We start from the raw sequence: 115,343 nt of genomic DNA, 5'->3' as shown, positions 1-115,343 counted from the left end.
GTCGGTTTCGGCATATCTTGGCACAATGTCGATGATCGAATTTTTCATATATTTTATGATGTAAAATTAGGTGGATTAAAATGGTTCCTGCATGCAATTATATTTGGTAAAAACCAACCCTACTTTTTATTTTTTTTAAGGTTTTTTATACACATATTTGTACCACTCTTGAGGTAGCCACTTTGTGCTTCGTTTTCCTCGTTCATATTAGAGTCGAACCTAACCAGATAAAACAATATTTATGACATCGACGGCAGAATCGGTATGGGAAAATTGTCTTGAATTCATAAAGGATAATATCAACCCACAAGCCTACAAAACTTGGTTTTTACCCATCAAGGCAGTAAAGCTAACTGATACAGCGTTGAGTATACAAGTTCCCAGCCGTTTTTTCTATGAATGGCTCGAAGAACACTACATCAAATTGCTTAAAACAGCCCTTACAAAAGAGCTAGGTGAAGGAGCTAAATTGATATACGCCATTAGAATGGAGAATACCTTAAAAGGTATGGAACCATTCACCGAAAAAATACCCAGCAGCAACCGTACATTTCAAAATTCACAAACGGTTGACGCTCCTGTACGCAGTAAAAGTCCAGAACTTAAGAATCCGTTTATTATTCCTGGAATACGTAATGTAAAGATTGAGTCTCAACTCAATCCTTCTTATAATTTTGATACGTTTCTAGAAGGTGATTCGAACAGACTTGCACGTAGTGCTGGTATGGCAGTTTCCAACAAACCAGGTGGAACGTCATTTAATCCATTATTGATTTTTGGTGGTGTCGGTCTAGGAAAAACTCACCTTGCTCATGCCATAGGTGTTGGTATCAAGGAAAATTACCCAGATAAAACGGTTCTATATATAAGTGCTGAAAAGTTTACCCAGCAGTTTATCGAGTCCGTACGTAAGAACAATAGAAATGACTTTATTCACTTCTATCAAATTGTAGATGTACTGATCGTGGATGACATCCAATTCTTTGCTGGTAAGGCAGGAACCCAAGATGTTTTCTTCCATATTTTCAATCACCTACATCAAAATGGTAAGCAAGTCATTCTAACGAGTGATAAGAAGCCCGTAGATATGCAGGACATCGAGCAGCGCTTACTTTCCAGATTCAAATGGGGTTTGAGTGCAGAGCTCAACCATCCAGATTATGAAACAAGAGTCTCCATCATCAAGAACAAATTGTATCGCGATGGTGTGGAAATGGAAGAAGACATCATCAATTATCTAGCAGATAACATCAAGACCAACATACGTGAGCTGGAAGGTGCCATTATCTCGTTGATTGCCCATTCTTCCTTTAACCATAAGGATATCACTATCGAATTGGCCAAAAAGATTGTTGAGAACTACGTAAAGAATACCAAACGTGAGGTAAGCATCGATCAGATCCAAAAAGTTGTGAGCGATTACTTCCAGATGGACGTTGAAACTCTACAATCCAAGACCCGCAAGCGTCATATTGTACAAGCACGTCAACTGGCGATGTACTTCTCAAAGAAAATGACCAAGGCATCACTTGCCAGCATTGGATCAAAAATAGGGAAACGCGACCACGCAACGGTTTTACATGCCTGTAAGACGGTTGACAACCTTGCTTCCACAGACAAACAATTTAATAAGTACGTAGAAGATCTGCGTAAAAAGCTGGCGAATTAAATGAAAGAGCAAACCTCCATTTTAATGGTGTGTTTGGGTAACATTTGCCGCTCGCCACTGGCGGAAGGTTTGATGCGATCTAAATTGAACTTTACCAAATTCACGGTGGACAGCGCTGGAACTAGCGGTGGCCATAAAGGCGAGGCGCCAGATAAGCGATCTATTGAAGTTGCCAAGCGCTACGATCTTGACATCTCGCAGCAACGCAGCCGCAAGCTGACACCACAGGATCTTGAAAACTTTGACTATATATATGTCATGGATAGGTCCAACTATAATGACGTGATGGACCTAGCTCAAAACGACGAGCAGCGCGCCAAGATCAAAAAGATTCTTGAAGTCCCTTTTCCAGGGGACGATCTCGATGTTCCAGATCCCTATTACGGCGGTGATCAAGGCTTTGAGAATGTCTACAAGATGCTGGATCAAGCCACTGATGCGATTGCACAGCAGCTTAACAACCACTAATTTTTAAAGGACTTACTTGTTTCCGTACTTTGCTATAATGGCTTTACGGTCCACTTTTGCCGTATGAGTTTCGGCAAATTGCTTTACAAAAATGACTTTGCGTGGTTTTTCAAATCGGTCTAGTTTCGCTTTCGCGAAAGCGGACTCCAAATCGATTTCTTCACCTTCTACATAAATAACCACTTGCTGACCTAGAGCCTTTTCTGGCTCTGAAGAGATAAAAAAGCGGTTATCGATAAACTTGGACAACTTGTTTTGAACTGATTCTGGATGGATCTTGATACCACCAGTGATGATGACGTTATCAGTCCTTCCTAAAATCTTGAACATTTTTTCATTCTTAATGATCGCCAGGTCATTAGTTACCACAGGTTCTTCTGCAAGATCTGGAGCATCGACCACAAGGCAATCTGCACCATTCAAGCGCACCTTGATTCTGGGCAAGGCAGTAAAGAATTCTTCATGATTGGGATAGAGTTCGCGTATGCCAACGTGCGTGCTGGTTTCAGTCATTCCATAAGTGTGGTAAGCTCTAGTGTGGCGACCTTTTAGGCTTTCTACTAGGGCTTCATCAACCGGTCCACCACCTATGATGATCTTTCGGCTTTTGTATAAATAATCCAGGGAATGTTTTACTTGATAAGCGGTCATCGCGGTAAAATCATAACGCTTGGTCGCTTTATCCAGCGGATTTTTTGACGGCGCCACCAGGTCGATGTGCCAGCCTAATTCAATCGCCCGCACCATCATTAGTTTACCGGCAACATAGCTTAACGGCAAACAGCACAACACATCCATTCCTGCACTTATTCTAAAACGCTCGCCAGTCATGCGTGCACTGTTGATCATGTGCTTTTTCTCCAGTCTATATTCTTTAGGCACGCCAGTAGAGCCACTGGAGAATACTGTATGATAGGAAAAATCATCCAGCCAGTTCAATAGAAAATCACCTACTTGACGTTCCCACAGTTCACCTTCTTTGGCATAACTATAGGCAACGGTCATGAGACCTTTATGGTCAAGTGACCTACCGTTTAATTGGAATTCTGGGTGTACTTCTGGAATCATAATTCATTATTGATGTTGGTATCTAGCTCAGGATTTTGTTGTGTAAAGTACGCTCGATTCTGCACGCGACCAAATAATTTTTCTTTCCAATTTTTCCATTTATAGATGCGGCCTAGAATAAGCAACAGGATAGGATAACCCACAAATATGGGAATCATATCTACCAGCGTAAATGCTGTGGGCTCTGACACATCAATATAAATAGAGTCTGTTTGAATAGCCGTCCATGATGCGGTCATCATCAAGGCTGCGGTAATGTTGTTTGCTGCATGAAAACCTAGGGCAAGTTCAAGACCTTCATCCAGCAGCGTCATGGCTCCAAGGACAAGACCTGTACCTATGTAAAATATCATAACAGAAAATCCCAGCTTTTCTACCTCTGGATTTGCAGCATGCATCAAACCAAAAAGGACTGAAGTTACTATCCAGGCCACTGCCCTACTTTTTGTAGCTATGCCCAATCCTTGTAAAAGTTGACCTCTAAAAAGGTATTCCTCAAAACTGGTCTGGAAAGGAAATAATACCAAAGAGATGATTAATAAAGGAAGAAATCTATTCCAGTCAAATTGCAGTTCATAATTTTCTGGAGCTAGATAAACCGAAAGTAAAATAGAACCTGCCGAAAAAGCCGCCCAAAAACCAAACATGAAAAATATACGCTTCCAATCTATGCGCTTTCTTGAGGTAGTAAGGCTAGTAAGCGATTGCTGATTGATAAATTTGACCCAGATAAAGATGCCTAACAAACCCACAACAAAAATCATTAAGTTGACGGCGAGAAAAACATTTCTTCCCATGACATCAATCATTTGCGCCATCATTTGTTCCATGGATTGATCGCTTTCTTCAAGCAACATCACAGTAGAGACATAATTAAAGCCCATGAGCAACATGAACAATACGGGTATGACAAAAAAGTTCCAGGTTCCCAGACTTCCCTTGTAGCCTTGCTCTATATACATTCTAAAAATTTATTGGATTAGTGTTCCATAAAGCAATCTCGTTACAATGCAAGGCACCGTTTTTGATCTGTAATGGAGCTTCAATATTATTGGTATACAAGCCGCCAGTTCCCAAACCCTGCGGCATGGAAACACCTAGCGTGTACGTAAATTGTGCGATTGCGTTCAGCCCTATGTTAGACTCTAGGGCGCTGGTCATCCACCAGCCTATGTTGCGTTCACCTGCCAGATTGATCCATTCTCGTGAGCTGGCAAAACCACCTACAAGAGCTGGCTTCAAAATAATATATTGTGGTTGGATCTGATCCAGACAGCGAGCGCGATCTTCAGAAGCGTACAAGCCAATCAGCTCTTCATCCAGCGCGATGGGCACTGGAGTTTTCTCGCACAAGGCAGCCATTTCCTTCCATTGGCCTTGCTGGATGGGTTGCTCGATGCTGTGGACCTTATAGGTTGCAATTTCGTCGAGTTTAGCCAGAGCTTCTTTAGGTTCAAAAGCTCCGTTAGCATCAACTCTTATGGTGACTTCGCTTTCGCGAAAGCGAGATCGTATCGACTTCAACAACTGCATTTCGGCATCAAAATCTATGGCGCCTATCTTCAATTTGATACAGTCAAATCCAGCCGCCAGCTTCTCTTCCAGCTGCCGCATCATGAATTCCTTATCGCCCATCCATACCAAGCCGTTGATGGGAATATGATCCTGTTGTTGCGTGAATGGAGATGGAAAAAGCGTAAACGGATCGCTGGACTGCAGCGATTTCATCGCCATCTCATAACCGAATAAGATCGAAGGCCACTCTTGCAGGGCAGCGCTAATTTCTGCAGGTTTCATTCCTATATGATCACAAACCCATTGCAGTTGCTCTTCATAATCAGGCCTATCGTCGCTGGACAATCCTTTAAAAAGGTTGCACTCACCTATTCCTTTTTCGCTGTCGTTTTCTAAGGTAAGAAAGTAGGTGTCTTTGGTTTTGAGTACTCCACGAGAAGTTCCCGCAGGCTGTTTAAATTCTAAAGTGTATTTCTGGAAACTGGCTTTCATGACGGCAAGATACGCAATGAGTTAAGCGGCATTTGTTAGAACTTTTAAAAAAGAAAGCGCGTTAGTCTTTGCGTTTTACGGTCCATTCAAATTTAAACTTACTTACCTGTATACCGTCTGCATTGATTCCAGTGGCCTCCATCCAGACCGTCTGGCCTTCACCTGTGGCTACCGTTTTTTCAATGGCCTCCTTAATTGCGAGTCCATCGTTAGAAGTAAATGTGATCTGCCCTGTTGCTTTTTTTGTAAAAGTGGCTTCATTGTTAGCTACCAGCATGCTCACCTTAGCATTGGATTCTTTGATATAGGACATCACTAAAGCTCCTGTGGTAAGCTCTGCTGCCATGGCCTGCACGGCAAAATACATGCTCTTGAATGGGTTTTGATTGAACCATCTGTGCTTGACACGTGTCGTGCACGTCTCTGGCGTGATGGTTTTAACACGTACGCCGCACCACCAGCAGCTGGGTAATTTGAAAAATGTAAAAGTGTTGATTTTTGCCGGTGTGATCATGGTTGGAAGCTTGACGTATACAGCAAAACTAACCGATTTACAGCAGAGTAAGCAAAAAACTTTTGATGATCAGAACGCTTTCTAGATTTAGGTTGTGACACCTTTTCCGTTGAAGTTTATGAAGAATAAACTCATCTTAAATTGAAATTTTGATGATTATCCGATCACATTAAAAAACAAAACCAGATTTTTTCTTAGCTAACCATTCCTCTTCAAAGGGCTGTTTTTATTACGCTTTCGCGAAAGCGAACTCATCAAATCACTATACCTAAATAAAAATATATGGTACTTTGTATTGCATAATACTATCTTTTAGATATATATTTGCATTAGAAATTAATAGGTGATGGAAAAACAACAACAAAACAACCACAATAATATCGCCATGGGAATCCATCTAGCGACGTTTGGAAAATGGATTTTCCCATTGGGAAATTTCATCCTGCCCATTCTACTATGGATGGTCAATTCCAAAAAATCTGACTTTATCGATCGGCATGGCAAACAGGCCATCAACTTCCAGTTGAGCATCACGCTCTGGACCGTTATACTTGCGTTTATAGGCGGTGGCGTGATTATAGGGAGCATGATCTCTGGCGGTCCAGATTTATGGCAAGCGATGGATGGCCCTAGCTTTCCCTTTGCCAATGACTTGGGGATTTTCTCCACCATCGTCGCCAGTGGTGTGATTTGCGGTACGCTTATTCTGGCTTTGGGCATTGTGGATCTGGTCTGCACGATCAAGGCGGCGATCAGGGCTCATGATGGACAGGAATACCGCTACCCGTTAACGATTAATTTTATTCCTGATACGCCAGTTCAGGAAACATCTAATACGAACTAACATGAAGATAGAAAACACAAAAGCGCAAATGCGCAAGGGCGTACTGGAGTACTGCATTCTATCGATCCTCAAGGAAGAAGATGCCTATGTGGCAGAGATTCTTGATACTTTGAAAGATGCTAAACTCCTGGTGGTGGAAGGCACCATCTACCCATTACTGACACGTTTAAAAAACGCAGGACTACTCAACTACCGTTGGGAAGAAAGTACCGGTGGACCACCACGTAAGTACTATGGTCTTACTGAAACAGGTAAGATCTTCCTGACTGAACTCTCCAGCACTTGGGACGATCTCAAGAATGCCGTCAACATTGTTACCAAACCTAAAACCAAGAAATCATGAACAAGACCATCAATATAAATTTAGCTGGGCTGTTCTTCCACATAGATGAAGATGCCTATCAACGCCTGCAGCGATATCTTGCAGCGGTACGCAGCTCCTTTTCTGGAACTACCGGCGCAGACGAGATCATGTCTGACATCGAGTCCAGAATCGCAGAACTTTTCCTTGAAAAGCGAGCCAATGAACAACAGGTCATCTCTATAGGTCATGTAGAAGCTGTGATTGACATCATGGGACAACCAGAAGACTATGAGGTTGACGAGGACATCTTTACAGAATCTGGCAGCAAGGCCAAGCGTCCCAATTATGCTACTAAAGGGAAACAGCTCTTTAGAGACACTCAAAACGGTTACGTTGGTGGAGTAAGTTCTGGATTGGGACATTATTTAGGCATCGACATCGTCTGGGTACGTGTGTTATGGATCCTTATTACATTCCTTACCGCTGGTTGGGCCATACCTATCTATATATTGCTATGGATTTTTGTTCCCGATGCAGTGACTACTAACCAGCGCCTGACTATGATGGGCAAGGAAGTCAACATCTCCAATATTGAAGATAATTTCAAAGCGGGTTTTGAGCCCGTGGCCGATGGGCAGACCGACGCCGGCCACCGCATCGTAGGTCAAAAGGGAAAACGTGGAACCGTTAAATTTTTTGGATTCTTAGGCAGTCTGATCTTAGGAGTTCTTAAAGCAATCGTCAAGATATTTGGGTTGCTGTTATTCCTCACGACGACCATCGCGCTGGTGGCCTTGATCGTATCGACCATCACGGCGAGTGCGATAGATATTGAAGGGTATAGTTTGTTAACCATTTTTGACTGGGTTGTCCCAGCAGATTTTGCTTCCTTCTGGTTGGTTCTTGCCATTATATTAGTTGCAGGAATACCGTTATTTCTGCTTGCTGTTTTAGGCTTGAAGTTGTTGGTGAGCAATTTGCGCACCTTAGGCTCTAAAGTGTATCTCGCACTTTCTGCCATATGGATTATTGCCGTGATAGCCTTAAGTATCATGATTGGGAGAATCATAGCTAGTCAAGCAATTGATGCGAGCGTACAAAAAACAGAGAAGTTTGCCGTTGACGCGTCGCAACCTTTCTCACTGGACCTTACCAGGACAGATCGTATCAACTCATTCAATCGCAATGGTGTCCAGTTTGAGTTTGATGAGATCGACGGGCAACAATACGTTAAGTATTATAATGTCAAGGTAGCGACTGGATCCACAACAGATTCTGTAGCACGTGTCGAGCTCTTGTTCAAATCCAAAGGAGCCAGTTTTGAAGAAGCCAAGGAACGAGCAAAACTGATCCAGTTTGAGTACAAACTCACAGACTCTTCTTTTGTTGGATCAGACTATTTTATGTTGCCTCAAAATGGTGGATTTGGCGATCACGATGTAGAACTCATGGTGTATTTGCCAGAAGGTACTACGGCTCGATTCAATGAGCGATTTGGTGAGCGATACAGATCGTATATCAACAATGACGCATTCCGTTTAGGGAATAACATTGAGTACACGTACCAGATCAAGGATGGCAAGGCGGTATGTCTGGATTGCCCCATTATCGAAGAGCCAAAGGAAGCTGACGAAGAAGCCATGGACACGGTCAATGATAGTGTCCCAGCGAACAGCATTCCAGAAAATGATGGTGACTGGCAATATGACGGTAACGATGGTGTGAGTCAAAATGATCGATCATGATAGCGCTCATCTGTTACCTCACCGAACTCATCCTATTTTAAAATAGGAATATATTAAGAACCGCTCCCTTTATATGGAGCGGTTTTTGGTTATATTGAATTTAAAACCAAAAGAAATGAAGAATTTACTAGTAGCATCGATGTTGTTGTTGAGTTTCGCTTTCGCGAAAGCGCAAAAAATAAAAGGCAATAGAGATGTAACCACCCAAATCATTACCGTAGAACCTTTTCAAGAAATAAGAATTGGTGAAGAACTGGAAGTCACTTTATCTGAAGGTGTTACTCCTAAAGTTGATGTCAAGGCAGATTCCAACCTGCACCAATACATTGATGTTTCTGTAATAGGTGGCGTATTGACCATTAAAACCACTGCAGACATAAGACGCAATAAAGAGTTGAAGATCAACATTGTCTACACACCAGAACTTAGAACGATCACCGTCTTTGAAGATGCGCAATTGAGCACCACCACAAATTTTAGGTTAGAAATGCTCCAAATAAACGTGAAGGACAAAGCCAGAGTATATTTTACAGGGCGCGTGAATGAGCTCATCTTTAACGGTATGGCAGACAGCAAGTCAGAATGTAATCTAGGCGGCGGCAGTGCCCAGTTGAACCTTAACGGAAACTCTGATACTGAAGCACTCCTTAAATACGACGAGATTAACTTCTTGATGACAGACAAAGCGACCGCACGTATTGAAGGTGACGCAAAAACAGCATCCATGGTTCTTGAAGGTAGAGCTGATCTTGTTGCAGAAAAGCTAGACCTCAAAGACTTGAAATTAAGCATCACTCGCAATGCAGAGGCAAGTGTGAATGTCAACAAGGATTTTGAATTGAAAGCCAGCGGCAATGCACAGATAGAACTGTACAACAATCCAAAAATCAATATGGCCGAGTTTACAGACAGAGCAGTCTTGATGAAGAAATAAAAGATAGTTTGTAAAACCAAAAATCCCCTGATGGCACAGCCATCAAGGGATTTTTTTTTCGTAAAACTTTCAGCCTACTCGATGCTGTAATCTCCAGCCTTCACTTCTTCTACCACACCTATGTCGGCTAGGTAGCGTTCTGCATCTAGAGCAGCCATACAACCAGTTCCAGCTGCGGTGATGGCCTGTCTATACACTTTATCCTGAACGTCTCCACTAGCAAATACTCCAGGTAAATTGGTTTTGGTCGTATCTGGAACGGTGACTAGGTAACCATCGTCGCCCATGTCTAATTGTCCCTTGAAAATGTCTGTGTTAGGCTTGTGACCTATAGCGATGAACAATCCAGTGATTTCAATCTCGTGTTTCTCGCCAGTTTGATTGTTTTTGATGCGCAAACCATCCACGACTTGGTCACCTAGGACTTCGTCTACCTCGCTATTGTATAGGACTTCAATATTTTTAAGGCTATTCACTCTATGCTGCATGGCTTTAGAAGCTCTCATATAGTCCTTACGCACGAGCATGGTTACTTTTTTACATATGTTGGCTAGATAACTAGCCTCTTCTGCTGCCGTATCTCCAGCACCTACAATCGCTACTTCTTGATTGCGATAGAAAAATCCGTCACAAACGGCGCACGCACTAACGCCACCGCCGCGCAAACGCTGTTCGCTAGGCAAACCTAGATACTTAGCAGATGCTCCTGTAGAAATGATCACAGTATTGGCTTCCAGATGAATTTTTCCGTCTACCACTACTTTGTGGATACCGCCTTTCTCGGTCGCAAAATTTACTTCAGTCACCATACCAAAACGAACATCGGTTCCAAAACGTTCTGCCTGTTTTTGTAGGTCCACCATCATGGCTGGTCCATCGATACCGTCAGGATATCCAGGAAAATTATCCACTTCAGTCGTGGTGGTCAACTGGCCACCAGGTTCCATACCGGTATACATTACAGGTTTCATATCTGCTCGCGCAGCATAGATCGCAGCCGTATATCCAGCTGGTCCTGATCCTATGATTAAACACTTTATTCGTTCTATTTGCTCTGACATGTTCTCAAATTTGGAATACAAAAATAAGATTAATACACGGCTATTTAAGGCGATAGCCATTAGGATTTATTATCACTTTATCAAACAAATGGATGTTGTAAAGCCTAATTTTGAGCATGCCTGTCACCTACAAGAATCCCATTACCCGTGAAAAAGCGACCCTACTGGAAACCAGTGCCAGTACTAACGGCGCGTATACCTACATTGAGGTAGAACTGCAGCCCGATGGTGGCAATCCCATTCATTACCATAACCGATTCACAGAAGAGTTTGAACCCATTCAAGGAACGTTAGGTGTAAACTATCTGGGTAAAGAATTACGTCTATCACCTGGTGACACCTTTAAAGTTCCTGTCACCGACAATCACAGATTCTACAATCCCAATCCCGAACCCATCATATTTAGAGCACGTTTAGAGCCAGGACAACCCGGTTTTGAGAACTTCATGGCGGTACTTTTTGGATTGGTAAGCGATGGGAAAACCTTTGGCAGTAATCAAATTCCCTACAATCCATTTTATGCTGTCCTATTATTAAAATGGGGCGACACTCAAGTGGATAACTTGTTATTCAGACTGTTGCGACCACTGCTGGATGTGATGTTCTCGCTTTCGCGAAAGCTAGGATACGACAAAAAGCTCATAGCAACTTACGTACGTCATCACTAGGTTTGCAACTCAAATCACAAAGTTGTAACATTACGTTTACTTAAAAATTCATGGAAAGCCAAAACATCAATCACGAGGACGAAAAAATTATTGAAAATAGAGAACTGAATATCTGGGAAGCACTAATTCCTGTTGTGGCTCTTATAATAATGCTGGCCTTTAACGTTCTGGTGGTTTATGGTGATGATGCGCTGTCTGGATCCAATCAATTTATCCTTTTACTAGGTGCGGCCGTTGCTGGACTGGTAGGTTATTTCAATAAGGTTTCCTATGAGACCATGATTGAAGAAGTCGCACAAAATCTCAAATCCACCGCTGGTGCCATTTTAATTCTGCTTATGGTAGGCGCGCTAGCAGGAACATGGCTGATAAGCGGTATCATTCCTACCATGATCTATTATGGTCTGGATATCTTGAACCCTACCATATTTTTGGCTGCATGTGTGGTGATTTGTGCCGTTATTTCTGTCGCCACCGGTAGCAGCTGGACCACCAGTGCTACTGTAGGTATCGCTTTGATAGGTATTGCCGGAGCGCTAGATATCAATGCTGGTATGACGGCTGGTGCCGTTTTGAGTGGTGCTTACTTTGGTGATAAACTCTCACCGCTTAGTGACACGACCAACCTTGCTCCTGCCATGGCAGGAACGGACCTTTTCACGCACATTAAGTATATGACCTTGACCACGGTGCCAACCATTGTCGTCACGCTTATCGTTTTTGTCATTATTGGTTTTTCAATAGACACTTCAGGAAATGCAGATGTCACCGTTTACCAAAACGCGATCGAGAATACGTTTAACACATCAGCCTGGTTGTTTTTAGTTCCTGTGCTGGTCATCGCGATGATTGTTAAAAAGGTTTCGCCGCTCGTGGCTTTATTAGTAGGAACATTATTGGCTGCTGTTGCGGCATTGATTTTCCAGCCAGAGTTGGTTTTAGCCAACAGCGGACTGGATACGTGGAATTTTACTTCAGGTTACAAAGGCTTGATGAATGCCATTACCGTGGACACGAGCATCGCTCCTATTACAGAAAATACCGAGATTGGTGAAAAGCTTGCCGGTTTGTTTGAATCTGGTGGTATGGCAGGAATGCTGGGAACGATCTGGCTGATTATTTGCGCTATGGTTTTTGGTGGAATTATGGATGCCATAGGTGCGCTGGCAACTATCAGTAAAGCCCTATTGAATTTATTCGATTCGGTTTTTGGATTGTTTGCGAGTACGGTCGTGAGTTGTCTTGCAATCAACTTTACCGCAAGTGATCAATACCTTGCCATTGTCGTACCCGGAAAAATGTACGCCAAAGCCTATCAAGATAAAGGACTGGCACCAGAAAACCTCTCTAGAACTCTGGAAGATTCTGGTACGGTAACTTCTGTGTTAATACCGTGGAATACTTGTGGCGCCTATCAAAGTACAACGTTAGGCGTTGATGTCATCGCCTACTTACCTTATGCGATCTTTAACTGGCTTTCGCCATTTATGACCTTGCTTTTTGCTGCCTTTAGCATCAAGATCAAGGAGCTTTCTGGGAAAGTGGCTAGTGATGGGCAGGTGGATTTGTAGACGCATATTCTTCAAAAGACAGATGATGAGATAAGAAAAGAGCGTTGAACACAAAAATTTACTCTAAGAACAATTTTAATGACGTGACAAATGACGAACATTTTCCCAATTATATTTCTATTGTCCTTCTTTCCAAAAAATGAAGATGTCTGTACATGCCCACCGACGGGAAATTGGCAAAAAGCTACGCCCAAAGAATATAATTATGTAAATGATGTAATCATCGGTGATGTGATAAATGTTTCAAAAGATCAATTCGAAATAATAGTCTGTACAGTTTTCAAGGGAAATTTAAAACCTGGACAGAAAATTAACGGTGAAAATTATGGGACTTGTGGTCCTTACATAAATAAAACTGGTGAATGGTTGGTATTTGGACAGCAATTCGATGGATTTAGGGTAAATGAATGTGGAATATCCTCTAAAATTGATGATACTTTTCCATTACTACCACCACCACCAAAAGAATCGGAAACCATCAAAAATCTTTTTTCGGAATCGCGCCAAAAGGAAGCAATGGAAATCAGAATAAAACAAATCAGTCTCCTTAGGGAAATGTCACAATCCAGATAGACTTTTCAATTATATATTGCGCATTCCAACCACTTCCCTAAAATCCCGTTAACCACAACGGCTTTACATCGCTTACCTCCTATTTTTACAGCTTTAAAAAATAAAGCTATGTACAAATATTTATACGCATTACTGTTTTCTTTACTGCTGATTTCCTGCAAATCCAAAGACCCTAAAGACAGCACACCCAAAGAGGTGAAAGAGGAAATGAGCGACAATCCCAACCAGACCGTTACCACTGCCATAGGTGATATCACTTTGCCAGCTCCATATGCAACAGAATCTGAGGTTCTTGTGAGCAACGTGGTAGGATGGAAAGATGGAATGACTCCTATTGCACCAGAAGGTTTCGAGGTAAACGCTTTCGCGAAAGCGTTAAAACATCCACGCTGGACCTACGTTCATGAGAATGGTGATGTTTTTGTTGTAGAGTCCAATACGCGCAACAGTGCCAACCAAGTCACTTTATTGCGTGACACCAACAACGACGGCGTTGCAGATTATCAAAACGTATTTGTAAGCGGTTTGAATCAGCCGTTTGGGATGTTGATCATAGACAACACGTTTTATGTGGCCAATACTGATGGACTATACGCTTATGATTACACAGATGGTATCAACCAATTGACTGGTAGTGGTAAGAAAATTTTGGACTTACCTGCTGGCGGTTACAACAACCACTGGACACGTAATTTGATCACCAATGCCGATCAGTCAAAAATCTATATTTCGGTAGGTTCTGGTTCCAACGTAGGTGAAAACGGAATGGAATATGAAAAGCGTCGCGCAACCATTCTAGAAATCAATCCTGATGGATCTGGTGAGATCGAGTATGCCACTGGTTTGAGAAACCCAGTAGGAATGGACTGGAATCCAGTCACTGGCGAGCTATGGACCGCAGTAAATGAAAGAGATAAATTAGGGAACAATCTGGTTCCAGATTATGCGACTAGCGTAAAAAAAGGTGGCTGGTACGGCTGGCCTTATTCTTATTACGGACAGATCAACGATCCACGATGGAGCGATGATCCACATCAAGACTTGGTGGATAAAGCCATTGTTCCAGATGTGCCTCTTGGCTCGCACACGGCATCTCTTGGATTTGAATTCTATACTAAAGATGCATTTCCTGCAGCTTATAAAAACGGAGCTTTTATAGGCCAACACGGTTCTTGGAACCGTCAACCATTGAGTGGTTACAAAGTGGTATTTATCCCATTTGATGCCGCAGGAAAACCACAACCACCACGCGATTTCTTGACTGGGTTTACGGCCAAAGGATCTGACAAAGATGTGTACGGTCGACCAGTAGGCGTAACTGTTCACAACGATGGAAGTTTGTTAGTGAACGATGATGATAGCGGTATTGTCTGGAGAGTGAGCGCTATCTAGTAAGTACTCTTTTTCAAAATATTCAGATACCCGAGTCTTTTATTAGATTCGGGTATCTTTGGTTTTAAGAATTATACTTCAATCAGTTGAAAAATAGTATGGAAACTAACTTTGAAATTATAGAAAATTATGCGGTTCGCTTAAATGGAGTTCATATTGATCTGCATAATAATTTTGATTTCAAGGAAATATTGGAATTTGATGATACTGTGCATATTGTATTTGTAAAATCGGATGGAGAATGGGTATCTAAAAATGAGTTTAAAAAATTAATATTTTCACATCTTCATATAAGTTTTAAAAAAATATTGAAGGGAAGCAGTTCTGAATTTCTTGAAGATCAAAATACGCTTAGTGAGATTACATTTTTCCCAAAAGCATTACGCGAAACAAATGATGCATTCATGGATCATGCTAAACCAAACGAAAATGATGACATCATTTATTTTTTTGAAAACGGAACAATATTTCGACTTAACTGCGAGCAAATTGAGTTACTTGTTGAGGATTGCTAACAGAAAATAATTACCGATTTGAAGAAAGACAATTACCTGAATTCGTGAGAGTTTCAGGTATCTTTGCTTAGCAACCTATTAAAAATCTCATGAAAATCCTCAACACAATACTGGTCACTGTAATACTCTCAAGCACGCTTGCAACAGCTCAAATAGATCCTGCAACAGTGACCATCAAAACCACTGAAGTCGTTGACAACGTCTATATGCTGGAAGGTCGTGGCGGTAATATTATGATTGTCGTATCAGACGACGAGACACTCATGGTGGATAGCCAGTTTGCGCCGTTGAGTGAGAAAATCAAAGCTACTATTGACTCGATTAGTTCTAACGATATTACCTATCTGGTCAACACACATCACCACGGTGACCATACTGGCGGCAATGAAAATTTCAATACAGCAGAAACTACCATCGTCGCACAAGCCAACGTACTAAAAAGGTTACAGGAAGCCGATAAGGCTACAGGCTACTTACCTGAACTTACCCTTGATGAAGAAATCAAACTCAAAATGCCAGAGGATGACAACATCATGGTGGTTCACGTGCACAATGCGCACACAGACGGCGATAGCTTTATCTATTTTGTAGATAAAAACGTAGTACACATGGGCGATGTGTTTTTTAAGGATAAGTATCCTTATATTGATTTGAACTCTGGCGGATCCATCGACGGCTACATTGCCGCCCAACAAATGATACTGCAAACCATTAATGAAGATACGCACATCATACCTGGTCATGGAGAACTTTCAAAGATTCAAGATCTCAAAAACAGCATCAACATGTTGAAGGATTTGCGTAAAGCCATCCAGCTTGCCGAGAGCCGCAACCAGACTAGAGAACAGATCATGACCAATACTGAAATCACTAAGCGTTATGATGATCTAGGATACGGCGATGGCTTTATCAATAGCGAGCGTATCAAGGCCACCATTTATGATAGCCTCAAAAATCCCAATACCGATAATTAAGATTTTATGAGAGCACTCGTGATTTCTGGTGGTGGTAGTAAAGGCGCTTTTGCGGGTGGCGTTGCACAGTATCTTATCCAAGAACTCAAATACGACTATGATCTCTACATAGGGACCAGTACGGGCAGCTTGCTTATCTCGCATCTCGCATTAAAAAAGATCGACAAGATCAAGCAAGTATATACGAGTGTGAACCAGAAATCCATCTTCAGCGATTCACCGTTTTTGATCAAAAGGGACAAATTCAACCACCAGGAAATAAGCATCAATCACTGGAATGTATTACGCCGTTTTCTTAAGGGAAAGAAAACCTTTGGCGAGAGCAAAAACCTGCTCAAATTGATCAAAGAAGTTTTTACGGAAGAAGAATTTAGCGAACTCAAAACATCGCATAAAGACATCGTGATCACGGTATCTAATCTTAGCTCGCATGAGACGCAATACAAGTCCATCAAGGATTTTTCCTATGAAGATTTTTGCGATTGGATCTGGATTTCCTGCAATTACGTTCCTTTTATGAGCATCGTTTACAAGGAAGGTTGTGAGTGGGCAGACGGCGGTTTTGGCAGCATGGTGCCCATCAAGGAAGCTATTGATCGAGGTGCCACGACTGTAGATGTGATCGTTTTGGAAACTGAGGTCAATTATTTGAACAATTTACCGTCCACAAATGCCTTTTCCCTGTTGACTAACCTACACGGTTTCATGATGGATCGCATCGAGAAGCAGAATATCGCCATCGGTAAATTTGCTGCAAACAACAAAAACGCGATCATCAATATGTACTACACGCCTACGGTTTTGACGACCAACTCGCTGGTCTTTAATAAACAAAAAATGACCAAATGGTGGGAAAGCGGTTACAATTATGCCGCTCAGAAAAACATGGATCTCAACGAGATCAAACCACACGAGGATTAAGATCAATCAAATTTATTTAATTACATCAAGGCTATTGTTTTATTCTATGGATGAATGGAGCAACTAGATCGTAATGAGTTCGCTTTCGCGAAAGCGAGGACTACTTTTGCACCCTCAAATAAAAAACAAAATTGTAATGGCTATAGTAGGCAGAAAATTTCCAGACTTGACAGTAAACGCGATGAATGAAATGGGTGACACCTTTCAAATCAACGTGCTGGAAGAGGCAAGAAACAACAACAAAAAAGTATTATTATTCTGGTATCCAAAGGATTTCACCTTTGTATGTCCAACAGAACTTCACGCTTTCCAAGAAGCATTACCTGAATTTGAAAAAAGAAACACCTTAATTATAGGTGCATCTTGTGATACTGCAGAGGTTCACTTTGCATGGTTGAATACGCCAAAAGATGACGGTGGTATTGAAGGAATCACATATCCACTTATCGCAGACTCCAATCGTAATCTATCTACAATGCTAGACATCCTAGATGCAGATGAGGAGTACAACGATGACCTTGAAGGATATTTGTTGAAGGGTGATAACGTATCATTCCGCGCGACATATTTGATCGATGAAGAAGGAACGGTATTTCATGAAGGTGTGAACCACATGCCTGTAGGACGTAACGTAAATGAATTCCTAAGAATGATAGATGCGTACACACACGTACAGAAAAACGGTGAGGTATGTCCAGCAAACTGGGAAGAAGGTAAAGATGCCATGAAGGCAGATCGTCTAGCGACTGCAGCGTACTTGTCCCAAAACTAATTCTGAGTAGTTAGTATGTAGTACTTAGTATTTAGACACGCGCTAGGCGCTTTGTTGTAAAACATGATCACTGCATATTACCTGGCTAAATTTCAAGAATTTATTCACCGAATGAATAAGTATAAGGTAGTTACTAGGGAAATGTTCTCGCATTTCTCTAGTCTAGCTACTAAATACTAACCTCTAAATACTAAAAAATGCAAACACTAGAACAAGATAACCTACAAGAGATTGTAGCAGGAAATAAAAAAGTAGTGGTCCAATACATGGCGAGCTGGTGCGGTAACTGTCGCGTGATGAAGCCTAAGTTCAAGAAACTGGCTAGCGAGAACGAAGACACGATCTTTATCCTTGCAGATGCAGAAAAGTATCCAGAATCCAGAAAACTGGCGACGGTAGATAACCTACCTACGTTTGCCACTTTCAAGGATGGTGCGTTTGTGAACCAAGTACAGACCAACAAATTTGAAAATCTTAAAGACCTCGTACATGAAGTTACCAGTAATTAGACACTTTCAAAAAGGAGCTAGCAAGGAGCAGTTGGAAACAACGCTTGAAGTACTAGAGCACTTTACAGAACATAGATCTGTGACCGATGAGGAAATGGATGTGGTAGGAGAATTGATCACTAACATTTGTGGAGCCATTGAAGTACACAACAATGTTGAGAATGGTATGAGTGGTATAGAAGCTGCTAATGCATTTGCACAAAAAGTGATGGGATCGATTGATGCCTAGTTCTTTTAAAGCTAATTTTAAAAATTAAAAAATCCCGAAGAGCGATGCTTTTCGGGACTTTTTGTGTGTGGACGTTTCTCGGTGGATTGCTCGATCAATCTAGCTTCTCGTATCGAGCAGATATGGTATCACGATCACCACCTATAAGCGATAATAACACTACATACTCCAACATTTTACCCTGAACCAGCACCAGATTCCCTTCATCATCATTGCCTATGATCGTCTTGTTCTCTTTATGATAGTAGAAAAAAGGTAATGGGATAAGCGTTAATTTTCGGTTGATGGCAAAGTATCCGTTTTTGATTTTCCCTTTAAAAATCAGCTCATCTTCCTTTCTACCATAACGATACAATGTCACCACTAATTTGTTATTGTCAACAAGATTCAACTCTACTTGTGTATTGTCTGCATTGAACACAAGATCCTTATGAGATTTATTTTTATACAAGTCCTGCCAAAGACTATTCGCTGGATCCTCTGGAATGGCGTTTTGATAGACGCCGTTCAATTGTTTTGCAGAAAAAAGATCGGCTTTGAAATCAGAATTTCGTTCCAGTCCTCTTTGAGATATACAGGACGAAGTCAAAACAGCGAGTACTGCTAAAAAGATAAAATTGCGCATGAGGTTGGTTTGGGTTTAGAAAGGCACATCAAGCATTATTCCGTTATTGAAAAATTAAAGAAATTCCCTGCAAACAATTAAAAGTTATATTTGATAAAACCCTAATCCATGAAGAAAATCATCCTACTATTCGTTGCTTGCATGATCCTTTCCAGCTGTGCAGAACTTCAATCCATCGCCAGCCAGTTACCACAAAGCGGAGCGCTTTCACAAGCAGATATAGGAAACGGTTTAAGGCAGGCACTTGATAAAGGCGTCAATCAACAAGTGACCAAATTATCGACCAGAGATGGCTTTTTTAAGAATGAAGCCGTAAAGATATTGTTGCCGCAAGAATTACAGGATGTGGATAGCGGTCTGCGTAAAATCGGTTTAGGAAGCGTGGCAGATGAAGGTCTCAAACTATTGAATCGAGCTGCAGAAGAAGCGACTAAAGAAGCACTTCCCATTTTTGTGGATGCTGTAAAAGACATCACTTTTGCAGATGCCAAAAACATTTTGCTAGGCAATCAACGCGCCGCCACTAGTTATCTGGAATCAAAAACGCAGCAAAGCCTTTATGATAAACTCTCACCCGTAATTGATAAAAACCTAAGTGAAGTAGGCGCGACCAAATTATGGAGCGACGCCATTACACGATACAACTCGATCCCGTTGCTTAATGATGTCAATCCTGATTTGAGAGATTATGTGACTCAAAAGGCATTGGAAGGTGTTTTCACCATGATCGCACAAGAAGAAATTCAGATTCGTGAATCTGTCAACGCAAGAACTACAGATCTTCTTAGGCGTGTATTTGCGCTTCAAGACTAGACCATTAGCGCAAGGCTTTTAGACTTTCTTAACTTAGATTAATACAGTATTAAAAACATTGTTAGTTAAAACTTTTAATTTTGACCATTAAAAGTTTTTAGAGTACCATGACCGATATTGAAATAGAGCAAGCAGAAAAGACACTTAATCTTAAAGAGAAAAGATATTGCAACCTAATGCGCAAGTCGTTTGAAATTTCTCTTAAGGACCGTGAACGCGCTGCTAGAATTCATGATAAAGCAAAAGCTTTGTACGAAGAGATAACTTCTACTCGCAAGGCCTTAAATATGGAATTGTCATAGGTATCCTTACTACAACAATCCTCTTGCCTTAATTTCTAGATATTTATTGATGGTATTGACGGTAAGTTCTTGTGGCTTTGTCAATATCGTTTGAATCCCAAATTTATTAAGCTCATTAACGATGAGCTTTTTTTCGTAAGCAAACTTCTCTGCGATCGTTTTAGTAAAAATCTCTTGGGTCGTTTCCGCTTTTTCCTTCAACATGATGGACAGTTCTGTGTTTTCAAAAAAGATCACCACAAGCAAGTGGTTCTTTGCAATCGCCTGCAAATAGGGTAATTGACGGTGTAAAGCATCTAGCGTTTCAAAATTGGTGTAGAGCAACAATAAACTGCGCTGTGTAATTTTTCGCTTGATGTCAATGTAGAGACGTGAGAAATCGCTTTCGCGAAAGTCGGTATCCAAGTTGTACAAGGTCTCTAAAATCAAATTCATTTGTGACGATCTCTTTTGCGCCATCACTTGATTATAAACCCTACTAGAAAAACTAAACATTCCAGCCTTATCGCCTTTTTTAAGGGCAATGTTAGAAATCACCAAAGTTGCATTAATCGCATAGTCGACCAACTTCAACTCTTCAAAAGGCATCTTCATCACCCTACCTTTATCAATCACACTATACACAGGTTGCGACTTCTCATCTTGGAATTGATTGATCATTAATTGGTTGCGCTTAGCCGTCGCCTTCCAGTTGATATTACGCACATCATCACCCAGTATATAGTCCTTGATTTGTTCAAACTCCATCGTGTGGCCTATGCGGCGTATCTTCTTCATTCCATAATCCTTGAGCTTGTTGGTGAACGCCATCAACTCGTATTTGCGCATTTGCAAAAAGGATGGATAATTGGGTACCATGGCATCATGGTCAAAAATGTACTTGCGCCAGATCAAACCTATTCCAGACTTAACGAAAACATTTAGGGATCCAAAGTAAAACTCACCACGCTCAGTAGGTCTAGCCGTGTACATCATAGTTTGTATGGCTCCAGACTGGAGTTCTGTTTCAATTTTGAAATCTCGCTTTTGAAATTGAATAGGCAATTCATCAATAATGCGCAGATACGTCTTAAAACCATATTGGTTTTGGGCCTTTACCTCAACTGGGTTCTCATCACCATTAGAGAACTTGTCTGGTAAAATCCTGCTGGCTTTAATGCCTTTACTCTTGCCGTAAATCAGTATGAGGTCTACTACGAGAAGACCAATTAATATAAAAAAGCCTATAACTAGATAGTCAATGAGTCGTTCAAAGAAGAACGACACAATGAATAGCACAATTAAGGCAAGTAATACCTGGAAAAATCGTTTGCTTAAGAATAGGGCTTTATAGATGTTCTTCACTATCGCGGTATCTCGATGGTTTCTAAAATTTGAGCAACGGATCGATCTGCCGTGAATCCTTCCATTTCACGTTCTGGAGTAAGAATAATGCGGTGTCTCATTACCGCCTTGGCGATGTATTTCACATCGTCCGGAGTAACAAAATCACGTCCCATGATAGCTGCATACGCTTTAGAGCCATTCATAATGGCTATAGAAGCTCTAGGTGAAGCTCCTAGGTAAAGGTTGGCGTTGTTACGCGTGTTTAATACGATCTCTGCAATGTACTTGATCAAATTGTCCTCAACCACAATACCTTTCACCGTTTCTTGATGCTTTACAATCTGTGCAGCGCTCATGATGCCTTCAATCATGGATTCTGGATCTGAGTTTTTGCGGTTATGGTTGCCTTCCAATATTTTGATTTCTTCTTCCAGATTAGGGTATGAAACATTGATCTTGAATAGGAATCGATCCAGCTGCGCTTCTGGCAATCTATAGGTTCCTTCTTGTTCCACTGGGTTTTGAGTGGCAAAAACCAAAAACGGTTTCTCCATCACATACTCCTTACCATCAATAGTGACCTGTCGCTCTGCCATCGCTTCAAAAAGTGCGGCTTGTGTTTTAGCTGGAGCACGGTTGATCTCGTCTATCAAAATGATATTAGAGAATATAGGACCTTGCTTGAACTCAAATTCATTGTTTTTCATGGAAAAAACTGAAGTTCCCAGAATATCACTAGGCATCAAATCTGGAGTGAATTGAATTCTTGAGAATCCTACCTGCATGGTTTTGGCCAGTAACTTTGCAGTCACGGTCTTGGCAACACCAGGAACTCCTTCAATAAGCGAGTGACCGTTTGCAAGTATGGAGACGATCAACAAATCGATCATTTCTTCTTGACCTATAATCACCTTGCGCAGCTCTTCTTTAATCGTTGCTACAGCGCTGGACAATTCTGTGAGGTCAACACGACTGCTAAACTTTAGATCGTCGCTATTGGTATCGTCTGTAGCAGGTGTTTCCACAGCAGGTGTTTCTTGTGAGACTTCACCTTCTGGCTGGTGCACATGCTGCTTTTGCGCTGGCTCTGGAAGATTCTGGTTGTGATCTTCTGGTGTTGGGTTGTTATTCTCTTCCATTATTTATTGTCTTTAAAAAACGCGTCAATAAGTTTATTAAGTTGTTTCAGTTCGTATTGATTGTGCAAAGGCTTTGCCCTAAGTGTATTGATGTATTGAATGAGCTCTTGCGTCTGGTTTAACGGTCTAGCCGCTTTTGCCGATAACCTTTTAATAAAAGCCTCATCCAGCTTTTCAGTATTCATGTAATAATTACTGCGCACGCGTTCTAAGAAGAATGTAATCTTCTTGTCCACAATGCTGGTGTAGTCACCACTTTGATAGTAAAGATTACCTATGGTCTTTGTAAATTCAACTGTGGCATTTTCAAGCGGCTTGATCACGGGAACGATGCGCTGCTCGCGTTTACTTACAAAAATCATATAAAGCAAAATTCCAGCAATGGCCAGGTAATAGGCCCATCTCAGTGAGGCTTGAGATAAAATGAATCGCAACGGCGACGTGACCACTCGCCTTCCCGATTTCCCATAATCATCAAAGTAAATCTTGTCGTTTTTGAGATAGGACAAAGACTCTGCAACATATTGCTGCTTGCCATTAAGCATATAATAATTACTATAGGCAACAGGACTCAAGTTATAATAAATGGCGCCATCGCCTACCGTGACTTCGACAAAATTGACTTGAGGTGTTTTTCTTGTTTTGATCTCCATCGCCTTCATGGCCTTGAAACTATCCGGATCTTTATCGATGATGTTGTCCAGATCTTCTTCGTCATTCTCGTTTTCAAACATCGATTCCAGATAATTACCTTCTGGGTTAAAAGCAAGAACCTCGCCCAGCACCTTAGTGCGCAAGGTATCGTAACGTTCAAAATAGCGATAGCTGCCTTCTCGATGATACACATAACTGCGATCCTTAAAAGCCTTATTTGTCAATCGAGTTCTAATGGTGTCATTACTGGTATCCATATAATAACTACTGGAACTGGTCTCTAATCCTAAGGTGTCTGCCAAGGAACCATAAGCGCTGGAACTGGAAATAAACACTTTATTGCCGCGCGCCACAAAGTCCAGAAGATAATCAGTTTCAGTGGCGTCAAACTCCAGGTAGTTGTTCAAAAAGATGTAGGTCGCACCGGTCTCATCTTCATGCTCTCGCAAGAAATCAAGAGGCACTTGATCAACACTTTGTACCTGTGCACCTTCAAATATCTCATCAAGATTGTCGTACAAAACAAACGCACCCAACGGGATCTTATCACCGCTGGTGTAGCTGGGTCGCCAGTTGACCGGTTTGGGACGTCTGCTCTCAACCACAAAAAGGCCCACGAGAATGGCGCCCAGAACGAATAATATGATTTTTGATCGCTTATCCATCAGGCGGCTTTTTTGTTGAGAAGTTCAAATTGTTGTTTCGCTTTCGCGAAAGCGAACTCATCAATGGCAAATTCTCCGTACCAAACGTAGTCGTACAGATAAGAAACCTTCTGGAACTGATCCTTTAACGCGGCATCCTTGATCTCTCGATAGTAGTCACCGTTGGTTTTCTGGAAATCCCATTCAATCTTTCCAGCAGCACTAAGCTTCTTGAGTGAATTAAGATATAAATACCTTATAGCATTGCGATAATTGCCATTTGCGATGGCCTCGTTTATGAATTTGTTGAGGTCCAGTTCTTCAATATGGGTTTCCTCAATCTTGATTTGATTTCTGGTCTCGCCGCCACGTGCTCTGATTCCAGAGGCTTTCTCGCCCGTCAAGAGTCGCACAAGCAGATAAATGGCAATGCCTCCAAAAATGGCATACACGGTCCATTTGATGACGATAGCCCAGAATGGACTGATGTCGATACCAAACCAACTGCCCAGCTTCTTGAAGAACCAGTCAAAGAAGTCGGTCAAAAAATTGTCGGCTTCTTGAGTGGTGTCCTCATAATCAAACTCTGGTCCCGAATATTTTTCGTTTAGATTTTCTGGAAACTCGTTGACTTCAATCACGCGGTCGTCGTAATCACGGCCTAGCGTATCTGTGATTTGCCGCGGTCGCTGTTCAATTTCAGGAACGAGATCTTGAAGGTTCTGCGCTTTCGCGAAAGCGAACACCAGCATAAATATAAAACAGAATTTCAGCTTCATACTTGTGCACCAATGTTTTCAATGCGTGAACGCAAATAAATGTTGTGTTTGAACTCGTGCAGGTTGAAGTATAGAAAGGCGTTGATGACCTGTGAGATAAGCTGCATGAACATGATCATGATGCAGAATAATGTCACGATCAAAATGATCAAAATATGACTCAATGTACTATCAGCAAAGGCCTCGCCATTGTCAATCGCGTGAAACGTGATGATCCCAACAATGATGGCTGGACCTATTTGCAAAGCAAACAGACAGATTTGTACTAAAAAACCCAGAACAAAATTGACACCTATGGTTCTCCAAAAACCACTGAAAAGCAATTGCCACGCCTCGCCAAAAGCGTCAAAAACATTATGCTCTTCATTGTGTACATAACTAAAGATGGAGAGACTGATCCAAGCGTTGAATCCCAGTCCTATGATTAGGGAAACAATCGTTCCCAGGACCGGTATAAAGGCGAGAACAATTTGTGCTATGAAATAGATAAAATACAGAACTACGGCGCACAGCGCTAGTAGCAGAACGCCCCAAAAAACTCTTTTGGCTTTGCTCCACACAAGTTTTTTGGGCAGATTGTTCCTTTTTTCGGTTTCGTATAAGGATAGATAGCTGCTTGATATGGCATAGTTGAAAATGCTGGCCAGCGCGATCAAGAATATCAAGAACATGATGGAGAGCCCGATAATAATTGACGCGGAATCTGTATTGCCATAGTTGTTACCTAGAATCACACCGCTTTCCATGACCATGTACTCTACAATTCCTGTTACCAGAAAATACACGCTTATTAAAAACAGGATGAAGAAAATCCCGTTGTAACCTATAAATACATTGATCAGCCCTTTGATGTTGCCTTTCATAAAATTGAAAAAAGCCGTGATGATGCCACCAAAATCTCGGCGCAATCTAGGCTCTATGTAATCGCTCATATTGTTTCTTAAGATATTGAGGATACACAATGTAGTATCCTATAATTATCGCGGCACTTACCGCAACGATAAAGTATTTGATGATCGCAGGCATGAAGGCGTATCTGGTCACGAAACCTTCTATAAAACCTGCCACGATGAATAAAGGTACCGTACTGATCACGACCTTGATACCGTTCTTTGCACCACGCACAAAGGACACGCGCCTCGCATAGGTTTTAGGAAACAAAATGGCGTTCCCCATAATCATTCCTGCAGCACCACAAATCACAATAACCGAAAGTTCTATAGTACCATGCAGCATAATAACGCTCCAAGATTCAATCCCAACATTTTCCAGCGCAAACATGGCAAAGAAAGTTCCCACCATGACTCCGTTAGAAAATAGGATATATCCTGCACCAATAGAGGTGAGCAATCCAGCAGCAAAACACAACATTCCAACCCTAACGTTATTGATGGTTATGGCGAGAAACATTCCCAGCGCACCATCTTCTTGATAAACACCTGTAGGATTGCCATCCTTGATATTTTCTAGCGTCATATTTACATAGGAATCTCCCAAAATAAGCCTGGTAAAGGAATCATCGTTATAAGTACTTATGGCACCTATAGCAACGGCTACCATAAAGATCAAGAACGCATATAACATCGTGATCTGATGCTCTGCAAAAAACAGGGGAAATTCGGTTTTAAAAAATTTAATGATCTTGTTTCCCTTTTCCTTCTTATTGACGTAAATCTTTTGATGAGCCTGACTTGCCAGTGAGTTAAGGTATAGCAACGTCTTGCTTTCTTGGTAATAAGTTTGGGCAAAAGAAAGATCGTTAGTCAACTGAATATATAGACTAGCCAGCCTGTCGGCATTTATATTTGAATTAGCATCCAGAGCCTTTTCAAATGCCATCCATTTTTCTTTATTTTGCTTGACAAAAGCCGCCTCGCGCATTCTGTGAATTTTGGCTAAAGATAAACACTAAAAATCCCATGTCAAACACTTCTATCAATACAGCGCAGAATGTAAATATCAACTACCATATTTCTAGTTTGGGTTATCGCATTACTGGAGTTTTGGTAGATCTGGTGATCATGTTTGTGTACATCATCATTCTAGGTTACATAGAGGATGGAATGAGTAATCTCTTTGACAATTTTACCACCTTTGGGTTGAGTCAATTGATGTTCCTACCAGTGGCTTTTTACTCGCTTTTCTTCAATATTGTATTTAACGGTAGGACGCCAGGGAAATTTGTGGTTGGAACCAAAGTGGTGAAAATCGATGGCTCGCCAGCTACCTGGAGCGATTACCTCATCTCGTGGATGCTTAGACTGGTCGACATTTGGATAACCGCTCCAACCTTTGGTGGAGTTGGAATTCTAGCCATCATTTTCAGTGATAAAAACCAGCGATTGGGTGATATGGCATCAGACACGATTGTGATTGACACCCGTAAGAAAACCAAAATAAGCCACACCATTCTTGAAGATGTCAAGGAAGATTACGAGCCCACATTTTTGACGGTCAACATGCTCACCGACAAGGACGTCAACGAGATTAAGGAAATTTACAGACTGGCTGGAGAAAGTCGCGATTATGAAACCTTAAAGATGCTACGCATCAAGGTGGAGCAATTGCTACAGGTAAACTCTGACCTGCGCGACGGTATTTTTGTACGCACCGTACTCAAGGATTACTCCTATTTAACACAAGGCAACTAGATGGATTTTATTGAGATTATTGATTTGATGGGAACCATTGCGTTTGCCATCTCTGGAGCTCTTGCGGCCTTTGCTAAAAAGCTGGATCCGTTTGGTATTATTATCATCGCATTTGTCACAGCAGCTGGTGGCGGTACCTTGCGCGATATTTTGATAGGCGTACGACCAGTGAGCTGGATGCTCAATATGGATCTGGTGTACACCATTCTCATCTGTGTACTGATCACATTTATTTTTAGAAGATGGTTGTTGACATTGCGTAAAACTCTCTTCCTATTTGATACGATCGGTATTGGACTTTATACGGTAGTTGGGATAGAAATGGGACTTACCGCTGGACTGCATCCTGTGATTTGTATCACTTTAGGATGTATCACGGCTTGTTTTGGAGGTGTGATACGTGACATTCTTGTAAATGAAATTCCAGTGATATTCAGAAAGAATATTTACGCCACAGCCTGTATCGCTGGTGGTTTGGTTTACTTTTTACTGGCCAAACTCAATCTACTAGAAAATTGGGCCTTTATCATCTCAGGATTAACCGTGATTACCATCAGATTTTTTGCGGTGATTTTTGAATGGCAGCTGCCCAGCTTTTATCAAACAGGTAAAGAAGATCCTACCGTTTTCTGATGGGTTGATAACACCGGTGTCCTGCCTGACCGGCAGGCAGGCGCGAAAGCGGACTCCATTCTGACTTACGGCATTAAATTCTGACCAACTCGCCTCGTTCCAAAGCCTTTTCCATATCTACTTTTAGATATTTATGACTGTTGAAGAATTTACCTCTTGAGGTTCTTTTGATCGTGGCGATAACAGTTCCATCCTCTTTTTTATCAACGGAATGTATTTCCACTTCCTCATTAACAACACGATCGTAACTAAAGATGCCGCCTTTTTTGATTATGAAGTTAGCTTTGGGGAATTGTATGGCTTCATAGTCGTTGCTGTCAACCTGTGCAATTTTGAATGTATCGCCTTTTTTAAATGAAGGATTAGTGTCCTGAGCCACAGTATAATTACTAAATAACACCAGTGATATTACTACAGAAAAAAATAGATTCTTCATTATAAAGATGTTTTAAGTTTAATAATCGCAAAATAGGCATTATATAAAAATGAAATTATTAAATGTTTCAAAAATTGATGGGTGTTAAACTACTACCATTCAGTCTATTTGAATGTAAATAAAGTAATGATACCTTAAAAAAGTAATAAGCGGAGTCTCCTAACTAATGTTGAAATTCAGACTGTTTTAAAATGAATTAATCCTTACCAGCCTGGAACAAGAAATCCTTTTCTTCACGGCTTAAACATTCATAACCACTAGCAGATATTTTATCTAGAATAGCGTCCACTCTTTTTTGATGGTCGCTCGCCGATTTTTTGGGCGTTGAAGTTTTGTTAGTGTTTCGGTACACCGTTTTCATATTGCGGTTCGTTTTGGCAGACTTAGGTTTTGGTTTGAATAAGTTGACCATACTATCACCGAATCCTGCAAAGCCTTCCAGAATATCAATACCTGCCTTCATACGTGTTGCTGAATAATAACCTACGGCAGCACCAGCAAGGTGTGCCACACTACCACCAGCGTTATTGTTGGTCAAAATAGCAATGATATCAAAGACAATCAATGCAATGGCTAAGTACTTCAGTTTTACGTTCAAGATGAAGAACAATCTCACCTGTGTCTCTGGCATATAACTACAGATAAAGAACAACGTAGCATAAACTCCAGCACTAGCTCCTACCAGGACATTATTTGAAAAGAAACCTACAAAGAGCTCACTAACAAGCGTAAATACCAAGCCACCTGCAACAATACCCGTAAAAAACAGTGTCAAAAATTGCCGACCACTGAATAGATTGAGCATCATTTGACCCGTGAAATAGAGCACCAACATGTTGATCAACAAATGAAAGATTCCGCCGTGTAAGAACCCATAAGTCAACCAAGACCATGGTTGCAGTATTGCAGGAACAAATCGTGAAGGCAAGGCAAACCAGGCCGTAATTGGTGGATAGATAAGTCCTAAGAGCCAAAATAACAAAGTAGTGATACTTATAACCGCTACCAACTTACCACTCACATTGAGCGTTGCGTATTTCAGTTTTATGTTATCTACAAAATCCATTAGTCTATTCTATAACCGTCCATGTCGTTGCGCTTCCAGTACCACACCATGATAAACCCAAAGATGGCACCACCTAAATGCGCTGCATGACCTACGTTATCTTGTAGTCGTAAAATACCAAAGGTGCTTAAGGTCTCATACAATACGTAAGCGCCTATCAACCACTTTGCCTTAATCTGAAAAGGGATAAATAATATTTGAAACGGCATATTGGGATAGAGATAAGCAAATCCTGCCATTAACCCAAAGATACAACCACTAGCACCTACCATGGGAACAGCAAGACTGGTTCTCGTAAAAATCGCCTGACTTATCTCAGCCTCACTAGCACCTTGGGATGAAAGTTCACTCACATAACCTAGATACTGAAAATAGTCAATTCCAGTGGTAAGCAGATACGCTCCTATACCACAGGCCAAATAAAAGAAAATGAACCTATTGCTTCCCATCCAGCGCTCCAGTAGAGGGCCAAAAAGCAGTAACGCGTACATATTGAACAAAATATGCATGAAGCTAGAAAAATCGTGCATGAACATGTGTGTAAACACTTGCCATACCTGGAACTTAGGATTCATAAAGAACCATAAACTCAAATCGTCATATAATGCCGGTGCAATAAAAACCGTACCTATATAGATCGCGATATTCAGGATAATGATATTCTTGACTACTGGTGTCAGGTTATTGAACATATACTAGTTAAATTTTGAATTAAGGTGATCGCCCGTCAGATTGATAAAAACTTTCTTTCTTTGAGCGGTTAGCTCTGGTTCCTTGCAGGCAAACAATTCATCAATCAACTGTTCCATTTGTTTTTTGTTGAGAGCATCACCCGTTTTTATGGCAATTTTTGAAGCCATTCTAGAGGCCAGTCGGTCAACATGGGAAAAACTACCGTCTGGTAATTCTTCTTGCTGGAATGCAATTATGGAATCCAACAATGGCTCTACATCAGTTTCCTTCAAATCTAACGGTAAACCTTCTATTTCAATGTTGGCGTTTTCCAAATTTTTAAAAAGAAACCCAACACTCTCGAGCTCGGTTTGCAGCTGTTTCAGGATCGTGACCTCTTCTTGTGGCCGATTGATGGAAATAGGAAACAGCAATTGCTGGCTCACACCGTTCTGTACGGTAAGTTGACGTAACAATTGCTCATACAGGATACGCTCGTGCGCACGGTTCTGATTGATGACTAGCAATCCACTTTGTAGCGTGCTTATAATGAACTTGCGCTGCAGCTGGAAAATATTGGTGTCGTTTGTGGCTTCTTCTGGAGAGAAGAGTGATTGTTCCGCTTTCGCGCCTGCCTGCTGGTCAGGCAGGAAAGCGAGATTCTCATCAGTCATCGTGGAATCTTCATCCAGTCCAGCATATAAAGATTCCCATGCAGGCGACTTTTCTGGTCGATAACCGTTCGATTTTTGGGTGTTGCTCGACCTGGAATCAGTTTGCTTGAACGGATTGAAGTCTGGATCTACCTCAATGCGTGGTGCACTGGCGGCACTTCTCGCCTTTTCGTATGGCAAATCAAGCTCGGTATCCTTTTGGAAATCAATGGAGTCAATACTAAATTGTCCCAAGGCATGCTTTACACTGGCACGAATAATGGCATAGATGCTGTGCTCATCCTCAAACTTGACTTCGGTTTTTGTGGGATGAATGTTAATATCGATACTGTCTGGCGGCACATCCAGATATATAAAATAACTGGGGTTTGCCTTATCTGGCAGTAAACCTTCAAAAGCACTGACCACGGCATGATGCAGATAGGAATGTTTAATGAACCTATCGTTAGCAAAAAAGTATTGTAGGCCTTTTGTTTTACGAGCAAATTCTGGTTTGCCTATGTAGCCATGGATGGAAAGCAGTTCTGTTTCTTCTTTGAGCGGTACGAGCTTGTCATCCACTCTGGAACCCATGATGTTGACGATGCGGTGCCTGTAAGAACCTGCTGGCAGATTGAACAACTCACTGTCGTTGTTGATAAATTTGAAGGCAATTTGTGGATGCGCCATGGCGACGCGATGGAACTCATTGGTAATGTTGCGTAGTTCCACACTGTCCGATTTCAGAAATTTACGTCTAGCGGGAACATTGTAAAAAAGGTTGCGCACACTTATCATGGTACCAGCTGGCGTTACGACCGGTTCCTGACCTGTAACTTTACTGCCTTCAATATCGAGTTGTGTGCCTAGGTCATCTTCCTCACGTCGGGTCTTGACACTCACGTGTGCGATCGCCGCAACTGATGCCAGTGCCTCACCTCTAAAACCTTTGGTAGCCAGTGCAAAAAGATCCTCAGCACTGCTAATTTTTGATGTAGCATGACGTTCAAACGCCATGCGGGCATCTGTTGTACTCATACCTTTACCGTCGTCGATCACTTGCACCAGCGTTTTTCCAGCGTCCTTAATGATTAGGGTAATCGCTTTCGCGGAAGCGTCAATAGCATTTTCCAACAACTCCTTGACCACACTGGCAGGACGTTGAACGACCTCGCCGGCCGCAATCTGGTTTGCTACATGATCTGGTAATAAACGTATGATGTCTGACATAAAGTCAATTAGAAACTAAAAATGGATAGGTCAAAGTCGATGAACCAGAGAAACAGAAGTATCAAAATGGCCGCAATGATATAAATGCGAGTGCGCGCCGTACGCTCAGTTCCTTCCTTATAATCGCGCATGGCATTATTGAACTTAGTCTTAAGGCCACGGTTATCGATGGTCGACCTGTAATCATCAAACTTATGCCTGATCTCAAACGGATTGCCATCCTTGTCCTCATTCTTGTAGTAACGAGGCTCGTAAGAATATTTTTTGTTTTTGCGACGTGATAGAACTCCCATAATCTGTGCTCTTTACAAATTTAATTACAAATCAATAGAGTCAGAACAAAGATGATGCCTATCTATCAACAACGATAGCCTTTAAGCGCCGTACATCTTGTTGCGCAACTCTTTGATATCCTTATTGTCCATGTAATCCTCAAAGGTAGAGTAACGGTCAATTGCACCTTTAGGAGTCAATTCAATCACACGGTTACCTACGGTTTGAGCAAACTGATGGTCGTGTGTGGTCAATAGAACGGTTCCCTTAAAATTACCCAAACTGTTGTTGAAGGCTTGAATGGATTCCAGGTCCAAGTGGTTGGTAGGCTCATCTACCATCAACACGTTAGCTCTCTTCATCATCATTCTAGATAGCATACAGCGCACCTTCTCACCACCAGAAAGTACTCTGGCACTTTTCAAGGCTTCTTCTCCAGAGAAAATCATTTTACCCAAGAATCCACGGAGGAATACTTCTTCACGTTCTTCCTCAGTCTGTGCGTATTGACGCAACCAGTCTACTAGATTCATGTCCACATCAAAAAACTCTGAGTTGTCCACTGGCAAATAACTTTGAGTAGTGGTCACACCCCAATCGTAAGTCCCAGCGTCTGCCTTGGTCTTACCGTTGATAATGTCATAGAATAAGGATGTTGCACGGCTGTCCTTAGAATATAGAATGACCTTATCGCCTTTGGCAAGATTAATATCTACATCCTTGAACAACACCTCACCGTCGATGGATCCAGCCAGTTTCTTCACGTTTAGGATCTGGTCACCTGCCTCGCGATCGCGTTCAAAAATGATGGCAGGATAACGTCTGGAAGAAGGCTTGATCTCTGCAATGTCCAGCTTTTCGATCATCTTTTTACGAGAAGTGGCTTGTTTGGACTTGGCGACGTTGGCGCTAAATCGAGCAATAAATTCTTGTAGTTCCTTTTTCTTTTCTTCGGCTTTTTTGTTGGCTTGTTGACGTTGTCTTGCCGCAAGCTGCGAGGACTCATACCAGAAGGTATAGTTACCACTGTATTGATTCACCTTACCGAAGTCAATATCTGCAATGTGCGTACATACCGCATCTAGAAAGTGACGGTCATGAGATACCACGATCACGGTATTTTCATAGTTGGCCAGAAAGTTCTCCAACCAGTTGATCGTTTCATAATCCAGGTCGTTGGTAGGCTCATCCATGATCAAAACATCAGGATTACCAAAAAGAGCCTGTGCCAAAAGCACGCGTACCTTCAATTTGTTATCCATGTCCTGCATGAGCGTGTAGTGATATTCCTCACCTATTCCCAGATTGGACAATAAAGAAGCTGCAGAACTGTCTGCATTCCAGCCATCCATTTCTTCAAATTTCACTTGAAGCTCGCCTATTTTCTCTGCGTTCTCGTCTGTATAATCAGCATAGAGCGCGTCGATTTCAGATTTTAATTTATAAAGTGGCTTGTTTCCTTTAAGAACGGTTTCCAGTACAGTATCCTCATCGTGTGCATTGTGATTCTGCTCCAGCACGCTCATACGTTTTCCTGCTTCCAGATGCACGTGACCGCTGGTAGGTTCCATCTTACCGGTCATGATCTTTAAAAAAGTGGATTTACCGGCACCGTTTGCACCAATAATACCGTAACAATTGCTACCGCCAAATTTTGCGTTGACCTCATCAAAAAGGACGCGTTTCCCAAATTGAACGGATAGATTTGAAACTGTTAGCATAGCATGATTTTTAAGGCTGCAAAAGTACTGATTTCCTACATATTATTATTTAAAACGCTACTCCTTATTTAACAGCCCATTAACTGCTGTAGTCGACGAGAACCTGTTTTTTTGTAACGCTCCCAAATAAAATGAAGAATTGTTCATATGATTAAGCTCTTTACGCTTTCGCGAAAGCGAACTTTTACCACAAGACTGCTTATTCTATCCATCATATGGATTCCATTTCTTTATTCCTGTGAAGAAGACACCAGCGGGACAACCTACATAAGCGGTAAAGTGGTCAATCCTGAAGTGTCGTATGTTGTCATCACCAATTATACGGATATTAGGGATACCTTACAGCTGGATAATAACGGTAATTTTGAAACCTCTTTTGAGGACTTAACATCTGGGTTGTACAGTATATCTTATCCTGGCGAGTATCAATCTTTTTACATTGTTCAAGGTGATAGTTTGGGAATGCGGGCCAACACTAAGGCTTTTGATGAGACTCTTGCTTTTACGGGTGCTCATTCAAAGGAAAATAATTTTCTCATCCAGTTATTCATTGACATAGAAAAGTCCAACATGAGGTTGCTCAAGTATAAAAATGAGTCTCCTAAAGTATTTTATAAAAACGTTCAAAATGTCAAAAAAGAACGACTTAAAAATTTAGACAACGCTGTTGCCAAATACAATTTTGAGGATCGGTTTGTTGATTTTGCTAAATTCATCATTAACCTCAATAGTTATTATGAATTAGAGCGTTACCCTATTCTCAATGATGGAAATCCCTATGAGGATGAAGGTGTCGTCTTCCCTGAGGAGTTTTTTGCGCACAGACAACGATTGGACCTCAATAAAACCAAGCTTCTTAATAATTATGCGTTCCGACCTTTCATGAACGCGATGGTGTCTAATATTGCCTTTAAAAAACTATCCATCAAGAATGACGATGATGTAGATCTCAATAGCTATTACTACAACAAGGAACGACTCGCCATAATTGACAGTACACTTACTGACGAGACCTTGAAGAATTACTTTGCAGCTAGTGAGATACGCAATTTTATAAGACGTCGCAAAAATGCCAAAGACATCAACTTGTTAGTCAATGATTTTTTGACTATTTCTACAGACCAACGGGTCAATGCAGAAATTGCTCAAATGGCATCTACTTACATCTCGCTAGATCCAGGACAACCGTTACCCAATTTTAAGTTGCGTGATATTGAGAATGAAACTGTCATGCTTAAGGAAGAAGTCAAGCATCTAACCGTTCTATATTATTGGTCGATACAGGATAAAAATTATGCCGTAGGTATTCACGAACAAGTGAAGGATTTGCAACTCAAGTACCCTGAAATAGAATTTATAGGAATCAACATTGATGACTTAGGCTATGACGAGTGGCAGGACGTGATTGCCCAAAATAACTTTAGAGATTCTCGTGAATTTCAAATCTCTGGAAGATCCTCTGTTGAGCGCCAGCTTGCCCTGCGCAACAGCAATCGTAGCATGGTGGTAGATCATGACCTCACCATTATCGACCCCAACATCAATTTATTTTACTACAGGATTGAAACTACCTTATTAGGATATATCAATCGTTAATATTAAGCTGAGTACTATTCCCAACTTTTACATGCGGACAGAGATGTGAATTCTCATTTGAATCCTTAGTTTTCACCACATAAAAAAGCCGAAACACATTGATGTGGTTCGGCTTTTTTAATTCAGAACTCTTTGTAAAAATTAAGAGTTTCCTTTTTTATAATCGGCTAGGAATTTTGCTAGACCTATGTCTGTCAATGGGTGCTTAAGCAATCCTTCTATAGAAGATAACGGTCCAGTCATGACGTCTGCACCTAACTTGGCACATTCTAAAATATGCATGGTGTGACGTACCGATGCTGCAAGAATCTCAGTTTCAAAACCGTAGTTGTCATAGATCAATCTGATCTCTGCAATAAGGTTCAAACCATCTGTACTGATATCATCCAGTCTACCGATAAATGGAGAAACGTAAGTTGCACCAGCCTTTGCGGCTAACAATGCCTGACCTGCACTAAATACTAAAGTACAGTTGGTCTTGATTCCTTTATCAGAAAAATACTTGATCGCTTTGATACCATCTTTAATCATAGGCACCTTTACCACGATCTGGCTGTTGAGCGCTGCAAGCTTCTCACCTTCTTCTACCATACCATTAAAGTCGGTCGAGATCACCTCTGCACTGACATCACCATCCACGATCTCGCAGATTTTCTTGTAGTGGTTGATAATGTTTTCTGCACCAGTGATGCCTTCCTTTGCCATCAAGCTAGGATTAGTGGTGACTCCATCCAGCACGCCTAAATCTTGCGCATCTGCAATTTGATCAAGGTTTGCGGTATCAATAAAGAATTTCATAAGAATACGGGCTTAAATTTGAAGTAAAAATACAAGTCTCTATGGGTTTGTGGTCCACGGTTTATGCTATTTTTGATCAGAACTTATTAACGAACCGCTCAAACCTACTTTAAATGAAATTTTTCCAGAGCCGTATTTTCTTGTTGATAATTTTCTGTTTTGTGCTTCTATCCTGCAACACCCCAAAGAAGTCGCTCACACCAGAAGCACTTGAAGTGAACGCCATAGACGTGCCACCAGGAACACTTAAAGTAAATGACACCTTGTACGTGGATCGAGTTCCAGTGACTAATTTGATGTACAACGAGTTCTTGGATAACCTTGAGAATTACTGGAGCATGAAAAAGCATGAGCGCATGCAATTCTATCCACGTTATGATCTATCTCAAGATACCGTGTTCCAACCATGGACTGGTAACACCAGGTTGTACATGGAAGCCACTTATGAGAATCCCAAGGAACTTGTCAATAAACAACTCAAACTAGGTGAATACAGTAAAAACCCTAGATATGCCTACCATCCAGTGATAGGAATATCAAAATTTCAAGCAGAGTTATTCTGCCTATGGAGATCTGATCTATCCAATGCGGTGTATGCCATACGCAGCAAGTCAGAAAAGAAACGAGCCAAGTTTCCTTATAAGGTGAACTATCGCCTGCCCAAACAGGAAGAAATGCTCCAGATTGAAAATGAGCTAAGTAGTCGCGATAGGATACGTTACTATCAAGACGATATGTTCTCTGCCATGGCCAGTACGCTCACCTTTAAGGAACTGCAGGAAAATGGCAACTTGATGATTCTGGAACTCAAGGAAATCGCTCAAGACGGCACCTATTTGCCCTTGTTTAATCAGCCGCTTCAATATTACGATCGCGCCGAGTTGAAAACAGGTTTCCGTTGTGTTTGTGAAGTGGAAAAGAAGTAGTATTTTCCTCACAACTCAAAGGGTTAAAATGTTTTCGCTTTCGCGAAAGCGAACTCCTTTCACACCATCTAAATAACCAAAATCATGGACATCAATTGGAAACTATATACGGATAAGATTGAGTTCATGCCCGAGGTAATCGTGGGCACCGTATTTCTCTATATCTTATTGATCGTCTATACGAGACTGTTTGGCCTGAAGAGTTTCAGTAAAATGACTGGCTTTGACTTTCTCAATACGGTGGCCATAGGTAACTTGCTTGCGATGAGCGCTGCCACGAGTTCTCCATCATTATTTGTGGGCGCTCTATTAATAGGTATGCTGTACCTAATGAATTATCTGGTTACCTATGTCATGTTCAAAAGTAAAACAGCAAGATCGATGATCGATAATACACCTATCCTACTCATGAAGGATGGTGAAATCATTGAGGAAAACCTGCAAAAAACCAAAGTCACCAAAAATGAACTCAGAGGTAAGTTGCGCGAGGCCAATGTAATCAGGTTGAGCGAGGTGCGCGCCGTAGTGCTGGAAACCACTGGCGATGTGAGCGTCCTGCACACAAGTGGTGAAGAGCGCATGGAGGATTTTATCATGGAGGATGTTGAAGGTTATTAGATGAGTATTCTTTATATCATTCTGGGTTTTGTGTTGCTGGTGGCTGGTGGTGAGTTTTTGGTACGCTCATCAGTTGGGCTATCCCTCAAACTGAACCTGTCTAGAATGATCATTGGGCTTACTGTGGTTTCCTTTGCGACGAGTGCGCCAGAACTTATTGTGAGCGTTCAAGGTGCCCTCAATGGACTTTCGGCACTTGCGGTTGGGAATGTAATAGGTTCCAACATTGCCAATATTGGTATCGTTTTAGGCGCCACTGCGGTTGTGGCACCACTGGCCATGGAAAAGGAGTTCTTTAGATTCAACTGGTTGTGGATGGTGGTTTTTAGCCTTATTTGCTATGCGGTTTTATGGTCGGGAAACAACATCACCCGGCTGGAAGGTTTTTTTCTCATAGCTTTATTGGTACTTTTCTTAGTGTTGCTCATTCGCCGTGCTCGTAAACAACCAGCTGCCGTAGATATTGACCTGGACATGGATCTAGACGAAAGCACTCAAAAAAACAAATGGTGGAAAATCATTCTCTATTTATTATTAGGTGGTGCCGCACTATGGCTAGGATCTGAATGGCTGGTAAAAGGTGCTGTCGAGATTGCCACGGCACTAGCTATTCCTGAAGGTGTGATAGCAGTTTCCATGATCGCTGTGGGAACCTCGGTTCCAGAACTGGCAGCTTCTCTTATTGCCGCCATTAAAAAGGAAAAAGCGATCTCTCTAGGTAATCTGGTGGGAAGCAACATTTTTAATATAGGTTCTGTATTGGGAATAACCGCTGTGATCCAACCTATAGAAATTGATGGTCAAAACCTTTCACTTCTTACGAATGATATTTTATGGATGATAGGATTTGCTGTCGTACTGTTACCTCTTGCCTTTTTACCTAGACGATTTGTGATTTCTAGATTTAAGGGAATTGGATTATTGGCAATTTACGGGCTATTTATTTACTATATCTTCAACTCCCTATAGTTTTTAGGGCACCTGCACGGTATTTTTTGAGCTATTAACGTTAAACCCCATTTTTTTTAGGGGTGTTTTTCTTATTTTAATATTTTTACACCACTAATTCAATTAAACCCAATATGTCCACACTTAGATTTCAAGCAATCAAAGAGACGTTGAATCGTCAACCAATTCCAGTGACGGAACCAGAACGCCGCAGTAGTATTTTCGGTAAGCATGTGTTTAACAAATCTGCCATGCGTCACCATTTGACGAAGCAAGCTTACAAAAGCGTTATGTCTGCCATGGAAACGGGCACCAAAATAGATCGTGAAATTGCAGACCATATCTCTACAGGTATGAAAGATTGGGCAATTCAAAATGGAGCAACACATTACACGCACTGGTTCCAACCACTAACTGGATCAACAGCAGAAAAGCATGATGCCTTTTTTGAGCTGGAAATGAGTGGTGAAGTAATGGAGAAATTTGATGGAGGCCAGTTGGTACAACAGGAGCCAGATGCATCTTCTTTCCCTAATGGCGGAATTAGAAATACTTTTGAGGCACGTGGTTACACAGCATGGGATCCTACGTCTCCTGCATTTATCATGGGTACTACATTGTGTATCCCAACTGTATTTGTTGCTTATACTGGTGAAGCGCTGGATTTCAAAACTCCTTTACTTAGATCACTTCAAAGCATCGATCAAGCAGCGACAGCCGTTTGTAAATATTTTGACAAAAATGTTTCTAAAGTAGTGGCTACACTAGGATGGGAACAAGAATACTTTCTTATTGATAGTGCATTAGCATCATCTAGACCAGATCTTGATTTATCAGGTCGTACGTTGTTGGGTCACGCTTCCGCGAAAGGACAACAGCTGGACGATCATTACTTTGGTTCTATTCCTGCGCGTGTATTGAATTTCATGCGTGATATGGAAACCGAATGTATGCTACTAGGTATACCGGTAAAGACCAGACACAATGAGGTGGCACCTAACCAGTTTGAGTTAGCCCCTATTTTTGAAGAAGCTAACCTAGCAGTAGACCATAACAGTTTATTGATGGATGTGATGCGCAAGACCGCAGCAAGACACCACTTTAAAGTACTGTTTCACGAGAAGCCTTTTGCAGGAATCAACGGTAGCGGTAAGCACAATAACTGGTCACTTTCCACCAATACTGGAGTAAACCTATTGGGTCCTGGTAGTACACCTATGAAGAACCTTCAATTCTTGACGTTCTTTATCAATACCATCAAAGCCGTTCACGATCATGAAGAATTAATACGTGCATCAATCGCGAGTGCGTCTAACGATCACCGCCTGGGAGCAAATGAGGCACCGCCAGCAATTATTTCTGTGTTTATAGGTTCTCAGCTAACAGAAGTTTTAGACCAATTAGAAAAAGTCACTGATGGTAAACTAACGCCAGAAGAAAAAACAGATCTTAAACTCAATGTGGTAGGTAAGATTCCAGAAGTAATTCTTGATAATACTGACCGTAACCGTACTTCACCGTTTGCCTTTACCGGTAACAAATTTGAGTTGCGTGCAGTAGGTTCTATTGCCAACTGTGCTAACCCAATGACGGTTCTTAATGCCATCGTTGCTAAACAATTGATCGAATTCAAAAAAGAGGTAGATGCATTGATTAAAGACAAGAAGCTTAAGAAAGATGAAGCTATCTTCAATGTACTGAGAGAATACATCAAGAAGTCCAAGAAAATTAGATTTGAAGGTGATGGTTATGGTGAAGCTTGGGCAAAAGAAGCTGCTAAAAGAGGCTTGAGCAATAATAAAACGACTCCTACTGCCTTAAAGGCTAAAATCTCTAAGAAATCCATAGCGCTATTTGAAGAACTCAATATCATGAGTAAAATAGAGTCAGAAGCACGTTATGAGATCGAGATTGAAGAATATGCCATGCGCATACAAATTGAAGGACGTCTTTTAGGTGATATTGCACGCAATCATGTGATTCCTACCGCCATTAGATATCAAAACACGTTGATTGAAAACGTACGTGGTTTGAAAGAAATCTATGGGAAGGACTTCAAAAAGATTGCTCACGAGCAAATGGAGATCATTGAAGAGATTTCAGATCATATCGCCAAGATCAATAAAGGTATTACCGATATGACCGAAGCTCGCAAGAAAGCGAATAATGCAAAAGATGCGGTAGAAACAGCACATCTTTATTGTGATGAAGTGAAGCCATTCTTTGAAGAAATTCGTTACCACTGTGATAAGCTGGAAATATTAGTCGACGATGAACTATGGCCATTGACCAAATATCGAGAACTATTATTCACTAGATAATTAGATCATAAAAATCCTCAACATCACGTTGGGGATTTTTTTTGATTTACTAGTGACTAAAAGGCTTAATTACTCTGTGCCTTAGAAAACGCTAGATATCTAAACAGTCATAATTAAAGTCCTAAATACGTTGTCCATAGCATTCTAGCAAGTCAAGCATCTTCTAGACGTAAAGACTAACTCCTATGGTTTCAAAGAAGTTGCTTCAACTCATTTCCTTGCTTCATTAGATTCCTTCATCTTCACAAGAAAATCTAGGATCTTAAATAGTATTTTTGCCTTATGAGCAATGAGATTTCCAAAAGATACGCGCAGCGCGGCGTTAGTGCAGGTAAAGAAGATGTACATAATGCGATTAAAAATGTAGATAAAGGCTTGTTCCCACAAGCTTTTTGCAAGATTGTTCCAGATTATTTGACCGGCTCAAACGACCACTGTCTGATCATGCATGCAGATGGCGCAGGTACCAAGTCTAGCCTTGCTTACACTTATTGGAAAGAAACAGGCGACATCTCTGTATGGAAAGGAATTGCACAAGATGCACTCATTATGAATATTGATGACCTGCTTTGTGTAGGTGCCACAGACAATATCTTATTGTCCAGCACCATAGGACGTAATAAAAACCTCATTCCTGGCGAGGTCATCAGCGCCATTATCAATGGTACGGAAGAACTTATTGCAGACCTAAAAAAACATGGCGTAGAAATCATCTCTACCGGTGGTGAAACAGCAGATGTAGGCGATTTGGTTCGTACAATCATTGTAGATTCCACGGTTACTGCTCGAATGAAGCGCAGCGATGTCGTGGACAATGCAAACATTCAGGCTGGAGATGTTATCGTTGGTTTGGCTAGCTATGGACAAGCCATCTACGAATCCTCCTATAATGGCGGTATGGGAAGTAATGGACTTACCAGTGCAAGACACGATGTATTCGATAAGTCCATGGCCTCTAAATATCCTGAAAGTTTTGACGCAGCCGTTCCAGACGATTTGGTTTATTCTGGATCAAAACATCTAACCGATTCCATTGAGAACAGTCCTATTGATGCAGGTAAATTAGTGCTCTCTCCTACTCGCACCTATGCGCCTATCATCAAGAAAATATTGAGCAGTGTTTCAAGAGAGCATCTACATGGTATGGTACATTGTAGTGGTGGCGCTCAGACTAAAATTCTACATTTCATAAAGGACTTACACATTATCAAGGATCAGCTTTTTGATTTACCACCTTTGTTTAAGATGATTCAGGAAGAGTCTGGAACTGACTGGAAGGAAATGTATCAGGTATTCAACATGGGACATCGTATGGAGCTTTACGTGAATGAGTCGATCGCACAAGACATCATATCCATCTCAGAGTCCTTTAATGTACCAGCTCAAATCATTGGACGTGTAGAAGCTGCCGATTCTAAGAAATTGACGATTAAAAGTGAGTTTGGAACGTTTGAATATGATTAAAGCATTTAAATCGGTTAATATCAATTTAATTTTCGACATATTCATTTATTAGAAAATTTTCAAATTCTATGATTTTATGAAAATTAATTTAAAAAGCCTTTCACTATCATTATTGTGTTTCTTGGGATTGTTAACCACCGCTCAATCCCCCGCAGGCATTAATAATTCACTGACACTTTGGTTAAAAGCAGATGCTGGTATTAATTGCGCAACAAATGATTGTAGTATTACTTTATGGTCCAATCAACAAGGCAATACAGCTTGGAATGCCATTGGGACTGGAGCAGCTGTTTTGAAAAATACACAACCTGAATTTGTTAATTTCAATCCTACAGTATCATTTAGTGGCTCTGACAAACCTTTTGCAGCTTCAAATATTAGTAGAATAAATGGAACAGCTTCAACAATTTTTGTAGTTGGAAAAGTAAATGGTATTAATGATGAAGCCTTTTTTGAATTTAGAAGTGGAAATAATAGACAATTTTTTATAGATAGAAGATATGCATCAAATACCACGTTTACGCCACCACTTACTACAAATTTGAACAATATTTTTACGATTATAGATCCTGGCGCTAACAACAATTATCAACTATTAGAAAACTCAAGATTAACAAACACTAACAAACCTAAAAACTTCCCTACAAGTTGGACAACTGGCAGATATACCATTGGAGACGATGATACTGGTGGTAATAAACTGACTGGAGAAATATCAGAGATATTATATTATGATTTTGCATTGACTGATGTCGAACTGTTAAAAATTCACTCCTACCTTGCCATCAAATACGGGATTTCCCTCAATAATGGTTTAGGAAGAGATTATGTCGCTAGTGATTGGAACGGTAGTACAGGTACTCGTTTTTGGAATGCTGCTACAAACACAGGCTACAATAATGATGTATTTGGGATAGGCATCGATAATGCCTCTGCTCTAAACCAGCGCGTATCTCGTTCTGAAAATACGAGTGATATTTTAAGTTTATCTCTGGACAACAATTTTGTTAGTAGTAATCAAAGTTCCACTAGAACAACAAATCATGCTACAAACCTCAATTTTTTAATGGCAGGAAACAACGGCGGTAATTATTCCGTTTCCGGGAATATATTGATGAGTTTAAGCTCTGGAATGAATAGGATAAATAGGATATGGCGCATACAGGATAGCGGTAGCGTAGGTTGCGTTTACTATAACTTTAATACAGCAGGTGCTACCTTTACCACTAATGCCTCCCAAGAATGGTATGTTGTTGTAGCTGATGATTCAGGATTCACTACAAATGTAAATTACAAAAAAGTAAATGTTGGTGGTAGTACGGTCGTTCGACTAGATCTCAATGATAATACATCTAACAATTACGTGACACTTGCGAGATTGGATAGAAATAACATTGCAGACGCTTTCACGGGTGGCGCTGTTGGGATTAATACAACCACTCCAGCTGATAATACGTATCTGGATATCAATGGTGGTAATCAAGGATTAGTGGTGACTCGCTTAGATCAAACAGCAATAGCAAATTTGACTGCGATAGAAGGAATGTTTGTTTATAACACAACTATTAATAGATTTCAAGTTTATAATGGAACCAACTGGCGTGACTTAGGTCAATCATCAGCTATTACAGACTCAAAATTTTGTGATTAGATATAACGATTATATTTGCAGTTTTAAATGAGTATGAAAAAGATTTTATCGATCTTATTATTTGCACTTGGCTTCTACACCAGTGCTCAGGTTTTGATTGATAAAACGGCACCCACCAATTCATCAGTCGTATTAGAGTTCGGGACAGAAATAAGAGGTATTTTATTGAGACCTGTATCGCTGCCTTCCACTCCTAGCGCTGGAACAATTTTGTTTGATGATGATTCTGGAAGCTTTAGATATTACGATACCAGTTGGAGCCCAGTAAACGCTGGTGGTTTGATGAATACAGTGACAGATTTTGAAACTACTGGTGCCGTAATAATCGATGGAATAACGTCTGATGCTAATGGCATTTTTATTCTTGAAAATAAAACAGGAGCATTAGTCCTTCCAAAATTAGAAAGTGGTGCCTTAAATATCAAAAATCCGGTTGCTGGTCTGCTTTATTATGATACTGACTTAAAAGCAGTCATGGTTTACAATGGCAATGAATGGATTTCATATTAATAATTTGAAATTGAACATAGGTGCAATTACTTTGGATAATTGTGTTGTTCAAAATTCCTTACAATTTCCAACTTTGGTTCAATGTATTTCACACAAAACGGTGCATCGGGTCGTGTACGGTAATAGTCCTGTATAGATTCCCTCGATGCCTTAAAGTCTGCAAATGGTAGGATTTGCGTGATGTAATTTTTATTTCGCTTTCGCGAAAGCGAACTCATTACCATCTTCACCTGTTCCATTTGAGCGTCATTCATCACATAAACCGCACTGCGATATTCTGATCGTCGCTGGTGTGCTACTGTCGAGGCATGCGTGGCCAGATGCACATCAAGGATTTTTTCAAGAGTTATCATGGCTGGGTCAATATCCAGCAGGATCGCCTCACTCCAGCTATCGATGGGTGACTCGCTTTTAATGTAGCCTTGTCTCACATTGGAAACTCCATTCAATTGCTGGAAAACAGCCTCTGTACACCAGTGGCAGCCGCCGCCTAGACCTAGGGTTTGTGTGGTTTTCATTTTGAGGTTGTGGTTCGCAATTCAGTGCAATTTCCGTATTTTCGCAGGACTTGAGAAAAGAAGATGCTAGATAAATTAAACATAGTAAAAAATAGATTTGACGAGGTGAATGACCTGATCATTCAGCCAGATATTATTTCTGACCAGAAACGATACGTCTCGTTAACTAAGGAATATAAAGACCTTAAGGACTTGATGGATAAGCGTGAAGAATACATCACACTTACCTCAAACCTTGAAGAAGCACAAGAGATCCTGGCAGACGGCAGCGATCCCGATATGGTAGAAATGGCACAGATGCAGCTGGATGAAGCCAAAGAAGCCATTCCAAAACTGGAAGAAGAGATACGCATGATGATGATCCCCAAGGATCCTGAAGATGTTAAAAATGCCGTAATGGAAATACGTGCGGGAACTGGTGGCGATGAAGCCAGTATTTTTGCAGGTGACCTCTTCAGAATGTATGAAAAATACTGTTCCAGCAAAGGTTGGAGCACCAACGTAGTCGATACCAGTTATGGAACCAGTGGCGGCTACAAAGAAATTATTTTTGAGGTGAATGGTGATGATGTATACGGCACTCTCAAGTTTGAGGCTGGCGTACACCGCGTACAACGTGTCCCACAAACTGAAACACAAGGTCGTGTGCATACCAGTGCCGCCACGGTGATGGTACTACCAGAAGCAGAGGAGTTTGATGTACAGTTGGACATGAGTGAGGTGCGTATCGAGCGCACTACCTCAACAGGTCCTGGTGGACAATCGGTAAATACGACCTATTCTGCCATCAAGCTGCACCACGAACCTACCGGTATGATCGTGAGTTGCCAGGATGAGAAGTCCTCACACAAAAACCTTGAAAAAGCATTGAAAGTACTACGCTCTCGATTGTATGAGATCGAGCTGGCCAAAAAAATGGAAGCCGACAGTGCCAAGCGTAAAAGCATGGTAAGCTCTGGTGACCGTAGTGCCAAAATCAGAACCTACAACTATCCGCAAGGTCGTGTGACAGATCATAGGATCAACCTGACTTTGTATGATCTGGATAACATCATCAATGGTGATGTTCAAAAGATTATTGATGAGCTACAATTGGTCGACAATACCGAAAAGATGCAAATGAATGAGGATGGTATCTAGAAATAGAAAGCCATATTTTTTAAAAGCACTTTTATTAGCTTTTGTTTCTTGCGCATCCATAAGTTGTGGTGTCAAACAAGTGGTTGTTCCTTCAAATAAGATTGTAGGCAACCCAGCAGATAATTTGAGGTACGATTATGCTGGCACCTTTAATCAAGAAGATCTACAATTTCTAAAAGATACGTTTAGATGGACTCAAGATGTTCTGGTAATCAATTATAATTTATCTGACGATAACTGCACCATTCCCTACAACAAACCTACAGATCCCAAAACCAGATACGACCGTGCGCGTAATTATTGGGATTCTTTTTATTCAGACATTGATCTAATGGGTGCCAAAGTAGTTCACGTAGAAGCCAGTGAGCGCTACGCTAAGGCCTTTGGATCTTATTCCAATGGCTACTATTGGGACGAAAAAGGATTTTTATTGGATCACTTCTTCAACAATGCCCGTGAGTGTGAAAATGTACTGGTAGTCAATAAAGAAGGTAAGTTTTATCAGGAAAATAGGTCCTACAGTCAACAGCAAGTAGCCTTTTATATCGCGAAACTGAAAAGTCAATTACCAGAAGATCTTTTACAAAACTAGATGACTACAACTCAACTCTCAGAGCAAATCAGATTAAAAAAATCGTTCCTATGCGTAGGTCTTGATGTGGATTTGGAGAAGATTCCGTCGCACTTGATGCAGGAAGAAGATGCTTTGTTCGCTTTCGCGAAAGCGATTATCGACGCCACTCATGACCTGTGCGTGGCCTACAAGCCCAACACGGCCTTTTTTGAGGCCTACGGAGTCAAAGGCTGGAAATCATTGGAAAAAACGATCAATTATCTGAACGAGAATTATCCCAATCATTTCACCATTGCAGATGCCAAGCGCGGTGATATAGGCAATACCAGCTCGCGATATGCCAAGGCTTTTTTTGAAGACCTCAACTTTAACAGCGTGACAATCGCACCTTATATGGGCAAGGACAGTGTGGAGCCGTTTCTTGAGTTTGAGGGCAAGTTTGCGATACTATTGGCATTGACATCCAACGCTGGTGCGTTTGATTTTCAAACCTTAACCACAGATGGCCAACCGCTCTATCAACAGGTTTTAAAAACCGCGTCACAATACAAAAACGCTAACCGACTCATGTACGTGGTAGGTGCAACCAAAGCGGAATACCTTACAGAAATAAGACAAATCGTTCCAGATTCATTTTTACTCGTTCCTGGTGTAGGTGCGCAAGGTGGCAACTTAAAAGAAGTTTTGGAGCATGGTGCAAACGACCAAGTAGGATTGCTGGTCAATTCTTCTCGTGGGATTATTTATGCTTCAAACGGCAAAGACTTTGCTAGTGCGGCGAGAGCTAAGGCAATGGAAATGCAGCAGCAAATGAATCATTTGTTAAATCTTATTTTTTAAATGTCACTATTGCTATTTTTTTTTTTAATAAAGTGACGTTTAAACTTGTTTTTAAACGTTTTTTTAGTTAAACATCGATCACGGCGATTTTTTAGTCTTTCATTTGTTGCACACTTTAAAACAAAACACAAAATGAAAAAACACAGTACCTTTATGAGCTACGCGTTCGTAGTTTGTAGTTTCTTAGCGATTACTTCTTGTAATACTGAGGACGATTCCTTTGAGGAAGAAATCGCGTTAGATTTAGATGACGATCAAAAACTTCTTCAAGAAACAGCCATCTTGTTTGGTAAAATTCTTTCACAACCTCAAAACAGCTCATTTTTGAGAGAAGCTATGGAAAGTTCAAGTGAGGATGGGGATATGATTAGTATTGGGCGTCTTTTGAATCAAGATACAGGTCTGATGAAAACGGAGCTGGAGAATTCAAAGTCCTACGTGGTTTCTAAAACTGCTAATCCAATAATAGAAGCCTTTAAAAATGAACTTGCAAGTAATTTAGAAATTTATCCAGCATTGAGACAAAAATTCGAATCGAATAACGGCGATGTTCTGGCTAAATCTTCTATTCAACCAAATGAGTCTTTTGAATATCAATTAGCTTCTCAAAACCTTATGCTTTTTTATCCTTATGACCCTGAATACGCTAATGATGATCGCAGTGTCAATGAGTTTATGATCTCTTATGCAACTTTAGATGATAGTCCAAGAAACGAAATCATGGAGTTTGATAATGGTACTCAAACTAGAGTTATTGCGGATCAAGACAATGATTTTTTAGATAGAAATCAGGTTTATGTTATCGTACCTATAGATGATTGTGATATTCCTGGAAGAATATGCACAAGCACCCTGCTAGAGGCCAACATTTATGATAACGGTTTACCAGGCGTTGATATCAATCCAAACGGACGATTAGACATTTTCGCCTCAACCGATGGTCTACCTACTCCAATAAATTCTCCTAAAATACCATTAGTAAACAATTATAATCATGCTGATTTCCATGAAGCAGACATCACTTACTTTAATATTCCGAGGATAAAAGTCAATGGTACTGGATGGATGGGATTTGGTGGTACTCATCAAAAATTAAAGTTCTTCAGAGGTACTGCCGATGGGGCTAGTGTAACGGTAAATTCTAATGGTTCAATCACAGCTGCTGGGAATAAATATCCAATTAAAGATGTTAGAATAAAAAGAAAAGATGTTAGAAATAAGAAATGGATAAACATAAATTCTTCTTTTGACAATGATTGGGACATGAGAGAAAATGCACAGGCAATTTCTGTCTTTTCAATCCATCACATAAGTGCTGAGGCAAGTACTGAATTAACTGCTAAAGCTGGTTACAAGTTAGAAAACGGTGTGCCTAAACCTTTTGCTGAAGCAAGTGGGACTGTAAAGATCACACTAAAGGTTGGTGATGCTAAATGGAGATCTAATCAAGAGCTATCACGAAAATATGTCTTTGCAAATATGGTTGGAAATGGAAAAGCTCCTGTTTCAGGAAAGGATCCGGTTGTTGATAATGGTGTAAAATACCATGTAAAGCAAGTTGGGATAGTTGACTTTTACTTTAAAGGTTGGTATCAAGATCTTACTCCATAATGTTTCAAAAGACAAAGATTAGTAATAATGGCAGCCTGCTCGCAGGCTGCTATTTATCATTGGGAATTTGCATATTGTTTTTATGTATGCCGCTACAAAAAAGTATAGCACAAACAGAAATTGACCAATCTATTAATCTGACGATAGGTAAACCGACTTTTCCAGATGTTCAGACTAATGAAAACAACTACTTTGTTGCTTTAGAATATCAAAAACAATTCAAAAAATGGATTGCCTTAGGGTTCAAGCTAGAATATGCAGCAACTAACGATTTTCCAGATAATCTAAACGAAACTAGCGGTGCTGATCCACGGTTTATAGGCAGGCCTTCCAACGAAACACTTTTTGCAGGATACGCTGAGATTGATGCCGTATCCATTCAAGGAACGATCAATCTATTTTTGGTTAACAATAAGCGCTGGAGCTTTGGTGCGCATGGTGGTGGTGGTTATATCTTTACTACTTCTAGATATTTTTTTGTGACACGTGTAGGTTTTGATTTATTCACTGATGAAACCATCGATTATGAAAATGTTGTGCTAGAAAATGATTTTAACGAGTTCCATTTTTCAACAGGCCTTTTTGTAGATTATAAATTTCTCGATAATTATTTTGTCGGCTTAAAAGTGGCGGGCAATTTTACGATTGATGATAGTGAATTTGGAGCTCAAATTGAAGATGTTCCTGTATTCCCTAATTATTACTCTGCAGGTATAAGAGTTGGATATAGATTTTGAAATAAAGGCGGTCAAAACCGCCTTTTATAAAACAGCTTCCCATCACGGCCGTAAACCTTCCAGGTGCTGGTTTGCTCGCCATTTTTGTAGCGACCTGAGATTTTGAGGTCACCATTTGGATAATATTCTTTGTACACACCATGCGGCTGGCCGTCTTTTAAACCGACGCGCATTTTTAATTTGCCGTTGGCATGTTTTGTTTCATAACGGCTGGCGGTAAAATCGCTGGGAAATAGCTCGATCCTAAAAACAGTTTTGATATCGATCTCGTTATCGACGCTTACAAAGTCAGTTGGGTAGTTCTTGTATTTTTCTTCTAATCTCAAAGCGTCAAGGTCATACTCCTTATCATAATGCAAAGCCAGTTTAGAAACAAACTGATCGTTTTGAGCGGTCAACTCCATGCCTAGCTGAGTGAGTTGCGAAAAAAACAGCTCTTCCTTCTGGAGCAATTCCTTGGATTCTCCGGTCAGATAAGCTTGCGCAGCCTTCATGGAAAGATTGGTATTTACATAGACAAACACGTTGCTTCTCGAACTGAATTCGTCCTCAAAATCGGTGAAGTAATCGTCCTTTTCCAACGTGTTGTCCTCTTCATAGGCATCGATGAACAATTTTAGGGTTTTGGGTGAATTGCTAAAAACCACATAATCATCAATGGTCGTGTAATACGGTTTCTCGATACGCTCAAAAAGATTGCCCAGAATCAACTTGAAAAACCCTTTGATTTCCAGGTAATTGATTTGATAATCCCTGTAGGTCACTGCCTTAAATTTGACAGGCGTCTTTTTTCTGATCTGTTTCTGGATTTTCGCTAGACTTGCATTGCTCACGTCCACATCTTTAGATTTAAAGACTACAGCCAGTCCTTCTTGTTCTTCATCTCTATTTAAGAATTGCTTCCTGCCTGCCGGCAGGCAGGTCGCGAAAGCGATCTCATTATCCACCCAATTGTAAAAATCCTGCTCTAGGGAAATGTCGAGAAACTGCTCCACACGTTGCCTACCGCTGGTATAGGTCGCTAGGGATTCAGGATCTGAGGTGGAAAGCAGTTCATAAAAATTGTTGTGCAGCTGCGTGAACTCATCAAAGCCAAAACTCATGAAAAATGCGGTTTCCTGTGGTAGGACCTCAGGAATATCGCGGGCTGCCGTGCCACTTTCTTCTAGGGCGCGCATCAGGCTGGTGGTCGCTGCATTGCCGGTTGTAAATCCGGTGGCGGTGAGTAGCCTGTCGTTTTCCTCATCGATATTCCAGCCGGTGTAGGCAAAATCATCGGTAAGCAGGTCCACCGTCTCGCTGGGTTGTATCGAGAACACCCGATAGTATTCTTTCAGTTTTTTGTGGTTAAGGTAAAGCCGCAGCAAGCCATTTTGCCTGACTTCTTGTTGCACCTCGAGAAACTGGAGATCACGACCTATGACTGGATTCTGGAATTCTTTTATGCTGTCTTCCACCAATTTTGCATGGTACGATGCAATCATCTGGTTTTCTATAAAACCTATCGTCAGCGTTTCAAAGGTTTCTAGATCTGTAATCTCAGTGAGCTCGATGTCTTCAAAATTGCGTTTCTTTACCTTAAAACCGTCGCTCACAAACTGATTGATATTCTCTTTGATCAGGTTAAGTCTGGAAAGTTTGCCCAGATCCACGATATATAAAAAGGCATAATCGTCACGCTTGACCATGTGGGCACTCACGATCAGATCCCTATCACCTATGGTCTCAAACAGATCTGTATCTGACTGAAACATGGAGTCGATAGCATTGAGCTTGGCACTCATGGCATGGATCTGCTCATTAGACTGGAAATGATCCCATATCTCGCTATTAGAAAGTGTTTTGAGATTTGAAATAGGCTCGTCCATCTCAAAGAAGAACACGGCATCTGACGGAATAAGATAGATGGAATTCACGCTGTCCTGTTTAACTAAAAAGAAATGAATAGCTTGATAAACAAGAAATCCTATGATTCCTAAAATCGCTATCCAGATGATTTTCTTTTTCATGAGAAAGTAGGACTACGTCTGTATCACCCCAAGGTTAAAGTCCTTTTCAATAGGCGCATGATTGGCAGCTTCTATTCCCATGGAGATCCATTTTCTAGTATCGATAGGATCAATAATCGCATCAGTCCAGATTCTAGCAGCAGCATAGTACGGTGAAACCTGATCGTCGTAACGGTCTTTAGTTTTGGCAAAAAGCTCTTTCTCTTCATCTTCGGTCAATTTCTTACCCGATTTTTCTAGCGAAGCTTTTTCAATTTGCATCAGCACTTTAGCAGCACTATTTCCTGACATCACGGCAAGTTCTGCACTAGGCCATGCCACGATCAATCGTGGATCGTATGCCTTACCACACATGGCATAGTTTCCAGCGCCATAGCTGTTCCCTATCACGATCGTAAATTTAGGAACCACGCTGTTGGAAACGGCACTCACCATTTTAGCACCATCTTTTATGATACCACCATGTTCGCTTTTGGAACCGACCATAAAGCCAGTAACATCCTGCAAGAACACTAACGGGATTTTCTTCTGGTTACAGTTAGCTATAAATCTTGTGGCTTTATCGGCACTATCGCTGTAGATCACGCCGCCAAATTGCATCTCACCTTTCTTGGTCTTCACAATTTTACGTTGATTAGCTACGATTCCAACCGCCCAACCATTGATACGAGCATAACCCGTGATAATGGTTTGACCATAGCCAGCTTTATATTCGTCAAAAGTATCTGCATCAATAACGCGCTCGATAATTTCCATCATATCATATTGTGCGCTGCGCTCTCGTGGCAAAACACCATAAAGTTCTGATGGATCCTTAGCAGGTTTGACCGCTTTGACCTTGTTGAAACCAGCTTTGTCATAATCGCCTATTTTGTCCATGATGCGCTTGATCTTGTCCAGTGCATCCTTGTCGTCTTTGGCTTTATAATCAGTAACACCGCTTATCTCGCAGTGCGTTGTCGCGCCACCTAGCGTCTCGTTATCAATGCTCTCGCCTATGGCTGCCTTTACCAAGTAACTACCTGCCAAAAAGATGCTGCCCGTTTTATCAACGATCAATGCCTCATCACTCATGATAGGCAGATAAGCACCACCGGCAACACAACTACCCATAACGGCTGCAATCTGGGTGATTCCCATGCTGCTCATCACGGCGTTGTTTCTAAATATGCGTCCAAAATGTTCTTTATCAGGGAAAATCTCATCCTGCATAGGCAAATACACACCAGCACTATCTACCAGGTAAATGATAGGCAAACGGTTCTCCATCGCAATTTCCTGCGCACGTAGGTTTTTCTTACCCGTAATAGGGAACCAGGCACCAGCTTTTACAGTAGCATCATTTGCCACGACAATCACTTGACGACCTGCAACGTGACCTATTTTTACAACAACGCCACCACTGGGACAGCCGCCGTGCTCTGCATACATGCCATCACCAGCAAACGCAGCTATTTCCACTGCTTTTTCTGCATCGTCCAGCAAGTAGTCAATACGCTCACGAGCGGTCATCTTTCCTTTGGAATGATGCTTTTCAATGCGCTTCTCGCCGCCACCTAGACTGACTTTAGCCAGTTTTTGACGCAATTGAGATAATAGTAACTTATTGTGGTCTTCGTTTTTGTTGAAGTCTAAATCCATGCAAGGTGCTTTTTCCCAAAAATAAAGCATTTGATGATGAAAATAATGCGGAATAGTTCGCTTTCGCGAAAGCGAATTCCCAACCATCTACTCTACAAATAAATAGCTGGATTCTTTTAATATCAAGGTTTGCGATAATGCCGATTCTCCTGAAGCTCGTTAACCGCCACGGAATTTCCCAACCAGAAACGTACGGGAATCGTGCGGTTGTGTCTAGAAAATTCTGGTCGATACACCGTAAAGTGCAAATGCGGACCTGTAGACCAGCCGGTATTGCCACTATAGCCTATATGCTGGTCCTTATTGACCTTATCGCCTTTGCGTACCAGTGAGCCATTGACCATGAGGTGCGTATATTCTGCAATGGTGCCGTCTTTATGAAGGATTTTGATGTAGTTGGCATACTCTAGACACTTCGGTTTTGTGCAGCCTAAGGACTGATCTTCCCTAACGGCGATGACAAGGCCACCACGAGCGGCGTGCACCGGCGTACCCGTAGGCATGCTAAAGTCGATTGCATATTTACCACGATGTGTACTGCTGCTGTTGTTGCCTTGGGAAACCCGATAGGAAGCGGTTCTAGCGTACGGCAAGTGGTACAAGAAATCCAGTGGTTCCTGGGTTTGATTACCTATGAGATATGAAGCGCTCGCTTTATAGCCATAAGTATCTCGCTTGATCATGTGCATCTGGAGAATCTCAAAGTTTTCGGTATTTGCTGGTACGACAAATACACGCTTGGAAGTATTGACTTTAAGATTATTGGGTTTGAGGTCTAGCTTGACCGTAACGGGAAAAGGTTCCTTATTGGTGACTAGATAGGTATAGCCATCATCAATAGCAACCGCGCCACTCGTAACATCCAAATTCTGAGCGTGAACCGGAAAGAAAGATAAAATGAAAAGCACTAAAAGAAAACGCATGAAAAAGTCGCTTTTGAGATCGACTGTGTATCATTAACGCAAGTATCCTACCTTCTAGTATTATTGAGCAATAGAGTCTGCAAAAACTTCTACCGAATGAATTTTTTCATAAATCGTTGGCTCAGGCTCTGCTTCTGGATGTGGTTCCACAACATTGCCTTTATAGATTATCAACCTACGGTTTTCTTCTAGACCGTAATAGTTATTTCCAGTGCCGGCATAATAGCTGCGTATGTAGAAAAGCGCACCTGCAGGCATTCCTAGTACCACCGCTTTCTCCTCGTCGATCATGATTCCTCCTACATCCATTCCTATTTTCAGGGAATCACGAGAGGTTGATGGGTATAAGTACAGCGCATATTTTGTAGGACTGGTAAGATCTGCATCACTGTTGCTTGCCTCAAAGGTTTTAAAGTCAAAATCGGTTTGACTCAAATCAACTGGCGTAGGTTTTTGAGCCGTAACTTCAACCTCATCATTAGCAGGATTTTCTGTTCTATCTGTCTCGTTTTTACAACTCGAGGCAAGAAGGATGATAATCAAAAAGTACAAGGTATTTTTCATGGATAAACTTTTTACAACGACAATGTAACCAAAGCCTAACATCATATTTTTCAAAATTATACTACATTTAATCCTATAACTTGTTCCTCATGAAAAACGCTTTAAGTGCCATCATCTTTGGAGTCGCCATTGTCCTATCTGCCATCTTTTTAGGCAATGCCTTTATGAATCGCAATCAAAAACAGGGAACCATCGAGGTTACCGGACTAGGCAGTCAGGATTTTGTATCTGATTTGATTGTTTGGGAAGGAAGGTTCACGGCGAGCAGTCCAGTTTTGAGCGATGCCTATGAGCAAATTGCCAGCAATAAACAAACGATTGAGACCTACCTCAAAGGGAAAGGTATCGATCCATCCATAATGGTGTTTAGCTCTGTAAATACTTCTAAAAATACCACGCCTATTTATGGAGCCAATGGTAACTATCAAGGTGAAACCTTCAATGGATATGAACTATCCCAAACCATAGAAGTGCAATCCAATGAAGTAGAAAAAATTGAGAAAATATCTCGCGAGGTTACGGAATTGCTCAATCAAGGAGTGCAGTTTTACTCACAGTCGCCTAGATATTACTACACCAAATTATCTGATCTCAAAATCGAGATGATCTCTAAAGCAACTGAAGACGCTAGAATACGTGCCGAGCAGATTGCTGCCAATTCAGGTGGCGGTTTGGGCGATTTGATATCTGCAGATATGGGCGTATTTCAAATTACCGGTCAAAACAGCGCCGAGGATTATTCTTGGGGTGGCACCTATAACACCAGCAGCAAAGAAAAAACTGCATCAATTACCATGAAGCTGGTCTATGAGGCAGAATAACTGCTATCTAATTATTCTTTAAACCTCAGCATCCAGAAGATCCGTTGCAATATGATATCGTGGATCTTCAATACTGGTTTCGATCACTGTTTCAAATTCTGGATTGCGCTTGATCAATAATGCTTGACACTCTGGACTTAAATGCGTGAGCTTGATTTGCTTGCCCAGATCCAGATATTTGTTCCCAACAGATCGCAAAGCCTCTACTCCACTATGGTCTTGCACTCTGGATTCCATAAAGTCAATCTCAATCTTATCGGGATCATTTTTAGGGTCAAACTTTGAATTGAAGGCTGTTACAGATCCAAAGAACAGCGGTCCCCAAATTTCATACACTTTTGTACCATCTGGCTTGAGGCTTTTTCTGGCTCTAATTCTTTTGGCACTATTCCATGCAAATACCAGTGCACTCATAATCACACCAGTCACAACGGCGATCGCTAGATCTTGCCATACGGTAATCGCACTTACGGCGATCAAAACAATTAAATCTGCCAGTGGTATTTTATTAATAATTCTAAAGCTGGACCACGCAAAGGTTCCTATGACAACCATAAACATCACACCTACAAGAGCTGCGATAGGAATTTGCTCTATTACTGGAGCACCAAACAAAATGAAGATCAATAATGCAATTGCTGCGACCACTCCAGAAAGTCTACCTCTACCACCTGAATTGACATTGATGATGGATTGACCTATCATGGCGCAACCGCCCATACCACCAAAGAGTCCGTTGACAAGATTACCAGCTCCTTGAGCCACACATTCACGATTACCGCTACCACGAGTTTCAGTGAGGTCATCGACAAGGTTTAAAGTCATCAAGGATTCAATCAAACCTACCGCAGCCAGTGTGACAGCGGTACCTAGAATGAGTGACCAATTGCCTTGAAGAGTATCTATCAACGTGAAGATCTGGAATTGAAATTCAGGTAAGGAACCTTGCATACCGTCGCCGCCACCATCTCTGATAAAAGAGCCTACGGTAGCCACGTCCAGATTACCGAAAATGGTGATCCCAGCAACGACTGCGATCGCTACCAATGCTGCCGGTAATGCTTTGGTGACTTTAGGCAAAAAGTACATGATTGCCATAGTAAGCCCTACAAGCGCCAGCAAAATATACAAAGACGCACCTGTCATCCATTCTTTAGCATCTCCAGATCCTGTCTTGAAAAAATCCAATTGTGCCAAAAAGATAACGATGGCCAGACCGTTCACAAATCCCATCATCACAGGATGCGGAATCAATCTTACAAATTTACCCAATCGCAAAAAACCAGCTGCCATCTGTATAACACCTACCAGCAGCAATGTGATAAATAACCACTGCAATCCAAGGTTCTCATAAGGCGTGTCCATCGCCAGACCTACTTCATTACCAGTCTTGATCAACAGCACCATAACGATCGCGGTAGCACCTGTAGCACCAGAAATCATTCCAGGTCTACCACCAAAAAGCGCGGTAATCAATCCCATCATAAAAGCTCCATACAATCCCACCATAGGATCGACACCAGCTACAAACGCAAAAGCGACCGCTTCTGGCACCAGTGCTAGCGCCACGGTAATCCCAGAAAGAATATCGTTTTTGGGATTGCCTATAAAATTGTTGAATAGCTTCATGGAATAAATTTTAAATGTAATTTTTAAGGGCGCAAAGATAGTGGATTGTAATGGGTTTGGGATTTAAGATGCCATCACTGCTCAACCTAGCCAATTGAACGCGCTACCAAAATAACAAGAACCAAAAATGCAGGACCACCACTTTATTTATACAACTCCCAAAGCTTCGCAAATTACCGATGCGATAAGTTTATTGAAGAAGGCTGCACAACGGCTTCAATCTCAGAATCTCAAGCAATGGAGTTACTGGCTGGACCCACCAGCCGAACGATTGGAGTGGCTACAAGAAGGTTTCGAAAACGGTCAATTTACCTTTGTGTATAAGGATGAAAAACTCGTCGCCATGTATCGCTTGATGGATGTGGACCTCAAGTATTGGGGCAAGAAAGAAGAAAGCGCCTACTACATTCATTCCTTGGTCGTTGACCCAGATTTTAAGGGACAGAAAATCGGATCGCACCTCATTCATCGCATATTTCAAAAAGCCCTCATAGCCAAAAAGCAATTCCTCAGATTGGATTGCGATGCAACTAACGATGGCCTTTGCCTGTATTACCAGAGGTTGGGATTTGAAAAAGTAGGACAGGTACAAATGGAACTGTCCCTAAATGCACTTTTTGAACGACCCGTTTTAAATAAGAAATAGGCTGTTGATGAGTTCGCTTTCGCGAAAGCGAAATATCTACCAACATTAACTTTCAAAAATAAAAAAAGCGACTCTTAGGTCGCTTTTGGTTTATTCTATAGGATCCGTTAGGAATTAGAGCTGCGGCTTCTATTCTTGTTGCGATTCCCAGTAGATTTAGGTTTGCCGCCAGATGGTCTTGAGTTGCGACCACCGCCACGACCGCGATTGCCTCCTTGTTTTTTCAAACTAGGCTCTGCCGCGTCTTCCATTTTAAATTCAAAGGGATGATCGTTCACCACAGGTATTTTAGTCTGGATCAATTTTTCAATGTCTTTCAAAAAAGGTCGTTCTTCCAACATGCAGAAACTGGCTGCCATACCGCTGGCTCCAGCTCTACCCGTACGACCTATACGGTGCACATAAGATTCTGAAACGTTAGGCAAGTCATAGTTGATGACATAGGCAAGCTCGTCGATATCGATACCGCGAGCGGCAATATCTGTCGCCACAAGTGCCTGTAATTTTCCATCTTTAAAATCACCTAGCGCACGCTGGCGCGCCACTTGTGATTTATTACCGTGAATGGCGGCACTTTTGATTCCTGCTTTTTCAAGGTCTTTAACGATCTTGTTAGCACCATGCTTTGTTCTGGAAAAAACCAGCGTGGAATCATTCATATCAGTTTCAAGAAGGTGGACCAATAAGTTGGTCTTATTTTTCTTGTTGACATGATAGATGCGTTGTTCTACTTTTTCAGCAGTGGTTTTTTCTGGCTCGATAGTCACGCGCTCAAAATCTCCCAGAATTTGTCGGGAAAGTTCCACGATCGCCTTAGGCATGGTCGCGCTAAAAAACAGCGATTGACGCTGTTTAGGCAACAATTTTAGTAGTTTCTTGATGTCATGGATAAAACCCATGTCCAGCATTTGATCTGCTTCATCAAGTACGAAATACTCAATATCTGCCAGGGAAATATACTTTTGACTAATGAGATCTAGCAACCTTCCAGGTGTTGCTACGAGTACATCGACACCTTGGTGTAGTGCGTAGACTTGTTTGGTTTGTTTGACACCACCATAAATGACGGTGTTTTTGATGTTGGTATATTTCGCGTAAGCGGTAAAATTCTCATCAATCTGTATCGCAAGTTCTCTGGTAGGTGTCACCACCAATGATCTGATCTTGCGCTTCTTTCTAGGTCCTTCACCTTCCAGCAATTGCTGTAGTATAGGAATGGAAAAGGCAGCTGTCTTACCGGTACCGGTCTGTGCAACGCCTAGTAGGTCCTTGCCTTTTAATAAGATGGGAATGGATTGTGCTTGAATAGGTGTTGGATTCTCATATCCTTGGTCCTGTAAAGCTTTCAGGATGGACTCGTCGAGCCCCAATTCTTTAAATGTCATGTAATGTATTAAGCTGCAAAGGTACGCTTATTCAAAAAGCATTAGCTATCTATTGGCATAACTATTATCTCACGCTTAAGGTGTAATCCCGTGAGGTCGAGTCTTCACAAAGCGTATCGCCGTCTTCCAAGATGCCTCCATCATCGTCTGTGAAGAAAATAGGTTCTACCGTTAGAAATACGCGTATTCTATAATCGCCACGCTCTGATGGGTTCCCAAATATGAAAAGTCTGCGTCCTTCTTGTTCATAATCCATACCTCTAGGTAAACCGGTTACCGTAAAGTAGTAGACATAGCTGTCATCACGAGGATCGTTATTCACCTGAGCTCTCAAACTATGTTCATAATATTGACCTGCCACTGCGGTATTGAAAATTGAACTGGGCAGTTCTGGTCTGGTAGGAATGATACAATCGGTTAGAGGATCACAAGAAATGAAACTCAGACTAAGGACGATAAAAAGCAAGTAAAGTTTTCTCATGATCTGGATTTTTTAAAACCCAATCAATGAAAGTGCCAAATTTTATAAAAGCCTTTGATCCAAACATTTGCACAGGCTGGATCGATGTAAGAAAAGGTAAGCGACGTAGAAAAACTCTAAATGCAGCTAAACGAATTAATTAAAAACGAAATGAAGAATTAAGATCAACCTACCATCCACCACTAGCGCCACCGCCGCCGAAGCCACCGCCGCCAAAGCCACCACCGAAACCGCCGCCGCCGCCAAAGCCGCCGCTGGAACCACCGCCAAAACTGCCACCATCGCCAAAACCACCGCGACCCAAACTGCTGAGGACAATAATGTCTAGTAAAGAAGCGCCAGATCTACGGCCGCCGTTATTACCATCGTTGTTTCGATTCTTGATACTCATGATAATGACTAGAATGATAAAGCCCAAGACGATGATCGCTTGAACCGGAACACCAGAACTTTTTGAGAAATCCCGAGTTTCGGTAAACTCGCCGTTTAGCGCAGCGAAAATAGCATCGGCGGCTTTGTCTAGGCCTGCGTAGTAATCGCCTCTTTTAAATTCTGGTATGATAACACGATTGATGATGCGCTCTGACATCAAATCGGTTAACCGGTACTCGATGCCGTAGCCGGTAGCTATATCAACGCGTCTATCATCTCGAGCGAGCAGAATTAGAATACCGTTACCTTCATCTGCCTGACCTATGCCCCATTGCTCGCCCCATTCTGCAGACACCATTGAAATATCTTCACCTTCTGTACTACTTATGATCGCCACCACGATTTGTGTACTGGTGCTATCTGCATAACGCAACAGTTTGCTGGTCAATGCTGCTTTCTGACTAGCGTCCAGCAAGTCCACATAGTCGTAGAGTGCCGTTTGTTTTGATTCACTGCTGGGCTTTTTAGGAATTTTAAACTGCGCAAATGCAGTGCTGGAAAGCAGCAGAAAACAGGCAAATATGTAGAAGAAGTGCTGTTTCAACTGGTAGATATCTGGTCAGGAAGTTCATTGACGTCGTTCTTATGCCATGGGAAATAAGCCGCCAATTTCTCTCCTACGAGTTCGATTCCTGTGACGAGGCCTTTTTTGAATTCGCTTTCGCGAAAGCGAGCCTCCATACCATCTTTTATGGAATTCCAAAAATTATCTGGAACCACGTTGTTAATCCCACTATCGCCTAAAACGGCAAATTTGCGATCATCCACGGCCAGGTAAAACAAGATGCCATTAGCATCTTTAGTGTTGTCCATTTTGAGCAGGTGAAACAATTCTTGGGCGCGCGTGTAGGCATTGCCGGCACAAGTGCGCTCCAGATGGACGCGTATCTCGCCACTGGTGCGCAGTTCTGCCTTGCGTATCGCCTCAACGACTTCTTCCTCGTCGTTTGCGCTTAGAAATGCTTCTACCTTGCTCGCCATATTAATTATTGAAAAGATCTCCTACTTTAGGGGCATTCTGTGCGCCTTCATCTGCCTTAAAATAAGGAGATTCATCAAAGCCTAAGAAGGATGCCAGTACAGATCCTGGGAATTTCTTGATTTGCAAATTGTAGACCTGTACAGTTTCATTGTAACGGTTGCGTTCTACATTGATGCGGTTTTCAGTACGTTCCAACTCATTGATCAATTCCTTGAAGTTCTCGTTAGCCTTGAGGTTAGGATAGTTCTCATAGGTCGCCAATAATCGGCCCAAACCACTGGAAACGGCACCTTGTGCCTGGCTAAATGCCTGAATTTGCTCTGCGGTAAGATTGGAAGCATCGACATTAATGCTGGTTGCTTTGGCACGAGCCTCAATAACACCGGTTAGTGTTTCCTGTTCAAACTCTGCATATTGTTTTGCGGTCGCTACAATATTGGGAATAAGGTCGGACCTGCGTTGATAACTACTCTCAACATTTGCCCATTGAGATTGTACCGCTTCGCTTTTTGCAACTGCGTTGTTATTCCATGATATGCCGTAGATGGCTAATATGACAAGGACCACAAGTGCACCGATTCCTGCTAGAGCACCGCAGCCCAATCCTGCTATTTTACCGTTGTTCATTACTTCAAATTTTAGTTACTGATTGGTATTAAATTGAATCCGAAAGTTACAATGAATAGATTAGAAATACATCTAGTTCTCATCCAGCTCATTTCTTAACTTCTGAAAATAGGCAGGTGAATGTAGTAGCCTGCTGCCGTACCATGAATATGGTTCACCGTCCACGATGAGGATGCGAGGTTGTGGTAGGTTCGCTTTTGTGGTTCGACCTTGCTCACCATAAACTTCTGCATCGCTGCGCTCTTTGAAAGCGATATCAAATTCAGCTTTGTCGTTCTCACTAAAATTATAGGGCTCTGAAGAGAGCAAGATCACCTCTGGTCGTAGTTTGACGATCTGATCCATTTCCAATTGCGGATATCGAGTGTGTGTTCCCGTGACATTTTCAAATCCTGCCAGACGCATCATGTCATGGATAAAGGTGTCGCGGCCTACCGTCATGTATGGCTTTTTCCAAATGAGATATAAGGCCGGTTTTGTTTCTAGTTCATCTCTCAATTGCTGGAAACTGACCTGAATCTTCTCAACTAGATCCTGCGCTTTTTCTGTGCTGGCAGTCAAATGACCTATGTGCTGAATCATTTCCAAGGCGTCCTCGAGGGTGGAAACATCTGAAACGTACGTAGGACAAATGGAAGAACAAAATTCTACCATTTCCATCGTGTTCTCTTCTTTATTGCAAATGATAAGATCTGGTTGTAGGCCTATAAGGCGCTTCTTGACAATCTTTTTAGTGCCACCTACCACCTGCTTTTCTTCTAAAGCGTTTTCTGGATGCACGCAAAATCTCGTAATACCTACAATTTTGTCCTCAAGACCTAAGTCAAATAGCAATTCGGTTTGCGAGGGAACGAGTGAAATAATGCGTTGTGGTGCTGCTGGTAGTTGCACTGGCCTATGGCATTGATCTTTAAGGGAAATACTCACCTAATCCAAGGCATTTTTAGTGATCCACGTTTTGTAACCAATAAGCGCCATCTGTAATTTTGAGGCTTTGGCGAGGTCAAAATCTTCATCCTTGCTATAACTGGGCAGGACGGCTTTATTTATTTTGGCCAGCGTTTTAAAAATGGATTTTTTCATGACCTTAAAAGTACTTAATTCCCTTAAGGCAAACTGCTAACAAAAACCAAAGAGGACATGATCGCTATGGCGATCGTGTCCTCTAAGTATTATTTGAAGCCAACTGTTACTTTTAAAAGATAGTTCACCATAAGTGTTTAATTCTTCTTTTTGTTCTGTGTCGTTTTGATTTTCTTTTGAGTGACAATGATGATAGCGCCATCCTTTGCGTCTGTACCGTACAGAGCGGTGGCTTCATCAGACTTCAATATTGAAAATGATTCGATTTTGTTAGAATCTAGAGCATACATCTGCTCTTGTTTTGCCACCACACCATCGATTATGATATAAGGAATGGCACGTGTGCTTTTAATAGCACTTAACTTGATGTCCTCAGCAGATTTAAGGGTGACCACAATAACACCATTTTCTGATCCTTCACCATAAACCGCAGTTGCAGCTTTATCTTTTAGGACGTTAACAGCCTTTATAGATTGTGGATCGATTTCATTCATTTTTGAATAAGGAACTCGCTTACCATCAACAATTAAAATAGGTTCTGTTTCATTAGATGGTACGGTAGGTTTCCCTCTTTGAGCTTTTGGCACATCATAAATCACAATATTGTCCATGTCATTACCTAAGGTATCTGTGATAATGAATCGTGTTTTCATGCTGGATTTTATACTATCCTTATTCATCCTACGTATCTGTAATCTAGCTTGTCGCATAACATCATGAAGAGAATCTAGATTCATGCGACGCATTTCCCTTTGTGCTTTTTTGAGGTCAGCTTCCATTTGTTTGATATCAATATCTTCCATCTGTACCTGTAGATCCTTGTAGCTGGCTCTCATTGCGCGGTGAAACGAATCTATGTCTATCTTTTTAAGATCCTTCATCATTAACATCAAAGAATCGGTATCAAATTTGAGACTCTGGGAAAAATATAAGGAATCAGGACTGTAGATATAAGTTGCTGGATCATTTTTAGAGATTAAAACGTTTCCTTTTGCGGTCCATCTAGTCTTCTCACAGCTGCCCATGCTCCACTTCTTACTATTGCCATCAATGATACCAGTGATGCAAATAGGATTGATAGGATCATCGCCATTATAATTTTGCGAACCCTTAAAGCCACGGTTATCATCAAGCTCGATCTTGATCCTGGTAATTTTTCCATCTTGATACTTTAGATTTTTATAAGTGAAATCTACATTGTGGTCTGATTTTAATCGCTTTTTGAATTTTTCAAGACTTTGCTCTGTCGTCGTGGCGACGATTTTGAATTCGATCCTTTCAGTAGAGACAGTTGCATTTTGCTCGCTGGTTTTATCGTCGTTCTCATTAATTACAACCTGCGCCGCACTCGTGACGGAAGTATTTGCAGCTTCCTGAGCTTGTTCCTTTTTGAAATTGGACTTGATATATTCCGTTTTAGTTACTGTGTTGAAACTGTATAAGAACAGTGCCATCACAGGTAGGATCAACGCATATTTGTAGGCGTTCCAGGTTTTTGAAGTTTCTTTTTGTAGCATTTGAATTCGTTTTTTGATAAAAGGTGTGAAAAAATTATTGGCAAGTGCCGGCTGCATATGGCTGGCCGCACTGGATAGTAAGGTGCGTTCATAACTTATGCCAGTGGTGTTTTCTACTTTGGCAGTGGCATCTGCGATGAACTCTAGGTTTTCACCTATTTGACGTTTGAGCAACCACGCTAGCGGATTCAACCAAAACACGGCGCAGCACAAATGGGACAGTAACAAATCCATACTGTGCCATTCTCTCGCGTGAACCTGCTCGTGTTTTAGGATCAAATCATGATCCTGTTGTTGCTCATCGCCTACGGTAAAGCAGATGTACTTGAAAAAGCTGAATGGAGTCACCTTTCGCGAAAGCGAAATCCTTACATATCCATCTTCCAACCGACGCTTCCCAGAGATGATCAATTTCCTCAAAGACAACAACTCCACACCCATTTTGCCTATAAAAAAGAGGCTTACAGCCGCGTACAGCATGAGCAGTAATTGGGAAGTTTTGATCAATGGCTCGACAGGCGGTTCCTGTTGCTGCAGCGTCATGGCAGTCACCATATCTGCAGCGCTGTAGCTCACTTCAGGCTGCTCCACATAAACCGTTTGCGTGATCTCGATTAATGGAAAGGTGATGCTAGCCGCCATTCCAAATAGCAAAAAGAACCGGTTGGCTTTAAAGAATGTTAACCTGCGCAACAATAGATGATAGGTGATCACAAAAATACTCAGTACACCAGCGCTTTTCCATAAGTAGTCAAATGCTTCTTCCATGGCTAGTCCTTTTTAGATTCAATCATTTCCAGGATCTCGCGCAATTCCTTGGCGCTAATTTTTTCTTCCTTGGCAAAAAAGGACACCATGTTTTTGTACGAGTTATTAAAATAACTGGTCATGGCGTTATTCACATATTTATTGCGGTAGCTTTCCTTATCGACGATGGGAAAATATTGATGCGTCTTACCAAAGGCGTTGTAACCCACAAACCCCTTTTCTTCCAGCTTGCGCACTACGGTCGATATGGTGTTGTAGTGATTGGAGCCATCCAGCTGCGGCACAATCTCTTTAACAAAGGCCTTTTCCAGCTGCCATAGCACCTGCATCACCTCTTCTTCCTTTTGGGTCAGTTTTTCCATGTGTTCAGTTATTTGGGCGTTCCCATCCCGATCAAAATCGGGACGGTCGGGCTTTCGGCGCTACGCGGTAGCTTGCCTCAATCCTTAACGCAATTCAAACATATAACTATTATTTTAGTTAAAAAACTATTTTTGTAGTTATTCAACTAAAAATATCGTTATTGATAATTCAAAAGAATAGGGCTTCAGTATCATTCAAAATAAAAAAGCACGCTGTTAGGCGTGCTTTTTTATTTCTAGATTTATAAAATCTATAATTTGTTCCCTTCAAGATCTACCAATTCACCAGCACCATTTTTAAGCGTGATGATGTTATTCTTTAAATTGAATTGATAACGCAATCCGCTGATGCTAACGGTTCCACTTACCGGGCGTTCGTCCACTTCCATGGGCAATACCAGTACCGTACGTTCCAAAGCGTCATATACCAAAGTACGTGATTTGTAAACCTCATAGGTGTATTGCTGTGCGTTGATAAAGACATAGCCTTGGCCTTTTACATCTGTTTTCTTGACCTTGCGTGCCTCTCGATCCTGTAGCTTTTTAAGCTCTGCTATAGTCGCCTTCATGCTGGCATCATCATCCTGTTCGACAGCCTTTTTCTCTTTAGCCTTCAAAGCAGCAAGAGCAGCATCATCAACTTTTTTCTTATTTCTAACGACTAGGTCGTTTTCCATTTCCATTTGTGCGGATTCATTAGCGCTTTGGGCCAAGTCACTTTTCTCTACCATTTTTTCTTTGATCGCAGGAGATTCTGGTACTACAGGCGTTTTTTGAACCATCAATTCCTTTTGAGCCTGCGCCTGAGCTTGCTGATTTGCAAGTGCTTCTTTCTTTGACAGTTCTTCCCGTTCTAAAGCTGCTTTTTGAGCCGCAAGTTGTTCCTGCTGTTTTTTTAGGGCTTCGGCTTCTTTTTGATCTTGAGCTTTCTGGGCCGCAAGTTGTACCTCTTTAGCTTTTTGAGCAGCAGCTTCCTTTTCTGCCTGCATAGCTGAGGCTTTTTCTTGAGCTGCTTTTTCTAGTTTAGCTTTTGCTTGTTCTGCTTCAAGCTTCTTTTGAGCCTGCGCTGCAGCTTGCTGATTTGCGAGCGCTTCTTTCTTTGCTTCTTCTTCACGTTCCAAAGCTGCCTTTTGAGCCTTGAGTTGCTCCTGCTGTAATTTTAGAGCTTCGGCTTCTTTTAGAGCTTGAGCTCTTTGAGCAGCAAGTTGCTCTTCCTTTACTTTTTGAGCAGAAGCTTCCTTTTCTGCTTGAAGGGCTGCGACTTTTTCTTGGGCTGCGGCCTCTACTTCTTGCGCTGCGCGTTTTCTTTCGGCTTCGAGTGCTGCTTTTTCATTTGCAGTGATTTCTTGAGGACCGCTTTGATCCACTTGGGATTCTTCTAGTTTATCAGGATCAGTAACTGTAGTTGATTTGATGCTGTACGTTGAGCTAGTTTGCGATTTGGTGACTGCTTTAGGCACCTCTGGAGCAGCATTGGTGGTTGCAAGTGCTGTGGTGTTCTCACTTGCGGTACCTGCGTAGCTTATGCGCTTCGTTGATTTCTCAATACGTAATACCTGTGGTGTTATACCTGATGCATCAATACTCTTGATCGTTTGTGAAGAACCGACTGCCGGCGCAAATTCCAATTCAATTGCCGTCAATCCTACACGGCCCAATTCGTAATCCTTGAATTTTGTAGTGATTCCGTAAGCATCTTTGATCATGTTGATCTTTTTAAAAAGCGAGGTGCGATCATCCTTTGAGGTGATGCTGATCTCGTGGATATCGTTTTGTGAAGTGGTGGTTGTGGATTGCGCTTTCGCGAAAGCGATACCCAGCAAAAAAAGTATGGCTCTCAAGTAATGCGATTTCCCTACAAATGCATTCATGATCAGTGGTTTTATAATTCAAAAATACTCTTTATTCCGAAAGCTGGTATTATGACCAAAAGATATCAGTATCGTTTTCTAAAACTTATTCAAGGTATCCAGTGGCTCTCCATTTTGATTGACCAGATCACCATTCTCATTCTTGATATACAACACATTACCAGAATAATTATAGGTGAACGATTCTCCTTGAATCTTGAGTGTGCCGCTCATAGGCGTTTGCTTTAATTCTTCATTAATGGTAAACAAAAAGTTTCCCTGGTTGCCGTACACAATGGAATAGCCGTCATAGACTTTATAGAGGCATTGCTCCAATGCAAAAATCAAATAACCTTGGGATTTAAAGTTGCTACCGTCATCTTCTCCCAGCATGGCCTTGCGGTAAGCCTTGAGACTTTCTGCAGTTTCTGATTTAAGGCCTTGCTCTTCTATAACTTCCTGCTGCTTTTTAATGAGTTCTTCATAACGCGCCTGTTGGGCCAGCGCCTGGGCGAGCATTTCTTCCTGTTTAAGTAAGGTTTCTTGCAGTCGTTGCTGTTGGGCCTGCAGGCTGTCTCTTTTTGCCTTGGCCCGTTCATTGTTGTAGGCCAGCGTCTGGCGCTCCCGTCGGGAACGGCTGACTTCAACCTGCAATTCCTGCAGCTCTTTTTTGCGCAGCGCTTTTTCCATTTTGATGGAATCCGTATCTGTAGATAGCGTCTCTTTAATTTGTTCCAGTTGCTCATTTTGCGACTTGACCCGATCCATTTGTTGTTCCTGTCTAGCAGACTGGCGCTCGATGCTAGCAAGCGTTGCCACGGCTCTCAAACTATCCAGCTCCTGGGTGCGCGTGATATTTAATGGAACAGAAGTTTCTGATTCCGCCAGGATGTTTGAAGGTTGTTGTAGTGTATTTGCAATCTCGGCTTGTACTATCGGTTCGTTACAGAGAGAAAGTCGATCCACACTGCCATCACCTACCACCATGCAAATGGGATCGATCCCATTTTCATTATTGGCGACGTATTCTATCCAGTCTTCATTGACCGGCTTGACCGCGATTCCCAATTCCTTGACGTGATTTTCATTGCGCTGGTAAGCAAATAACTTTACCTCTAACTGGTGGTCTGTTTTCAATTCATCAATGATATCAAACAGCTCTTCCCTACTGGAGTCCTTAGTGATGGAGTAGGACTTTTTTGAGATGTTTGTGGGGCTTGTTTGTGAGTTCGCTTTCGCGAAAGCGAAAAACATCAAAACACTTATGTACGCGCAAGGGTTTTGAAGTGTTACAAACATTTTCATTGTGAGTGGTTTAAGTCTTTCAATAATACGAAAATATCGTTCTATTTGGAACTTTAGTTTGCCTCATGGACGTTGCCAATCGTTTGAAAGGTTTTAACTTTGCCGCTCATATTTTGTAGTTATGATTAAGATTACCCTGCCAGATGGCAGCATCAAAGAGTTTGAAAGCGGCACCACACCTATGGATGTCGCCATGAGTATATCCCATGGCCTGGCACGCAACGTGATTAGTGCCAGTTTTAACGGTGAAAAGGTCGAGACCAAAACGCCTATAGAAACAGACGGCCACCTTGTCTTATACACTTTCAATGATAAAGAAGGTAAAGAGGCCTTCTGGCACTCTTCTTCCCACATCATGGCACAGGCCGTTGAAGAATTGTTTCCTGAAGCCAAATTAACGATAGGACCAGCCATTGAAAATGGTTTCTATTATGACATTGATTTTGCTGGGCGTTCCATCACTGAAGCTGACATTCCCGCCATCGAGAAAAAAGCGATAGAGATTGCTCGCGGTAAGCATGAATTTACCATGCGCAGCGTATCAAAAGCAGATGCCCTGAACAAATACAAGGAAGAAAACAATCCCTTTAAAGTTGAGCTGATTCAAAACTTGACCGATGGAGAGATCACTTTTTGCGATCACGACACCTTTACAGACTTATGTCGCGGCGGACATATTCCAAACACCGGAATTGTCAAAGCCTTTAAAATAATGAGTATCGCCGGTGCGTACTGGCGTGGTGACGAGAACAACCCGCAACTTACCAGGTTGTATGGTATCTCTTTCCCAAAACAAAAAGACCTCACCGAGTATCTAGAGTTACTGGAACAGGCAAAACAACGCGACCACAGAAAGCTGGGCAAGGAATTACAGCTATTTACCTTTTCACAGCGTGTAGGTCAAGGTTTGCCATTATGGTTGCCTAAAGGTGCTGCGCTTAGAGAGCGTCTGGAAAACTTTCTAAAAGCTGCCCAGAAAAAAGCAGGTTATGAAATGGTCATGACTCCGCACATAGGTTCTAAAGAATTATACGTCACCAGCGGTCACTATGAGAAATATGGTGCTGACTCTTTCCAGCCTATCCATACACCAGCTGAAGATGAGGAGTTCCTATTAAAACCCATGAACTGTCCTCATCATTGTGAGATTTACAAAAGCATCCAGTGGTCCTACAGGGATTTACCAAAACGCTTTGCAGAATTTGGTACGGTGTACCGCTATGAGCAAAGTGGTGAGCTACATGGATTGACCCGTGTGCGTGGCTTTACACAAGATGATGCACACATTTTCTGTACTCCAGATCAATTGGATAAGGAGTTTATGGATGTGATTGATTTGGTGCTTTATGTATTCGGATCTTTAGGATTTGAAAATTTCACCGCACAGGTAAGCATACGAGATCCTAAAAAGCCAGAGAAATACATAGGAGATCTGGACAACTGGGAAAAAGCAGAAATCGCGATTCTTAGAGCTGCGCAGGCCAAAGGATTGGACTATGTGGTTGAAGAAGGTGAAGCTGCCTTCTATGGCCCTAAACTGGACTTTATGGTTAAGGATGCCTTGGGTCGCAGTTGGCAGTTGGGTACCATTCAAGTGGACTACAATCTGCCAGAACGCTTTGATCTATGGTACAAAGGTGCTGACAATGAGTCACACAGACCTGTCATGATCCACAGAGCGCCATTTGGAAGTATGGAGCGATTTATCGCCATCCTATTGGAACACACTGGCGGTAATTTCCCTTTATGGTTGATGCCTGAACAGTGTACCGTGCTGTCTTTGAGTGAGAAATATGAAAATTATGCAAAAAAGGTAGCGGAAACACTAGAAATTAACGAAATTCGTACCACAGTAGATAATCGGGCCGAGACAATGGGCAAGAAAATCCGCGAGGCAGAAATGGCCAAATTACCCTATATGTTAATAGTAGGTGAGCAAGAAGAAAAGGATGGCACTATTTCTGTACGTAAACATGGTGGAGACGATTTAGGAACAATGACGGCACAACAATTTGCAGATTTGATTCAAAAGGAAGTCGCCAGCAGTATCAAAACATTTGAAGTTTAATTAAAATTATTTAGCCATAGCAATAAGAAGACGCAGAAGCCGCGGACCAGCGCGGATTATCAAAGAAGACAAGCACGCGATCAATGAAAAAATACGTGCACGCAAACTACGACTGGTAGGAGAAGGTGTTGAACCCCAAATTATCGACACTAGAGATGCCCTAGCCAAAGCTCAGGAAATGGAAATGGATCTTGTAGAGATCTCTCCTAATGCTGATCCACCAGTGGCAAAGATCATGGACTACAAAAAGTTTGTCTATGAACAAAAGAAGCGCGAGAAAGCCATGAAGGCAAACGCTTCTAAAGTGGTCATTAAGGAAATCCGTTTTGGACCCAATACAGATGATCACGATTATGAGTTCAAAAAGAATCATGCCGAGAAATTTCTAAAAGAAGGTGCCAAATTAAAAGCGTACGTATTCTTTAAAGGTCGTTCTATCATTTACAAGGATCAAGGAGAGATACTTTTATTGAGACTTGCCCAAGATCTAGAAGAACTGGGTAAAGTAGAACAGATGCCTAAAATGGAAGGTAAGCGCATGAATATGTTCTTAGCTCCTAAGAAGAAATAAAGACGTTTTTCTAGTGTATAGATCGCTAGACTGAAAGAAAATAGATAAAAGACTGTCCCCACAATGGGAACAGTCTTTTATAGTTTTGACATGTTTTTAAAAAGCATTCAATGAGTTGTATTCTGAGAGTTTCGGGAGAAAAATTTAAGGTTGACGAATTCCTATTATTTTCAAAATTAAAAGCTTATTCCGTATGTAGAATAGGTGAAAAAAGAGACCATAGAATGAAACTGGATTCTGAGTTTCATGAAACAAATGGTTTTCAGCTGGAAGTTAGTAATGCTGATTATAATGACTTTGACAGGCAGAAAGCAGATGCCGTAAATTTCTTGAAGCAAAACTATAAATGTCTTGGTAATATAAATACATATGGGCTGCACACAGGAAAAGAGGACTCTATCTATTTAGATTTTGCTATCGAGAATCTGTATCTGGATTTCTATGTCCAAACAAAGTTCTTAGAACCTGAACTTCTTCAACTAGCAGGTAATCTTAATATCGAAATCGCATTAAGTTTATACGAGCCTGATAGCGATGAGGAGGAATAAATCCTCATAATAAAAAGCTTTCTTAACTATAAAGATTAGAATAAAAAACCTACTTTTGCAGTCCTCAAAATTGATGGGATTCTTAAAGCTGATTCGAGCGTTAATCGAGAACAGCGTTTTGAACATCACGATTTCAATGTTGAGGATGCGAGAATTTAAAAAAGGAACTTATGCCTAAGATGAAAACAAAATCCAGTGCCAAAAAGCGTTTCAAGCTTACCGGTACAGGAAAGATCAAAAGAAAACACGCTTTTAAAAGTCACATCTTGACTAAAAAGAGCAAGAAACGTAAACTAGCCTTGACGCACGATACCCTTGTGCACAAGTCTGACGAAGACAATATCAAGTTACAATTACGTCTTAAATAAGACCGTACTGTAAACCTTGATGGTTTATTAATTCATTTACAAACCCAGTTTCTAGGCTTACAAGAATTCATTTTTGAATCGCCTGTTACTAAAAAATTAAATTATGCCAAGAGCAACAAACAGAGTGGCCTCAAGAGCCCGCAGAAAAAAAGTCCTCAAGCAGGCAAAAGGTTATTTCGGACGTCGTAAAAACGTATGGACAGTAGCCAAAAACGCAGTAGAGAAAGCCATGTCTTACTCTTACCGCGATAGAAGAAACAAGAAAAGAACCTTCCGTAGATTATGGATCACGCGTATCAACGCTGGTGCAAGAATGCATGGAATGAGCTACTCACAGTTTATGGGAGCTGTCAAAAAGAACAACATCGAGTTGAATCGTAAAGTTCTTGCTGACCTAGCAATGAATCACCCAGAAGCTTTTGCAGCTGTAGTCAATCAAGTAAAATAAAGGTGTAACCACCTCTCGCATTTAAGGAAGATCCCGATCAGCAATGGTCGGGATTTTTTTATGCCTTGTAATGAGTTCGCTTTCGCGAAAGCGAACAACTATCCAAGCATGGTGCTATTTTCAATCTATGGTTTTAAAAGTTATTTTTGATCACTGAAAATAAACTCATTGAAAAACACAGTTTTATTACTATGGCTTTTAATAGCTAGCCTATGTTGCGCACAGCAGTCCAATGAGGACTATCCATTCTTGTCTAAAACCTACGTGCAGTTCAATCTAGGCATGATCTTCAATGACTTTAATGAAGAACAGCTTCAAGATGGATTTACGTATGACGGTACCAATCCCAACCGATTTTCGGGCAGGATCTTGTTAGGTTATGAATTTGCTCCAGATTGGGCCATTCAATATGGTGTACTGCGACCCGCCAGCTGGTTTGAGTATGAAAAGGTCAGCGGTACCAATCTAAGTAAAACGGTATGGACCAATGTATGGTCATTGACTGCCAAAAAGGATTTTCATTTGAACGATCGCTGGGGCGTTTTTATAGAGGCTGGACCTGCTACTGTTGCTCGTAAGGGATTTACTCTGGGAACAGAAACTGGAGTTGAAGATTACAGATACCTTTCTATTCTAGCGGCTGCCGGCATCACCTATAAGTTATCAGATCAATGGGAACTGCTTGCCCACGCCGTTCATATCCCAAAGGATCAACAAAACCAGCCGTCGATTCAAAATTATAGTGTAGGCGTGCAGTACAACCTCAACGAATTGGCACCAAAAACTAATGGTGAGAATGCAAGTGATCGTCCGTTTTTTCCAACACATACGTTTCAAATAGGCTATGGAAATGATTTTATTGGTTATGCTCCTAATAAGATTTTCTCGATGAATGCTAGAATTGGTGGTACCGAGAGTTTGGGAATTCCCATATTTTGGTATGGAGATGCCAAGGCGTCCAACACTGTACTGGCCAATTACACCAAAACCGTTTATAAGTCCAATAAATTTTTCAGTCTAGGCTATGGAGCCAGCGTCACCGCGTTTGAGAATAGCATTGATAAAAAGTGGACCAGTGCGCTATCTATCTATCCGCATATCAACTTCTTTTTTTGGCGCAGAGAAGGATTTGATGCCTATGCAACCTATAGCGTCATAGGACCTACGTTCATTACCAGAGAAGATATTGACGGCGTGGAAACAGGACCTAAGGTCACCTATCAGGATTTTATAGCTGCTGGCGCTTACTTTGGCGCTGATCGCAAGTGGAATGCAGAGCTCAAAATCATTCACTATTCCAACGGTAATATTTTCCCACGCAACGATGGTGTGGCTGTACCTATTGTTTTTCAGCTGGGTTATCAGTGGTAGAAAGCTAGCTTAAATATCAAAAACCCAAATTCCAAATCTCAATTTTAAGTTTAAGTTTAAGTTTAAAGATTCAAACCGCATTTTAATACTTGCAAATTGGGTATTGTAATATTTTACTGGATTGCCATTGGTTTTGCTATGTAATTATCACGCTTTCGCGAAAGCGTAACTTTCATAAGCATAACACCCATTAAGTCTTGTAAGACTACAATTTAAACCTCACTCCTATTCCGCTTTCAAGATCTGGAGCATTGTTGACCTTAAGGTCTTCTTTTACATAAACTAAATACTGGATGCGCTCGCGGCCATGAGTGTAGTGAAGCGTCCAGCTGCTCAAGCTTTCCAACAATGTCGTAAAGGCATTGTGCCAGCCAGCATTAATACTTGACCAGTCGCCTTCCAGGTAGAAATAATCTTCCTCGGCTTTTTTGCGATAGCGGGTTTGTTCCTGATAATTCAGTCCCAAGCTGTTGTAATTGCCACGATCAGTGATATCTGTCCACTCCACCATGATTTCGCCAGATCCTAAAAAATCATTGTTGCCTAGATCTACGTTTTGGTCAAATTCCAGCAGGTTTCTTCTCAACACACTGCCGCCTATTCCTAGTTTCCAAAAATTCCCGTTTTTCATGTTCCACTCTTTTAACAGGTCTGCGCTCACACCTGCATCTACTGATCGATTAAATCGAGTAATGTTCCAACCCGAGTGCAGCGCAAGGTTAGCGTAAATTTGTTTCCTTTCAAGCCAATCAACTTTTGGGTAGTAATGGTAAGCGGCTTCCATACCACCTAGAAATAGCTCGCCATGCTGCATGGAAAGTTCCCGGCCACGGGCATCGATATATTCAAAATTCACCTGATTAAGCCCATAGAACCTACGACCGAAGGCGTCCTCACCACCAGCCACATTGCTATGGAACCATTCAATGGAACTATCGCTGGAGAAATAAGAAAAAGGATAATTGCCCTTAACGGCAGTAAAACCTCTCAAGCCTATCTGCAACTCACTTTTAGCATTGATAGGGATTTCCAGATCGACCCGATATACTTTAAGCACGGCATCAAATTCAAAATCAAAAATCTGGGCTGGTGTAGTTTCTTGATCCTGAAAATCAAAGATTCTAAAAAACCAGGTAGTGTTTGAAAAATCTTCTCGTATAGAAGGATCTTCTGGTAAATAGGCCTTTAATTCTGGCTGGAATACATTGCCACTTTGTTGCTGTAGGCGCATCGTTACATCAGACACAGGTTCTTTTTTAAAATTCTGCGAGATGCGGGAAATGTAAATCCCAAAAGGATGCGTGCTCAAAAGGTTAAGCTTATCAATACCAGGTTTATAAACAGTATCTGTCACCTGTGATTGCGCACCACAAATGCTACAGAATAAAAGCGATAACGCAATTAATTTTAGTTTCAATGAATATTAGGTTGGTACTCAAAAGTACTAATATTATGTTAACAGATTAACTAAAAAAGCATCGGCAGGAATACTTATGATGTTCATTTGTTTTGAGGCTGAGTAGAGTTCGCTTTCGCGAAAGCGATAACCACTTAAAACGATAAACCCATATTAAAGATGTGGCAAGTACCCTAATTCTGGCTTACATTGTGCGCCAAAACCAAGAAGCGTGGCTATTTTATTGATTAGAAATGATAAGGATTACCAACCATGGATCGATGCATTCCAGGAATATGACGCGTCACTTGAAGTCGTGACTCCTGAAATGGATCACGATCCAGATGCGGTGACCATGGCCATGACGTGGAAGGCTCCAGAAGGTAGTTTTAAGGGATATGACCATTTGCAGGTTATTGGTTCTCTAGGTGCTGGTGTGGACCATCTTTTTGCAGATCCATCGTTGCCTGAAAATGTACAGCTCACACGTGTCGTGGATGAAAAGCTGTCTGGCGACATGCAGGAATTTGTTCTAGGTTTATGCTTGAACCATATTAAAAACCTGCACTTCTACGCGCAGCAAGACCGTGAATGGAAGCCACAACCCTATTTGCGTGTAGAGAATGTTCATGTAGGTATCTTAGGTTTTGGTACTTTGGGACAAGCGGTAGGTGCCAAATTGAAAAGCGTAGGCTTTCAAGTTTCGGGATGGTCAAAAACAGCCAAAAACGTTGATGGCATCAAGAGTTACACAGAAACAGAACTGGATGACTTTTTGAATATTTCTCAGATTTTAGTGTGTTTGCTACCGTTGACAGAAAAAACCAGCGGCATCCTGAATCAAACACTTTTCCAGCAATTACCTGAAAATGCTTTTTTAATCAATGTCGCACGCGGCGGTCATTTGGTTGAAACAGACTTGCTAGAAAGTATAGAAAACGGCCACCTGTATGGAGCTGCACTAGATGTTTTCAATAAGGAACCTTTGTCGCAGGATCATGCTTTCTGGAAACACCCAAAGGTTTTGATTACACCGCATGTGGCCAGCAATAGCAACCCGCCAACGGTGGTAGAACAGATCGTGGAGAATTTCCGAAGAATGAAAAACGGCGAGCCTTTAAAAAACACGGTTTCTAGCGAACGCGGCTATTGATTTTCCTGTGCTATAAACGGTAAATGGTGCTTACTGGATGATGCGAGAGACGCAGATGGAGTCATAAGTTTTACAAGATATTTCCCTGTATGTGCGGTGAAAATATTTAAACTGTAATTATTCCTCTATTTTCTGATATTCAACACTCGCTTTCGTGATTCCTTCTGGATTGGGATCTAGATAAAGTTCGTATCCTTTTAAAAGTTTTACTTTTTGAAACTTACCTTTTTCAACAGTAATTTCTTCTACAACCTTTCCCTCGTTTTGTATTCTGATGTAAAATGAACGATACCCTAGATTTCTGACAATGACATAACAATCTTGACCAACAAAAGGATTGATCGTCGCATCTTGACCAGGACCTTTACCGGTCATGATCATACTCTGAGACGGTTCTAGAACAAATTCCGTTTGAGCTATCATCTCTAATTGAACTAACAATATTAACGAGATAGATAAAAGAAGTGATTTCATGGCGTATCTAGTTTAAAGAATGGGCTAAGCCGGTTCGGCCTGATGTACTTGCGTATGCAACTATTGCGTTGTTTATACTCTTAAATATAGCACCAAATTGAAAATGTACGAGGATTTTCTGAGGTAGTTGAGAACAAGCAATTACTTATAGCCAATGTTGTGCAACGTTTTTTATTCAGTATTATAATGCAGTAATCCTTTTTCATAAAGCATATTTTTAAATTCTTTGGAATTACAATTCACTTTTGCAGTCGATATTCCGCTTCCAATTACATAAATAAAAGGTCCAGGTCGATTACTCCAACCTTTTCCAAATTCTCTCGGTTCATAACCAGCCATTCGTCCACTTATTAAAATCCGATTTTCGTCCGTTACTTTTTCGACGATTAAGTCAACACAAGGATAAATTTTGTTTTTGTCGAAATAAACTTTTTTCGCAATCAATTCAGTCACATTATCTTTTCCAGTTGCTTTTATTCTTTCAGCGAAATGCCATTCAAACTCAAAGTCGTTTGGCAATTCTTTTCCCGAATATAATTCAGCATAAAGTTTTAGTTCTGAAAGAGTCTTTTCTATATGTTTTTTGAATTCGTTTCGGGTCATTTTTCAAATGTTGCACAACGGTCTCGTATAACCGTCAGTTACGGGTTAATATGCGTTAATTTTGGATTGGTACTGACGTTAGCAATTCAGAGTGGATTCGGACGTAGTCGAATTCGCGGTGATTACGATTAAGCAACTGATTAGCTATGAGCTATATACATCTTAATCTTGTATTCTCTTTATTTTTAAAATCAAACAGAAAGAACAAAAGGGAAGGTTAAGGTACAGATATACATTGAAGCATTGGACTTCGTCAACATTGATTACCACTTCCCTTTTTCTACAGTACTACGTTCAGTTCTATGAGACTTGAGATCTCGTTTTTAAGTTGTTGTAATGTCTGTAGAATCGTCCTTTCATAAAACTATTTATTATGGATAAATATACAGAAGTCTTTGGAGTAGACATCAGCAAGGACCACTTTGATGTCTTTAGTGAGCGTTATGGACATGAACGTTTCAGTAACAACGATGATGGGTTCCATAGGTTTCTGGAGGGTCTGTACGATACGGACCTGGTGGTCATGGAGGCAACGGGATATTACCACGTTTTGTTACTTGAGTTCCTGAATGGTTTTGGAGTACCGTCATCCCTTCTCAATCCTCTGTCGGTAAAGCGTTTTATCCAGATGAGATTGAAGCGTGTAAAGACGGACAAGAGCGATGCAGAGATGATACGCAGCTATGGCCTACAGGAAAAGGTCGCCATTTATCAGAATAAGAGTGTGGAATCCAAAGCAATGCTTCAGACCTGTAGTATGCTGGAGGTGTACCTGAAGCAGCGTACGATGCTGAAGAATAAGCTACACGGTGAGAAGACCCTTGGTGAGCCATCCGAGGTATTGGTCAAGAGCCTACAGTGCAGCATTACGCATATGGATCAACAGATACAAGTGCTGGAAAACGAATTGGCAGATCTGGTCAAGATGCTCTACGGCAATCAAAAGGCCCATCTGTGCAGCATCCCTGGAATAGGAGACCGCACGGCTATCTATCTTTTGGCACTGACCGATGGCTTTTCCCGTTTTCAAACGGCCTCACAGCTCATCAGCTATGCCGGGATGAGTCCGGTGATACGTGAATCGGGCAGTAGCGTGAGAGGTCGCAGCAGGATCAGCAAGATGGGCAACAGGAGGCTGCGCAATTTGATGTTCATGTGCGCCTTTAACGCCTGTAAGCACAATCCAGGATGCAAGGCAATGTATGAGCGCATCACGGCAAAGGGCAAGAGCAAGAAACTGGCTTTGATAGCTGTTGGGAACAAACTGCTCAGACAGGCCTTTGCGATAGGTAAGAGTGGCCTGCCTTTCGATCCGGCATACGTGAGTCGAGTAGCCTAAAAGGTCTCACTTTAGAGAGAAATACATATCCAAAGGGTCATCAAATCTTTGGAAGGGAAACTTATGGGCTAATTTAAATTAGGAAATAGCTTGTTTTTTACCTCAGTTCTTTGTTGCCCATAGTATTTTATTCATTCAGCTGACTTTCTTCGAACGGTCTAAAATCCTTTTCATTTGGATAATAACTATTCATAAATTTCAAATAAGCGTTTACTTCTCGACCTTTGTCTCCTAAACTTTTTGTGTGATATTTCAACGTATCATTGGATGTTATTATCTCATAAATCAAAGATTTACTGAATTCCGCTTTAATACGTTCCGATTTTAGAGCAAAGTGTTTTTCAAATTCATTGTTTTCGTTCCTGATTGTAATTGTCCCGAGATTATTTATTCGCCATCCATATTCAAGCGGTTCTAACAGGGTTGTGTCTTCTCTGATAATTGTTCGAAGATGAATTTCGTCGTTATTTTTAGTTATCATCAATTCGTCGTGCCTCATCCACCATTCCATATCTAAATTAACGAAGATTTTAATTGTATCCTTGGTAGTCATTTTGGTAGTGAAATTGAATAAGTTTTCAGTTAGTTGTAAGTCTGATTTATATTGCTCAGATTTCTTGTCCGATGTACAATTAGTAAACAGAATACCAACTATAATCAAAAGACTGAATTTAAAATTTAGCACGATTTTCAATATTGTGGGCAACTAGCCGTTATATACAACCATCAAACTACAACTTTAATTCAATTCTTAAAACAGCCCAACCACCCAAATCCTGTTAAATACTTGAATCCATTTGTTACCAAGTGACTTATCGCATTTATCCGTTTACAAACGATAATAAACGAAAGTAACCGATTAAAATAATTTATGAATTAGGAAGTCGTCACATATTTGCACCGTCATCAAATCAGCGATGGCAACAAACAAATTTTTAATCCATACAAACTAATTATTATGAGCAGTTTAAACAACAAAGTACAATTGATCGGTAACCTAGGCGCAGACCCAGAAATCATCAACCTTACAGACGGTAAGAAAATTGCCAAGTTCTCTATCGCCACTACAGATAGGTATAAAAACAAACAAGGCGAGACCGTGAGCGATACTCAATGGCACAACATTGTGGCCTGGAACAAAACGGCCGAGATCGTCGAGAAATACATCACCAAAGGCAATCAAATAGGCATAGAAGGAAAGTTGACCACTCGCAAATGGGAAGATAAAGATGGGAATAACCGCTACACGACTGAAGTCGTCTGCAGCGAGCTCCTGATGCTAGGCGGCAAGGCATAAAACTTCCAAAAACCCATAAGAACCGGCGTGATATATGTGCATCACGCCGGTTTTTTGTGTTCATTCTAAAATCCCTTCAGGATCTCGCATATTCCTGTCACCCTGATTTCATTTCAGGGTCTTAACATGTCTTGTGTTCCTGTCACCCTGAACTCGTTTCAGGGTCTTGATACTTCTTGCAAAATGCTTTTATCAAAATCCGACTCCAGACAAACATCAGAACCTCCGCACCATCAGATGCTGAAATAAATTCAGCATGACATTACACATAGCTGCTGAAACACGTTCAGCAGGACATCATTTAAAAACTTGCCAAACAAATCACGCAGAAAAAAGTTAGCTTGTCTAGAACACATACACAATCCACATCATCCGTGATCTTCTTACCTTTGTCACATGTCAGAAACAGGGATCAGAATCAACAAATTTTTAAGTGAGCAAGGCTACTGTTCACGCCGCGCTGCAGATAAACTCATCGAGCAGGAACGCGTCACAATCAATGGCAGCGTACCAGAAATGGGAACTAAAGTCATGGAGAACGATATCGTCGCCGTGGACGGCAAACTTATTTCCAAGAAGAAAGAAAAACCCGTCTACCTGGCATTCAACAAACCTGTTGGTATCGTCTGTACCACAGATACACGCGTGGAAAAGGACAACATCATCGACTTCATCAACTATCCTACGCGCATATTTCCCATCGGTAGGCTTGACAAACCTAGCGAAGGCTTGATCTTTCTTACTAACGATGGCGACATCGTCAACAAGATCCTACGCGCGCGCAACAATCACGAGAAAGAATATATCGTCACCGTGGACCATAGCATCAACCCGCGATTCATTGAGCGCATGTCCAGCGGTATTCCTATTCTGGACACCGTTACTCGCGATTGTGAGGTCGAGCAAATAGGCAGGAAAACCTTCCGCATTGTCCTTACCCAAGGCTTGAACCGTCAAATACGTCGCATGTGCGAGTTTCTGGACTATCGGGTCACAAAATTGAAACGCGTTCGCATCATGAACGTACCGCTCGACATTCCAGTGGGACACTACCGCGAGCTTACCAATTCTGAAATGGCAGAAATAAGACGCCTCACCGCAGACAGCGACAAAACCTACGTTCCCACTGCAGACGATGATATGGATTAATGCTTAGGTCATTTCGCTTTCGCGAAAGCGTCACAACCATTCTTCATTTCCAACATCATGACCAGCTACTGAAATAAATTCAGCATCACAGAACAGACCATTGTCACCCTGAACTCGTTTCAGGGTCTTGTTAATTCTTGACTTTCTTGTCACCCTGAACTCGTTTCAGGGTCTTGTTCATTCTTGTCCTTACTTGTCACCCTGAATTCATTTCAGGGTCTTGATATTTCTTGTGTTCCTGTCACCCTGAACTCGTTTCAGGGTCTCGTTATCTCGTGTAAAATGATTAAAATAAAATCCGACTCCAGACAAACAACAAAACTTCCCTCCATCAGATGCTGAAATAAATTCAGCATGACAGACCAAACATCTGTCACCCTGAACTCGTTCCAGGGTCTTGTTTATTCCATTCAAACCTTTCACCCTGAACTCGTTTCAGGGTCTTGATACTTCTTGCAAATTGCTTTTATCAAAATCCGACTCCAAACAAACACCAGAACCTCCGCACCATCAGATGCTGAAATAAATTCAGCATGACACTTTTAAAAACGATGCTTAAACAAGATCAGCATGACTTTGAAAAAGATAGAAAAAAGATAAAACCTCGCTATAATTTCCAATTCTCGGCGAGATCATTCCAATCAGGATTTTCGGATTCTATGAGATTAATTTTCCACTGTCGGTGCCAGTTTTTTAACTGCTTTTCTCTCGCAATGGCATCATGCACGAGCTGAAACTCTTCAAAGTAAACCAATCTATGTGCTTTATATTTCTTGGTAAAGTAAGATCCTTCACCTAATCGATGTCTTCGCAATCTATCTTCTAGGCCACCAGTTATTCCTATGTATAGAACACCATTCTTTTTATTGGTCAAAATGTACACGGTGTAATTATGAAACCATCGTTTTGCCATGCATTTAAAATAATATTTTGTGGGCTAAAATTCTATTTCGTACTTATGCTGAAATAAATTCAGCATGACACATTTGAAGGCGATACTGAAACAAATTCAGCATGACACGCTCGAAAAAGATGCTGAAACAAGTTCAGCATGACAGGATAATCAACTTATATACTTCCATAAGCCCTTTTTGTTTTGGAGAAAATTCATCACGCGTCGTACGTTGATATTTTTCTCTAGGCCAATGGATGGATCTTCCTGTAGAAAATTCATCGCAGCATTTCTAGCCACGGCAAGAAGCTCATTATCCTTGACAATATCTGCAATGCGCAGCTCCATCACACCACTTTGTCGGGTTCCCATGATATCGCCAGGACCGCGCAGCTTGAGATCGACCTCAGCGATCTTAAAACCGTCAGTGGTTTCTACCATGGTTTGAAGTCTGGTTTTGGCCTCGCTACTTAGTTTATGGCTGGTCATGAGTATACAGTAACTCTGGTCTGCACCACGTCCTACCCTACCACGCAACTGATGCAATTGTGACAGGCCAAAACGCTCTGCACTCTCAATGATCATCACACTCGCATTAGGCACATTTACGCCTACCTCGATGACTGTGGTAGCAACCATAATTTGGGTCTTGCCTTCTACAAACCGCTGCATTTCATGATCCTTATCTTCAGGCTTCATTTGACCATGAACGATGCTCACTTGATAGTCTGGCAATGGGAATTCCCTAACGATACTTTCATAGCCATCCATTAAGTCTTTGTAATCCAGCGTTTCTGACTCTTGAATCAGCGGATATACAATATAGATCTGTCGGCCTTTTTTGATCTCATCTCTAATGAATTTGAATACTGCCAATCTATTCTTATCATACCGGTGCACGGTCTTGATTTCTTTACGGCCTGGTGGCAACTCATCAATCACAGATATATCCAGATCGCCGTAAAGACTCATGGCCAGCGTTCGTGGTATAGGCGTGGCCGTCATCACCAGTACATGTGGTGGCAGCTTGTTCTTCTTCCACAACTTGGCTCTTTGAGCGACCCCAAAACGGTGTTGCTCATCGACAATGGCAACGCCCAGGTTTTGAAATTTGACCTTAGGTTCAATAAGCGCATGAGTACCAATAAGAATATCAAGACTGCCATCTTCCAGAGCCTCGTGAATAACGCGGCGCGCTTTGGTCTTGACAGATCCTGTAAGCAAAGCCACCTTTAAACCTGTAGGCGCCAGCAACTCTGACACTCCAGCCATGTGCTGTTGCGCCAGGATTTCAGTAGGTGCCATGATACAGGCTTGAAAGCCGTTGTCAATAGCCAATAAACAAGTAAGCACCGCGACGATGGTTTTACCAGAACCTACATCTCCTTGTAATAATCGGTTCATGTGTGCACCGGTCGCCATGTCGGCCCGTATTTCTCTAACGACCCGTTTTTGTGCACCGGTCAATTCAAACGGTAGATTGTATTGATAAAAATTATTAAAATGGTCGCCTACTTTTTCAAAGGCAAAGCTTTTGATCTGCGTTTTTCTGATTCGGTTTTGCAGCAATAACTCTAACTGTATAAAAAAAAGCTCCTCAAACTTCAATCGCTTTAAAGCAGCCTGCAAACCTGCAGCGCTGGACGGGAAATGGATTTCCTGCATTGCAGCGTTCTTGGTGATGAGCTGCTGTTCCCGCATCACATCATCTGGTAGCGTTTCAACAAAGGCTGTTTTAATTTCAGAAAACAGTTTGCGCATCAAACCAATAAAATATTTGTTGGTCAGCTGTCTTTTGGTGAGTGTTTCGGTAGATGGGTAAATGGGCGACATCGCTGCTTGCTGTCTGGATTTGTATTTCTTGGCCAGCTCCATATCAGGATGTGCCATGCTATACATCGCGCCGTATCTGGAGACCTTGCCATACACCACATATACCTCATTGATCTTGAGATTTTCCCTAAAATATTTCTGTCCCTTGAACCAGACCAGTTCCATGCGACCCGTATCATCTGCAAAGGTGGCCACCAGTCTGGTCGCTTTGCCAGCTCCAGCCGTGGCAATAGAAACCACTTTACCCAGAATCTGTACTTGGGCCGTGTCGGGCACCAATTGATTGATCTTGTAGAACTGTGTGCGATCCACATACCGATTGGGAAAGAAATTTGCCAAATCACCATAGGTCTCAATACCCAATTCCTTGCGCAATAGATCTGCACGCGCCTGGCCTACGCCGCTTAGGTAATCAATAGGTGTATTTAAAAAATTAATGGGCACGGTTGTGGATCTAAAGCGTAAAGGTAGCATTGCCGCAAGGAATGGTCAAGACTAAACTTTGCGACCACTTGAGCGTCCTATAAACCGCATGATATTTGTATTTTGACAGCCTATGAGATTTCTATTTGTTTTATTGTTCTTCACATTTCTAACGACTCAAAACCACGCCCAAGGGATAGATCAACCAGCGGTTGATTTCCAGAGTGCTAAGGTCCAGATCACGATGGATCCAGCCCAAGAGATGGTAAGTGGTACGGTAACTTTTGACATCAATATTCTTCAGGATACCGATCAGGTTTTGATCGATGCAAAGAATCTAGTGGAGTTTACGGCAAGTTCCACCACGCATCCTTCTATGACCTCCAGCCAGAACGATGCAGGAATAGTTTTGAAATATCGCTTTCGCGAAAGCGAAAAAACCACCATCACCATTGCATTTAAAAGTCAACCCACCAAAGCCATGTATTTTATTGACAGTGACGTCGATGGACGCTGGGAACAGGCATGGACGCAAGGTCAAGGAAAATATACAAGCAACTGGCTGCCCAGCATAGACGACATGAACGAAAAAATGGAATGGGATATAAGCGTTACCGCACCAGATGATCTCACTGTGGTTGCCAATGGAAATCTCATTTCCAAAAAAGGTGAAGGCGACCGAATGACCTGGAATTATGATATGACAAATCCCATGTCTAGTTATCTGGTAGCGGTCGTAGTGGGAAATTATGCAATATCAACGGCGACCTCTCAAAGTGGCGTGCCGCTGGATATGTACTATTATCCTGAAGATGAGCAAAAGGTGTCTAGTACCTATGTGCATACTAAGGAGATCTTTGACTTTCTAGAAAATGAGATAGGGATTGCCTATCCATGGCAAAATTATAAGCAAATTCCCGTCAAGGATTTCTTGTATGCCGGCATGGAAAACACGGGCACAACGATTTTTGATGATCAGTTTGTGCAAGATGAGTTGGGCGCGGTAGATCGCAGCTATGTTACTGTAAATGCTCACGAACTCGCGCACCAGTGGTTTGGGGATCTGGTTACTGAAGCATCTGGAACGCACCACTGGCTGCAGGAAGGTTTTGCAACTTATTATGCCATGCTTGCCGAGCGACATATCTACGGCGATGAGCATTATCACGTGAATCTCTACGAGCAGGCAGAATTGCTCAATGAACAGAATCAGTCAGGGAAAAGCACTGCTTTGCTGGATCCAGCGGCGAGTTCACTTACTTTTTATCAGCATGGTGCCTGGGCCATTCATGCCTTAAGAGATCTAGTAGGCGATGCGGCATTCAAGGCAGGAATCAAACGCTTTTTGAAAGAATATGCATTCAAAAATGCTACCACAGATGATTTTCTGGATATCATGTCTCAAGAGTCTGGAAAGGATTTGGCCTCTTATAAATCCACATGGCTAACCAACAATCAGTTCCCTAGCAACGAGGCTTTGCGCCTATTGCGCAAAGACTTGTTTATGGAAGCCTACCTACAGCTGCTGGCCAGACGTATCTCTCCTTTTCAAGAGGCATTGAATAGCTACAAAGAGACCCTGCAGCCACCGGTGCAAAAACAAATGGTTCTAGAAATGGTAGGCCAATTAAGTTTACATGAAGATACTCGCAAGTATGATCTTCTAGAGCGAGCGGCTGCGACCAATAATCTGGAAATACGCCAGTTGATCACCTTGACAGCACAAGAAATCAATGACTACAATAAAGAAATGATTTCTGGAATGTTGACCGATGCATCCTATGCTACCAGAGAAAATGCTTTGGTGCTGCTTTGGAATGCCGCTACCGATAAAGCCCGATTGCTCAAAACGGCAAAAAAAGCATGGTCAACTACCAATGAATCTCTGGACATGGCTTGGTTGACACTTGCCATCAATTCAACAGGATTCTCAAACAATGATCGAACAGCCTATCTAGGCCAATTGCAAGAATATACCAAACCGATTTACAGTACTTCAACCCGACAGATTGCTTTTGATTATTTAATAGCTTTAGGATATCTGGACGATCAAAACTATCTCGATCTCTATCAAGCAGCGCTGCACCATAACTATCGCTTCTATCAATATGCCCGCAAATTGGTTAATGAGCAATATGCAAAAGAAGCCAATAAACCATTGATGGATAAGGTCGTAGAGTTATTGACTGAAAGAGAGCAGGAGAAATTGAGATTGGGAACTGATTTGTAGAATTGGATTTCCAATCTGGACTTGAATTTTACGATCCTCTTGATTTAAGAATCTTCAGGATATGTCACAAGAGTTCATGCCTCATGCCTCATGCCTCATGCCTCGTGCCTCGTGCCTCGTGCCTCGTGCCTAAATCTAAAGCAACTCTCTAACTTCTCTTCTCACAAAACTCAATGCCGTTTCACTAGGTGCTGGACCATCCATGAATTCATTGATGATTTGTGCTCGTAGTTCTTCCGCAGTATGTGATTTTTCACTCATACCTACCTGTCTTATTTTCTGAATGGTCGTGTTTTTTGCGGCCCTGATCACATTCCAACATTCTTCAGTAAAATAAATTTGCTGGGCGATATTGTGTTCAAACTCTTGCTCTATTGTCGCAATAAGTTTATTCTCGTATTCGCTTTTAGAAAGATGGCCTGGTAGGGTTCTGACCAACAAACTATTGGGTTTCATACGTTCTAAAAAAAGCGTCAATCGTTCATAGGCCGCCATGCGCATGGGCAAGGTTTTGGGTTTTAAAGATTTACCGGCAAGATAGATGCGACGGTTTTCTTCATTCTTCAAAAAAGAACTGATCAATAAATAAGCTACAGCACCCACGATAAGCGCTGGTACAAAAGCAATGAGTAATTGAGTTGTTGTAAGATTCATTTAAACTTCTATTTCAATATTAATGACGTGAACCACCTAAGTGTTCACACTCTTTCAAAGCCTTCATACCCTTAAAATCTACAGGCGTTTTTTGGTATTTGTAGGTGTATTCCAGGGTTTGAGTCATATTGGTATCACCGGTGCTTACATCCACATCCCGCATATCAAATTGACAAGGATGTTCATATCCAGCTGCATGCGTGATTTCAAGCAATTCCTTGTTGAATTTCTTGAAATAGCTTGCCAGGCGTTCTGCTTTTTCAGGAACCACGATACCGCGTTGTAGCCATTGGTTTTGGGTGGCGATACCTGTTGGGCAAGTGTTATTATGACAGGCTTTGGCTTGAATGCACCCTATGGAGATCATGGCTTCACGAGCTACGTTGATACAATCAGCTCCCATGGAAAATGCCATGGCCGCTTTGGCTGGAAAACCTAATTTACCACTGGCGATAAATACAATATCACTAGTTAAGTCACGCTGCTGAAACACTTGATACAAATCTGAAAATCCAAAAACCCATGGAAGCGACACATGGTCAGCAAAACTAGGCGGTGCTGCGCCAGTTCCACCTTCACCACCATCGACCGTGATAAAATCTGGACCTTTACCGGTAGTTTTCATAATTTCTGCCAGTTCTTCCCATTGTTCCAGTTTTCCTATGGCAGCTTTGATACCCGTAGGTAGTCCAGTTTCTGTGGCAATTTGTTCTACAAAATCTACAAGTCCCTTGACACCTTGGAAAGCGCTATGTGTAGGTGGCGATAGTACGTCCTCGCCCATTGGAACGTGTCGTATCTCACTTATTTCCTTGGTTATTTTTGATCCTGGAAGCACGCCACCTTTACCAGGCTTGGCGCCTTGGGATAGTTTAACCTCAATCGCTCTAATCTGCGGATTCTCTTCCACGAGTTTTTTCAACTTTTCCATGGAGAAATTCCCTTCGTCATCTCTCACCCCAAAGTACCCAGTACCAAAATGAAAAACGACGTCTGCACCACGTTTGTGGTACGGTGACAAACCACCTTCACCCGTATTGTGATAGGCGTGGACTTTTTTGGCACCATTATTCATGGCATCCAGTGCCTTGGCGCTCAAACTACCATAACTCATCGCCGAAATATTGATCACACTCGCAGGGCGATAAGGTCTTTTTCTGTTTTTTGCAGCGCCCATGACCTTAGCGCATGGTAGGAAGGACGGTTCCAGATCTGTAACAGATCCTTTCTCGACCTTATGCGCCATCATGGAGTTATTAATAAAAATATACTGGTTAGCATAAATGTCTCTATCGGTTCCAAAACCCTCGTAATTGTTCTCATTTTTGGCACTGGCATAGATCCAACCGCGCTCGATCCTGTTAAAGGGTAACTCTTCCCTGTTGTTTGCCACGATGTATTGGCGCAGCTCTGGACCAATACTTTCCAGCCAGTATCTAAAATGTCCCACCACCGGGAAATTGCGTAAAATGATATGACGTCGCTGGAAGACGTCATAGAGAAACACGATAATGATCAAAAATATCAAATACCAGTACCAGTCTATACTGCTCAAAAATTCCCAGATGGATTCCATAGGCGGTCTTTAGAGCCCTAAAAATACAATATGTCATCGCAGTAGGACTTTGTCTTTAGCATAAAAATGTGGCTGTTTTGTTGAAAAAAGGATGGTATTTAGTTCGCTTTCGCGAAAGCGAACTCCCATCAAACCTTATCTTTATAGATCAGAAAATGAAGTAGATTTTGGAAGATTATTTATCCCAATTAAATGACGCGCAGCGGCTTCCAGTCCTGCAAAAAGATGGTCCCATGATCGTGATTGCCGGTGCTGGATCTGGCAAGACACGCGTATTGACTTTACGCATCGCCTACCTGATGCAGCAAGGTGTGGATCCGTTCAATATTTTGGCATTGACATTTACCAACAAGGCGGCGCGTGAGATGAAAAACCGTATCGCCGAAATTGTGGGCGCCAGCGAGTCCAAAAATTTGTGGATGGGAACTTTTCACTCGGTTTTTGCGCGATTGCTGCGCATGCAAGCCGATAAATTGGGCTATCCATCCAACTTCACGATCTATGATTCCCAAGATTCCCAGCGACTTACCAGCGCCATCATCAAGGAAATGGGGCTTGATAAGGATGTCTATAAATACAAACAGATTTTTTCCAGAATCTCATCGCTCAAAAACAGTCTGATTACCGTGCGTGCCTATTTTGCAGATCCTGATTTGCAAGAGGCAGACGCGATGGCGAGGCGACCTCGATTTGGTGACATTTATAAAGAATATGTGGAACGCTGTTTTAAAGCTGGCGCCATGGATTTTGATGATTTATTGCTTAAAACCAATGAGCTTTTGAATCGTTTTCCAGATGTGCTCGCCAAGTATCAACATCGTTTTCAATATATCCTGGTGGATGAGTATCAGGATACCAACCACTCACAATACCTGATTGTCAAAGCACTGTCAGATAAATTCCAGAACATTTGTGTGGTAGGAGACGATGCCCAGTCGATCTATGCATTTCGCGGTGCAAACATTAACAACATCCTGAATTTCCAGCGTGATTATGATGATGTAAAAGCCTACCGACTGGAGCAAAATTATCGTTCGACAAAAAATATTGTTGAGGCTGCCAATTCCATCATTGAGCACAACAAAACCAAACTGGACAAAGTCGTATGGACCGCCAACAACGATGGTCCTAAAATCATCGTCCACCGATTGATGAGCGATGCCGAAGAAGGTCGCTTTGTGGCCAGTAGCATCTGGGAAAACAAGATGAATAAGCAGCTGGGCAATGATCAGTTTGCAATTCTTTATAGAACTAATGCGCAGTCCAGAGCTATGGAAGACGCACTGCGCAAGCGTGATATACCCTATCGTATTTATGGTGGGCTTAGTTTCTACCAGCGTAAAGAGGTCAAGGATGTTCTTTCCTATTTGCGATTGATTGTCAATCCAAAAGATGAAGAAGCCATCAAACGTGTGATCAACTATCCAGCGCGTGGTATAGGCGCCACAACAATCGACAAGTTAATCGTAGCGGCAAAGCAATACGACAAAAGTCTCTTTGAGATTATCGAAAACATTGATCGTGTCGAAGCTAATATTAACGGCGGTACCAAAACCAAACTGCGCAATTTTGCTACCATGATCAAAAGCTTCCAGGCACTGGAAGAAACACAGAACGTTTTTGAGCTAACGGAATATGTCATCAAAAAAAGTGCACTTCTAACAGAGCTTAAGAAGGATGGTTCTCAGGAAGGAATTTCTCGTATAGAAAACATTGAAGAGTTGCTCAATGGTATGCGGGACTTTGTAGAAGGACAACAAGAAATTGCAGATGCTCGCGGTTCCCTTGCAGAATTCTTGGAAGATGTGGCACTCGCCACAGATCTAGACAAAGATACAGGCGACACAGATCGTGTTTCGCTCATGACCGTACACTTATCCAAAGGACTTGAATTTCCATACCTATACATCGTAGGAATGGAAGAAGATTTGTTCCCTAGTGGTATGAGTATGAACACTCGTGAGGAACTGGAAGAAGAACGTCGCTTGTTTTACGTGGCACTCACCAGAGCAGAACATCAAGCGTATTTGACGTATACCCTAAGTAGATACCGTTGGGGAAAACTGGTCGATGCAGAGCCCAGCAGATTCATTACCGAAATTGATGATCAATATCTGGAGTACACCACTCCTATGGATGACTACAAATACAAGTCTGCCATGACAGATCATTTATGGGATGAACCTGATAAATCAAAATTGCGCCAGACCAAACCTCGCAGCGGCACACCACCAACAGTAAGCAAACCTAGTGAGGAGCAAATACGCAAACTGCGCAAGATGCGACCTGTAAGTACCTCAACTAATCCAGCGCCAGCAGGCTTTGAAGGTGACCTAAAACCTGGCACTAAGGTTTCTCATGCGCGTTTTGGTCAAGGAACCGTGGTCAATCTAGAAGGTATTGGCGGCGAGAAAAAAGCTGAAATTAACTTTCAAGTAGGTGGTTTGAAGAAGCTATTGCTGCGTTTTGCGAAGTTAGAGGTAGTAGACTAAAGCCCATAATGCTGCTGGCTGCTCCAAAAATCAGTTGATTCTTTTGAGAATTCATTATTTAAAGCACTCGTTTTCAGTGTTTTTATTAATAACCTAAAGCTTTTTATGTACTTTGGGCATCGGACAGTTCCGGCGTAAGGAGTCTGCAAATTATTGATGCCTTAGTAGATTGCGCGGAATTCAAACAAGAGACTGTTGCTTCTATTTTTAAAATTCTTGCAAAGACTTTATCCATACGCCGTATTCAAATCACCTTCTCAAATGGCGGTAGGATCTAGACTCAACTCTCGCAGCTCAAAACTTCTATTTACATGAACAACGCTTATATAAGTGGTACAGGATCTTATGCGCCTGAAAATATCGTCCCTAACGATTACTTTGAAAAAGTTGGCTCCAACGATGCCTGGATACAAAAGAATCTAGGTATTAAGGAACGACGCATCAGTACTGGTGAGACCACAAGTGATCTTGCCACAAAAGCGGCTCAAAACGCCCTTAAAAATGCAAGTCTCACAGCAAAGGACATTGACCTCATCATTCTTGCGACAGCAACTCCAGACAAACTTGCTCCATCCTGTGCTTGTTTTGTACAGGAGAATTTGGAGGCGTTTGATGCCGTGGCCTTTGATATTTCGGCAGTTTGTTCTGGTGCTGTTTTTGCCATTGCTACCGCGGTACAATTCATCAAATCAGGTATGTATAAAAATGTGTTGGTCATAGGCGCTGATACGTTCTCAAATATCACCGATTGGGATCGACGTGATTCTGTGTTTTTTGGTGATGGCGCTGGCGCGATGGTCATTTCACATACAACTGAAGACAAAGGTTTTCAAGACTTCTTATTACATACTGATGGTCGTGGTAAAGACGCTTGGAATATTCCAGCTGGTGGTTCCTTACAGCCAGCTTCTGAAGAAACGGTTAATGACCGCCTTCACTATTTCCAGATGGATGGTCAAGCCGTTTTCCAGACCGCTATCGATGTGGTTCCTAAATCCATCAATGAGCTGCTTGAACGTAATAAGGTGTCCATTGATCAAGTGGATCACATGATACCACACCAACCCAGCATACGCATCCTACAATCCATTGCAGAAACCGTTGGTCTGCCTTGGGAAAAAGTACATACCAACATGGATCGTTATGCCAACACTTCTGGTGGCACAATACCAATCATGTTGGACGAAACCAACAAAAACGGACTACTCAAAAAAGGCGACCTCATTCTTTTCGCTGCCGTAGGTGCAGGATGGACTTGGGGAACGGCACTTTATAAATGGTAAACACTATGACACTACAAGGAAAAACTTTTTTGATCACAGGAATAGCAGATGAGCATTCCCTAGCCATGTACACCGCTCGCGAGATTGTCAAAAATGGTGGCAAAGTAGTTTGTACAGGCTTAGGTGTGAGCAAACACCACAAAAATCTTTCAGAAAAAGCACAGGCGTTTCTCAACACTAACTATGAGGACTTTAAGGCATCTGTCAAAAAAGAGTTGGGCGATAGCCTGACCGCCATTTTAGATGTGACGATCGATGATAACATCGCCAGTTTTGCACAGGAATTAGCTGATAAAGACATCAAACTCGACGGTTTCCTTCACGCGATCGCTATGGATAAAACTATACGCAAGAAAGAAGTAAAACCTTTGATTGAGGTGACCTTGCAGGAATTTTGCGATACCATGGATGTGAGCGCCTATTCCTTGATCAGCGTTACACGTCATTTATTGGAAAAAGGCGTGTTACAAAATGGCGCTTCCATTTGTTCACTTAGCTACATTGCCGCGGCCAAAGTTACCTTTCATCCCTATCGCAATATGAGTATTGCAAAGGCAGCACTGGAAAGAATCACCGTAGAGCTGGCAGATGAGCTGGGACGCAAGTACGACATTCGTTGCAACGCTTTGAGATTTTCACCATTCATGGGCAGCAAGGCCGGTAATGCCACGCTACGTCCAGAAGATGTGCAAACCTCTAACAGGATGAGCCCGCTAGGTAATGCGAGGCCAGAAGATCTCGCTTTTGAAATCGTGCACCTTTTCCGTCCAGAATGTCGCATTACTGGAGAGATACGCCATGTAGATGGTGGTTACCATATTCACGGTTAGATTCAAGATTTTTCAGGTTCCACTTGCAGTAGGTAGTGATTTCTTGTTGAAGAATGATGATTTGTTCATGTGTTTTTTGACGGATATCGCTTTCGCGAAAGCGAACTATTCTCCTACCTTTACATGGACCATATCAACCGTATCTCATGCAAAATATTCAGTATCCCATTAGGTTCTCTTTTAGAATCACCACGTTGAGCAACGACTTTACTGCCACTGATGCCACTGGTGCGACCATCGCTTATGTGAGGCAAAAGATGTTCAAACTCAAAGAGGCGATTACCGTCTACAGCGATACTTCAAAATCGCAGGTGTTGTTTACCATACGAGCTAATCAATGGCTGGACTGGAGCGCTGCGTACAATATGCTGGACGCGAATGGCACTGAAATAGGCAAGATTGCACGCAAGGGCTGGAAATCCATGTGGAAAGCAGAGTACGACATCATCGACCAGCACGAGAAATTTCAGTATAAGGTACAGGAAGCCAGCGCATGGACCCGACTGGGCGATTCACTGATGGGCGAGATTCCAGTACTTAGTTTTTTTACTGGATATGTTTTTCACCCAACCTATAACGTTACTGATGTCAATGGCGACATCGTCGCTAAACTTAAAAAGAAACCTTCCTTTTTTGGAAAGGAATTTGAAGTTGAAAAAATCGCAGAAATTGACAATGACGACAAGGAACGCGTGATGCTGGGCTTAATGATGATGATTCTTCTTGAGCGACGTCGCGGTTAAAACTTACTGATTTGTACGAAAACACATTTCCCTCAAAACGTTTCAAAAAGACGCTGGAATTCTTACAACTACACGTGGATCCATCTGAAAAGATTCTGGATCTAGGAATTGAAAATCCATTTTCGGAGATCTTAAAAGAAAACGGTTTTCAAGTCCAGAATACTAAAGGTGAAGATTTGGATGATGATACCACTGCCGTTTCTAGTTTTGACGGCAAGGTGGTCACCGCTTTTGAAATTTTTGAGCATTTAGTAAATCCCTATGGTGTTTTAAAAGCGATTCCCTGCAATAAATTATTGGTAAGCGTACCTCTCAAATTATGGTTTGCATCAGCCTATAGAAATCCCAACGATATAAGGGATCAACACTATCATGAGTTTGAGGACTGGCAGCTGGACTATGTTTTGAACAAAGCTGGCTGGGACGTGATCGATCGCATGAAGTTTACCAATCCTACTAAAAAGTTGGGCCTACGCCCTATTTTGAGAAACTTTACAGATCGTTACTATCTTGTATATTGCGAGCGATCCTAAACCTATAGCGTTGCGCATTGCCATCATTATTCCTGCCTATAACGAGGCGTCTTTCATAGTACAAACACTGGAAAGTCTCCTTGCGCAAACCGTTAAGGCCGCACAAATTATTGTGGTGGACGACAACAGTACAGACGACACGTATGATGTCGCCAGCCGCTTTACGGATAGATTACCTATTACTATTATAAGGAATGCATCTGCTGCAGAGAATATTCCTGGAACCAAGGTGATCAACGCCTTCAAAAAGGGATTGGAACTGGTAGACCAAAACAAAGTGGACATCATCTGCAAGTTTGATGCAGACCTCATCTTTCCAGAACATTACCTAGAAAATATTGTAGTTCGCTTTCGCGAAAGCGAAAAAACAGGAATGGCAGCAGGACATTGTACCATCGAACTAAACGGTAGTTGGGTTGTGGAAAACCAAAACAATCCAGATCACATACGTGGTGCCCTTAAGGCATATCGTACGGCTTGTTTCAAAGAAATAGGCGGATTGAGATCTTCCATAGGTTGGGACACCATGGACGAGATGCTGGCAAGGTACTATGGCTGGCAGGTGGAAACTATCGCAGGTTTGCACGTCAAACATTTGAAACCTACAGGTGCTGCCTACAAACCCATGTCTATGCAATTGCAAGGTGAAGCCTTCTACAAGATGCGTTACGGATGGCCGCTCACGGTAATTACTGCCCTAAAAATGGCTGCAAAAAAGCGCCAGCCAAATCTGTTTATGGATTACCTGAAAGGATATTTCAAGGCACAAAAAAACGGCATAGATCCTATTTTGAATAAAGATCAAGGCCGTTTCTTGAGACAATACCGTTGGAACGGTATCAAGTCTAAGTTAGGTTTCTAAAGATTGAAGGACATCCCAATGTTGAAATTGAACTGGTTGTTCAAGTCTTCGGCTGGAGTTAAGTCACCATCATCGTATTTGGCAAATGGAAATTGAGCCTCGGTATAAATCCCAAAACCTTCACTAAAAAAATAGCGAGCTCCCACATGACCACCGAAGTTTTTAGTACCAAAACTAAGTCCTGGATAGAAGTCAAACATTGGGTCAAAATTGAGCACGTTCCCTATGTTAGCATTGAAACGTAAACGTAGATCTGCACGCTGGTCAAAATCTGCATCAATCTCGTCATCAACACCTAACAGATAAACCGTAGAGATACCAAAGGAGATATTCTCGCCTACTCCATAATCATAGGTGGCTTGAATACCTGTACCGTTATCCTGTAGATTAAGCCCTACTTGGAATTTTTGATCTCCTTTTCCAGTATAAGCCTGGCCCAAAGAAATGGCTGTAATAAAAAACGCTGCAATCGTGATGTATAATTTCATGGCTATTGATTTATGAAACAAAGATATAAGAAACAGTATCTCATTATTTTAAAACTTTGCCAATAGGATTTCCCGTGGCGCTGTTAGGAAAACTGATTCCCAAAAGAGATGAAATCGTTGGAGCTATATCTGTGATATGTGTACGGTCGTTGGTGCTTCCTTTATTGATGCCTTTACCATAAAATAATAGCGGCACGTGTGTATCATAACTTTGTGGGCTACCGTGCGTACTACCTTTTGCCGAGTACACGATGACTCCAGGATCTAATACAAATACTACATCACCACTGCGTTGATGATGAAAGCCTTTTTGAACCAAAGCCGCCATACCTGTAGTGAAACTGCCGCTAACAAGTGCATCGCGAGTAAAAGCCTTATTGACACCTGGATAATTGCGTATTTGAGCTGCTAGATATTCCTGCAACTCTCCAGCATCAACTCCATTAGACTTCAAAACAGACTGATCAAAAAAGATCTGATCGTTGCTTACATTTTTGATCAATCCGCTGGCGCTGAATTGATTTGTGATTAATGAATCCATTTCCTTTACAAAGGTTCGTTCATCAAAATATCCAGCACTGAATCTTTTCTCCTGCAAATAGGCTGGTACGTTTACCGCTCCATGGTCTGCTGTTAGGAAAACGGTGTACTCGCCATTCCCAACCTTTTGGTCAAGAGCATCGAGCAGCCTTGCTAGATCTTGATCCAGTCTTAAATACGTATCCTCAATCTCAACAGAATTTACTCCATATTGATGACCCACATAATCTGTACTTGAAAAACTTACCGCCAAAAAGTCTGTGATGTCGTCCTTGCCCATACTTTCGCTATCCAGAGCCTCAATAGCAAAATCTGCTACAATGCTGTTACCGTATGGAGTGGATTTGATAAGATTATAATCGCCATTTGAAGGAGCCAGTTCTTTGAGATCATATGGGAATGTGGCCGTTTCCTTGCCTCGTGGCGCTCTTTCAAAATCATTGAGATCTAAACCACTAGCTATATAGCTGTCAATAGGATAAAGTGTTTCCCACTTTTTAAGGTATTTACTGGCAGGATTGGACTCATTAAAATCCTTTACCCATTTAGGAAGCTCTTGCATATAAAAATCACTGGTGATAAAAGCACCTTCATCGCCACCTCTAAACCAGTAGGCGGCATCTGCCGCATGGCCTGCTGGCAATATCGCACCACGGTCTTTAATGGATATACCTATCACCTTGGCACGTCCTTGAGTAAACAATTCCAATTCGTCCGTTACCGTAGAACTCAATAATTTGCGTGGTGACATCTTACCTTCATCGCTAGACGTACCTATAGGAATGGCATTTTCATCGTCTGCATTGTAAATCGTCTTGTCGATGAATTTGTCATACCAATTATTTCCTATGATTCCATGATCTGCTGGCGTGGTACCTGTATAAATGGATGCATGTCCAGGTGCCGTATAGGTAGGAACAAAATTGTAATGGTTGTTAGTAGCGCTAAAACCATCTTTCATCAAACGTTTGAAACCACCGTTACTGTATCGATCGTAAAACCTAGTGAGGTAATCATAACGCATTTGATCCACGACAATACCTACGACAAGTTTTGGCCTGTCTACCGTTGTGATATTGGTTTCACTGGAAGCTTTCATGATTGCTGGCTGTTGAGGGTTAGTTCGCTTCTGCGAAAGCGAAATAGTTCCAGTCAACAACACCAGAAAAAAGCAAAGGGATTTCATTAATTTCATTCTACAGAATTTTTACAAAAATACATATTGTAAATCCTGTCAAGTTTAAGAAAGGATTAAATCGCCAGTTCTAATTTATCTATATATTTACCGCTCATGAAGATTTTGAGCCATCTGGGCAAATATATGATCATGCTCTTTGAGGTCTTTAGAAGGCCCACAAAAGCTGTTGTTCTTAAGGAACTGATCATGAAGGAGATTGACGACCTAATCATAGGATCTATAGGTATCACTGCTTTTATTAGCCTATTTATGGGTGCCGTTGTGGCGTTACAAACTTCCTTGAATCTGGATAATCCTTTGATTCCAAAATCCCTTATAGGATTTGCCGTAAGACAGTCCATAATTTTAGAGTTTGCACCTACGGTAATCTCAATTATCATGGCTGGAAAAGTAGGATCCTATATCACATCAAGCATAGGAACCATGAACGTCACAGAGCAGATAGATGCTCTTAAAGTAATGGGTATCAACCCGCTGAATTATCTGGTATTCCCAAAGATTATTGCGATGTTGTTTTACCCGATACTTATTGCCATCATCATGTTTGTTGGAATCTTAGGTGGGTTCCTAGCTGCCGTTTATGGTGATCTGGTTAGTACTCAAGACTTTATTACAGGTCTGCAAGACACTTTTGTTCCCTACCAAATCGTCTATGCTTTTATAAAAACCATGGTCTTTGGTCTTATTCTAGCTACCATTCCTAGCTATCATGGCTATTATATGAAAGGTGGTGCTCTTGAAGTAGGTGAAGCTTCTACTACCTCATTCGTTTGGACCTGTGTTGCCATCATTGTTGCTAACTACTTACTTACAACCATACTGTTATGATAGAAATCAAAAATCTACATAAGAGTTTTAAAGGCGAGACCATACTTGACGGTATTGATGCCACGTTTGATCGAGGCAAAACCAACATGATAATAGGCGCCAGTGGTTCTGGAAAATCTGTATTTCTAAAGAATATGCTGGGATTGTTTAAGCCAGATTCTGGTGAGATTATATACGACAACGAGCGATTGAGCGAGATGGATGAAAATCGTCAAAAAGAGCTGCGTGAAAATATGGGAATGCTATTCCAGCACAGTGCGTTATTTGACTCCATGACAGTAGAAGAAAACGTGATGTTCCCTTTACGCATGTTTACTAAAATGCGTCGTAAGGAACGTCAGGAAAGAGCTAACGATATTTTACAACGAGTCAATCTAGAAAATCTCAATAAGAAAAAGCCTAGCGAAATTTCTGGTGGGCAGCAAAAACGTGTGGCGCTTGCGAGAGCTGTGGTGAACAAGCCAGCGTATCTATTTTGTGATGAGCCCAACTCTGGACTGGATCCTAAAACGGCTACCGTAATTGACAACCTTATTCAAGAGTTGACTCATGAAGCCAACATTACTACCGTCATCATTTCTCACGATATGAACTCGGTTTTGGAAATTGGAGAGACCATCATTTTCCTCAAAGATGGAAAGATTGCCTGGAAAGGCACCAATAAGGAAATTTTCAAAACAGAGAATGAAGCGGTAACCGACTTTGTTTACAGCTCAGAACTCTTCCGTAAGGTTAGAATTGCTCAGAATAAAGGCTTATAAACCCTATTACCTTTTTATTCCAGTCCTCAACTAGATTCCAGACGCAGTAGCTTGCGCTGTTTGCACCATCACACTGTCAGACTTGATTCTGTATTTCAGCCAATTCTTCAGGCGGCTATTAACCGTTAAACGTTCCAGTGGCTTCATGAGCGAATCGTTATATGTAACGGTAAAAACATCAACGGTATCCATAGTGTTGTTATTAAAACTTTTGGACACGTTTGGCGCGTAAGAAATAGTTTTCAATTCGGGATACAGCAAATGCGCTTCTTCACTTATGGATTCAAACCTGCGGTTTTCACTTTTGATCGCAGCCAGTTCCATTTGTAATGCAGTGATCTGTAATCCTTGATCTTGTAATCGTTTAATATCACCTATGCGCTCTTCCTGCATGCTGGCAATATTTTCATAATTGCCGTCCAGATTAGGAGCAGACGAACCTTGATAAAACTGCGAGGTTACTTGGGACAACGCTGGATAAGACTCCAGCTTTTTCTTCCATTGTTGAATGATCAAATCTGGAACTGGCGCACCAAACAACACCACATCCAATTTTTTGGTTTTAGGATCGTATTCTGATGTAGAACGAACGCCTTCATACTGTACATATTCGTCCATGAATTCGTTGATGGCACTCTTTTCTACCTGCACTCGGTACAGTTGGTAAAACAGATAAATAGATGGTGCGAGTACGATGATTCCAACGATAGTTGCTATTGCAGATATACGCTTACGTTTCTTTTGGTTCGCATATTTGACCATCGGGAATTTCAACAGCTTACAGACTACATAAGTAGATAAGCCTATAAAGACCGTGTTGATAGAAAATAAATACATGGCACCACTAAAATATGCAAGATTACCTTCTGAAATACCGTATCCAGCCGTACACAATGGTGGCATCAAGGCTGTGGCAATAGCAACACCAGCAATGGCATTTGATATCGTTCCTTTTTTAGTTTTTGCCACGATAAGTGCCAGACCACCAAAAATGGCCACAAGCACGTCCAGCACGTTAGGCGCTGTTCTCGCTTCTAATTCTGGAGTGAATTCTGATATAGGTGTCAACGTAAAATACAATGTTGCCGCGAGTAAAGACAGACTCACCATCACACCTAAATTAATGAGCGATCGACGCAACATACGGTCATCATTGATCGCCACACCTAGTCCCATACCAACGATAGGGCCCATAAGTGGCGAGATTAACATCGCACCTATTACCACCGCAGTAGAACCTACATTTAATCCTAAGGACGCAACGAAAATGGAAAAAATCAAAATCCAAGCATTGTGACCCTGGAAAGAAATATCCTTGCGCACAGATTCGATCGTTTCATTGCGATCAGAATCCTCACGTATGTCGAGTAAGTCGTTTAAAAACTTCTTGGAATTATCCCATATTCCTAGAATGACTTTTTGGTTTTCTTCTAACTGGGAATCACCGGTGTCTTTAGAATTCTGATCCATCTATGATAAGTTACTACCGTATTTTTTTATTGCATTATTCCTAATCTCCTTGATATCTTGATCTGCAGACAACGGCATGATCATGAGTACGTCGTCTTCATCAACGATGATGTAGTTTTCTAATCCTTGAACAATTACTTTCTTACCAGGTCTGGTTTTGATCATGTTTCCCGTTGCTTCACGTGAGGTCAACGATGCATTCACGAGCGCATTAGAGTTCTCATCTTTTGCAAGTCTACTGTATAAACTACTCCAGGTTCCCACGTCATTCCAGCCAAAATCCACAGGCAACGTATAAACGTCCTTACTGCGTTCCATCACCGCATAGTCAATGGAAATGTTCTTGGCCTTTTCATAGTTTTCGGCAAGAAATTCAGTTTCTTCTGCCTCGTTGTATGCTGGCATGCCTTTTTCAAACAATTGGAATAGTTCTGGTTCCGCTTTCGCGAAAGCGGACAACACCGAATCCACAGACCATATAAATGTCCCAGAATTCCATAAATAATTCCCTGCATCTATGTAGGACTGCGCGGTCTCTAAATCTGGTTTTTCCCTAAATTGGGCGACTTTCTTGACGTCATGGTCGCCTTGTAGATACTCAATGTAGCCGAAGCCAGTGTTAGGTGAATCTGGCTCAATGCCTAATGTCATCAAAGCTTGCGGATGCTCCTCACAAAAAGAAAAAGCCGTTTTAAGATCCTTTTGAAACTGCGTATTGTTCTCGATATAGCTATCGCTGGGCGCGACAATCATGATAGCATCAGGATTCTTTTTCTGGATTTTGAGAGCAGCGAGCAGTATGCAAGGTGCTGTATTGCGCATGGCTGGCTCTGACACAATATTCTCCATGGGAATCTGAGATAATTGCTCCTGAACCAGTGGAATGTAATCTGCGTTTGTTAGAATCAATATATTACCTTCAGGAACCTGCTGCTTGAGCCGGTCAAAAGTGGTTTGTAGCAATGATTGTCCCAATCCCAGCATATCGTGAAATTGCTTGGGAAATGTCTGACGGCTTACCGGCCAAAACCTGGATCCAACGCCACCGGCCATAATCACTGCATATTTATTCTCTAGATTTTTTTCCATAATTGTACTTGTACATTTGGCTGAAAAATATAGGTTCTGCCTGTGTCGACTTCAACACACTCAAATCGCTTTCTCAGCTTTTTACCTCGACGAAATCGACGGCCCTGTGAGGTGATAAAATAAGAGCCATATTCCAACTCAAATATATAGATTTTATCAGTCGGCGCATCATAGGATTTCAAGGCAACGCTCATCGCAGCATCTGTATCGCTGCTGGCTTTGGGATTCTTGAAATGCCGGTCAAGTACCGGCAGTAAATTATTTGGAAAAACCTCTGGCCTTAGGAAAGGCAACATTAACTGCTGGAAGGTTTTTTTCCATTCCAACCCATGCGGTTTGATTTGATAGCCATATTTCTTGAACGCGACAAGATGGGCAATCTCGTGAACGAGAGTAATTAAAAAGCGATAAGCGTTGAGATTAGCATTAATGGTAATCTTGTGTGACCCATCTGGTAGTGGTCGATAATCACCGTGCCGTGTTTGTCGCTCGTTGACAATCTTTAAATGGACTTGATGTATTTCCAGCAACGCAGTAAGTGGTCTGACTGCCGGTGCTGGAAGATATTTTTCAAGTACGTTCATTCAATGTAAAGTGGCCATAAGAAAAAGAAGCTTATTTCTTTTTCTTTTGCGCTTCTTGTTGTGCTTGCGCCTGCTCCATGATTTCTGCCATTTTTGAAGCAAAGCGTCCCTTTTTCTTCTTTGGTTTTGCTTTTGCCTTTTCAATTTTAGCGAGAACACGATCTTTATCGATGATAAAGTTCTTGATCACTAACATGATACCTATGGTAATCAAGTTAGAAACAAAGTAGTACAAGGATAAACCACTCGCATAGTTATTAAAGAACACCAGCATGAACAATGGTGACAGATACATGATGAACTTCATGTTGGGCATGCCAAGTTGTGGCGATTGCATGCTTTGACCCGTGGTCATTTGCATGTAGAAGAAAATAGAGATGGACGCCAAAATCGGGAACAAACTCACGTGATCACCATAAAATGGAATTTCAAAACCATCAGGGAACTTATAGATCGTATCGTAACTAGACAAGTCGTCTGCCCACAGGAAACTCTTTTGTCTTAAATCAAAAGCCGTTGGGAAAAATTTGAATAAGGCAAAAAACACAGGCATTTGCAACAGCGCCGGCAAACAACCCGATAGCGGACTCGCTCCAGCCTCGCTTTGCACCTTCATGGTTTCCTGTTGCTTTTTCATGGCGTTGTCCTTGTACTTTTCCGCAATGCGGTTAAGTTCTGGACGTAGGACTTTCATTTTGGCTTGAGTCAAGTAACTCTTATAAAGCACTGGAGACAAAACTAGGCGCACAGATATCGTCAATAAAATAATTGCAATACCAAAGGCAATACCTAAATCAACCGTCAAGAAAGAGAAATATGGACGTATCGCATACTCATTGATCCATCCAAAAATTCCCCAACCAAGATCAACGACTTCATCAAGATTGCGGTCGTAACCATCCAAGATGTCAAAGTCTGTTGGACCGAAATACCAATCCATATTGTAAGCCAACTCGCCGCCACTATATTCCATAAGCAACTTGGATTCAAACTCTTTGGTGAACTTGTCCTGCTCTTCATTGATTTCTTCAATGTTGGTCGATTCCATCAAACCACTTACAAAAGGAGTATCTGTCAAAAGAATGGAGGAAAAGAAATGTTGCTTATAGGCTACATAAGTGATGTTTTCTGCTTCCTCATCTGCAGTGTCGCCTTGTCCTGTATAATCATCGCTACCGCCATCGTATTCAAACTTGATCTCTGTATAGCGATTCTCGTTTGTCATACTCTTGGAACGTCGGTACGCCTTCATTCTCCAGTCCAACACAGGATTTTCTGAAGTATTTACCGCACTTGCGATTCCTTGAGTCCTGATGTTGAAATCCAGCATGTAATCATCTGGTTTCATTTCAAATCGATATTCAATAGATCCTGAACCGACTGGTGCCGTTAGTGCCAGAACTTTATTGCTGCCGTTCATGGACTCTTTTGCATTAAAAACAAGATCCTTAGTATGGATCTCGCGACCATCTTTTGCCTTAAGGATTAAATCAAGAGAATGATCGTTTTCTCTAGCGAGATAAACAGGCAAGGAATCAAAGGTTTTAAACTTTTTGAGCAGTGCCGTTTCAATGATCGCACCTTTAGTATTTATTTTAAGTTCCAGCAGGTCATTTGACAGGGTCACTTCCTTACCTAGCGGCACGGCCTGACGTGTGGAATCTACTGCGGTGATTGTGCTATCATTAGCCACTGTGGCTGCTGCTGGCGCATCATCTTCAATAGTTAGAGATTGTTCTGTAGCTGTTTCATCAACAGGTTGGGTTTCCTCTTGATTGTAAAGAAAAGTCCACATGAGAATACCAAATATCAAGGTCATTCCCAGTAATGTTTTCCAGTCCGTTTTTTTCTCTTCCATATGTGATGTCCCTAAATTGGGGTTATTTGCTAGTCTTGCTAGTTTCTATATGTATGAATACGATGGTGGTTGTTACGCTTTCGCGAAAGCGAACTCTCCTCAATCCTTTTTATTCCTTTTAAAATTTGCTGCTGCCTGCACAAACGAGGTAAACAATGGGTGCGGTGACGCCACGGTACTTTTATATTCTGGATGGTACTGCACGCCCACGAACCAAGGATGATTTGCAATCTCGATCACTTCTACCAGTCCAGATTTAGGGTTGATTCCCGTGCAGGCTAGACCTCCTTTTTCCAGCTGCTCACGATAGGCATTGTTGAATTCATACCTGTGACGGTGACGTTCTGAAATGAGGTCCTTGCCGTAGATTTCTTTGATTCTGCCAGATTTAAGCTCGCAATCCCACGCGCCCAAACGCATGGTGCCGCCCATATCCAGAATATCCTTTTGATCCTCCATAAGGGAAATCACAGGATTTGAAGTTTCACGTTCCATCTCTGAGGAGTTGGCATCCTTGATTCCCAAAACATTGCGACTGTATTCAATAACCGCCATTTGCATCCCAAGACAGATCCCAAAAAACGGAATACCATTCTCACGAGCATATTTGACAGCTTCTATCTTGCCCTCGATACCACGTTCACCAAATCCTGGTGCAACCAGCAAACCGTCAAGGTGTTGCAAGTGTTGCGACACTTTACCTACTTCAAGGTGCTCACTGTGAATGGATTCTATATTCACGCTCACCTCATTTTCTGCACCGGCATGAATGAAAGCCTCGAGAATGGATTTATAGGAATCCTGAAGTTCTACGTATTTACCAATGAGCCCTATGGTAACTTCTGATTTAGGGTTTTTATGGCGTTGCAAGAATTGATTCCAGCGTTTTAGATCTGGCTGCGCTCCAGTCTTGAGCTTTAATTTTTTAATTACAACGGTATCTAGACCTTGCTCCTGCATCTTGTTAGGAACATCATAGATGGTCTCTACATCAATGGATTGGATGACCGCTTCTGGCTTCACGTTGCAGAAACGTGCTAGTTTTAACCGAATGTCTTCAGAAAGTTCGTGCTCTGTGCGACATACCAAAATGTCTGCCTGCACTCCGCTTTCCATCAAGGTCTTTACACTGTGTTGAGTTGGTTTGGTCTTAAGCTCACCAGCGGCACTTAAGTAAGGTATCAAAGTCAAATGAATGACGAGCGAATTGTGCTCGCCCAGTTCCCAACTTAATTGTCGTACACTTTCTATGTACGGTAAGGACTCGATATCACCTACGGTTCCACCTATCTCTGTGATCACCACATCGTAATCTCCAGATTTTCCTAAAATCTGGATGCGGTGCTTGATTTCATCTGTAATATGAGGTATGACTTGAACGGTTTTTCCAAGAAACTCGCCACGTCTTTCCTTATCAATAACGCTTTGGTAGATTCTACCTGTAGTGACGTTATTTGCCTGTGAGGTATTGACATTGAGAAAACGCTCGTAGTGGCCTAGGTCAAGGTCAGTTTCTGCGCCATCTTCTGTGACATAACACTCACCATGTTCATAAGGATTAAGCGTTCCAGGATCCACATTAATATAAGGATCCAGCTTCTGTATGGTCACTCGCAGTCCTCTGGCCTGCAATAGTTTTGCCAGTGAAGCGGCGATAATTCCTTTTCCTAATGAGGAAGTAACTCCACCTGTGACAAAAATGTACTTTGCATGTGCCATAAACCCTAACTGTGCTTTTTGAAAACCAGCTGCAAAAGTACTTATTTTATGAGCAAATTAGGAATACTCCACGCGCTAAAAATGGATTATTTCAACAGGTTATTGGCTGCTGATTCATGGTAATGTGATGATGTAGTGATGTGGTAAATGAAAAACATGCCGAACATCATTAGGGTAGATTCAAATAGTTTTGAAATGACCATCAAAAATGTACCAGCGCGTTTGCATCACCTTTAAACGGCCCTACTACTTATAAAATCGAATGGAAGGTTAAACCCTGAACGTTTTTGAACTATCTAATCCCAATTAAAGGTGATATTCTTTTTTATATCTGGATGCAGGCTATTGTGAACAGGATAAGTCATCGCCACTCGTTCCAAAATGAGTTGGGTACGCTTGTCACAATTACCGGTCATTTCTAGTTGGACGTCTATTTGTGAGATACGACGCGGCTCTGCCGACATGATTTTGGTTACCGCTGCAGTGCTTATTGAAATATCGACTGTCAATTCTCTAGCCTTTATTCCCATAACAGTCAACATACAACTGGCAAGCCCTGTAGCAACCGTGTCCGTAGGTGAGAATGCCTCGCCTTTACCATTGTTATCTAACGGTGCATCTGTAGCAAATGAGCTACCGCTTTTAACATGCGTTGATGTGCATCTTAAATCTCCAAGATATTCTACCGTAGATGTGATTGATGATTTATTCTCCATAACCAGAAAGTTCTACTTCTTCAATCGTTAAATCTGGCTGATATCTCAATATATAGCAGGCCTCATTGTAGAAACCTTTGGTGAAACGCTTATTATACTCAAAGCTATTTTCTACCATCACAGTTTTACCATTTCGAAGAGCACTTTCGTAAAGATCATCCGCGCTTGCTTGCCTAAGAATCACATCCATTGTAACGTCAAAACCTCTAGTTGCAAAATCGCTAGGCGTGATACCGTGCTTCTTGAAATAATGATTTGCAAAAACGTTTTCACTACTGGTGTGTCTATTCATCTTAGGATAGGTGTAATTTACTGCAGCAAGACCCATATTATTGATGTTCATATTATCGTAATCGTCCATACCTACCATTGTGATATCATGAGTTCTCGCTTTAGCAGCATAATTTGAAACCGCGTCAGTTATAAAACCTACATGGTCTACTGCTAGAATGACCACGTTTTCCATTTCTTTTGAGAGCGCGCTGGTATACTTGTAGCTTGAGATGTAATTATTCTTGTCTGGATACAGAATCTTAGCAGCTGGAAACAACGGTGCAAATTCATCCTTATACTGTGGGTTCTTATTATCTGTAACGATGATTACATTCTTACCTCGTGAAAAATTGACCAAGTAATTCTTAAGTCTATTCATCAAAAACTGCTCATCTGGTCGTGCTTGAAATAGGTTTTTGTAAAGCTGAACATCAGTATTGGTCAAAGGCGAAATCACAGGTATTTTATCTCTCTCTAATTCTTTTGCTACAGCCACTACATTTTTAGCCAGCAATGGTCCAATAACGCTGTTGTAATTTTTGAAGTTATTATCTCTAAGGATTTTAAGTGATGTGCTCTCATTGCGTCCTGTGTCAAAAACATCAAACTGCACATTGATTCCTAACGCTCTTGCGCTATCTCTAGCGATCATCATACCGCTATAAAAATCAGTGGCAATTCTCATAGTGTTGCTTTCCTTAAGCTGTTTGCCATATTCATCACTACTCAAGCCATTGATAGAAAATGGCAACATTACAGCGATGCGTTGATTCTCATAATTTCTAATACTATCTACTAATCTGGCATATTTTGCAGTACTGTTCCATAATTCTGGTGTCTCCTTTTCGTTTACCGCTCTATAAGGCAGCTTGATAGTCATGCCCTTCTTCACGCCATCTTTTAGCGCTGGATTGATAGCTATAAGAGAATCTGCGCTCAGGCCGCTCATTTTTTCCAGGCTATACATGGTCATTTTAGGCTCCACTTCATAATCGATGTAGCGCAATTTCTTGGAATCTGATGAAGTCGATGGTATGTTTTTAGGGTCCACCACATTGACGATCATACCTTCATCCAATTCTCCCAAATCTGGATTCCAGGCTTCCAATTGAGCAATCGTGATGTTGTTATTTGTAGCGACTCTATATTTACCTTCAGACTTTTTTACCTTGTACTGACCTGGTTTTACCGTTTCGGCTTTAGTGTCAGCTACTTTTACGATATCTGTTACTCCTGGGATGATATCGATGACGATAGGTTCTTTGGGCTGAGCAACTTCAGCAAATACGGGAATCTGGATACGGTCGCCCTTGCGTAAAGGGTTTGAGTACAATTCCTTATTGGCTTCCTTGATATCCAATTCTGTAACGCCATATTCCTTTGATAAAGAATACAAAGTTTCTTTACACTTAACCTTATGCGTTTCATAGCTTTCAATAGGACGATTGGTAATTGCGCTAACTGATTTAGGTATCAGGATCGTGGCACCACTTTTCAAACCCATTTTAAGATCTGGGTTGAGTTCAATGAGTTGCGCGGCGGTCACGTTATACTTATTGGTAAGCATATACATGGTATCTCCTTGCTCCACCACGTGCCTATTATAGCTTTGAAGTGTAGATGAGTTCGCTTTCGCGAAAGCGAAACAAACCAACAAAATCACTGTTATAAATCGTATCATATTATTCCCATTCAATAGTGGCCGGCGGCTTTGAGCTGATGTCGTACACTACTCTATTAACGCCTTTGACCTTATTTATTATCTCGTTGCTGGTATCCTGTAGGAATTTATAGGGAAGATCTACCCAATCTGCCGTCATACCATCTGTACTTTCTACCGCTCGCAGTGCTACACATTTTTCATAGGTGCGCTCATCGCCCATCACTCCTACAGAATTTACAGGAAGCAGAATCGCTCCTGCCTGCCATACCTTATCGTACAATTCCCATTTCTTGAGGTTTGCAATAAAGATCGCATCTGCCTCTTGCAGCAATCGTACCTTTTCTTGATCTACATCGCCCAAAATACGTATCGCCAGTCCTGGACCTGGAAATGGGTGACGACCTAATAGGTTTTGAGCCATTCCCATCTCTGCACCTACTCTTCTTACTTCATCCTTGAACAGCATGCGCAACGGCTCTACTATCTTGAGTTTCATGAAGTCTGGCAGGCCACCTACATTGTGGTGTGACTTAATCGTCGCACTAGGCCCGTTGACTGAAATACTTTCTATCACGTCTGGATAAATCGTTCCTTGTGCTAGAAATTTCACATCTTCAATCGCGTGTGCCTCATCATCAAAAACCTCAATAAACACTCGGCCTATAGCCTTGCGCTTTAACTCAGGATCCTCAACATTTTTTAAGGCTTCCATAAACCGTGCCGTGGCATCAACACCCTTTACATTGAGTCCCATGTCTTTGTATTGATCAAGGACCTGATCGTATTCATCCTTGCGCAACAAACCGTTGTTCACAAAAATGCAGTAAAGGTTCTTGCCTATAGCTTTGTGTAGCAAAATCGCGGCCACACTAGAATCAACGCCACCGCTCAATCCCAAGACGACTTTATCGTCGCCTACTTTTTCTTTTAGTTCTGCAACGGTCATATCCACAAAAGCTCCAGGTGTCCAGTCGGGTTGGACTCCTGCAATCTCAATTAAGAAATTGTGCAAAAGTTGCTTACCATCAGTACTATGATAAACCTCTGGATGGAACTGTATTCCATATGTTTCTTCACCATCTATCCTGTAGGCAGCGTTAAGAACGTCTTGCGTACTGGCAAGCGTTACCGCATTTTCAGGTAGGTTTTTGATGGTATCGCTGTGAGACATCCATACTTGTGAATTCTCTGTAATGTTGCTAAAGAGTGGTTCAGCATCCTTGATTACCGTTAGATGTGCGCGACCGTACTCTCTGGTACTGGAAGGCGCCACCTGGCCACCGTGAAAATGTGCTAAATATTGAGCGCCGTAACAAACACCCAATAATGGCAATTTCCCTTTGATCTGGCTTATGTCTGGATGTGGTGCATCTTCAGATCGCACTGAAAAAGGACTACCTGAAAGGATAACGGCCTTGAATGAAGAAAGATCTTCTGGCACTTTATGGAAAGGATGGATCTCGCAATAAATATTGAGCTCTCGCACGCGACGCGCTATAAGCTGTGTGTACTGGGATCCAAAATCAAGAATTAAAACACTGTTCTGCATGTGCAAATTTAGGTTTTTAATAGAAAAAAGGTGTTAGAGCTACAAGGTCACTTATCAAGAAAATGACCATCATTGTTCACAGTTCAATCACAGTGAATCTAGGATCTAACGGGTCTAGCGATTTCTTGAGGATATCGATCAATTCTGGACCCATGTCTTTATAGAAATATGAAAAGTTAGCCTGGCGCTCTTGCAGGCTATCGTTAGGGAAAAGCTCGTTTTTAATAACAGCCACGCGTTCTAAATGATCATTCCATTTGCGTTTTTGAGCTTTTAAAAGACGTTTTTCAAGATGCTCCAGGCCTTTGATTTGTTTACGCTCTTGAGCACCAACAGCACCTAGAAATGAAGGATCTGTGTCTTGAGCCACGGCATGGAGCTCTTTGAATTGCTTTTTGAGAAATTCTTTTTGCTGCTCAAAATCGATCTCTATTTCTGACACTTGTCGTATGATCTGTTCGTTGAGCTCGTGATCTTTTTTAAAGAGATCTGCCACATCGACATTTAAAGATTCAAGCTTTTCTAGTTGTTTAGCATTGATCAACAGTGCAGAGTTGCGCAATAGCAAAATGGGAAATGGAATATGTTGACCTTCAAAATAGTTTTTCAACTCCAGCCAGTATGCGATCTCACCACCGCCACCTATATAGCAAAGGTTAGGCAGGATAATTTCCTGATACAGCGGTCTCATAATAACATTAGGAGAAAACCGATCAGGATGCTCTTCGAGTTCGTTTAAGATTTCTTTCTCTGAAAATATTTTATCGATGCCATCCAGAAAGAATTTCTCATCCTTTTTTATAATGCGGTAACGACCGCTATCATTCAAATAGAACAAATTGATCTCTCGTGGGTTGACCTGGACTTCGAAGCCATCATTCCAATTTTTTAAGGTCTCGTTAACCGCCTCAAAAGAAGACTGATCGATGAGCTCCTTTTTGAAATAGGGAATCGCAAGGCTTTTGAGTTGTGGATCATCTGCATCAATGATGACTAATCCATCTTGCTTGAACAGCTCGTGGGCTAAGTTCCTGGTCGCAATGGCGAGGTTATCTGCTGTGTATGATTGTGAAAATAGATTAGAAAGCTCCTCAGAAAATCGTGAAGCGCCTAAAAGAATTTGCAGCTGCTCATTAATATTCTCAAGACCATCCGTATCCAGACGTCCTACAGCGCCAGCACTTTCTCGCTCATAGACCAACTTACGATTTCCAAAATTGAAGAATTTAATCTCATCAAAATCATGATCCTCTGTAGCCATCCAATAGACGGGAACGAAGTTATACTCAGGATATTCGGTCTTGAGCGCTTTGCATAGATTTATGGTGGATATGATTTTGTACAAAAAATAAAGCGGCCCAGTAAATAGATTGAGCTGGTGACCAGTCACTACCGTAAAGGTCTTATCATCCTTTAAAAGCTGAATGTTTTGCAGCGCGGCATCGGCGTCATACACATTTCGGTATTGCTTGCCCAACGCTTCTACCAACACTTGACGCGTTTCTTGCAAATCATGTTGCTGAGATTTTTCAGCAATTTGATCGCCAAAATTCTCCAGCCTTGGATACCTATGGTACAGTCCCTTTATCTGGTTCGAATCCTCTAAATATGCTTTGATAATTTTGGAAAAATATCGCAGTTCTTGGTAAGGAATATTGGATGAAATCATAGGTATAGTGGATGGTAGAAGGATTGATGGATATCGCTTTCGCGAAAGCGAACTAAAATTACAACTATTTGCTGCCTTTAACGGTTGCCGTGTACGAAGGAATTAATTTATTGGACACTTCACCAAAACCTATCCTAACGGAATTATTGTTGCAATAGCCTCGCATTGTAATCGTGTCTTTGTCGTTTACAAAACTACGCTGGGTACCATCGTTCAAACGTATGGGTTGTTCTCCATTCCAGCTTAGCTCCAACAGCGAACCGTAACTATCTGGCACTGGACCAGAAATCGTGCCGCTACCCATAAGATCACCACTGTTGATACGGCAGCCGTTAATGGTATGATGCGCCAATTGCTGGGACATGCTCCAGTAAAGGTGTTTGAAATTGGACTTAGTAAGCGTAGTAGGCGTTCCATTTTCTGGAGTAAGATCCACTTCTAGATGGATGTCAAAACTACTCTTGGGTTTGTGATTCAAATATTTAAGGGGCGTTTTTTCCTGCTCAGGACCAGCGCATCTAAATGGTTCCAATGCATCCATGGTGACAATCCAGGGACTGATCGATGTTGCAAAGTTTTTACCCAGGAAAGGCCCTAGTGGTGCATATTCCCATTTTTGTATGTCGCGAGCGCTCCAGTCGTTTAATAAAACCATCCCGAAGATATAATCTTCGGCCTGTTTGATGTCAATAGGTTCACCCAACTTGTTGGCATCAGTAGTGATAAAGGCTGTCTCGAGTTCAAAATCAACCTTTTTTGACGGGCCAAAAACCGGCTCATTAGTGTCTTTATTGAGCATTTGACCTTTTGGTCTATGAATGTTAATGCCTGATGGAATGATTGAACTGGACCTACCGTGATACGCTATAGGCATATGGATCCAATTGGGCATTAAAGCGTTTTCCTTGTCTCTAAACATAGATCCTACATTTATAGCATGTTCCTTACTGCTGTAAAAATCTGTGTAGTCTCCTATAAGTACTGGTAGCTGCATCTCGACCTCGTCCATGTGAAAAATGACCCGATCTCTATTTTCCTTGTGGTCTCTCAATTCATCATTGTCCTTATCAAAAATATCACCGATGCGATTGCGCACTAGCCTCCAAGTTTTTTTACCATCAGATATGAAATCGTTTAAGGTATCCTGCATGAACATATCATCAGTAAGAGGTACGTCTGCAAAGTATCCCAACTCTTGAAGAGCACCTAGATCTATAGCGTGATCGCCTATGCGAGTACCTATGGTAATGACATTCTCACGAGTAAGAAACACACCAAAAGGTATGTTTTGAATAGGGAAGTGAGAGTCTTTGCTGTATCCTATCCATGATCTGCGATTGGGGTTGTTGGTCTGGGCTGGCATATATGGTTGTTAAACTGTTTAAAAGTAATAATCAAAACTATAATTGAGAGCCCCTAACATAGAGGTTGTGACCTATTTTTGTATATAATTTTTTCACAAATGACAGCAATGGATAACGAGATATTTGATCTGATTGATTTAGAAGCTAAAAGACAGGTTTCAGGACTAGAACTGATTGCCAGCGAGAACTATGTTAGCGATAATGTGCTTAAAGCGGCAGGCTCTATACTGACCAACAAATATGCAGAAGGATATCCTCATAAAAGATATTATGGCGGCTGCGAGATTGTGGACAAAATTGAAATTATAGCGATTGAACGAGCGAAGCTTTTATTTAATGCAGAATACGTCAATGTGCAACCCCATTCTGGAAGCCAAGCCAACACAGCAGTTTTTCATGCTTGCTTAAACCCTGGAGATAAAATTCTAGGATTTGACCTTTCACACGGCGGTCACCTAACCCATGGATCTCCAGTGAATTTTTCAGGGAAATTATACACCACATCATTTTATGGAGTTGATCGCGAAACAGGTCTTTTGGATTATGATGAGATAGCAAAAATTGCTGAAAAAGAGCAACCTAAATTAATTATTGCCGGAGCGTCAGCGTATAGCAGGGAGATTGATTATAAAAGGTTCAGGGAGATTGCAGATAATGTTGGGGCAGTTCTATTATCAGATATCGCTCATCCAGCTGGATTAATTGCCAAAGGTCTACTTCAAGATGCGGTAGAGCATTCGCATATATGCACAAGTACCACCCATAAAACTTTAAGAGGACCGCGAGGTGGCATCATAATCATGGGC

113 protein-coding genes (2 of these 113 only partly in view) are annotated in these 115,343 nt (G+C 41.6%); 56 read left to right on the top strand and 57 right to left on the bottom strand.

The annotated features are described in order from the left end of the window. Positions 1–48, bottom strand: the beginning of a protein-coding gene (locus BST86_RS02910; protein ID WP_105981944.1) for an acyl-CoA thioesterase. It extends 357 nt beyond the left edge of the window; 48 of the gene's 405 nt are visible here — the first part of the coding sequence; its start codon is at positions 46–48; its stop codon lies beyond the left edge, outside the window. 193 nt (positions 49–241) lie between these two features. Here BST86_RS02910 and dnaA point away from each other — a divergent pair, with 193 nt between their 5' ends. Together dnaA and BST86_RS02900 are read left to right on the top strand one after the other, a co-directional pair. Continuing rightward, positions 242–1,669, top strand: a complete 1,428-nt coding sequence (gene dnaA / locus BST86_RS02905) for a chromosomal replication initiator protein DnaA (protein ID WP_055412367.1) — start codon at positions 242–244, stop codon at positions 1,667–1,669. After that, complete coding sequence (locus tag BST86_RS02900) at positions 1,670–2,137, top strand: low molecular weight protein-tyrosine-phosphatase (protein WP_055412366.1); 468 nt, start codon at positions 1,670–1,672, stop codon at positions 2,135–2,137. A gap of 12 nt (positions 2,138–2,149) precedes the next feature. Here the strand turns inward: BST86_RS02900 and BST86_RS02895 are convergent, their stop codons facing one another. The 4 genes from BST86_RS02895 to BST86_RS02880 all read right to left on the bottom strand — a co-directional run bounded on the left by BST86_RS02895 (position 2,150) and on the right by BST86_RS02880 (position 5,726). Further along, positions 2,150–3,205, bottom strand: a complete 1,056-nt coding sequence (locus tag BST86_RS02895; RefSeq protein WP_105981943.1) for an AMP-binding protein — start codon at positions 3,203–3,205, stop codon at positions 2,150–2,152. Further along, the gene (locus BST86_RS02890) at positions 3,202–4,167 is read right to left on the bottom strand and encodes a CPBP family intramembrane glutamic endopeptidase (RefSeq protein WP_105981942.1); all 966 of its coding nucleotides are present in this window, start codon (positions 4,165–4,167) and stop codon (positions 3,202–3,204) included. The genes BST86_RS02895 and BST86_RS02890 overlap by 4 nt, the downstream gene beginning before the upstream one ends. Position 4,168: 1 nt before the next feature. Next, on the bottom strand, positions 4,169–5,212 hold the full coding sequence (locus BST86_RS02885; RefSeq protein ID WP_105981941.1) for an o-succinylbenzoate synthase: 1,044 nt from the start codon (positions 5,210–5,212) through the stop codon (positions 4,169–4,171). A gap of 61 nt (positions 5,213–5,273) precedes the next feature. Next, a complete protein-coding gene (locus tag BST86_RS02880; protein WP_105981940.1) occupies positions 5,274–5,726 on the bottom strand; it encodes a DUF4442 domain-containing protein in 453 nt (150 codons plus the stop codon). Positions 5,727–6,072: 346 nt separating this feature from the next. Between BST86_RS02880 and BST86_RS02875 the strand changes: the two genes are divergently transcribed. The 4 genes from BST86_RS02875 (at position 6,073) to BST86_RS02860 (ending at position 9,553) form a co-directional block, all read left to right on the top strand. After that, on the top strand, positions 6,073–6,570 hold the full coding sequence (locus BST86_RS02875; RefSeq protein WP_105981939.1) for a DUF4870 domain-containing protein: 498 nt from the start codon (positions 6,073–6,075) through the stop codon (positions 6,568–6,570). Between the two features lies 1 nt (position 6,571). Continuing rightward, positions 6,572–6,913 (top strand): PadR family transcriptional regulator, encoded by a 342-nt coding sequence (locus tag BST86_RS02870; RefSeq protein ID WP_055412360.1) that lies wholly within the window; start codon positions 6,572–6,574, stop codon positions 6,911–6,913. Continuing rightward, positions 6,910–8,619, top strand: a complete 1,710-nt coding sequence (locus BST86_RS02865) for a PspC domain-containing protein (protein ID WP_105981938.1) — start codon at positions 6,910–6,912, stop codon at positions 8,617–8,619. Before BST86_RS02870 ends, BST86_RS02865 begins: the two co-directional genes overlap by 4 nt. Positions 8,620–8,734: 115 nt before the next feature. Further along, positions 8,735–9,553, top strand: a complete 819-nt coding sequence (locus BST86_RS02860) for a GIN domain-containing protein (protein WP_172443302.1) — start codon at positions 8,735–8,737, stop codon at positions 9,551–9,553. Between the two features lie 74 nt (positions 9,554–9,627). On the opposite strand, the gene trxB is transcribed toward BST86_RS02860, so the two are convergent. Beyond that, positions 9,628–10,614: a thioredoxin-disulfide reductase gene (gene trxB / locus BST86_RS02855; RefSeq protein WP_055413709.1), complete on the bottom strand. Its 987-nt coding sequence runs from the start codon at positions 10,612–10,614 to the stop codon at positions 9,628–9,630. 116 nt (positions 10,615–10,730) lie between these two features. On the opposite strand from trxB, the gene BST86_RS02850 reads away from it, so the two are divergent. The 10 genes from BST86_RS02850 (at position 10,731) to BST86_RS02805 (ending at position 18,738) form a co-directional block, all read left to right on the top strand. Further along, on the top strand, positions 10,731–11,282 hold the full coding sequence (locus BST86_RS02850) for a cupin domain-containing protein (RefSeq protein ID WP_105981936.1): 552 nt from the start codon (positions 10,731–10,733) through the stop codon (positions 11,280–11,282). 50 nt (positions 11,283–11,332) lie between these two features. Continuing rightward, complete coding sequence (gene nhaC, locus BST86_RS02845) at positions 11,333–12,853, top strand: Na+/H+ antiporter NhaC (RefSeq protein WP_055412357.1); 1,521 nt, start codon at positions 11,333–11,335, stop codon at positions 12,851–12,853. Between the two features lie 90 nt (positions 12,854–12,943). Then, on the top strand, positions 12,944–13,426 hold the full coding sequence (locus tag BST86_RS02840) for a hypothetical protein (protein WP_105981935.1): 483 nt from the start codon (positions 12,944–12,946) through the stop codon (positions 13,424–13,426). A gap of 108 nt (positions 13,427–13,534) precedes the next feature. Then, a complete protein-coding gene (locus BST86_RS02835; RefSeq protein WP_105981934.1) occupies positions 13,535–14,818 on the top strand; it encodes a PQQ-dependent sugar dehydrogenase in 1,284 nt (427 codons plus the stop codon). A gap of 98 nt (positions 14,819–14,916) precedes the next feature. Continuing rightward, positions 14,917–15,333 carry a hypothetical protein gene (locus BST86_RS02830; RefSeq protein WP_105981933.1) on the top strand — a complete coding sequence of 139 codons (417 nt, stop codon included), beginning with the start codon at positions 14,917–14,919 and terminating at the stop codon, positions 15,331–15,333. An 89-nt stretch (positions 15,334–15,422) separates the two neighbouring features. Continuing rightward, positions 15,423–16,307, top strand: a complete 885-nt coding sequence (locus BST86_RS02825; RefSeq protein WP_105981932.1) for an MBL fold metallo-hydrolase — start codon at positions 15,423–15,425, stop codon at positions 16,305–16,307. A 6-nt stretch (positions 16,308–16,313) separates the two neighbouring features. Beyond that, entirely contained in the window at positions 16,314–17,228 is a 915-nt protein-coding gene (locus BST86_RS02820; RefSeq protein ID WP_105981931.1) for a patatin-like phospholipase family protein, read from the top strand. A gap of 136 nt (positions 17,229–17,364) precedes the next feature. Further along, positions 17,365–18,000 carry a peroxiredoxin gene (locus tag BST86_RS02815; protein WP_105981930.1) on the top strand — a complete coding sequence of 212 codons (636 nt, stop codon included), beginning with the start codon at positions 17,365–17,367 and terminating at the stop codon, positions 17,998–18,000. A 197-nt stretch (positions 18,001–18,197) separates the two neighbouring features. Further along, on the top strand, positions 18,198–18,509 hold the full coding sequence (locus BST86_RS02810) for a thioredoxin family protein (RefSeq protein WP_105981929.1): 312 nt from the start codon (positions 18,198–18,200) through the stop codon (positions 18,507–18,509). After that, positions 18,490–18,738 carry a DUF6952 family protein gene (locus tag BST86_RS02805; RefSeq protein ID WP_055412348.1) on the top strand — a complete coding sequence of 83 codons (249 nt, stop codon included), beginning with the start codon at positions 18,490–18,492 and terminating at the stop codon, positions 18,736–18,738. The genes BST86_RS02810 and BST86_RS02805 overlap by 20 nt, the downstream gene beginning before the upstream one ends. Before the next feature lie 94 nt (positions 18,739–18,832). On the opposite strand, the gene BST86_RS02800 is transcribed toward BST86_RS02805, so the two are convergent. After that, positions 18,833–19,363 (bottom strand): hypothetical protein, encoded by a 531-nt coding sequence (locus BST86_RS02800; protein WP_105981928.1) that lies wholly within the window; start codon positions 19,361–19,363, stop codon positions 18,833–18,835. Positions 19,364–19,471: 108 nt separating this feature from the next. Here BST86_RS02800 and BST86_RS02795 point away from each other — a divergent pair, with 108 nt between their 5' ends. Continuing rightward, a complete protein-coding gene (locus BST86_RS02795; protein ID WP_105981927.1) occupies positions 19,472–20,176 on the top strand; it encodes a DUF4197 domain-containing protein in 705 nt (234 codons plus the stop codon). 107 nt (positions 20,177–20,283) lie between these two features. Then, positions 20,284–20,478, top strand: a complete 195-nt coding sequence (locus tag BST86_RS02790; protein WP_055412345.1) for a hypothetical protein — start codon at positions 20,284–20,286, stop codon at positions 20,476–20,478. 9 nt (positions 20,479–20,487) lie between these two features. On the opposite strand, the gene BST86_RS02785 is transcribed toward BST86_RS02790, so the two are convergent. Genes BST86_RS02785 through BST86_RS02760 form a run of 6 tightly spaced genes read right to left on the bottom strand, consistent with a single transcriptional unit; the run spans position 20,488 to position 26,901 of the window. After that, positions 20,488–21,822 carry a DUF58 domain-containing protein gene (locus tag BST86_RS02785; protein ID WP_105981926.1) on the bottom strand — a complete coding sequence of 445 codons (1,335 nt, stop codon included), beginning with the start codon at positions 21,820–21,822 and terminating at the stop codon, positions 20,488–20,490. Beyond that, on the bottom strand, positions 21,822–22,943 hold the full coding sequence (locus BST86_RS02780; RefSeq protein ID WP_105981925.1) for an AAA family ATPase: 1,122 nt from the start codon (positions 22,941–22,943) through the stop codon (positions 21,822–21,824). The genes BST86_RS02785 and BST86_RS02780 overlap by 1 nt, the downstream gene beginning before the upstream one ends. Then, on the bottom strand, positions 22,943–24,262 hold the full coding sequence (locus BST86_RS02775) for a DUF4350 domain-containing protein (protein ID WP_172443301.1): 1,320 nt from the start codon (positions 24,260–24,262) through the stop codon (positions 22,943–22,945). Before BST86_RS02775 ends, BST86_RS02780 begins: the two co-directional genes overlap by 1 nt. Then, on the bottom strand, positions 24,262–25,020 hold the full coding sequence (locus tag BST86_RS02770; RefSeq protein WP_105981923.1) for a hypothetical protein: 759 nt from the start codon (positions 25,018–25,020) through the stop codon (positions 24,262–24,264). Before BST86_RS02770 ends, BST86_RS02775 begins: the two co-directional genes overlap by 1 nt. Then, positions 25,017–25,952, bottom strand: coding sequence for a hypothetical protein (locus BST86_RS02765; protein WP_105981922.1), 936 nt, complete (start codon positions 25,950–25,952; stop codon positions 25,017–25,019). Before BST86_RS02765 ends, BST86_RS02770 begins: the two co-directional genes overlap by 4 nt. Next, positions 25,930–26,901: a stage II sporulation protein M gene (locus BST86_RS02760; protein WP_105981921.1), complete on the bottom strand. Its 972-nt coding sequence runs from the start codon at positions 26,899–26,901 to the stop codon at positions 25,930–25,932. The genes BST86_RS02765 and BST86_RS02760 overlap by 23 nt, the downstream gene beginning before the upstream one ends. Before the next feature lie 38 nt (positions 26,902–26,939). Between BST86_RS02760 and BST86_RS02755 the strand changes: the two genes are divergently transcribed. Together BST86_RS02755 and BST86_RS02750 are read left to right on the top strand one after the other, a co-directional pair. After that, positions 26,940–27,671, top strand: coding sequence for an RDD family protein (locus tag BST86_RS02755; RefSeq protein WP_105981920.1), 732 nt, complete (start codon positions 26,940–26,942; stop codon positions 27,669–27,671). Then, the gene (locus tag BST86_RS02750) at positions 27,672–28,304 is read left to right on the top strand and encodes a trimeric intracellular cation channel family protein (protein ID WP_105981919.1); all 633 of its coding nucleotides are present in this window, start codon (positions 27,672–27,674) and stop codon (positions 28,302–28,304) included. Between the two features lie 73 nt (positions 28,305–28,377). Here the strand turns inward: BST86_RS02750 and BST86_RS02745 are convergent, their stop codons facing one another. The 6 genes from BST86_RS02745 to BST86_RS02720 all read right to left on the bottom strand — a co-directional run bounded on the left by BST86_RS02745 (position 28,378) and on the right by BST86_RS02720 (position 34,355). Next, positions 28,378–28,740, bottom strand: coding sequence for a dihydroorotase (locus tag BST86_RS02745; protein ID WP_105981918.1), 363 nt, complete (start codon positions 28,738–28,740; stop codon positions 28,378–28,380). A gap of 196 nt (positions 28,741–28,936) precedes the next feature. Further along, positions 28,937–29,806, bottom strand: coding sequence for a rhomboid family intramembrane serine protease (locus BST86_RS02740; RefSeq protein ID WP_105981917.1), 870 nt, complete (start codon positions 29,804–29,806; stop codon positions 28,937–28,939). Beyond that, the gene (locus BST86_RS02735) at positions 29,806–30,498 is read right to left on the bottom strand and encodes a rhomboid family intramembrane serine protease (RefSeq protein ID WP_105981916.1); all 693 of its coding nucleotides are present in this window, start codon (positions 30,496–30,498) and stop codon (positions 29,806–29,808) included. Before BST86_RS02735 ends, BST86_RS02740 begins: the two co-directional genes overlap by 1 nt. Positions 30,499–30,501: 3 nt before the next feature. Continuing rightward, the gene (gene mutL / locus BST86_RS02730) at positions 30,502–32,361 is read right to left on the bottom strand and encodes a DNA mismatch repair endonuclease MutL (protein ID WP_105981915.1); all 1,860 of its coding nucleotides are present in this window, start codon (positions 32,359–32,361) and stop codon (positions 30,502–30,504) included. 8 nt (positions 32,362–32,369) lie between these two features. Then, positions 32,370–32,654: a riboflavin synthase subunit beta gene (locus tag BST86_RS02725; protein WP_105981914.1), complete on the bottom strand. Its 285-nt coding sequence runs from the start codon at positions 32,652–32,654 to the stop codon at positions 32,370–32,372. 81 nt (positions 32,655–32,735) lie between these two features. Then, the gene (locus tag BST86_RS02720; protein ID WP_105981913.1) at positions 32,736–34,355 is read right to left on the bottom strand and encodes an ABC-F family ATP-binding cassette domain-containing protein; all 1,620 of its coding nucleotides are present in this window, start codon (positions 34,353–34,355) and stop codon (positions 32,736–32,738) included. Positions 34,356–34,502: 147 nt separating this feature from the next. Between BST86_RS02720 and BST86_RS02715 the strand changes: the two genes are divergently transcribed. Beyond that, complete coding sequence (locus tag BST86_RS02715; RefSeq protein ID WP_105981912.1) at positions 34,503–35,951, top strand: TlpA family protein disulfide reductase; 1,449 nt, start codon at positions 34,503–34,505, stop codon at positions 35,949–35,951. 141 nt (positions 35,952–36,092) lie between these two features. Here the strand turns inward: BST86_RS02715 and fsa are convergent, their stop codons facing one another. Next, positions 36,093–36,749: a fructose-6-phosphate aldolase gene (gene fsa, locus BST86_RS02710; RefSeq protein WP_105981911.1), complete on the bottom strand. Its 657-nt coding sequence runs from the start codon at positions 36,747–36,749 to the stop codon at positions 36,093–36,095. 113 nt (positions 36,750–36,862) lie between these two features. Here fsa and BST86_RS02705 point away from each other — a divergent pair, with 113 nt between their 5' ends. The 7 genes from BST86_RS02705 (at position 36,863) to BST86_RS02675 (ending at position 45,187) form a co-directional block, all read left to right on the top strand. Further along, positions 36,863–37,675 carry an SUMF1/EgtB/PvdO family nonheme iron enzyme gene (locus BST86_RS02705; protein ID WP_105981910.1) on the top strand — a complete coding sequence of 271 codons (813 nt, stop codon included), beginning with the start codon at positions 36,863–36,865 and terminating at the stop codon, positions 37,673–37,675. An 84-nt stretch (positions 37,676–37,759) separates the two neighbouring features. Next, positions 37,760–38,293, top strand: a complete 534-nt coding sequence (locus BST86_RS02700; protein ID WP_242446445.1) for a DUF421 domain-containing protein — start codon at positions 37,760–37,762, stop codon at positions 38,291–38,293. Then, on the top strand, positions 38,294–39,262 hold the full coding sequence (locus BST86_RS02695) for a calcium/sodium antiporter (protein WP_105981909.1): 969 nt from the start codon (positions 38,294–38,296) through the stop codon (positions 39,260–39,262). Positions 39,263–39,375: 113 nt separating this feature from the next. Beyond that, positions 39,376–41,562 (top strand): glutamine synthetase III family protein, encoded by a 2,187-nt coding sequence (locus BST86_RS02690; RefSeq protein ID WP_105981908.1) that lies wholly within the window; start codon positions 39,376–39,378, stop codon positions 41,560–41,562. Positions 41,563–41,844: 282 nt separating this feature from the next. After that, complete coding sequence (locus BST86_RS02685; RefSeq protein ID WP_105981907.1) at positions 41,845–43,026, top strand: AIR synthase related protein; 1,182 nt, start codon at positions 41,845–41,847, stop codon at positions 43,024–43,026. 76 nt (positions 43,027–43,102) lie between these two features. Next, positions 43,103–44,677, top strand: coding sequence for a DUF8202 domain-containing protein (locus BST86_RS02680; protein ID WP_105981906.1), 1,575 nt, complete (start codon positions 43,103–43,105; stop codon positions 44,675–44,677). 33 nt (positions 44,678–44,710) lie between these two features. Next, entirely contained in the window at positions 44,711–45,187 is a 477-nt protein-coding gene (locus tag BST86_RS02675) for a hypothetical protein (RefSeq protein WP_105981905.1), read from the top strand. A gap of 26 nt (positions 45,188–45,213) precedes the next feature. Here BST86_RS02675 and BST86_RS02670 read toward each other — a convergent pair whose 3' ends face one another. Then, on the bottom strand, positions 45,214–45,705 hold the full coding sequence (locus BST86_RS02670) for a peptide-methionine (S)-S-oxide reductase (RefSeq protein WP_105981904.1): 492 nt from the start codon (positions 45,703–45,705) through the stop codon (positions 45,214–45,216). 63 nt (positions 45,706–45,768) lie between these two features. Here BST86_RS02670 and prfA point away from each other — a divergent pair, with 63 nt between their 5' ends. The 5 genes from prfA (at position 45,769) to BST86_RS02645 (ending at position 50,607) form a co-directional block, all read left to right on the top strand. Beyond that, positions 45,769–46,845 (top strand): peptide chain release factor 1, encoded by a 1,077-nt coding sequence (prfA, locus tag BST86_RS02665; protein ID WP_105981903.1) that lies wholly within the window; start codon positions 45,769–45,771, stop codon positions 46,843–46,845. Further along, positions 46,829–47,437, top strand: coding sequence for a hypothetical protein (locus BST86_RS02660; RefSeq protein ID WP_146126697.1), 609 nt, complete (start codon positions 46,829–46,831; stop codon positions 47,435–47,437). Before prfA ends, BST86_RS02660 begins: the two co-directional genes overlap by 17 nt. Further along, the gene (gene pyrF, locus BST86_RS02655) at positions 47,438–48,259 is read left to right on the top strand and encodes an orotidine-5'-phosphate decarboxylase (RefSeq protein ID WP_105981901.1); all 822 of its coding nucleotides are present in this window, start codon (positions 47,438–47,440) and stop codon (positions 48,257–48,259) included. A gap of 132 nt (positions 48,260–48,391) precedes the next feature. Next, complete coding sequence (locus BST86_RS02650; protein WP_105981900.1) at positions 48,392–49,870, top strand: hypothetical protein; 1,479 nt, start codon at positions 48,392–48,394, stop codon at positions 49,868–49,870. Between the two features lie 86 nt (positions 49,871–49,956). Continuing rightward, positions 49,957–50,607 (top strand): hypothetical protein, encoded by a 651-nt coding sequence (locus BST86_RS02645; RefSeq protein WP_105981899.1) that lies wholly within the window; start codon positions 49,957–49,959, stop codon positions 50,605–50,607. 11 nt (positions 50,608–50,618) lie between these two features. Here the strand turns inward: BST86_RS02645 and BST86_RS02640 are convergent, their stop codons facing one another. The 4 genes from BST86_RS02640 to BST86_RS02625 all read right to left on the bottom strand — a co-directional run bounded on the left by BST86_RS02640 (position 50,619) and on the right by BST86_RS02625 (position 55,744). Then, positions 50,619–52,616, bottom strand: a complete 1,998-nt coding sequence (locus BST86_RS02640) for a DUF3352 domain-containing protein (protein ID WP_105981898.1) — start codon at positions 52,614–52,616, stop codon at positions 50,619–50,621. A 12-nt stretch (positions 52,617–52,628) separates the two neighbouring features. Beyond that, positions 52,629–54,257, bottom strand: a complete 1,629-nt coding sequence (locus tag BST86_RS02635; RefSeq protein ID WP_105983925.1) for an acyl-CoA carboxylase subunit beta — start codon at positions 54,255–54,257, stop codon at positions 52,629–52,631. 122 nt (positions 54,258–54,379) lie between these two features. Beyond that, on the bottom strand, positions 54,380–55,180 hold the full coding sequence (locus tag BST86_RS15015; protein WP_105981897.1) for a M23 family metallopeptidase: 801 nt from the start codon (positions 55,178–55,180) through the stop codon (positions 54,380–54,382). A 60-nt stretch (positions 55,181–55,240) separates the two neighbouring features. Beyond that, complete coding sequence (locus tag BST86_RS02625) at positions 55,241–55,744, bottom strand: hypothetical protein (RefSeq protein WP_146126696.1); 504 nt, start codon at positions 55,742–55,744, stop codon at positions 55,241–55,243. Between the two features lie 89 nt (positions 55,745–55,833). Here BST86_RS02625 and BST86_RS02620 point away from each other — a divergent pair, with 89 nt between their 5' ends. Beyond that, positions 55,834–56,565, top strand: coding sequence for an SIMPL domain-containing protein (locus BST86_RS02620; RefSeq protein ID WP_055412311.1), 732 nt, complete (start codon positions 55,834–55,836; stop codon positions 56,563–56,565). 18 nt (positions 56,566–56,583) lie between these two features. Here the strand turns inward: BST86_RS02620 and BST86_RS02615 are convergent, their stop codons facing one another. Continuing rightward, positions 56,584–58,194 carry a SulP family inorganic anion transporter gene (locus BST86_RS02615; protein WP_105981895.1) on the bottom strand — a complete coding sequence of 537 codons (1,611 nt, stop codon included), beginning with the start codon at positions 58,192–58,194 and terminating at the stop codon, positions 56,584–56,586. A gap of 127 nt (positions 58,195–58,321) precedes the next feature. Here BST86_RS02615 and BST86_RS02610 point away from each other — a divergent pair, with 127 nt between their 5' ends. Beyond that, positions 58,322–58,840: a GNAT family N-acetyltransferase gene (locus BST86_RS02610; protein WP_105981894.1), complete on the top strand. Its 519-nt coding sequence runs from the start codon at positions 58,322–58,324 to the stop codon at positions 58,838–58,840. Positions 58,841–58,947: 107 nt separating this feature from the next. Here the strand turns inward: BST86_RS02610 and BST86_RS02605 are convergent, their stop codons facing one another. The 11 genes from BST86_RS02605 to BST86_RS02555 all read right to left on the bottom strand — a co-directional run bounded on the left by BST86_RS02605 (position 58,948) and on the right by BST86_RS02555 (position 69,632). Further along, on the bottom strand, positions 58,948–60,225 hold the full coding sequence (locus BST86_RS02605) for a DEAD/DEAH box helicase (protein ID WP_105981893.1): 1,278 nt from the start codon (positions 60,223–60,225) through the stop codon (positions 58,948–58,950). 64 nt (positions 60,226–60,289) lie between these two features. Further along, positions 60,290–60,706, bottom strand: a complete 417-nt coding sequence (locus tag BST86_RS02600; RefSeq protein WP_105981892.1) for a hypothetical protein — start codon at positions 60,704–60,706, stop codon at positions 60,290–60,292. Between the two features lie 169 nt (positions 60,707–60,875). After that, on the bottom strand, positions 60,876–61,682 hold the full coding sequence (locus tag BST86_RS02595) for a TPM domain-containing protein (RefSeq protein WP_242446444.1): 807 nt from the start codon (positions 61,680–61,682) through the stop codon (positions 60,876–60,878). After that, positions 61,679–62,119, bottom strand: a complete 441-nt coding sequence (locus BST86_RS02590; RefSeq protein WP_105981891.1) for a TPM domain-containing protein — start codon at positions 62,117–62,119, stop codon at positions 61,679–61,681. The genes BST86_RS02595 and BST86_RS02590 overlap by 4 nt, the downstream gene beginning before the upstream one ends. A 1-nt stretch (position 62,120) precedes the next feature. After that, entirely contained in the window at positions 62,121–62,747 is a 627-nt protein-coding gene (locus tag BST86_RS02585; protein ID WP_105981890.1) for a LemA family protein, read from the bottom strand. Positions 62,748–62,819: 72 nt separating this feature from the next. Then, a complete protein-coding gene (locus BST86_RS02580; protein ID WP_105981889.1) occupies positions 62,820–63,674 on the bottom strand; it encodes an ABC transporter substrate-binding protein in 855 nt (284 codons plus the stop codon). After that, entirely contained in the window at positions 63,675–63,830 is a 156-nt protein-coding gene (locus BST86_RS02575; RefSeq protein ID WP_105981888.1) for an SsrA-binding protein, read from the bottom strand. A gap of 137 nt (positions 63,831–63,967) precedes the next feature. Next, positions 63,968–66,115, bottom strand: coding sequence for a M56 family metallopeptidase (locus BST86_RS02570; RefSeq protein ID WP_105981887.1), 2,148 nt, complete (start codon positions 66,113–66,115; stop codon positions 63,968–63,970). 2 nt (positions 66,116–66,117) lie between these two features. Continuing rightward, positions 66,118–66,477, bottom strand: coding sequence for a BlaI/MecI/CopY family transcriptional regulator (locus BST86_RS02565; RefSeq protein WP_055412300.1), 360 nt, complete (start codon positions 66,475–66,477; stop codon positions 66,118–66,120). Positions 66,478–66,728: 251 nt separating this feature from the next. Continuing rightward, on the bottom strand, positions 66,729–68,348 hold the full coding sequence (locus tag BST86_RS02560) for a hypothetical protein (RefSeq protein WP_105981886.1): 1,620 nt from the start codon (positions 68,346–68,348) through the stop codon (positions 66,729–66,731). 78 nt (positions 68,349–68,426) lie between these two features. Then, entirely contained in the window at positions 68,427–69,632 is a 1,206-nt protein-coding gene (locus BST86_RS02555) for a hypothetical protein (protein ID WP_146126695.1), read from the bottom strand. A 121-nt stretch (positions 69,633–69,753) separates the two neighbouring features. On the opposite strand from BST86_RS02555, the gene thrS reads away from it, so the two are divergent. From thrS to BST86_RS02525, 6 genes are all read left to right on the top strand, one after another. Next, on the top strand, positions 69,754–71,700 hold the full coding sequence (gene thrS, locus BST86_RS02550; protein ID WP_105981884.1) for a threonine--tRNA ligase: 1,947 nt from the start codon (positions 69,754–69,756) through the stop codon (positions 71,698–71,700). Positions 71,701–71,758: 58 nt separating this feature from the next. Beyond that, entirely contained in the window at positions 71,759–72,271 is a 513-nt protein-coding gene (gene infC / locus BST86_RS02545) for a translation initiation factor IF-3 (protein ID WP_262491894.1), read from the top strand. 110 nt (positions 72,272–72,381) lie between these two features. Beyond that, positions 72,382–72,819 carry a hypothetical protein gene (locus BST86_RS02540; protein ID WP_105981882.1) on the top strand — a complete coding sequence of 146 codons (438 nt, stop codon included), beginning with the start codon at positions 72,382–72,384 and terminating at the stop codon, positions 72,817–72,819. A 170-nt stretch (positions 72,820–72,989) separates the two neighbouring features. Then, positions 72,990–73,187 (top strand): 50S ribosomal protein L35, encoded by a 198-nt coding sequence (rpmI, locus tag BST86_RS02535; protein ID WP_055412294.1) that lies wholly within the window; start codon positions 72,990–72,992, stop codon positions 73,185–73,187. 103 nt (positions 73,188–73,290) lie between these two features. Next, positions 73,291–73,635, top strand: coding sequence for a 50S ribosomal protein L20 (gene rplT, locus BST86_RS02530; RefSeq protein ID WP_055412293.1), 345 nt, complete (start codon positions 73,291–73,293; stop codon positions 73,633–73,635). A gap of 168 nt (positions 73,636–73,803) precedes the next feature. Then, a complete protein-coding gene (locus tag BST86_RS02525; protein ID WP_146126694.1) occupies positions 73,804–75,006 on the top strand; it encodes an acyloxyacyl hydrolase in 1,203 nt (400 codons plus the stop codon). 205 nt (positions 75,007–75,211) lie between these two features. Here the strand turns inward: BST86_RS02525 and BST86_RS02520 are convergent, their stop codons facing one another. Continuing rightward, the gene (locus BST86_RS02520; RefSeq protein ID WP_146126693.1) at positions 75,212–76,423 is read right to left on the bottom strand and encodes a hypothetical protein; all 1,212 of its coding nucleotides are present in this window, start codon (positions 76,421–76,423) and stop codon (positions 75,212–75,214) included. Positions 76,424–76,634: 211 nt separating this feature from the next. Here BST86_RS02520 and BST86_RS02515 point away from each other — a divergent pair, with 211 nt between their 5' ends. Continuing rightward, complete coding sequence (locus tag BST86_RS02515; RefSeq protein ID WP_105981879.1) at positions 76,635–77,555, top strand: 2-hydroxyacid dehydrogenase; 921 nt, start codon at positions 76,635–76,637, stop codon at positions 77,553–77,555. Between the two features lie 117 nt (positions 77,556–77,672). On the opposite strand, the gene BST86_RS02510 is transcribed toward BST86_RS02515, so the two are convergent. Together BST86_RS02510 and BST86_RS02505 are read right to left on the bottom strand one after the other, a co-directional pair. Continuing rightward, on the bottom strand, positions 77,673–78,029 hold the full coding sequence (locus BST86_RS02510; protein ID WP_105981878.1) for a hypothetical protein: 357 nt from the start codon (positions 78,027–78,029) through the stop codon (positions 77,673–77,675). Between the two features lie 171 nt (positions 78,030–78,200). After that, on the bottom strand, positions 78,201–78,632 hold the full coding sequence (locus BST86_RS02505; RefSeq protein ID WP_105981877.1) for a hypothetical protein: 432 nt from the start codon (positions 78,630–78,632) through the stop codon (positions 78,201–78,203). A 373-nt stretch (positions 78,633–79,005) separates the two neighbouring features. Here BST86_RS02505 and BST86_RS02500 point away from each other — a divergent pair, with 373 nt between their 5' ends. Beyond that, on the top strand, positions 79,006–79,971 hold the full coding sequence (locus BST86_RS02500; protein ID WP_105981876.1) for an IS110 family RNA-guided transposase: 966 nt from the start codon (positions 79,006–79,008) through the stop codon (positions 79,969–79,971). A gap of 127 nt (positions 79,972–80,098) precedes the next feature. Here BST86_RS02500 and BST86_RS02495 read toward each other — a convergent pair whose 3' ends face one another. After that, positions 80,099–80,524 (bottom strand): hypothetical protein, encoded by a 426-nt coding sequence (locus tag BST86_RS02495; protein ID WP_146126692.1) that lies wholly within the window; start codon positions 80,522–80,524, stop codon positions 80,099–80,101. A 405-nt stretch (positions 80,525–80,929) separates the two neighbouring features. Between BST86_RS02495 and BST86_RS02490 the strand changes: the two genes are divergently transcribed. Both BST86_RS02490 and rluF read left to right on the top strand, forming a co-directional pair. Next, on the top strand, positions 80,930–81,268 hold the full coding sequence (locus BST86_RS02490) for a single-stranded DNA-binding protein (protein WP_105981874.1): 339 nt from the start codon (positions 80,930–80,932) through the stop codon (positions 81,266–81,268). 396 nt (positions 81,269–81,664) lie between these two features. Then, complete coding sequence (gene rluF, locus BST86_RS02485) at positions 81,665–82,417, top strand: 23S rRNA pseudouridine(2604) synthase RluF (RefSeq protein ID WP_105981873.1); 753 nt, start codon at positions 81,665–81,667, stop codon at positions 82,415–82,417. A 607-nt stretch (positions 82,418–83,024) separates the two neighbouring features. Here rluF and BST86_RS02480 read toward each other — a convergent pair. Beyond that, on the bottom strand, positions 83,025–83,330 hold the full coding sequence (locus tag BST86_RS02480) for a GIY-YIG nuclease family protein (protein WP_105981872.1): 306 nt from the start codon (positions 83,328–83,330) through the stop codon (positions 83,025–83,027). 150 nt (positions 83,331–83,480) lie between these two features. Further along, positions 83,481–85,616: an ATP-dependent DNA helicase RecG gene (gene recG, locus BST86_RS02475; protein WP_394340884.1), complete on the bottom strand. Its 2,136-nt coding sequence runs from the start codon at positions 85,614–85,616 to the stop codon at positions 83,481–83,483. An 82-nt stretch (positions 85,617–85,698) separates the two neighbouring features. On the opposite strand from recG, the gene BST86_RS02470 reads away from it, so the two are divergent. Then, positions 85,699–87,795 carry a M1 family metallopeptidase gene (locus BST86_RS02470; RefSeq protein ID WP_105981871.1) on the top strand — a complete coding sequence of 699 codons (2,097 nt, stop codon included), beginning with the start codon at positions 85,699–85,701 and terminating at the stop codon, positions 87,793–87,795. Between the two features lie 135 nt (positions 87,796–87,930). On the opposite strand, the gene BST86_RS02465 is transcribed toward BST86_RS02470, so the two are convergent. Together BST86_RS02465 and BST86_RS02460 are read right to left on the bottom strand one after the other, a co-directional pair. Further along, complete coding sequence (locus BST86_RS02465; protein WP_105981870.1) at positions 87,931–88,449, bottom strand: DUF7935 family protein; 519 nt, start codon at positions 88,447–88,449, stop codon at positions 87,931–87,933. A 19-nt stretch (positions 88,450–88,468) separates the two neighbouring features. Next, a complete protein-coding gene (locus BST86_RS02460) occupies positions 88,469–90,025 on the bottom strand; it encodes an FMN-binding glutamate synthase family protein (protein ID WP_105981869.1) in 1,557 nt (518 codons plus the stop codon). A gap of 167 nt (positions 90,026–90,192) precedes the next feature. On the opposite strand from BST86_RS02460, the gene BST86_RS02455 reads away from it, so the two are divergent. The 7 genes from BST86_RS02455 (at position 90,193) to BST86_RS02430 (ending at position 96,768) form a co-directional block, all read left to right on the top strand. Further along, positions 90,193–92,517, top strand: coding sequence for an ATP-dependent helicase (locus tag BST86_RS02455; RefSeq protein ID WP_105981868.1), 2,325 nt, complete (start codon positions 90,193–90,195; stop codon positions 92,515–92,517). Between the two features lie 311 nt (positions 92,518–92,828). Beyond that, positions 92,829–93,800 (top strand): 3-oxoacyl-ACP synthase III family protein, encoded by a 972-nt coding sequence (locus BST86_RS02450; RefSeq protein ID WP_105981867.1) that lies wholly within the window; start codon positions 92,829–92,831, stop codon positions 93,798–93,800. 5 nt (positions 93,801–93,805) lie between these two features. Continuing rightward, positions 93,806–94,630, top strand: coding sequence for an SDR family oxidoreductase (locus BST86_RS02445; RefSeq protein WP_105983922.1), 825 nt, complete (start codon positions 93,806–93,808; stop codon positions 94,628–94,630). Continuing rightward, the gene (locus BST86_RS14730; protein ID WP_146126691.1) at positions 94,605–94,802 is read left to right on the top strand and encodes a hypothetical protein; all 198 of its coding nucleotides are present in this window, start codon (positions 94,605–94,607) and stop codon (positions 94,800–94,802) included. Before BST86_RS02445 ends, BST86_RS14730 begins: the two co-directional genes overlap by 26 nt. Then, positions 94,777–95,373 (top strand): LURP-one-related family protein, encoded by a 597-nt coding sequence (locus tag BST86_RS02440; RefSeq protein WP_055412277.1) that lies wholly within the window; start codon positions 94,777–94,779, stop codon positions 95,371–95,373. Before BST86_RS14730 ends, BST86_RS02440 begins: the two co-directional genes overlap by 26 nt. 11 nt (positions 95,374–95,384) lie before the next feature. Beyond that, positions 95,385–95,906 carry a class I SAM-dependent methyltransferase gene (locus tag BST86_RS02435; protein WP_105981866.1) on the top strand — a complete coding sequence of 174 codons (522 nt, stop codon included), beginning with the start codon at positions 95,385–95,387 and terminating at the stop codon, positions 95,904–95,906. Positions 95,907–95,916: 10 nt separating this feature from the next. Further along, entirely contained in the window at positions 95,917–96,768 is an 852-nt protein-coding gene (locus BST86_RS02430) for a glycosyltransferase family 2 protein (protein ID WP_105983921.1), read from the top strand. Here BST86_RS02430 and BST86_RS02425 read toward each other — a convergent pair. Together BST86_RS02425 and pafA are read right to left on the bottom strand one after the other, a co-directional pair. After that, complete coding sequence (locus BST86_RS02425; RefSeq protein WP_105981865.1) at positions 96,765–97,256, bottom strand: DUF6646 family protein; 492 nt, start codon at positions 97,254–97,256, stop codon at positions 96,765–96,767. The two genes, BST86_RS02430 and BST86_RS02425, sit on opposite strands and share 4 nt — an antisense overlap. 43 nt (positions 97,257–97,299) lie before the next feature. After that, on the bottom strand, positions 97,300–98,991 hold the full coding sequence (gene pafA / locus BST86_RS02420) for an alkaline phosphatase PafA (RefSeq protein WP_242446443.1): 1,692 nt from the start codon (positions 98,989–98,991) through the stop codon (positions 97,300–97,302). Between the two features lie 96 nt (positions 98,992–99,087). Here pafA and BST86_RS02415 point away from each other — a divergent pair, with 96 nt between their 5' ends. Together BST86_RS02415 and BST86_RS02410 are read left to right on the top strand one after the other, a co-directional pair. Continuing rightward, positions 99,088–99,822: an MlaE family ABC transporter permease gene (locus BST86_RS02415; protein WP_105981863.1), complete on the top strand. Its 735-nt coding sequence runs from the start codon at positions 99,088–99,090 to the stop codon at positions 99,820–99,822. After that, positions 99,819–100,583, top strand: coding sequence for an ABC transporter ATP-binding protein (locus tag BST86_RS02410; protein ID WP_105981862.1), 765 nt, complete (start codon positions 99,819–99,821; stop codon positions 100,581–100,583). The genes BST86_RS02415 and BST86_RS02410 overlap by 4 nt, the downstream gene beginning before the upstream one ends. A 30-nt stretch (positions 100,584–100,613) precedes the next feature. On the opposite strand, the gene BST86_RS02405 is transcribed toward BST86_RS02410, so the two are convergent. The 10 genes from BST86_RS02405 to fahA form a co-directional block, all read right to left on the bottom strand. Then, positions 100,614–102,053, bottom strand: coding sequence for a DUF389 domain-containing protein (locus tag BST86_RS02405; RefSeq protein WP_105981861.1), 1,440 nt, complete (start codon positions 102,051–102,053; stop codon positions 100,614–100,616). Then, positions 102,054–103,142: a mannose-1-phosphate guanylyltransferase gene (locus BST86_RS02400; RefSeq protein ID WP_105981860.1), complete on the bottom strand. Its 1,089-nt coding sequence runs from the start codon at positions 103,140–103,142 to the stop codon at positions 102,054–102,056. Continuing rightward, entirely contained in the window at positions 103,127–103,726 is a 600-nt protein-coding gene (locus BST86_RS02395; RefSeq protein ID WP_105981859.1) for a SprT-like domain-containing protein, read from the bottom strand. The genes BST86_RS02400 and BST86_RS02395 overlap by 16 nt, the downstream gene beginning before the upstream one ends. Before the next feature lie 31 nt (positions 103,727–103,757). Continuing rightward, positions 103,758–105,584 (bottom strand): membrane protein insertase YidC, encoded by a 1,827-nt coding sequence (gene yidC / locus BST86_RS02390; RefSeq protein WP_105981858.1) that lies wholly within the window; start codon positions 105,582–105,584, stop codon positions 103,758–103,760. A gap of 99 nt (positions 105,585–105,683) precedes the next feature. Beyond that, a complete protein-coding gene (locus tag BST86_RS02385) occupies positions 105,684–107,303 on the bottom strand; it encodes a CTP synthase (RefSeq protein WP_105981857.1) in 1,620 nt (539 codons plus the stop codon). A 296-nt stretch (positions 107,304–107,599) separates the two neighbouring features. Further along, the gene (locus tag BST86_RS02380) at positions 107,600–108,001 is read right to left on the bottom strand and encodes an OsmC family protein (protein ID WP_105983920.1); all 402 of its coding nucleotides are present in this window, start codon (positions 107,999–108,001) and stop codon (positions 107,600–107,602) included. A gap of 7 nt (positions 108,002–108,008) precedes the next feature. Continuing rightward, positions 108,009–109,973 (bottom strand): LysM peptidoglycan-binding domain-containing protein, encoded by a 1,965-nt coding sequence (locus BST86_RS02375; protein ID WP_197709218.1) that lies wholly within the window; start codon positions 109,971–109,973, stop codon positions 108,009–108,011. Between the two features lies 1 nt (position 109,974). Then, a complete protein-coding gene (guaA, locus tag BST86_RS02370; protein WP_055412266.1) occupies positions 109,975–111,504 on the bottom strand; it encodes a glutamine-hydrolyzing GMP synthase in 1,530 nt (509 codons plus the stop codon). Between the two features lie 76 nt (positions 111,505–111,580). Then, on the bottom strand, positions 111,581–113,173 hold the full coding sequence (gene bshC, locus BST86_RS02365) for a bacillithiol biosynthesis cysteine-adding enzyme BshC (RefSeq protein ID WP_105981856.1): 1,593 nt from the start codon (positions 113,171–113,173) through the stop codon (positions 111,581–111,583). A gap of 64 nt (positions 113,174–113,237) precedes the next feature. Then, positions 113,238–114,536, bottom strand: a complete 1,299-nt coding sequence (gene fahA, locus BST86_RS02360) for a fumarylacetoacetase (RefSeq protein WP_105981855.1) — start codon at positions 114,534–114,536, stop codon at positions 113,238–113,240. A 99-nt stretch (positions 114,537–114,635) separates the two neighbouring features. Between fahA and BST86_RS02355 the strand changes: the two genes are divergently transcribed. Further along, on the top strand, positions 114,636–115,343 hold the 5' portion of the coding sequence (locus BST86_RS02355) for a serine hydroxymethyltransferase (RefSeq protein WP_105981854.1). Its footprint extends 570 nt past the window's final position; the window shows 708 of its 1,278 coding nt (coding positions 1–708); the start codon lies at positions 114,636–114,638; its stop codon lies off the right edge, out of view.

It is taken from the genome of Nonlabens agnitus (assembly GCF_002994045.1).
GTDB classification, from domain to species: Bacteria; Bacteroidota; Bacteroidia; order Flavobacteriales; family Flavobacteriaceae; genus Nonlabens; species Nonlabens agnitus.
The sequence above is the reverse complement of the archived record's forward strand: the minus strand, read 5'-3'. Positions and strand labels throughout refer to the sequence as shown.

Bases quoted from the DNA above. Each gene is read 5' to 3' on its own strand.
- dnaA (WP_055412367.1), top strand. From the start codon at position 242: ATGACATCGACGGCAGAATCGGTATGGGAAAATTGTCTTGAATTCATA.
- BST86_RS02900 (WP_055412366.1), top strand. From the start codon at position 1,670: ATGAAAGAGCAAACCTCCATTTTAATGGTGTGTTTGGGTAACATTTGC.
- BST86_RS02895 (WP_105981943.1), bottom strand. From the start codon at position 3,205: ATGATTCCAGAAGTACACCCAGAATTCCAATTAAACGGTAGGTCACTT.
- BST86_RS02890 (WP_105981942.1), bottom strand. From the start codon at position 4,167: ATGTATATAGAGCAAGGCTACAAGGGAAGTCTGGGAACCTGGAACTTT.
- BST86_RS02885 (WP_105981941.1), bottom strand. From the start codon at position 5,212: ATGAAAGCCAGTTTCCAGAAATACACTTTAGAATTTAAACAGCCTGCG.
- BST86_RS02880 (WP_105981940.1), bottom strand. From the start codon at position 5,726: ATGATCACACCGGCAAAAATCAACACTTTTACATTTTTCAAATTACCC.
- BST86_RS02875 (WP_105981939.1), top strand. From the start codon at position 6,073: ATGGAAAAACAACAACAAAACAACCACAATAATATCGCCATGGGAATC.
- BST86_RS02870 (WP_055412360.1), top strand. From the start codon at position 6,572: ATGAAGATAGAAAACACAAAAGCGCAAATGCGCAAGGGCGTACTGGAG.
- BST86_RS02865 (WP_105981938.1), top strand. From the start codon at position 6,910: ATGAACAAGACCATCAATATAAATTTAGCTGGGCTGTTCTTCCACATA.
- BST86_RS02860 (WP_172443302.1), top strand. From the start codon at position 8,735: ATGAAGAATTTACTAGTAGCATCGATGTTGTTGTTGAGTTTCGCTTTC.
- trxB (WP_055413709.1), bottom strand. From the start codon at position 10,614: ATGTCAGAGCAAATAGAACGAATAAAGTGTTTAATCATAGGATCAGGA.
- BST86_RS02850 (WP_105981936.1), top strand. From the start codon at position 10,731: ATGCCTGTCACCTACAAGAATCCCATTACCCGTGAAAAAGCGACCCTA.
- nhaC (WP_055412357.1), top strand. From the start codon at position 11,333: ATGGAAAGCCAAAACATCAATCACGAGGACGAAAAAATTATTGAAAAT.
- BST86_RS02840 (WP_105981935.1), top strand. From the start codon at position 12,944: ATGACGAACATTTTCCCAATTATATTTCTATTGTCCTTCTTTCCAAAA.
- BST86_RS02835 (WP_105981934.1), top strand. From the start codon at position 13,535: ATGTACAAATATTTATACGCATTACTGTTTTCTTTACTGCTGATTTCC.
- BST86_RS02830 (WP_105981933.1), top strand. From the start codon at position 14,917: ATGGAAACTAACTTTGAAATTATAGAAAATTATGCGGTTCGCTTAAAT.
- BST86_RS02825 (WP_105981932.1), top strand. From the start codon at position 15,423: ATGAAAATCCTCAACACAATACTGGTCACTGTAATACTCTCAAGCACG.
- BST86_RS02820 (WP_105981931.1), top strand. From the start codon at position 16,314: ATGAGAGCACTCGTGATTTCTGGTGGTGGTAGTAAAGGCGCTTTTGCG.
- BST86_RS02815 (WP_105981930.1), top strand. From the start codon at position 17,365: ATGGCTATAGTAGGCAGAAAATTTCCAGACTTGACAGTAAACGCGATG.
- BST86_RS02810 (WP_105981929.1), top strand. From the start codon at position 18,198: ATGCAAACACTAGAACAAGATAACCTACAAGAGATTGTAGCAGGAAAT.
- BST86_RS02805 (WP_055412348.1), top strand. From the start codon at position 18,490: ATGAAGTTACCAGTAATTAGACACTTTCAAAAAGGAGCTAGCAAGGAG.
- BST86_RS02800 (WP_105981928.1), bottom strand. From the start codon at position 19,363: ATGCGCAATTTTATCTTTTTAGCAGTACTCGCTGTTTTGACTTCGTCC.
- BST86_RS02795 (WP_105981927.1), top strand. From the start codon at position 19,472: ATGAAGAAAATCATCCTACTATTCGTTGCTTGCATGATCCTTTCCAGC.
- BST86_RS02790 (WP_055412345.1), top strand. From the start codon at position 20,284: ATGACCGATATTGAAATAGAGCAAGCAGAAAAGACACTTAATCTTAAA.
- BST86_RS02780 (WP_105981925.1), bottom strand. From the start codon at position 22,943: ATGGAAGAGAATAACAACCCAACACCAGAAGATCACAACCAGAATCTT.
- BST86_RS02775 (WP_172443301.1), bottom strand. From the start codon at position 24,262: ATGGATAAGCGATCAAAAATCATATTATTCGTTCTGGGCGCCATTCTC.
- BST86_RS02770 (WP_105981923.1), bottom strand. From the start codon at position 25,020: ATGAAGCTGAAATTCTGTTTTATATTTATGCTGGTGTTCGCTTTCGCG.
- BST86_RS02765 (WP_105981922.1), bottom strand. From the start codon at position 25,952: ATGAGCGATTACATAGAGCCTAGATTGCGCCGAGATTTTGGTGGCATC.
- BST86_RS02760 (WP_105981921.1), bottom strand. From the start codon at position 26,901: ATGCGCGAGGCGGCTTTTGTCAAGCAAAATAAAGAAAAATGGATGGCA.
- BST86_RS02755 (WP_105981920.1), top strand. From the start codon at position 26,940: ATGTCAAACACTTCTATCAATACAGCGCAGAATGTAAATATCAACTAC.
- BST86_RS02750 (WP_105981919.1), top strand. From the start codon at position 27,672: ATGGATTTTATTGAGATTATTGATTTGATGGGAACCATTGCGTTTGCC.
- BST86_RS02745 (WP_105981918.1), bottom strand. From the start codon at position 28,740: ATGAAGAATCTATTTTTTTCTGTAGTAATATCACTGGTGTTATTTAGT.
- BST86_RS02740 (WP_105981917.1), bottom strand. From the start codon at position 29,806: ATGGATTTTGTAGATAACATAAAACTGAAATACGCAACGCTCAATGTG.
- BST86_RS02735 (WP_105981916.1), bottom strand. From the start codon at position 30,498: ATGTTCAATAACCTGACACCAGTAGTCAAGAATATCATTATCCTGAAT.
- mutL (WP_105981915.1), bottom strand. From the start codon at position 32,361: ATGTCAGACATCATACGTTTATTACCAGATCATGTAGCAAACCAGATT.
- BST86_RS02725 (WP_105981914.1), bottom strand. From the start codon at position 32,654: ATGGGAGTTCTATCACGTCGCAAAAACAAAAAATATTCTTACGAGCCT.
- BST86_RS02720 (WP_105981913.1), bottom strand. From the start codon at position 34,355: ATGCTAACAGTTTCAAATCTATCCGTTCAATTTGGGAAACGCGTCCTT.
- BST86_RS02715 (WP_105981912.1), top strand. From the start codon at position 34,503: ATGATTAAGCTCTTTACGCTTTCGCGAAAGCGAACTTTTACCACAAGA.
- fsa (WP_105981911.1), bottom strand. From the start codon at position 36,749: ATGAAATTCTTTATTGATACCGCAAACCTTGATCAAATTGCAGATGCG.
- BST86_RS02705 (WP_105981910.1), top strand. From the start codon at position 36,863: ATGAAATTTTTCCAGAGCCGTATTTTCTTGTTGATAATTTTCTGTTTT.
- BST86_RS02700 (WP_242446445.1), top strand. From the start codon at position 37,760: ATGGACATCAATTGGAAACTATATACGGATAAGATTGAGTTCATGCCC.
- BST86_RS02695 (WP_105981909.1), top strand. From the start codon at position 38,294: ATGAGTATTCTTTATATCATTCTGGGTTTTGTGTTGCTGGTGGCTGGT.
- BST86_RS02690 (WP_105981908.1), top strand. From the start codon at position 39,376: ATGTCCACACTTAGATTTCAAGCAATCAAAGAGACGTTGAATCGTCAA.
- BST86_RS02685 (WP_105981907.1), top strand. From the start codon at position 41,845: ATGAGCAATGAGATTTCCAAAAGATACGCGCAGCGCGGCGTTAGTGCA.
- BST86_RS02680 (WP_105981906.1), top strand. From the start codon at position 43,103: ATGAAAATTAATTTAAAAAGCCTTTCACTATCATTATTGTGTTTCTTG.
- BST86_RS02675 (WP_105981905.1), top strand. From the start codon at position 44,711: ATGAAAAAGATTTTATCGATCTTATTATTTGCACTTGGCTTCTACACC.
- BST86_RS02670 (WP_105981904.1), bottom strand. From the start codon at position 45,705: ATGAAAACCACACAAACCCTAGGTCTAGGCGGCGGCTGCCACTGGTGT.
- prfA (WP_105981903.1), top strand. From the start codon at position 45,769: ATGCTAGATAAATTAAACATAGTAAAAAATAGATTTGACGAGGTGAAT.
- BST86_RS02660 (WP_146126697.1), top strand. From the start codon at position 46,829: ATGAGGATGGTATCTAGAAATAGAAAGCCATATTTTTTAAAAGCACTT.
- pyrF (WP_105981901.1), top strand. From the start codon at position 47,438: ATGACTACAACTCAACTCTCAGAGCAAATCAGATTAAAAAAATCGTTC.
- BST86_RS02650 (WP_105981900.1), top strand. From the start codon at position 48,392: ATGAAAAAACACAGTACCTTTATGAGCTACGCGTTCGTAGTTTGTAGT.
- BST86_RS02645 (WP_105981899.1), top strand. From the start codon at position 49,957: ATGCCGCTACAAAAAAGTATAGCACAAACAGAAATTGACCAATCTATT.
- BST86_RS02640 (WP_105981898.1), bottom strand. From the start codon at position 52,616: ATGAAAAAGAAAATCATCTGGATAGCGATTTTAGGAATCATAGGATTT.
- BST86_RS02635 (WP_105983925.1), bottom strand. From the start codon at position 54,257: ATGGATTTAGACTTCAACAAAAACGAAGACCACAATAAGTTACTATTA.
- BST86_RS15015 (WP_105981897.1), bottom strand. From the start codon at position 55,180: ATGCGTTTTCTTTTAGTGCTTTTCATTTTATCTTTCTTTCCGGTTCAC.
- BST86_RS02625 (WP_146126696.1), bottom strand. From the start codon at position 55,744: ATGAAAAATACCTTGTACTTTTTGATTATCATCCTTCTTGCCTCGAGT.
- BST86_RS02620 (WP_055412311.1), top strand. From the start codon at position 55,834: ATGAAAAACGCTTTAAGTGCCATCATCTTTGGAGTCGCCATTGTCCTA.
- BST86_RS02615 (WP_105981895.1), bottom strand. From the start codon at position 58,194: ATGAAGCTATTCAACAATTTTATAGGCAATCCCAAAAACGATATTCTT.
- BST86_RS02610 (WP_105981894.1), top strand. From the start codon at position 58,322: ATGCAGGACCACCACTTTATTTATACAACTCCCAAAGCTTCGCAAATT.
- BST86_RS02605 (WP_105981893.1), bottom strand. From the start codon at position 60,225: ATGACATTTAAAGAATTGGGGCTCGACGAGTCCATCCTGAAAGCTTTA.
- BST86_RS02600 (WP_105981892.1), bottom strand. From the start codon at position 60,706: ATGAGAAAACTTTACTTGCTTTTTATCGTCCTTAGTCTGAGTTTCATT.
- BST86_RS02590 (WP_105981891.1), bottom strand. From the start codon at position 62,119: ATGGCGAGCAAGGTAGAAGCATTTCTAAGCGCAAACGACGAGGAAGAA.
- BST86_RS02585 (WP_105981890.1), bottom strand. From the start codon at position 62,747: ATGAACAACGGTAAAATAGCAGGATTGGGCTGCGGTGCTCTAGCAGGA.
- BST86_RS02575 (WP_105981888.1), bottom strand. From the start codon at position 63,830: ATGAAAAAATCCATTTTTAAAACGCTGGCCAAAATAAATAAAGCCGTC.
- BST86_RS02570 (WP_105981887.1), bottom strand. From the start codon at position 66,115: ATGGAAGAAGCATTTGACTACTTATGGAAAAGCGCTGGTGTACTGAGT.
- BST86_RS02565 (WP_055412300.1), bottom strand. From the start codon at position 66,477: ATGGAAAAACTGACCCAAAAGGAAGAAGAGGTGATGCAGGTGCTATGG.
- BST86_RS02560 (WP_105981886.1), bottom strand. From the start codon at position 68,348: ATGAATGCATTTGTAGGGAAATCGCATTACTTGAGAGCCATACTTTTT.
- BST86_RS02555 (WP_146126695.1), bottom strand. From the start codon at position 69,632: ATGAAAATGTTTGTAACACTTCAAAACCCTTGCGCGTACATAAGTGTT.
- thrS (WP_105981884.1), top strand. From the start codon at position 69,754: ATGATTAAGATTACCCTGCCAGATGGCAGCATCAAAGAGTTTGAAAGC.
- BST86_RS02540 (WP_105981882.1), top strand. From the start codon at position 72,382: ATGAGTTGTATTCTGAGAGTTTCGGGAGAAAAATTTAAGGTTGACGAA.
- rpmI (WP_055412294.1), top strand. From the start codon at position 72,990: ATGCCTAAGATGAAAACAAAATCCAGTGCCAAAAAGCGTTTCAAGCTT.
- rplT (WP_055412293.1), top strand. From the start codon at position 73,291: ATGCCAAGAGCAACAAACAGAGTGGCCTCAAGAGCCCGCAGAAAAAAA.
- BST86_RS02510 (WP_105981878.1), bottom strand. From the start codon at position 78,029: ATGAAATCACTTCTTTTATCTATCTCGTTAATATTGTTAGTTCAATTA.
- BST86_RS02505 (WP_105981877.1), bottom strand. From the start codon at position 78,632: ATGACCCGAAACGAATTCAAAAAACATATAGAAAAGACTCTTTCAGAA.
- BST86_RS02500 (WP_105981876.1), top strand. From the start codon at position 79,006: ATGGATAAATATACAGAAGTCTTTGGAGTAGACATCAGCAAGGACCAC.
- BST86_RS02495 (WP_146126692.1), bottom strand. From the start codon at position 80,524: ATGACTACCAAGGATACAATTAAAATCTTCGTTAATTTAGATATGGAA.
- BST86_RS02490 (WP_105981874.1), top strand. From the start codon at position 80,930: ATGAGCAGTTTAAACAACAAAGTACAATTGATCGGTAACCTAGGCGCA.
- rluF (WP_105981873.1), top strand. From the start codon at position 81,665: ATGTCAGAAACAGGGATCAGAATCAACAAATTTTTAAGTGAGCAAGGC.
- BST86_RS02480 (WP_105981872.1), bottom strand. From the start codon at position 83,330: ATGGCAAAACGATGGTTTCATAATTACACCGTGTACATTTTGACCAAT.
- recG (WP_394340884.1), bottom strand. From the start codon at position 85,616: ATGCTACCTTTACGCTTTAGATCCACAACCGTGCCCATTAATTTTTTA.
- BST86_RS02470 (WP_105981871.1), top strand. From the start codon at position 85,699: ATGAGATTTCTATTTGTTTTATTGTTCTTCACATTTCTAACGACTCAA.
- BST86_RS02465 (WP_105981870.1), bottom strand. From the start codon at position 88,449: ATGAATCTTACAACAACTCAATTACTCATTGCTTTTGTACCAGCGCTT.
- BST86_RS02460 (WP_105981869.1), bottom strand. From the start codon at position 90,025: ATGGAATCCATCTGGGAATTTTTGAGCAGTATAGACTGGTACTGGTAT.
- BST86_RS02450 (WP_105981867.1), top strand. From the start codon at position 92,829: ATGAACAACGCTTATATAAGTGGTACAGGATCTTATGCGCCTGAAAAT.
- BST86_RS02445 (WP_105983922.1), top strand. From the start codon at position 93,806: ATGACACTACAAGGAAAAACTTTTTTGATCACAGGAATAGCAGATGAG.
- BST86_RS14730 (WP_146126691.1), top strand. From the start codon at position 94,605: ATGGTGGTTACCATATTCACGGTTAGATTCAAGATTTTTCAGGTTCCA.
- BST86_RS02440 (WP_055412277.1), top strand. From the start codon at position 94,777: ATGCAAAATATTCAGTATCCCATTAGGTTCTCTTTTAGAATCACCACG.
- BST86_RS02425 (WP_105981865.1), bottom strand. From the start codon at position 97,256: ATGAAATTATACATCACGATTGCAGCGTTTTTTATTACAGCCATTTCT.
- pafA (WP_242446443.1), bottom strand. From the start codon at position 98,991: ATGAAATTAATGAAATCCCTTTGCTTTTTTCTGGTGTTGTTGACTGGA.
- BST86_RS02415 (WP_105981863.1), top strand. From the start codon at position 99,088: ATGAAGATTTTGAGCCATCTGGGCAAATATATGATCATGCTCTTTGAG.
- BST86_RS02410 (WP_105981862.1), top strand. From the start codon at position 99,819: ATGATAGAAATCAAAAATCTACATAAGAGTTTTAAAGGCGAGACCATA.
- BST86_RS02405 (WP_105981861.1), bottom strand. From the start codon at position 102,053: ATGGATCAGAATTCTAAAGACACCGGTGATTCCCAGTTAGAAGAAAAC.
- BST86_RS02400 (WP_105981860.1), bottom strand. From the start codon at position 103,142: ATGGAAAAAAATCTAGAGAATAAATATGCAGTGATTATGGCCGGTGGC.
- BST86_RS02395 (WP_105981859.1), bottom strand. From the start codon at position 103,726: ATGAACGTACTTGAAAAATATCTTCCAGCACCGGCAGTCAGACCACTT.
- yidC (WP_105981858.1), bottom strand. From the start codon at position 105,584: ATGGAAGAGAAAAAAACGGACTGGAAAACATTACTGGGAATGACCTTG.
- BST86_RS02385 (WP_105981857.1), bottom strand. From the start codon at position 107,303: ATGGCACATGCAAAGTACATTTTTGTCACAGGTGGAGTTACTTCCTCA.
- BST86_RS02375 (WP_197709218.1), bottom strand. From the start codon at position 109,973: ATGATACGATTTATAACAGTGATTTTGTTGGTTTGTTTCGCTTTCGCG.
- guaA (WP_055412266.1), bottom strand. From the start codon at position 111,504: ATGCAGAACAGTGTTTTAATTCTTGATTTTGGATCCCAGTACACACAG.
- bshC (WP_105981856.1), bottom strand. From the start codon at position 113,173: ATGATTTCATCCAATATTCCTTACCAAGAACTGCGATATTTTTCCAAA.
- fahA (WP_105981855.1), bottom strand. From the start codon at position 114,536: ATGCCAGCCCAGACCAACAACCCCAATCGCAGATCATGGATAGGATAC.